100 protein-coding genes, 2 tRNA genes and 1 riboswitch (2 of these 103 cut by a window edge) are annotated in these 114,696 nt (G+C 70.4%); of the genes, 47 read left to right on the top strand and 55 right to left on the bottom strand.

Features of this window, described 5'->3' with window-relative positions:
* Positions 1-1,127, bottom strand: the 5' portion of a protein-coding gene (locus OG302_RS25145; protein WP_371528841.1) for a 5-(carboxyamino)imidazole ribonucleotide synthase. The gene continues 61 nt to the left of window position 1, outside the view; 1,127 of the gene's 1,188 nt are visible here — the first part of the coding sequence; the start codon lies at positions 1,125-1,127; its stop codon lies off the left edge, out of view.
* Between the two features lie 189 nt (positions 1,128-1,316).
* On the opposite strand from OG302_RS25145, the gene OG302_RS25140 reads away from it, so the two are divergent.
* Complete coding sequence (locus OG302_RS25140; protein WP_371528840.1) at positions 1,317-1,850, top strand: GtrA family protein; 534 nt, start codon at positions 1,317-1,319, stop codon at positions 1,848-1,850.
* 10 nt (positions 1,851-1,860) lie between these two features.
* Here OG302_RS25140 and OG302_RS25135 read toward each other — a convergent pair whose 3' ends face one another.
* Positions 1,861-3,138, bottom strand: a complete 1,278-nt coding sequence (locus tag OG302_RS25135; RefSeq protein ID WP_361832686.1) for an ATP-binding protein — start codon at positions 3,136-3,138, stop codon at positions 1,861-1,863.
* 203 nt (positions 3,139-3,341) lie between these two features.
* A complete protein-coding gene (locus tag OG302_RS25130) occupies positions 3,342-4,019 on the bottom strand; it encodes a response regulator transcription factor (protein ID WP_361832684.1) in 678 nt (225 codons plus the stop codon).
* A gap of 484 nt (positions 4,020-4,503) precedes the next feature.
* Between OG302_RS25130 and OG302_RS25125 the strand changes: the two genes are divergently transcribed.
* Positions 4,504-6,000 (top strand): peptide MFS transporter, encoded by a 1,497-nt coding sequence (locus OG302_RS25125; protein WP_371528839.1) that lies wholly within the window; start codon positions 4,504-4,506, stop codon positions 5,998-6,000.
* Between the two features lie 177 nt (positions 6,001-6,177).
* Positions 6,178-7,008 (top strand): alpha/beta hydrolase, encoded by an 831-nt coding sequence (locus tag OG302_RS25120; RefSeq protein WP_371528838.1) that lies wholly within the window; start codon positions 6,178-6,180, stop codon positions 7,006-7,008.
* A 172-nt stretch (positions 7,009-7,180) separates the two neighbouring features.
* On the opposite strand, the gene OG302_RS25115 is transcribed toward OG302_RS25120, so the two are convergent.
* From OG302_RS25115 to OG302_RS25105, 3 genes are read right to left on the bottom strand one after another with little or no spacing between them, the layout of a single operon-like run.
* Positions 7,181-8,539, bottom strand: a complete 1,359-nt coding sequence (locus OG302_RS25115; protein ID WP_371750223.1) for a hypothetical protein — start codon at positions 8,537-8,539, stop codon at positions 7,181-7,183.
* Entirely contained in the window at positions 8,539-9,744 is a 1,206-nt protein-coding gene (locus OG302_RS25110) for a hypothetical protein (RefSeq protein ID WP_371528837.1), read from the bottom strand. Before OG302_RS25110 ends, OG302_RS25115 begins: the two co-directional genes overlap by 1 nt.
* Positions 9,741-10,739, bottom strand: a complete 999-nt coding sequence (locus OG302_RS25105; RefSeq protein ID WP_371528836.1) for a hypothetical protein — start codon at positions 10,737-10,739, stop codon at positions 9,741-9,743. Before OG302_RS25105 ends, OG302_RS25110 begins: the two co-directional genes overlap by 4 nt.
* Between OG302_RS25105 and OG302_RS25100 the strand changes: the two genes are divergently transcribed.
* Positions 10,705-10,878, top strand: coding sequence for a hypothetical protein (locus OG302_RS25100; protein ID WP_371528835.1), 174 nt, complete (start codon positions 10,705-10,707; stop codon positions 10,876-10,878). The genes OG302_RS25105 and OG302_RS25100 overlap by 35 nt on opposite strands.
* Here the strand turns inward: OG302_RS25100 and OG302_RS25095 are convergent.
* The 3 genes from OG302_RS25095 to OG302_RS25085 form a co-directional block, all read right to left on the bottom strand.
* The gene (locus OG302_RS25095) at positions 10,875-11,612 is read right to left on the bottom strand and encodes an LPXTG cell wall anchor domain-containing protein (protein WP_371528834.1); all 738 of its coding nucleotides are present in this window, start codon (positions 11,610-11,612) and stop codon (positions 10,875-10,877) included. The two genes, OG302_RS25100 and OG302_RS25095, sit on opposite strands and share 4 nt — an antisense overlap.
* Positions 11,613-11,792: 180 nt before the next feature.
* A complete protein-coding gene (locus OG302_RS25090; protein WP_371528833.1) occupies positions 11,793-12,311 on the bottom strand; it encodes an ATP-binding protein in 519 nt (172 codons plus the stop codon).
* 291 nt (positions 12,312-12,602) lie between these two features.
* Positions 12,603-12,971 carry an STAS domain-containing protein gene (locus OG302_RS25085; protein ID WP_371528832.1) on the bottom strand — a complete coding sequence of 123 codons (369 nt, stop codon included), beginning with the start codon at positions 12,969-12,971 and terminating at the stop codon, positions 12,603-12,605.
* Positions 12,972-13,209: 238 nt separating this feature from the next.
* Between OG302_RS25085 and OG302_RS25080 the strand changes: the two genes are divergently transcribed.
* The gene (locus OG302_RS25080; RefSeq protein WP_361832667.1) at positions 13,210-14,181 is read left to right on the top strand and encodes an RNA polymerase sigma factor SigF; all 972 of its coding nucleotides are present in this window, start codon (positions 13,210-13,212) and stop codon (positions 14,179-14,181) included.
* 121 nt (positions 14,182-14,302) lie between these two features.
* Here OG302_RS25080 and OG302_RS25075 read toward each other — a convergent pair whose 3' ends face one another.
* The 6 genes from OG302_RS25075 to hutU all read right to left on the bottom strand — a co-directional run bounded on the left by OG302_RS25075 (position 14,303) and on the right by hutU (position 20,842).
* On the bottom strand, positions 14,303-14,995 hold the full coding sequence (locus OG302_RS25075) for an aspartate/glutamate racemase family protein (protein ID WP_361832665.1): 693 nt from the start codon (positions 14,993-14,995) through the stop codon (positions 14,303-14,305).
* 34 nt (positions 14,996-15,029) lie between these two features.
* Complete coding sequence (locus OG302_RS25070; RefSeq protein WP_371528831.1) at positions 15,030-15,173, bottom strand: hypothetical protein; 144 nt, start codon at positions 15,171-15,173, stop codon at positions 15,030-15,032.
* Positions 15,174-15,222: 49 nt separating this feature from the next.
* Positions 15,223-16,395 (bottom strand): imidazolonepropionase, encoded by a 1,173-nt coding sequence (hutI, locus tag OG302_RS25065; RefSeq protein ID WP_371528830.1) that lies wholly within the window; start codon positions 16,393-16,395, stop codon positions 15,223-15,225.
* Between the two features lie 204 nt (positions 16,396-16,599).
* Entirely contained in the window at positions 16,600-17,973 is a 1,374-nt protein-coding gene (locus OG302_RS25060; RefSeq protein WP_371528829.1) for a formimidoylglutamate deiminase, read from the bottom strand.
* On the bottom strand, positions 17,964-19,160 hold the full coding sequence (locus OG302_RS25055) for an allantoate amidohydrolase (protein WP_371750222.1): 1,197 nt from the start codon (positions 19,158-19,160) through the stop codon (positions 17,964-17,966). The genes OG302_RS25060 and OG302_RS25055 overlap by 10 nt, the downstream gene beginning before the upstream one ends.
* 17 nt (positions 19,161-19,177) lie before the next feature.
* Complete coding sequence (hutU, locus tag OG302_RS25050; protein ID WP_371528828.1) at positions 19,178-20,842, bottom strand: urocanate hydratase; 1,665 nt, start codon at positions 20,840-20,842, stop codon at positions 19,178-19,180.
* Positions 20,843-20,991: 149 nt separating this feature from the next.
* On the opposite strand from hutU, the gene OG302_RS25045 reads away from it, so the two are divergent.
* The 6 genes from OG302_RS25045 to OG302_RS25020 all read left to right on the top strand — a co-directional run bounded on the left by OG302_RS25045 (position 20,992) and on the right by OG302_RS25020 (position 26,219).
* Positions 20,992-22,377, top strand: coding sequence for a diaminopimelate decarboxylase (locus OG302_RS25045; RefSeq protein ID WP_371528827.1), 1,386 nt, complete (start codon positions 20,992-20,994; stop codon positions 22,375-22,377).
* Between the two features lie 93 nt (positions 22,378-22,470).
* Positions 22,471-23,838, top strand: a complete 1,368-nt coding sequence (locus OG302_RS25040) for an APC family permease (protein ID WP_371528826.1) — start codon at positions 22,471-22,473, stop codon at positions 23,836-23,838.
* Between the two features lie 251 nt (positions 23,839-24,089).
* A complete protein-coding gene (locus OG302_RS25035) occupies positions 24,090-24,503 on the top strand; it encodes a hypothetical protein (protein ID WP_371528825.1) in 414 nt (137 codons plus the stop codon).
* 35 nt (positions 24,504-24,538) lie between these two features.
* Entirely contained in the window at positions 24,539-25,285 is a 747-nt protein-coding gene (locus tag OG302_RS25030; protein ID WP_371750221.1) for a transcriptional regulator, read from the top strand.
* Positions 25,286-25,367: 82 nt separating this feature from the next.
* Positions 25,368-25,760: a roadblock/LC7 domain-containing protein gene (locus tag OG302_RS25025; RefSeq protein ID WP_363211634.1), complete on the top strand. Its 393-nt coding sequence runs from the start codon at positions 25,368-25,370 to the stop codon at positions 25,758-25,760.
* Positions 25,761-25,844: 84 nt separating this feature from the next.
* Positions 25,845-26,219, top strand: coding sequence for a hypothetical protein (locus tag OG302_RS25020; RefSeq protein WP_361832650.1), 375 nt, complete (start codon positions 25,845-25,847; stop codon positions 26,217-26,219).
* A gap of 75 nt (positions 26,220-26,294) precedes the next feature.
* On the opposite strand, the gene OG302_RS25015 is transcribed toward OG302_RS25020, so the two are convergent.
* Together OG302_RS25015 and OG302_RS25010 are read right to left on the bottom strand one after the other, a co-directional pair.
* On the bottom strand, positions 26,295-27,128 hold the full coding sequence (locus tag OG302_RS25015; RefSeq protein WP_371528824.1) for a MurR/RpiR family transcriptional regulator: 834 nt from the start codon (positions 27,126-27,128) through the stop codon (positions 26,295-26,297).
* Positions 27,125-28,684 carry an aromatic amino acid ammonia-lyase gene (locus tag OG302_RS25010; RefSeq protein WP_371528823.1) on the bottom strand — a complete coding sequence of 520 codons (1,560 nt, stop codon included), beginning with the start codon at positions 28,682-28,684 and terminating at the stop codon, positions 27,125-27,127. The genes OG302_RS25015 and OG302_RS25010 overlap by 4 nt, the downstream gene beginning before the upstream one ends.
* A gap of 151 nt (positions 28,685-28,835) precedes the next feature.
* Here OG302_RS25010 and OG302_RS25005 point away from each other — a divergent pair, with 151 nt between their 5' ends.
* From OG302_RS25005 to OG302_RS24975, 7 genes are all read left to right on the top strand, one after another.
* The gene (locus tag OG302_RS25005) at positions 28,836-29,882 is read left to right on the top strand and encodes an ABC transporter ATP-binding protein (RefSeq protein ID WP_371528822.1); all 1,047 of its coding nucleotides are present in this window, start codon (positions 28,836-28,838) and stop codon (positions 29,880-29,882) included.
* Positions 29,879-30,526: an ABC transporter permease gene (locus OG302_RS25000; RefSeq protein ID WP_361832642.1), complete on the top strand. Its 648-nt coding sequence runs from the start codon at positions 29,879-29,881 to the stop codon at positions 30,524-30,526. Before OG302_RS25005 ends, OG302_RS25000 begins: the two co-directional genes overlap by 4 nt.
* A gap of 1 nt (position 30,527) precedes the next feature.
* On the top strand, positions 30,528-31,199 hold the full coding sequence (locus tag OG302_RS24995; protein WP_371528821.1) for an ABC transporter permease: 672 nt from the start codon (positions 30,528-30,530) through the stop codon (positions 31,197-31,199).
* Positions 31,200-31,219: 20 nt separating this feature from the next.
* The gene (locus tag OG302_RS24990) at positions 31,220-32,155 is read left to right on the top strand and encodes an ABC transporter substrate-binding protein (protein WP_371750220.1); all 936 of its coding nucleotides are present in this window, start codon (positions 31,220-31,222) and stop codon (positions 32,153-32,155) included.
* Between the two features lie 44 nt (positions 32,156-32,199).
* Positions 32,200-33,618, top strand: coding sequence for a cytosine permease (locus OG302_RS24985; RefSeq protein ID WP_371528820.1), 1,419 nt, complete (start codon positions 32,200-32,202; stop codon positions 33,616-33,618).
* A 56-nt stretch (positions 33,619-33,674) separates the two neighbouring features.
* Positions 33,675-34,097 carry a hypothetical protein gene (locus tag OG302_RS24980; RefSeq protein ID WP_371528819.1) on the top strand — a complete coding sequence of 141 codons (423 nt, stop codon included), beginning with the start codon at positions 33,675-33,677 and terminating at the stop codon, positions 34,095-34,097.
* An 85-nt stretch (positions 34,098-34,182) separates the two neighbouring features.
* Positions 34,183-34,968 (top strand): phosphodiesterase, encoded by a 786-nt coding sequence (locus tag OG302_RS24975; protein WP_371528818.1) that lies wholly within the window; start codon positions 34,183-34,185, stop codon positions 34,966-34,968.
* A 306-nt stretch (positions 34,969-35,274) separates the two neighbouring features.
* Here OG302_RS24975 and OG302_RS24970 read toward each other — a convergent pair whose 3' ends face one another.
* Positions 35,275-36,666, bottom strand: coding sequence for a cystathionine beta-synthase (locus tag OG302_RS24970; RefSeq protein ID WP_361832632.1), 1,392 nt, complete (start codon positions 36,664-36,666; stop codon positions 35,275-35,277).
* Between the two features lie 149 nt (positions 36,667-36,815).
* Here OG302_RS24970 and OG302_RS24965 point away from each other — a divergent pair, with 149 nt between their 5' ends.
* The 3 genes from OG302_RS24965 (at position 36,816) to OG302_RS24955 (ending at position 40,417) form a co-directional block, all read left to right on the top strand.
* A complete protein-coding gene (locus tag OG302_RS24965; protein WP_371528817.1) occupies positions 36,816-37,835 on the top strand; it encodes an SGNH/GDSL hydrolase family protein in 1,020 nt (339 codons plus the stop codon).
* Positions 37,836-38,125: 290 nt separating this feature from the next.
* On the top strand, positions 38,126-39,343 hold the full coding sequence (locus OG302_RS24960; RefSeq protein ID WP_371528816.1) for an acetyl-CoA C-acetyltransferase: 1,218 nt from the start codon (positions 38,126-38,128) through the stop codon (positions 39,341-39,343).
* A 255-nt stretch (positions 39,344-39,598) separates the two neighbouring features.
* Positions 39,599-40,417, top strand: a complete 819-nt coding sequence (locus tag OG302_RS24955; RefSeq protein ID WP_361832626.1) for a hypothetical protein — start codon at positions 39,599-39,601, stop codon at positions 40,415-40,417.
* A gap of 31 nt (positions 40,418-40,448) precedes the next feature.
* On the opposite strand, the gene OG302_RS24950 is transcribed toward OG302_RS24955, so the two are convergent.
* Positions 40,449-40,760, bottom strand: coding sequence for a hypothetical protein (locus OG302_RS24950; protein WP_371528815.1), 312 nt, complete (start codon positions 40,758-40,760; stop codon positions 40,449-40,451).
* Positions 40,761-40,862: 102 nt separating this feature from the next.
* Here OG302_RS24950 and OG302_RS24945 point away from each other — a divergent pair, with 102 nt between their 5' ends.
* Positions 40,863-41,093, top strand: coding sequence for a DUF4287 domain-containing protein (locus tag OG302_RS24945; protein ID WP_371528814.1), 231 nt, complete (start codon positions 40,863-40,865; stop codon positions 41,091-41,093).
* 93 nt (positions 41,094-41,186) lie between these two features.
* Here the strand turns inward: OG302_RS24945 and OG302_RS24940 are convergent, their stop codons facing one another.
* From OG302_RS24940 to OG302_RS24930, 3 genes are all read right to left on the bottom strand, one after another.
* Positions 41,187-42,104 carry a Bax inhibitor-1/YccA family protein gene (locus OG302_RS24940; protein ID WP_361832621.1) on the bottom strand — a complete coding sequence of 306 codons (918 nt, stop codon included), beginning with the start codon at positions 42,102-42,104 and terminating at the stop codon, positions 41,187-41,189.
* A 66-nt stretch (positions 42,105-42,170) separates the two neighbouring features.
* Positions 42,171-43,568, bottom strand: coding sequence for an MFS transporter (locus tag OG302_RS24935; protein WP_371528813.1), 1,398 nt, complete (start codon positions 43,566-43,568; stop codon positions 42,171-42,173).
* Positions 43,569-43,621: 53 nt separating this feature from the next.
* Positions 43,622-44,800 (bottom strand): 4-hydroxybenzoate 3-monooxygenase, encoded by a 1,179-nt coding sequence (locus tag OG302_RS24930; protein ID WP_371528812.1) that lies wholly within the window; start codon positions 44,798-44,800, stop codon positions 43,622-43,624.
* 130 nt (positions 44,801-44,930) lie between these two features.
* On the opposite strand from OG302_RS24930, the gene OG302_RS24925 reads away from it, so the two are divergent.
* Positions 44,931-46,598, top strand: a complete 1,668-nt coding sequence (locus OG302_RS24925; protein WP_371528811.1) for an IclR family transcriptional regulator C-terminal domain-containing protein — start codon at positions 44,931-44,933, stop codon at positions 46,596-46,598.
* Positions 46,599-46,619: 21 nt separating this feature from the next.
* Here OG302_RS24925 and OG302_RS24920 read toward each other — a convergent pair.
* Positions 46,620-46,702 (bottom strand) — tRNA-Leu (locus OG302_RS24920).
* A 387-nt stretch (positions 46,703-47,089) separates the two neighbouring features.
* On the opposite strand from OG302_RS24920, the gene OG302_RS24915 reads away from it, so the two are divergent.
* Entirely contained in the window at positions 47,090-47,860 is a 771-nt protein-coding gene (locus OG302_RS24915) for an ABC transporter ATP-binding protein (protein WP_361832613.1), read from the top strand.
* A gap of 123 nt (positions 47,861-47,983) precedes the next feature.
* Entirely contained in the window at positions 47,984-50,509 is a 2,526-nt protein-coding gene (locus tag OG302_RS24910; protein ID WP_371528810.1) for an ABC transporter permease, read from the top strand.
* Positions 50,510-50,575: 66 nt separating this feature from the next.
* On the opposite strand, the gene OG302_RS24905 is transcribed toward OG302_RS24910, so the two are convergent.
* The 9 genes from OG302_RS24905 to OG302_RS24865 all read right to left on the bottom strand — a co-directional run bounded on the left by OG302_RS24905 (position 50,576) and on the right by OG302_RS24865 (position 61,892).
* A complete protein-coding gene (locus tag OG302_RS24905) occupies positions 50,576-51,880 on the bottom strand; it encodes a class I SAM-dependent methyltransferase (protein WP_371528809.1) in 1,305 nt (434 codons plus the stop codon).
* A gap of 200 nt (positions 51,881-52,080) precedes the next feature.
* Entirely contained in the window at positions 52,081-53,484 is a 1,404-nt protein-coding gene (locus tag OG302_RS24900) for an NAD(P)/FAD-dependent oxidoreductase (protein ID WP_361832607.1), read from the bottom strand.
* 398 nt (positions 53,485-53,882) lie between these two features.
* Entirely contained in the window at positions 53,883-54,809 is a 927-nt protein-coding gene (locus OG302_RS24895; RefSeq protein WP_371528808.1) for an exopolyphosphatase, read from the bottom strand.
* Positions 54,806-55,336, bottom strand: coding sequence for a DUF501 domain-containing protein (locus tag OG302_RS24890; RefSeq protein WP_371528807.1), 531 nt, complete (start codon positions 55,334-55,336; stop codon positions 54,806-54,808). The genes OG302_RS24895 and OG302_RS24890 overlap by 4 nt, the downstream gene beginning before the upstream one ends.
* Before the next feature lie 69 nt (positions 55,337-55,405).
* Positions 55,406-55,888, bottom strand: coding sequence for a septum formation initiator family protein (locus tag OG302_RS24885; RefSeq protein WP_371528806.1), 483 nt, complete (start codon positions 55,886-55,888; stop codon positions 55,406-55,408).
* Positions 55,889-55,997: 109 nt separating this feature from the next.
* Complete coding sequence (gene eno / locus OG302_RS24880) at positions 55,998-57,290, bottom strand: phosphopyruvate hydratase (RefSeq protein ID WP_371528805.1); 1,293 nt, start codon at positions 57,288-57,290, stop codon at positions 55,998-56,000.
* Positions 57,291-57,602: 312 nt separating this feature from the next.
* The gene (locus OG302_RS24875; RefSeq protein WP_371528804.1) at positions 57,603-58,313 is read right to left on the bottom strand and encodes a transglycosylase family protein; all 711 of its coding nucleotides are present in this window, start codon (positions 58,311-58,313) and stop codon (positions 57,603-57,605) included.
* A 3-nt stretch (positions 58,314-58,316) separates the two neighbouring features.
* A riboswitch (cyclic di-AMP (ydaO/yuaA leader) is annotated at positions 58,317-58,504 on the bottom strand.
* A gap of 181 nt (positions 58,505-58,685) precedes the next feature.
* Positions 58,686-59,693, bottom strand: a complete 1,008-nt coding sequence (locus OG302_RS24870; protein ID WP_371528803.1) for a transglycosylase family protein — start codon at positions 59,691-59,693, stop codon at positions 58,686-58,688.
* 240 nt (positions 59,694-59,933) lie between these two features.
* Entirely contained in the window at positions 59,934-61,892 is a 1,959-nt protein-coding gene (locus tag OG302_RS24865; protein ID WP_371528802.1) for a recombinase family protein, read from the bottom strand.
* A gap of 235 nt (positions 61,893-62,127) precedes the next feature.
* Here OG302_RS24865 and OG302_RS24860 point away from each other — a divergent pair, with 235 nt between their 5' ends.
* Complete coding sequence (locus tag OG302_RS24860; protein WP_371750219.1) at positions 62,128-63,399, top strand: cytochrome P450; 1,272 nt, start codon at positions 62,128-62,130, stop codon at positions 63,397-63,399.
* A 39-nt stretch (positions 63,400-63,438) separates the two neighbouring features.
* Here the strand turns inward: OG302_RS24860 and OG302_RS24855 are convergent, their stop codons facing one another.
* The 5 genes from OG302_RS24855 to OG302_RS24835 all read right to left on the bottom strand — a co-directional run bounded on the left by OG302_RS24855 (position 63,439) and on the right by OG302_RS24835 (position 69,703).
* Positions 63,439-64,422 carry a nucleoside triphosphate pyrophosphohydrolase gene (locus OG302_RS24855; protein ID WP_371528801.1) on the bottom strand — a complete coding sequence of 328 codons (984 nt, stop codon included), beginning with the start codon at positions 64,420-64,422 and terminating at the stop codon, positions 63,439-63,441.
* Between the two features lie 45 nt (positions 64,423-64,467).
* On the bottom strand, positions 64,468-65,133 hold the full coding sequence (locus OG302_RS24850; RefSeq protein ID WP_371528800.1) for a SurA N-terminal domain-containing protein: 666 nt from the start codon (positions 65,131-65,133) through the stop codon (positions 64,468-64,470).
* 138 nt (positions 65,134-65,271) lie between these two features.
* On the bottom strand, positions 65,272-66,807 hold the full coding sequence (locus OG302_RS24845) for a protein kinase (RefSeq protein ID WP_371750218.1): 1,536 nt from the start codon (positions 66,805-66,807) through the stop codon (positions 65,272-65,274).
* Positions 66,808-66,845: 38 nt separating this feature from the next.
* Positions 66,846-67,421 carry a hypothetical protein gene (locus OG302_RS24840; RefSeq protein ID WP_371528799.1) on the bottom strand — a complete coding sequence of 192 codons (576 nt, stop codon included), beginning with the start codon at positions 67,419-67,421 and terminating at the stop codon, positions 66,846-66,848.
* Positions 67,422-67,615: 194 nt separating this feature from the next.
* On the bottom strand, positions 67,616-69,703 hold the full coding sequence (locus tag OG302_RS24835; RefSeq protein ID WP_371528798.1) for a class I SAM-dependent DNA methyltransferase: 2,088 nt from the start codon (positions 69,701-69,703) through the stop codon (positions 67,616-67,618).
* Between the two features lie 197 nt (positions 69,704-69,900).
* On the opposite strand from OG302_RS24835, the gene OG302_RS24830 reads away from it, so the two are divergent.
* A complete protein-coding gene (locus tag OG302_RS24830) occupies positions 69,901-70,668 on the top strand; it encodes a hypothetical protein (protein ID WP_371528797.1) in 768 nt (255 codons plus the stop codon).
* Between the two features lie 53 nt (positions 70,669-70,721).
* Here OG302_RS24830 and OG302_RS24825 read toward each other — a convergent pair whose 3' ends face one another.
* From OG302_RS24825 to OG302_RS24815, 3 genes are all read right to left on the bottom strand, one after another.
* Positions 70,722-71,465 (bottom strand): N-acetyltransferase, encoded by a 744-nt coding sequence (locus OG302_RS24825; protein WP_361832577.1) that lies wholly within the window; start codon positions 71,463-71,465, stop codon positions 70,722-70,724.
* A 71-nt stretch (positions 71,466-71,536) separates the two neighbouring features.
* Positions 71,537-72,262: an HNH endonuclease family protein gene (locus OG302_RS24820; RefSeq protein ID WP_371528796.1), complete on the bottom strand. Its 726-nt coding sequence runs from the start codon at positions 72,260-72,262 to the stop codon at positions 71,537-71,539.
* A complete protein-coding gene (locus OG302_RS24815; RefSeq protein WP_371528795.1) occupies positions 72,259-72,561 on the bottom strand; it encodes an MOSC domain-containing protein in 303 nt (100 codons plus the stop codon). Before OG302_RS24815 ends, OG302_RS24820 begins: the two co-directional genes overlap by 4 nt.
* Positions 72,562-72,743: 182 nt before the next feature.
* Here OG302_RS24815 and OG302_RS24810 point away from each other — a divergent pair, with 182 nt between their 5' ends.
* Both OG302_RS24810 and OG302_RS24805 read left to right on the top strand, forming a co-directional pair.
* The gene (locus tag OG302_RS24810) at positions 72,744-73,175 is read left to right on the top strand and encodes a nuclear transport factor 2 family protein (protein WP_371528794.1); all 432 of its coding nucleotides are present in this window, start codon (positions 72,744-72,746) and stop codon (positions 73,173-73,175) included.
* A 33-nt stretch (positions 73,176-73,208) separates the two neighbouring features.
* Positions 73,209-73,646, top strand: coding sequence for an SgcJ/EcaC family oxidoreductase (locus tag OG302_RS24805; protein ID WP_371528793.1), 438 nt, complete (start codon positions 73,209-73,211; stop codon positions 73,644-73,646).
* A gap of 118 nt (positions 73,647-73,764) precedes the next feature.
* On the opposite strand, the gene mfd is transcribed toward OG302_RS24805, so the two are convergent.
* The 3 genes from mfd to OG302_RS24790 form a co-directional block, all read right to left on the bottom strand.
* Positions 73,765-77,319, bottom strand: a complete 3,555-nt coding sequence (gene mfd / locus OG302_RS24800; RefSeq protein WP_371528792.1) for a transcription-repair coupling factor — start codon at positions 77,317-77,319, stop codon at positions 73,765-73,767.
* Positions 77,320-77,566: 247 nt separating this feature from the next.
* On the bottom strand, positions 77,567-80,152 hold the full coding sequence (locus tag OG302_RS24795) for an ABC transporter permease (RefSeq protein ID WP_371528791.1): 2,586 nt from the start codon (positions 80,150-80,152) through the stop codon (positions 77,567-77,569).
* Complete coding sequence (locus OG302_RS24790) at positions 80,149-80,937, bottom strand: ABC transporter ATP-binding protein (protein WP_361832565.1); 789 nt, start codon at positions 80,935-80,937, stop codon at positions 80,149-80,151. Before OG302_RS24790 ends, OG302_RS24795 begins: the two co-directional genes overlap by 4 nt.
* A 402-nt stretch (positions 80,938-81,339) precedes the next feature.
* Between OG302_RS24790 and OG302_RS24785 the strand changes: the two genes are divergently transcribed.
* From OG302_RS24785 to OG302_RS24775, 3 genes are all read left to right on the top strand, one after another.
* The gene (locus OG302_RS24785; RefSeq protein ID WP_371528790.1) at positions 81,340-82,974 is read left to right on the top strand and encodes an MFS transporter; all 1,635 of its coding nucleotides are present in this window, start codon (positions 81,340-81,342) and stop codon (positions 82,972-82,974) included.
* A gap of 122 nt (positions 82,975-83,096) precedes the next feature.
* Positions 83,097-83,588 (top strand): DUF485 domain-containing protein, encoded by a 492-nt coding sequence (locus tag OG302_RS24780; protein ID WP_371528789.1) that lies wholly within the window; start codon positions 83,097-83,099, stop codon positions 83,586-83,588.
* A complete protein-coding gene (locus OG302_RS24775; RefSeq protein ID WP_371528788.1) occupies positions 83,585-85,207 on the top strand; it encodes a cation acetate symporter in 1,623 nt (540 codons plus the stop codon). The genes OG302_RS24780 and OG302_RS24775 overlap by 4 nt, the downstream gene beginning before the upstream one ends.
* A gap of 230 nt (positions 85,208-85,437) precedes the next feature.
* Here the strand turns inward: OG302_RS24775 and OG302_RS24770 are convergent, their stop codons facing one another.
* The 3 genes from OG302_RS24770 to OG302_RS24760 all read right to left on the bottom strand — a co-directional run bounded on the left by OG302_RS24770 (position 85,438) and on the right by OG302_RS24760 (position 90,584).
* Positions 85,438-86,337 (bottom strand): cellulose-binding protein, encoded by a 900-nt coding sequence (locus OG302_RS24770; protein ID WP_371528787.1) that lies wholly within the window; start codon positions 86,335-86,337, stop codon positions 85,438-85,440.
* 328 nt (positions 86,338-86,665) lie between these two features.
* Entirely contained in the window at positions 86,666-89,590 is a 2,925-nt protein-coding gene (locus OG302_RS24765) for an SUKH-4 family immunity protein (RefSeq protein WP_371528786.1), read from the bottom strand.
* A 7-nt stretch (positions 89,591-89,597) separates the two neighbouring features.
* On the bottom strand, positions 89,598-90,584 hold the full coding sequence (locus tag OG302_RS24760; protein ID WP_371528785.1) for an SMI1/KNR4 family protein: 987 nt from the start codon (positions 90,582-90,584) through the stop codon (positions 89,598-89,600).
* Between the two features lie 309 nt (positions 90,585-90,893).
* Between OG302_RS24760 and OG302_RS24755 the strand changes: the two genes are divergently transcribed.
* Together OG302_RS24755 and OG302_RS24750 are read left to right on the top strand one after the other, a co-directional pair.
* Entirely contained in the window at positions 90,894-91,451 is a 558-nt protein-coding gene (locus OG302_RS24755; protein WP_371528784.1) for a YwqJ-related putative deaminase, read from the top strand.
* Positions 91,452-91,498: 47 nt separating this feature from the next.
* The gene (locus tag OG302_RS24750) at positions 91,499-92,032 is read left to right on the top strand and encodes an SUKH-3 domain-containing protein (protein ID WP_371528783.1); all 534 of its coding nucleotides are present in this window, start codon (positions 91,499-91,501) and stop codon (positions 92,030-92,032) included.
* Positions 92,033-92,104: 72 nt separating this feature from the next.
* Here OG302_RS24750 and OG302_RS24745 read toward each other — a convergent pair whose 3' ends face one another.
* Positions 92,105-93,454 carry a sensor histidine kinase gene (locus OG302_RS24745; protein WP_371528782.1) on the bottom strand — a complete coding sequence of 450 codons (1,350 nt, stop codon included), beginning with the start codon at positions 93,452-93,454 and terminating at the stop codon, positions 92,105-92,107.
* Positions 93,455-93,621: 167 nt separating this feature from the next.
* Here OG302_RS24745 and OG302_RS24740 point away from each other — a divergent pair, with 167 nt between their 5' ends.
* From OG302_RS24740 to OG302_RS24710, 7 genes are all read left to right on the top strand, one after another.
* Positions 93,622-94,491, top strand: a complete 870-nt coding sequence (locus tag OG302_RS24740; RefSeq protein WP_371528781.1) for a hypothetical protein — start codon at positions 93,622-93,624, stop codon at positions 94,489-94,491.
* Between the two features lie 14 nt (positions 94,492-94,505).
* Positions 94,506-94,581, top strand: a tRNA-Gln gene (locus OG302_RS24735).
* Between the two features lie 126 nt (positions 94,582-94,707).
* A complete protein-coding gene (glmU, locus tag OG302_RS24730) occupies positions 94,708-96,165 on the top strand; it encodes a bifunctional UDP-N-acetylglucosamine diphosphorylase/glucosamine-1-phosphate N-acetyltransferase GlmU (RefSeq protein WP_371528780.1) in 1,458 nt (485 codons plus the stop codon).
* A 137-nt stretch (positions 96,166-96,302) separates the two neighbouring features.
* Positions 96,303-97,280, top strand: coding sequence for a ribose-phosphate diphosphokinase (locus tag OG302_RS24725; RefSeq protein WP_361832546.1), 978 nt, complete (start codon positions 96,303-96,305; stop codon positions 97,278-97,280).
* 209 nt (positions 97,281-97,489) lie between these two features.
* Positions 97,490-98,080, top strand: a complete 591-nt coding sequence (locus OG302_RS24720; protein ID WP_371528779.1) for a 50S ribosomal protein L25/general stress protein Ctc — start codon at positions 97,490-97,492, stop codon at positions 98,078-98,080.
* Positions 98,081-98,176: 96 nt separating this feature from the next.
* Positions 98,177-98,779 (top strand): aminoacyl-tRNA hydrolase, encoded by a 603-nt coding sequence (gene pth / locus OG302_RS24715; RefSeq protein WP_371528778.1) that lies wholly within the window; start codon positions 98,177-98,179, stop codon positions 98,777-98,779.
* A gap of 68 nt (positions 98,780-98,847) precedes the next feature.
* Positions 98,848-99,309: a hypothetical protein gene (locus tag OG302_RS24710; RefSeq protein ID WP_371528777.1), complete on the top strand. Its 462-nt coding sequence runs from the start codon at positions 98,848-98,850 to the stop codon at positions 99,307-99,309.
* Between the two features lie 106 nt (positions 99,310-99,415).
* Here OG302_RS24710 and ppc read toward each other — a convergent pair whose 3' ends face one another.
* Positions 99,416-102,148 carry a phosphoenolpyruvate carboxylase gene (ppc, locus tag OG302_RS24705; protein WP_371528776.1) on the bottom strand — a complete coding sequence of 911 codons (2,733 nt, stop codon included), beginning with the start codon at positions 102,146-102,148 and terminating at the stop codon, positions 99,416-99,418.
* A 290-nt stretch (positions 102,149-102,438) separates the two neighbouring features.
* On the opposite strand from ppc, the gene OG302_RS24700 reads away from it, so the two are divergent.
* Together OG302_RS24700 and OG302_RS24695 are read left to right on the top strand one after the other, a co-directional pair.
* The gene (locus tag OG302_RS24700; protein WP_371528775.1) at positions 102,439-103,452 is read left to right on the top strand and encodes an acyl-CoA desaturase; all 1,014 of its coding nucleotides are present in this window, start codon (positions 102,439-102,441) and stop codon (positions 103,450-103,452) included.
* Positions 103,449-104,135 (top strand): TetR/AcrR family transcriptional regulator, encoded by a 687-nt coding sequence (locus OG302_RS24695; RefSeq protein WP_371528774.1) that lies wholly within the window; start codon positions 103,449-103,451, stop codon positions 104,133-104,135. The genes OG302_RS24700 and OG302_RS24695 overlap by 4 nt, the downstream gene beginning before the upstream one ends.
* A 190-nt stretch (positions 104,136-104,325) precedes the next feature.
* Here the strand turns inward: OG302_RS24695 and OG302_RS24690 are convergent, their stop codons facing one another.
* Positions 104,326-105,198 (bottom strand): trans-aconitate 2-methyltransferase, encoded by an 873-nt coding sequence (locus tag OG302_RS24690; RefSeq protein ID WP_371528773.1) that lies wholly within the window; start codon positions 105,196-105,198, stop codon positions 104,326-104,328.
* Positions 105,199-105,373: 175 nt separating this feature from the next.
* Between OG302_RS24690 and OG302_RS24685 the strand changes: the two genes are divergently transcribed.
* On the top strand, positions 105,374-105,871 hold the full coding sequence (locus OG302_RS24685) for a MarR family winged helix-turn-helix transcriptional regulator (protein ID WP_371528772.1): 498 nt from the start codon (positions 105,374-105,376) through the stop codon (positions 105,869-105,871).
* Here OG302_RS24685 and OG302_RS24680 read toward each other — a convergent pair.
* Positions 105,830-106,606, bottom strand: a complete 777-nt coding sequence (locus OG302_RS24680) for a LuxR C-terminal-related transcriptional regulator (RefSeq protein WP_371528771.1) — start codon at positions 106,604-106,606, stop codon at positions 105,830-105,832. The genes OG302_RS24685 and OG302_RS24680 overlap by 42 nt on opposite strands.
* 274 nt (positions 106,607-106,880) lie before the next feature.
* Here OG302_RS24680 and OG302_RS24675 point away from each other — a divergent pair, with 274 nt between their 5' ends.
* On the top strand, positions 106,881-107,336 hold the full coding sequence (locus OG302_RS24675; protein WP_371528770.1) for a GNAT family N-acetyltransferase: 456 nt from the start codon (positions 106,881-106,883) through the stop codon (positions 107,334-107,336).
* A gap of 53 nt (positions 107,337-107,389) precedes the next feature.
* Here OG302_RS24675 and galK read toward each other — a convergent pair whose 3' ends face one another.
* The 3 genes from galK to galT are packed head-to-tail and all read right to left on the bottom strand — an operon-like array spanning position 107,390 to position 110,596.
* A complete protein-coding gene (gene galK, locus OG302_RS24670; protein ID WP_371528769.1) occupies positions 107,390-108,544 on the bottom strand; it encodes a galactokinase in 1,155 nt (384 codons plus the stop codon).
* A gap of 22 nt (positions 108,545-108,566) precedes the next feature.
* Positions 108,567-109,520, bottom strand: a complete 954-nt coding sequence (galE, locus tag OG302_RS24665; protein WP_371528768.1) for a UDP-glucose 4-epimerase GalE — start codon at positions 109,518-109,520, stop codon at positions 108,567-108,569.
* Entirely contained in the window at positions 109,517-110,596 is a 1,080-nt protein-coding gene (gene galT / locus OG302_RS24660) for a galactose-1-phosphate uridylyltransferase (RefSeq protein WP_371528767.1), read from the bottom strand. Before galT ends, galE begins: the two co-directional genes overlap by 4 nt.
* Before the next feature lie 193 nt (positions 110,597-110,789).
* Between galT and OG302_RS24655 the strand changes: the two genes are divergently transcribed.
* Positions 110,790-112,472, top strand: a complete 1,683-nt coding sequence (locus OG302_RS24655) for a sodium:solute symporter family protein (RefSeq protein WP_371528766.1) — start codon at positions 110,790-110,792, stop codon at positions 112,470-112,472.
* Positions 112,473-112,496: 24 nt separating this feature from the next.
* Positions 112,497-112,778, top strand: a complete 282-nt coding sequence (locus tag OG302_RS24650; RefSeq protein WP_371528765.1) for a hypothetical protein — start codon at positions 112,497-112,499, stop codon at positions 112,776-112,778.
* A gap of 34 nt (positions 112,779-112,812) precedes the next feature.
* On the opposite strand, the gene OG302_RS24645 is transcribed toward OG302_RS24650, so the two are convergent.
* Positions 112,813-113,538, bottom strand: a complete 726-nt coding sequence (locus OG302_RS24645; RefSeq protein WP_371528764.1) for a LuxR C-terminal-related transcriptional regulator — start codon at positions 113,536-113,538, stop codon at positions 112,813-112,815.
* A gap of 261 nt (positions 113,539-113,799) precedes the next feature.
* A protein-coding gene (locus tag OG302_RS24640) for a PQQ-binding-like beta-propeller repeat protein (protein WP_371528763.1) crosses the window boundary here: on the bottom strand, positions 113,800-114,696 show its 3' end. It continues 993 nt past the right edge of the window; 897 of the gene's 1,890 nt are visible here — the last part of the coding sequence; its start codon lies off the right edge, out of view; the stop codon is at positions 113,800-113,802.

Below are 114,696 nucleotides of genomic sequence, written 5' to 3'. Positions count from 1 at the left end.
TCCAGGTCGTCGCCGTAGGTGTTGACGTGGCCGACCTTGCGTCCGGGCTTCACGTCCTTGCCATACATGTGGATCTTCAACTGCGGGTCACGCGCCATGCAGTGCAGATACGCCTGGTACATGTCCGGGTAGTCGCCGCCCAGGACATTGGCCATGACCGTCCACTTCGCCCGCGGGCGCGGATCGCCGAGGGGCAGGTCGAGCACCGCGCGCACGTGGTTCGCGAACTGGGACGTGATCGCCCCGTCCTGCGTCCAGTGGCCCGAGTTGTGCGGGCGCATCGCCAGCTCGTTCACCAGGATGCGGCCGTCGCGCGTCTCGAAGAGCTCGACCGCGAGGTGGCCGACCACCCCGAGCTCCTTGGCGACGCGAAGGGCCAGCTCCTGCGCCTGGCCCGCGAGGTCCTCCGAGAGACCGGGGGCCGGCGCGATCACCGTGTCGCAGACGCCGTCGACCTGCTGCGACTCGACGACGGGATAGGCCACGGCCTGGCCGTGCGGCGAGCGGACGACGTTCGCCGCGAGCTCCCGCCGGAAATCGACCTTCTCCTCGGCGAGCACGGGGACACCGGCCCGGAAGGGATCTTCGGCGTCCTCGACGGAACGTACGAACCACACCCCCTTTCCGTCATAGCCGCCACGCACCGTCTTGAGGATCACGGGGAAACCGTCGTCGCCGGGCCCCGAAGAGCCTTCGGCCGCGAAGGCCGCCACGTCGGCCGGATCGCGCACGATCCGGTGGCGTGGACACGGCACGCCGATCTCCGTGAGCTTCTCGCGCATCACGCCCTTGTCCTGGGCGTGCACCAGCGCGTCGGGCCCCGGACGCACGGGGATGCCGTCCGCCTCCAGGGCCCGTAGATGCTCGGTGGGTACGTGTTCGTGATCAAAAGTGATCACGTCGCAGCCCCTCGCGAACTCGCGCAGCGTGTCGAGGTCGCGATAGTCGCCGATGACGACATCGCCGACGACCTGCGCCGCGGAGTCCTGAGGGGTGTCACTGAGGAGCTTGAATTTCAGGCCGAGGGGGATACCCGCCTCGTGGGTCATGCGGGCGAGCTGACCGCCGCCGACCATGCCGACTACCGGGAACGTCACACCCCCAGGGTATCGGCCCGTATCAGCCATCCGGGAACGGCCGGTTTCCGCGCACGACAAGGGCTCTCCCGTCACAGAGCCGCCACAGTGTGGAGGCGTCCCCGCGCGACGGACCTGGCTCGCTGGTTAGCATGGCTGGGTTGACGCGACCGAATCACCAATTACGTCGACGTGACGAGACACCGGAACGAATCGACGACGGGGGTTGGGGCGACCACCATGAAGGAACGTGGCGCACTACGGGTGCGACTGGACCAGCTCGCGCGCGAAGTGGCCAAGTTCGGTGCCGTGGGAGCACTGGGCACCCTGGTGAACTTCAGCGTCTCCAACCTGCTGTGGCACACCACCGACCTGCAGGCCGTGCGCGCGAACGTGATCGCCACGGTCGTCGCCATCGCCTTCAACTACGTGGGCTTCCGCTACTTCACGTACCGGGACCGCGACAAGAGCTCCCGCACCAAGGAGCTCACGCTCTTCCTGGTCTTCAGCGCCGTCGGCCTGGTGATCGAGAACGGCGTCCTGTACGCGGCGATCTACGGCTTCGACTGGGACAGCCCGCTGCAGCGCAACGTCTTCAAGTTCGTGGGCATCGGCATCGCCACCTGCTTCCGCTTCTGGTCCTACCGCTCCTGGGTGTTCAAGGCGCTCCCCGCGCGGGAGACCGTCGCCCGTGCGGAATCGTTCCTGGAGGACGAGACCGCAGCGGCCTCCACCGAGGACAAGCGCCCCGCCGTGCAGGGCCCTAGGCCCTAGGCCCTAGGCCCTAGCGCACCGTCTCCTGCTGCTCCCGGTCCCGCTTCTGCGGCGGCGTACGGGACAGGAACAGGCCGAACACCGGCGGCTTGGTCTGCAGCATCTCCAGTCGGCCGCCGTCCGCCTCGGCCAGGTCCCGGGCCACCGCGAGGCCGATGCCCGTCGAGTTCCGGCCGCTGATGGTGCGCTCGAAGATCCGCGCGCCGAGGTCGGCGGGGACGCCCGGCCCGTCGTCGGTGACCTCGATGACCGTCTGGTTTCCCGTGACACGGGTGCGCAGCGCCACGGTGCCGCCGCCGTGCATGAGCGAGTTCTCGATGAGCGCGGCGAGGACCTGCGCGACCGCGCCGGGCGTGCCCACCGCCCGCAGATGCTGCTTGCCCGAGCTGACGATGGCGCGGCCCGCGCTGCGGTAGGCCGGGCGCCACTCCTCCAGCTGCTGCTTGATGACCTCGTCCAGGTCGAAGGAGACGGCGGAGCCGGTGCGGGGGTCACGTGAGTTCGTGAGCAGCCGCTGTACGACGTCGGTGAGGCGCTCGACCTGCGCGAGCGCGATCGTGGCCTCCTCCTTCACCGTGTCCAGGTCATCGGTGACGGTGATCTCCTCCAGGCGCATGGAGAGGGCCGTCAGCGGCGTACGCAGCTGGTGCGAGGCATCGGCCGCGAGGCGGCGCTCGGCGGTCAGCATCCGGGCGATCCGCTCCGCACTGCCGTCCAGGACGTCCGCGACACGGTCCAGCTCCGGCACCCCGTACCGCTTGTGGCGGGGCCTCGGGTCGCCGGAGCCGAGGCGCTCGGCGGTCTCCGCGAGGTCGGTGAGCGGCGAGGCGAGGCGGTTGGCCTGGCGCACGGCGAGGAGTACGGCGGCGATGATCGCGAGGAGGGCCACGGCGCCGATGATCAGCAGGGTGCGGCCGACCTCCTGGGTGACCGTGGTGCGCGGCTCCTCGACGGTGACCTTCTCGCCCTCCTCGCCCTTGGCCGTGTCGTGGATGACGTCGCCGGTGGGGCGGGTGCCGATCTCGACGGGGGCGCGGCCGGGGATCTCGATGAGGGCGTAGCGGTCGGTGTCGACGGCGGCGACGTCCCGCAGGATCTCGGCGTTGATCTGCTCGTCGCTGATGAGCCTGCTGTCCACGATGCTGGCCAGGCGGAGCGCCTCGCTGGTGACGCGGTCCTGGGCGCTGGTGCTGATGGTCCTGGTCTCTACGATCACCAGGCTCACGCCGAAGACCGCGATGACCACGAGGACTACGGCGAGGGTGCTGTTGATCAGTCGGCGACGCATCTACTCAGTGTCGCCGATCGAAGCCGCCCTCAGGGGCGCGGGGAACTGCGCGAGCAAGCACGGTGATGCCGCACCCGCGCTGCGACCGCTGGAGGCAGACGCATCTGCGAGGCCCTCGCCATAGGCCTCTGCGGGCCGTCGACGGCTGGTCGCGCAGTTCCCCGCGCCCCTGACGGGCATCTGCCCAGCGCCCAGGGGCGAGATCAGCTCTTCTCGAAGCGGAAGCCGACGCCCCGCACCGTGGCGATGTACCGCGGGTTCGCGGCGTCGTCGCCCAGCTTCTTGCGCAGCCAGGAGATGTGCATGTCCAGGGTCTTGGTGGACGACCACCACGTGGTGTCCCAGACCTCGCGCATCAGCTGGTCACGGGTGACCACCCGGCCCGCGTCCCGGACCAGGACCCGCAGCAGGTCGAACTCCTTGGCGGTGAGCTGGAGCTCCTCCTCGCCCATCCAGGCGCGGTGCGACTCCACGTCGATGCGCACGCCGTGCGTGGCCGGAGCCTGCGCGGGCTCGGCAGCCCCGCGCCGGAGCAGGGCCCGGACCCGGGCGAGCAGTTCGGCGAGGCGGAAGGGCTTGGTGACGTAGTCGTCGGCGCCCGCGTCCAGGCCGACGACGGTGTCCACCTCGTCGGCGCGGGCGGTCAGGATGAGGATCGGTGCCGTGTGTCCCTCGGCGCGGAGGCGGCGGGCCACCTCCAGGCCGTCCATTCCGGGCAGCCCCAGGTCGAGTACGACAAGGTCGACGCTGCCCTGCAGCCCGGCGTCGAGGGCGGTCGGGCCGTCCTCACGCACTTCGACCTCGTACCCCTCCCTGCGCAGGGCACGGGCCAGCGGCTCCGAGATGGACGCGTCGTCCTCGGCGAGCAGTACACGGGTCATGGGGTGATGGTAGTCCGCGCCGGAGGACCGTCGTGGGGTGATCGCGTGGTGATCGACAACTCACGGTCGACCCCTGCGGCTATGGGGTGCGATCCTGAGGATCACCTTCAAATGTGGGTTGACGGTTCCTTCGTAGCCTGTGATCCATCTCTCAAGTCCTTCCATATGCCGCACTGTCGTGGCGTATGGTGACCCAACGCCTGATGCACTATCCAAGGACCTTTGGCCCGCTGTGCGGCCTTAGGTCTCTTTTATGTGCGGGTTGGCTTCTGCCAGCCTTGAAAGGAATGACCTGTGGTCGGGCCCTGAGCGTGAAACGCGCCAGGGCGTGGATCTCGGAGTCACCGTCCAGCGCCCTCCTCGACACGGAGCGCGAAACTCCCCCCGGGCGTGGGGGTGTGGACGGCTGTACCCCGGTGCCGACCGCCCCCCACCGGGCGCGCACACGCTCTTGCCGCGCGTCCCGAACCACAAGGATCGACCCATGGCGTCCAGCCTGACGAAGGACTCCGCCGGTACCCCTGGCTCTGAGAAGACCTTCTTCGGCCACCCCCGCGGACTGGCCACACTCTTCATGACCGAGATGTGGGAGCGGTACAGCTTCTACGGCATGAAGGCACTGCTCCCGCTGTATCTGATCGCCCCCGGCGGCATGAACATGAGTGCCACGACGGCGACGGCGATCTACTCCGTCTACATGTCGATGGTCTACCTCCTCGCCATGCCCGGCGGCTGGGTTGCCGACCGCTTCTGGGGACCGCGGAAGACGGTCGCCATCGGCGCCGGCGTGGTCATCCTGGGCCACATCACGCTCGCCCTGCCGAGCTCGGCGTCCTTCTTCGCCGGTCTCGCGCTCGTCGCGCTCGGCTCCGGCCTCCTGAAGGCCAACATCTCCACGATGGTCGGCCACCTCTACGACGGCCCGGAGGACCCGCGCCGCGACGGTGGCTTCACGCTGTTCTACATCGGCATCAACATGGGTGCCTTCCTCGCCCCGCTGACCATCGGCACCGTGGGCGAGAACGTCAACTGGCACTTCGGCTTCGCGCTCGCCGCGGTCGGCATGGCGCTCGGCCTCGCCCAGTTCATGCTCGGCTCGCGCCACCTGAGCGGCGAGAGCAGCGTCGTCTCGAAGCCCGCGACGCAGCAGGAGCGCAAGGCCGCCCTGCGCACCGGTCTGATCTGGCTGATCGTGGCCGCCGCGCTCTACACGTTCCTCGCCGTGACCGGCAACTTCGCCGACTGGGCGCTGATGCCGCTCACCATCGCCGGCCTGGTCATCCCGGTCGCCGTCCTGGTCCGCATGAAGCGCGACAAGGAGCTGACGAACCTGGAGCAGTCCAAGCTCTCCGGTTACGTCTGGTTCTTCGTCGTCGCCGCCGTCTTCTGGATGATCTACGACCAGAACGGCTCGACCCTGTCGATCTTCGGCGAGGGCTCCACGACGAACAACCTGCTCGGGTTCGACTTCCCGACCTCCTGGTACCAGTCGCTGAACCCGATCTTCATCATGGCGCTCGCCCCCGTGGTCGCCTCGGCGTGGCTCTGGCTGAACAAGCGGGGCAAGGAGCCGAGCACGGCGGTCAAGTTCGCCTCCAGCCTCACGCTGATCGGCATCTCCTTCGCCGTCTTCCTGATCCCGCTGATCGACACCGCCAACAACGGCGGCAAGGTCAGCCCGATGTGGCTGGTGGCGATCTACTTCATCCAGACCGTCGGCGAGCTCTGCCTCTCCCCGGTCGGCCTCTCGGTCACCACGAAGATGGCCCCGGCGAAGTACAGCGCCCAGATGATGGGTGTCTGGTTCCTCGCGGTCACCGCGGGCGACTCCGTCACCGGCCTGCTGACCTCGCCGCAGCTGGGGATCGACCTGAACAACTCGGGTGCGGTCGCCGTCGAGGCGATCATCGCGGTCATCGCGGGCTTCGGCATCTGGATGAACCGCAAGAAGGTCAAGGAACTGATGGGTTCCGTCAACTGACGTCCGCCACGGCCCCAGCGGGCCGGTAGGACTACTGCGCGAGGGCCGCCGCACCTGAGGGTGCGGCGGCCCTCGCGTTCGTCCACTCGCGCGAACAAGAGATCGTTCGCTAACCCGTGGCGGTGACGCGGAACGTTTCCGTGCCGGTGGCGGGGCCGGGCGGTGGAGCATCTGGCCATGCGTCGTACGTTGCCGGTCCTCGCCCTGTGCGTGGCGTTGCTGTCGTCCAGTGCCGCCGTCGAGGCCGCACCCAAGCCATTGCCGGGCCGGACCTTCTCCTACGGGGGTCACGCGCGCCAGCACATCACCGTGTACGGCGACCGGTCCGGCCGCCCCGCCCTGATGATCCTGCACGGCGGTTCCTGGGTGCGGGACACCGACTGGAGCGCGCGGGCCCGGTGGTTCGCGGCGCGCGGGTTCACCGTCTACGACACCGACTACCGGCTCGCCTCCGACGCCGCGTGGCCCGCGCAGCGCGACGACGTGCTCGCGGCCCTGCGGTGGGTGAAGCGGCGCGGCGGCGGCACCCCCGTGGTGCTCGGGTCCTCCGCGGGCGGGCATCTCGCCGTCAGCGCCGCGACCTACGGCGCGGGACGCAAGCGGGTGCGCGGGGTGGTGGCGCTCTCGCCGGTCGCCTCGCCCTACCGTGCCTGGAAGGACGGCGGGATGCGGGCCGCCTCCGGGGCACAGCGCAAACTGCGGGGGGCGGCGGAGCTGCTCGCGGGGTGCACGCCGGACCGTGCCGTCGGGCCGTGCTGGAAGAAGTGGGTCGACCTGGTGGCCAAGTCGCACGCCTCCGGCAAGGACGACGCGCCCCTGTACCTCACGCACTCGGCGGCGGACTTCGTGCCGGTCGCCCACTCCACGGACCTCGCGCACGCGCAGTCGCAGGCGGGCCGCCGGGACGTAACGGTCCGCATCGAGCCGGGCTCCGCGCACGGGGGCGTACTCCTGAAAGACCCCGCCGTGGCCCGGGCCGTCCTGGGGTGGCTCCGGAAACACGTCTGAGCGGCCTCAGGGAGCGCCCCGTCAGGGGCGCGGGGAACTGCGCGAGCAACCACGGCGTGACCCGCACCCGTGCAGTGAACGCCGGCAGGCAGACGCGTCTGCGACGTCTGGAGTTGGCCACTGCGGGCCGTCGACGGCTGGTCGCGCAGTTCCCCGCGCCCCTTCGGGCGCCTTAGCGGAGGCCGCTCCTTCGCCTCGGGAGGAAGGTGAAGACCGCGCCGCCCAGCAGAATCACCGTGCCCGCGACCAGGCCCAGCGCCCGCAACGCTCCGTTGTCGTCGGCTCCGGTCTCCGCGAGACCGCCGCCGGTCGCACCACCGCCGCCGGTGGTGGAACCGCCCGCCGACCCGGAGCCACCGGCCGACCCCGAACCGCCGGCCGCGCCACCCGGCTGCGCCGCCGTGTCGATCTCCAGGGACACCTCGGACTTGGACGGGGTGCAGGTCGTCGTCGTACCGAGCGCCTTGACCGTGAGAACGCCGGGCGAGAGCGTCGACTTGCCGTCGGCGCCCGGCTTGTACGTGCCGGTCAGGTCAGGGATGGTCATCGGGTCGCCGGACTTGATGGGCTCCTTGTTGGTGGGGCCCTCCACTGTCACCGTGCCCTTGTCCGCGCCGCCCAGCTTGACCGCCATCGACGGCTTCACGGAGTCCGCGGGGATGTCGGCGGGGCTGTCCATGACGGACTTCTTGAACTTCACCGTGAGGGCGTAATTCCCGCCGTCCTTCTTGGCGTTGATCTGCACGGGGGACGTGGCGTCCTTGTCGCCGATGGGCGTCTTGCACTTGTAGGGGGTCTGGACCTCCTTGCCGGGGAAGTCGGTCTTGCCGCCGTCGTCACCACCGGTGGCGCCGCCGGACGAGTCGCCGCCCGTACTCCCGGCCGTGTTGCCGCCCGAGTTCGTGTTGCCGGACGTGGTGCCCGATGTCGTACCGGACGTGGTGCCCGACGTCGTGCCGGACGTCGTGCCACCCGAACTCCCCGCGCCGTCCGTCACCTTGATGGTCGCGCCCGCCTTCACCTGCTCCTTGGGCGTGCACTTCGTGTCGGTCGACATCGGCTTGCTGACGTTGATGTTGTACGCGTCCGGGGTGAGCGTGATGTCGCCCGCCTTCGTCAGCTTCAGCTTGCCCTTCATGTCGGACAGGATCATCGGGCTGTTCTTCTTGATCGGCGGATTGACCCGCTCGCCCGCCACCGCCAGGTCACCGGTCTGGCCGCCGCCCAGCTTGATGGTGCCGGTCGGCTTCACCGTGTCCTTGTCCAGGTCGAGGATGTCCGGGTTCTTGGACGCGGCCTCGGTGGTCTTCCATACGACATCGACCTCGTCGCCCACCTTCGCGGTGGCCGGCGCGGTGATCTCCACCTTCGTGGTGCCCTGCACCGCCGGAAGACCCGATATCGGCGGCGGGATGCACTCCGTCTTGTACGCCACCTCGGCCGCCTGCGCGGGACTCGCGCCCAGCAGGATCCCCGCCCCGCCGAGCAGCAGCGAGACCGAGGCCGCGCCCGCTCTCCGTCGTGTGCTGATCACGTGTTTCCCTTCGTCGTCGGGCTGTTCTCTGACGGTGCGGAGAGCTGTCCGGCGGCGGGTGCGGTCCCGGTGCCGGGGTCTGTGTCAGGGGTGAACCACGGGAGGATGCCCGTGTTCGCGCCTGTGCCTGTACCTGTGGCGGACTTGCCGGACCTGCCGGTCTCGCGGGTCGGCTTCGTACGGGGCGCACGGGCCGCCTCGTCCGCCGCGACCGCCCCTTGGGGCAGCCTCAACTTCGGCAGCCGGTCGGTGAGTTCGGCGATCCTGCCGGTGCGATGGCGCCCGGCGGGGCGGGAGCCGCGGCCACCCCGGCGGCGGCCCGGGCGGAGCCTGTCCACCACCGCCATGCCGATGCGGAAGACGGCTGCGGGCACGACGACGCAGAGCAGGATCCAGAAGACGGTGACGCCCCACGGCCTGCCGACGTCCCAGGGCTGCTCGGCGAGGACCTTGCCGCCGAACTTCAGCGAGACGAGATAGCTGCCGTGCGCACCGGCCGAGAGCTCGACCGGGAGCTTGATCTGGGCCTTCTTGCCCGGGGCGATCGTGCCGCGCCACTGCTGTTCCTCCCACTGCGGGGCGAACACGCCGTGGGAGGTGCCCACTTGGAAGACGGGGTCCTTGACCGGGGCCGAGCCGACGTTGCCCACGGTGAAGACGAACGTGCGGGACGGCGGGGCACCGAACCAGGTCAGGACGCCGCTGGAGCCGTCGAGCTGTGTGTCGGTGAGGACGGAGAGCTTCCCGCCGCCCTCCTGCTCGGGCAGGGGCCTGACGGGATGCCCCGCGACCTTGAAGACGGCGTCCGCCTGCGCCTTCTCCCCCGTGACCGTGGCCACGTGGACCACACAGGGGCAGGGCTTGGGCGGCTCGGCCACCGGGAGCTTCTTGCTGAACGTCCCCTTGTCGTCCGTGGTGACGGCGCGGCCCATGTCGTTGGCGCACGAGTTCGTGCCGCCGGGCACGCCAGCGGCCGGGGTCGACTGGCCGCAGACCAGCATCATCAGGAGGGCCTTCGGGCGCCAGCCCTTGCCCTTGACGGTGATGTCACCGCCCTTGCCCGCCTGGGACTTGGAGAGGGTGACGGACGGTTTCTCGGCGGCGGTGGCTCCCGCCGCCGGGAGCAGCAGGAAGGCCAGTGCCGCCAGCACGGCGGTTGCGGCGATGCACCGCTTGACTGCCCACAACGGGTTGCCGTTCACAGCTGCTCTCCCTCTGCCGTCCCCACTCCCGCCAACTCCGGCTCCGTACCGCCCTGTTCAGGTTCGTCCGGTGGCCCGTCCCCGGTCGTCGCCGTCCCCTCGCGTCTTTGCGCGGACCGTCCGCGCAGAAACCAGACGCCTGCCGCCACCAGGCCGAGGACCCCGGCGGCCACCCCCGCCACCGCTCCCCACGGCACGAAGCGGGCCGACGCCGTCGCCTTGTCGTGGGCTCCGCCCGCCGCCGTCACCGTGAGCGTGACCTCGACGGAGTCGAACGCGGGGGCGTCCTTCCACGGTTCCGTCAGGCTGACCCTGCGGCCGGGCAGCAGCTCCACCGGAAGCGTGCGGGGCCGCCGGTCGAGGAGCGGTCCGAGCACCCCCTCGGCGTGCACCCCGAGCCTGGGGGTCAGGACCGTGTTGCCGCGGTTGACGACGTCGTACGAGATGCGCCCGTCCCCGGCCCGCACGCGCTCGACCGTGAGCGCGGACAGCGTCGGACCGCTCACCCGCAGATGCACGCGGACCCCGGCGTCACGGCCGCCCTCCCGCGCGACGATCGCCCCGGGGTGGTCGCCCGGCACCGCGCTCTCGGGGACGCTCACGCTGAACGGCACCTCGGCGCGGGTGCGCGGCGGCACCTTCACCTCGCGCTCGGCGAACGTGATCCAGGAGCCGGTGTCCTTGGGCCTGCCCCGCTCCAGCGAGAACGCGCCGCCCCGTGTGTTGTCCGCGTCCGCGCCGCTCAGCTCCACCGTGCGCGGCTTCGGCCCCGGATTGGTGACCGTGAGCGTGTCCTCCAGGACGGAGCCGGGCGTGCCCTCCACGTAGAAGTAGGGCCGCCCGTCCTTCGCCGGCCGGGTCCCTCCTCCTGCGGAGGGCGCGACCGACCACGCTCCGGAGTCGTCGGCGAACACCGGAGGCGCCGGTGCCGCGCCCGTCACCAGAAAGGCCAGGGCCACGGTGAGGGCACGGGCAACGGACAGCAGCGACGGCATCGGCGGCTCCTGGATCTTCGTACGCTTTGTACGCGTCGTACGCGCGCTGAACACGTCGTACGCGGGCGCGGAGGGCGCGGACGGTCAGGGGCGCGGTCGCCGCGTCCCCACGACGCCGCACACCGCGCACCGCGCCTAGCGCGACCGGGCCGCCTGGTTCCTGCGGGTCAGCCAGAGCGCGCCCGCCGCGCCCGCGAGCAGCACCGTGCCGCCGAGGGTGCCGAGCGCGATGGCGGAGTCCGCGGGTCCGGTCTGCGGGAGCTCTTCGCCGCCGGAGGGTGCGCTCGCCGAGCCGCCGGAGCCCGTGTCGTCACCGGATCCGCCGGATCCGCCGGTGGTACCGCCCGTGGTGCCGCCGCCCGAGCCCTTGACGTCGAGGGAGAGCGAGGGCTTGGGGCTGTTGGACGGCGTGCACGTCGTCGTCGTGCCGAGCGCCTTGATGGTCAGGACACCGGCGGTGAAGGTGACCTTGCCGCTCTTCTTGGGCGTGTACGTCCCCGACAGGTCACTGATCTTGATGGGGGTGTTGGCGGGGATCGCCTTGTCGTTGGGCGCCCCGGAGACCGGCACCGTGCCGCTCTCCGCCCCGCCCAGCTTGATGAGCGCGCTCGGCTTCATCGCGCCCTTGCCCAGTTCCACGGGGCTGGAGGAGACGCCCTTCTGGAAGGACATGGTGAGTTTGTAGCCGCTGCCGCTCTTGACGCTCTTGATATCGATCGGCGATACCGCGCCTTTGTTGCCGATGGGCGTCTTGCACTGGTAGTTGACGTCCTGGACCTCGGCCTGCGCGGCGGGGGCGGCCATCAGCACCGCCGAGCCGCCGGCCAAGGCCGTGGCAAGCGCGAGCGCGACCCTGCGTTTCTGGTACGACACCTCGAGTTCCCCTCATGCCGGTCGTGGCGTGCCGCGGTGCGGATTTACTGACGGCACATCAGATTGGGCGCTCAAGGTACGCCCGGGGCCCTGCCGAGGGAAGACAAAGAACGCGCCGGATCTCTAGTGATCCGGCGCGCATGCGAACCGTGGGTAACCCAAGGGGGAACTGAGCGGGCCCTAGACGGGCGCGCTCAGCTCGGCCCACACCGTCTTGCCCGCCACCCCCGGGGTGCGGACGACCCCCCAGTCCAGGCAGAGCCGCTGGACTATGAACATCCCGTGCCCGCCGGGCCGGCCGGCACGGTGCGGCGTGCGGGGCGCGGGCTGACCGGGCCCGCGGTCGGACACCTCTATCCGCAGCACCTTGCTGTCGGAGGAGATCCAGAGCTCGTCGGGGCCCTCGGCGTGCAGGCACGCGTTGGTCACCAGCTCGGACACCACGAGGAGGACGTCCTCCGCGGCGGCCCGCTGATCGGCGCCCGCAGCGGGCAGCCAGCCCCACGCCTGCAGCGCCTGGCGTGCGAAGTCCCGGGCGAGGGGAACGATGCCGCTCGCGCCGTTCAGGCTCAGCCTGCGGACCTGGCGCCCCTGACGGCCCGCAGCCGCCGAGACGGCCTGGTCCGCGGGAGCGGCCGCGACGGCGGTCTCGGACTCCGGACCGCGGTCGCCCGGCGAACAAGGCCGGGTGGTGCTCATCAGCGCTTCACCTCACCGACAAGAGGACTCTGGACAAGGAACTGGACAAGTAGCGGGCCTCCAAGAGGGATCATCTGCTCGGCCGTTCCTGCTGTTGATTTTGGCAACGTTCGATGGGGGCAACGTTTGATCGGCGGACCGCTGTCGACGGATCCAGGGTGTCTCCTGCCCGGCCGAACCGTGAGAACACCCACTTCTTCGACGCGACCCGTGTGACGCTGGTAACGCAGTGATCACGTAGAGACAACTGGCGCGTAACTCTTGGGCACGCTCCGTCAGCAGGCCGCCGGATCAGTCGGCCAGCGCCTCCGCGAGCGTCTCGTGAACGGTAAAGACGGCCTCGGCACCGGTGATCTCGAAGACCCGGGCCACCACCGGCAGCATCCCTGCCAGATGCACTCCACCTCCCGCGGCCTCGGCCTTGAGCCGGGCCCCCAGTAGGACATTGAGTCCGGTGGAGTCCATGAACTCCAGTCGCGAACAGTCGACGACAAGGCGCGAGAAGCCGTCGTCGAGGCAGGCCTCGAGTGGCACACGCAACAAATCGGCGGTGTGGTGATCCAACTCACCCGCCGGAGTCACGACGACGCTCGGGCCCTCGGCCCGGACTTCGACCAGAAGTCGGCCCCGATGCGCGCTACCGACTGTCCCGCGGTCCATTCCGTCACTCACTTCCGACCGTCGTGGCTGTTGATGACGCCCCTGAACATTACGCCTTCCTCACGCGCTCGGGTACCCGAACATCCCCCCGAAATCGGACATTTCAGAGCACAACGCACTTGCGACCGGCCCGTGGAACCGGGTAGGGGTAGAAGAGACAGTAATCAACACTGACGGCTTTGGAGGCGCCGCACACCGCAGTGCACGTATTGGCATCGGCAGCCATATGCCGAGAACGATGGAGGACACCATGTCACCCCGGCTCGACGAATCGCGCACTGACCGAGCGACGTCGACAATCCCGCCTCACCGTATCGAGACCGCGATCCCGGGTCCCCGCACGGAATCCGCGTCGGAGGAACTCCCGGCCCCGACGGCCGTGGCGGAGACGGAAGCCCTGGAAGGGCTTGCCGATCTGCCGGAGATCCCGCCGTTCGACGAGGTGGGTCCGCTGGATGCGAGGGCTCTGTCCAAGACCCTCTTCGAACGCCTCGAATCACTTGAGGAAGGTACGCACGAGTACGCGTACGTCCGCAACACCCTCGTGGAACTCAACCTCGCCCTGGTCAAGTTCGCCGCCTCCCGGTTCCGCTCCCGCAGCGAGCCCATGGAGGACATCATCCAGGTCGGCACCATCGGCCTGATCAAGGCGATCGACCGCTTCGAGCTCAGCCGAGGCGTCGAGTTCCCCACCTTCGCGATGCCGACCATCGTCGGCGAGATCAAGCGCTTCTTCCGCGACACGAGTTGGTCGGTGCGCGTCCCGCGCCGCCTGCAGGAACTCCGTCTTGACCTCGCCAAGGCGGGCGACGAACTCGCCCAGCAGTTCGACCGCGCCCCCACGGTGGGCGAGCTCGCCGAGCGCCTGGGCATCTCCAACGAGGAGGTCGTCGAGGGCATGGCGGCGTCCAACGCCTACACGGCAAGCTCGCTGGACGCCCAGCCCGAGGAGGACGACTCCGAGGGTGCGCTGGCGGACCGGATCGGCTACGAGGACCACGGACTCGAAGGCATCGAGTACGTCGAGTCGTTGAAGCCGCTGATCGCCGAACTGCCGCCGCGCGACCGGAAGATCCTCTCGCTCCGCTTCGTCGCCAACATGACGCAGTCGGAGATAGGCGATGAGCTCGGCATCTCGCAGATGCACGTCTCGCGACTGCTGTCGCGCACTCTCGTCAAGCTCCGCAAGGGATTGACCGTCGACGAGTGAGGGTTCTCGCCGCCCGGCGTTTTCGCCGGCCGCATGAACCGCCGCTTCGCGAGGGATCGTTCCCACCCACCCGTTTGTCCCGCAGTCCGGGGCAGGCGGGTGGGTTGCTGTCTGCCCTCGCCTACCCCTCCAGCGCCGCCGCCACGGCCGCCTCCGCATGCAGTCTCGTCGTGGGGAAGACCGGCACCGGGCTGTGCTCCTGCCCGATGAGCAGCTCGATCTCGGTGCATCCCAGAATCACGCCCTCAGCCCCTTCCCGTACGAGATCTCCGATGACCCGCTGGTACCCGGCCCGGGACTCCTCACACACCACCCCGAGACACAACTCCTCATAGATCACCCGGTGCACGAGCGCACGCCCCGCCGCATCCGGCACCAGCACGTCGAGCCCGCGCGCCGCGAGCCGCTCCCGGTAGAAGTCCTGCTCCATGGTGAACGCGGTCCCGAGCAGCCCCACGCGCCTCAGACCGCCCCGCAGCACCGCGTCGGCGGTCGCGTCCGCGAGGTGCAGGAGAGGCACGGAGAGAGCCTCCTGGACCTGTTCAGCGACCTTGTGCATGGTGTTGGTGCAGATCAGCACGAGCTCGGCACCGGCGGCCTCGACCCCCTTGGCCGCCCCCGCGAGCACCTCACCCGCCTGCTCCCACTCCCCCGCGACCTGGAGCCGCTCGATCTCGGCGAAGTCGACGGAGTACAGCACGCAACGGGCGGAATGCAGCCCCCCGAGCCGCTCCCGCACCATCTCGTTGAGCAGCCGGTAGTACTCGGCACTGGACTCCCAGCTCATGCCCCCGATGAGGCCGATGGTCTTCATGAGACGCAGGATCGCACCCTCGGCACGGCCCCTCTCACACGGGCAGCGCCACGCCGTGCACGACCGCCGGACCGTAGTCCACGCCCTCCAGGGCGAGCGCCAGGGCCAGCCGCCGTTCCGGCCGACTGGGCGCGTAGCAGCGACGTACTGCAAGAAAGTCCCGCTGGACAACGGGCATACCGCCCATCCAGCGGGACTTTTCTGCAATCGGCGTCAGGCCGCCCCCGTCACGCCACCCTCGCGCCCCGGCGCCACACCTCGGAGACCAGCGGTACGCCCGGGCGGTACGCCAGGTGTACGTGGCTTGGGGCGTCCAGGAGGGCGAGGTCGGCGCGGGCGCCCTCGCGGATGAAGCCCACGTCCGTGCGGCGCAGGGCTGCCGCGCCGCCCGCTGTGGCCGACCAGATCGCCTCGTCGGGGGTCATGCCCATGTCCCGTACCGCCAGGGCGATGCAGAACGGGACCGACGACGTGAAGGACGAGCCCGGGTTGCAGTCCGTGGAGAGCGCCACCGTCGCGCCCGCGTCCAGGAGGCGGCGGGCGTCGGGCCACTCGGCGCGGGTGGAGAACTCGGCGCCGGGGAGGAGCGTCGCCACCGTGGAACTGTTCGCGAGCGCGTCGACGTCCGCGTCCGTGAGGTGCGTGCAGTGGTCCGCCGATGCCGCGTCCAGCTCCACGGCGAGCTGGACGCCGGGGCCGTACGAGAGCTGGTTGGCGTGGATGCGGGGGTGCAGGCCCTTCGCCTTGCCGGCCGTCAGGATCGCGCGGGCCTGGTCGCCGTCGAAGGCGCCCTTCTCACAGAAGACGTCGATCCAGCGGGCGTGGGGGGCGCAGGCCTCCAGCATCTCGCCCGTGACCAGGTCCACGTACGCTGCCGGGTCCTCGGCATAGTCCGGGGAGACGATGTGGGCGCCGAGGAAGGTGACCTCGTCGGTGTGGGCCGCCGCGATGCGGAGGGCGCGGGCCTCGTCCTCGGTGTTGAGGCCGTAGCCCGACTTCGTCTCGAACGTCGTCGTGCCCTGGCGGAGCGCCTCACGGAGGTAGTGCGTGAGGTTCGCTTCGAGCTCGGCGTCCGTGGCGGCGCGGGTGGCCGCGACTGTGGTGCGGATGCCTCCGGCGGAGTAACTGCGGCCCGACATGCGGGCGTTGAACTCCTGGGTGCGGTCGCCCGCGAAGACGAGGTGGCTGTGGGAGTCGACGAAGCCGGGGATGGCGGCGCGGCCCTTCGCGTCGTACGTCTCGTCCGCCGCCGGGGCCTTGGCGGCTGGGCCCACCCAGGCGATGGTCTCGCCGTCGAGGACCACGGCTGCGTCCGTGAGGAGGCCCAAGGGGGTGCCGTCGCCCTGGGAGGGGTCGTTGGTGACGAGGCCGGCGATGTTGGTGATGAGGGTGGTGGGCATGCGGGGCCTCCGGGGGGTGAGTGGGGGTGGGCGGCTCCGCCGAGTTCGTCCTCATTCGCCGGACGGGCTGAATTCAGCCCGTCCGGCGAATGAGGACAGAGCCCGAAGGGCGATCTCGGGGGCCCAGGGGGCGGAGCCCCATGGTTTCGGGAACGGGAACGGGAACGGGAACGGGAACGGGAAGGGGCGGGGTGGGGGAAAGGTTCAGTCTCTCAGCGCCGCGATCGCCTCCGTCAGGGCCGACGCCACGTCGGGGACCGACACGTGCGCTCCGTCACGGACCACGTGACGGCCCCCCACCACCGTGTGGCGCACATCCGCCGCCGTCGCCGCGAACACCGCCGTCTCCGCGGCCAGGCGCGGTACCGGGCCCGCCGTGCGGACCGAGTCGAGCGCGACCGTCGCGAAGTCGGCCAGGCCGCCCGTCTCGATCACGCCCGCGTCCGCCCAGCCAAGGGCCGCGTGGCCCTCCGCCGTCGCCGCTCGCAGCAGCGCCGCCGCCGTCCAGTGGCCCCGCGTGTGCGAGCGCAGCCGTTCGTTGAGTTCCATCGCCCGCGCCTCTTCGAGGATGTCGATGACAGCGTGGCTGTCGGAGCCCAAGGAGAGGGGGCTGCCCGCGCGCTGGAGGGCGACCGCCGGGCCGATGCCGTCCGCCAGGTCCCGTTCCGTCGTGGGGCACATGCACGTGCCCGTCGTCGAGCGGCCGAGCAGCGCGATGTCCTCGTCCGTGAGGTGCGTGTTGTGCACGCCCGTCGTGCGGGGGCCAAGGACCCCGTGGTCGGACAGGAGCTGCGTGGGGGTACGGCCGTGCACCGCCCGGCACGCGTCGTTCTCCGCCGTCTGCTCGGAGAGGTGTACGTGGAGGGGGGCCTTGCGGGCCGCCGCCCATTCCGCCACCGTCCCCAACTGCCGTGCGGGGACCGCCCGTACGGAGTGGATCGCCGCGCCGACGCGGGCGTGCGCGCGGTCCTTCAGGGCCGATGCCCGTTCCGCCCATGCCTCCGTCGTGCCGTCCGAGAAGCGGAGCTGGTGGCGGTTCGGCGGCTCGCCCCGTGACTCCGTCAGCAGGCCCGACGCCACGTACGCCGTGTCCAGGAGCGTGATGCGGATGCCCGCGTCCGCCGCCGCCTCGATGAGCGCCTCGCCCATCGCGTTGGGGTCGGCGTAGGCGGCACCGCCCGGCGCGTGGTGCACGTAGTGGAACTCGCCCACCGTGGTGATGCCCGCGAGGGCCATCTCCGCGTACACCGCGCGGGCCAGCGCGTGATACGTCTCCGGCGTCAGGCGGTCCGCCACCGAGTACATGACCTCGCGCCATGTCCAGAACGTGCCCGATCCGACCTGGACCGTGCCGCGCAGGGCCCGGTGGAAGGCGTGCGAGTGGGCGTTCGCCAGGCCGGGGAGGGTGAGGCCGCGCAGCACCGTCGCGCCGGGCGGGGGCGTCTCGACCTCCTTGCGGACGGCTGTGATCCGGTCGCCCGTCACCTCCACCACCACCCCAGGCTCGACATTCGTGTCGAGCCAGGCGTGCTCCAGCCAGTACGTGTCCGCCTTCGCCGTGTCCGTCGTCACCTGCACGCGAGCCCTTCCAGTACGTCGGCCAGTGCGGTCACCCCTGCGACGCAGTCGTCCTCGGCGGCGAACTCGGCCGGGGAGTGCGAGATGCCCGTGGGGTTCCGTACGAACAGCATGGCGGTGGGGATCGATCCGGACAAAATACCCGCGTCGTGTCCGGCGCCCGTGCCGAGGACCGGGATCTTCCGCTCCCGGCCCAGGATCGCGCCCAGTTCGTCCCGCAGGGCGTCCTCGAACTCGACCACCGGCGTGAAGGACTCGCGGACCACGGCGAGGTCGATGCCATGCCGGTCCGCGTACTCGCGGGCCGCCTTCTCGATGCCCGTCACGACCGTGTCGAGGGTGGACTGGTCCGCAGCTCGGGAGTCCAGCCAGCCGCGCACCAGGGACGGGATCGCGTTGACGCCGTTCGGTTCGACCGAGATCTTGCCGAAGGTGGCGACCGCGCCCGCGAGTTCGGCTTCCCTGCGCGCCGCCAGGACCGTCTCCGCGTACGACAGCATCGGGTCGCGGCGGTCCACCAGGCGGGTGGTGCCCGCGTGGTTGGCCTCGCCCCTGAAGTCGAAGCGCCAGCGGCCGTGCGGCCAGATCGCGGACGCGATGCCGACCGGGTCGCCGGTGAGGTCGAGGGCGCGGCCCTGTTCCACGTGCAGTTCCACGAACGCGCCGATGCGGGAGAGGCGTTCGGGGTCGGGGCCGATGGCGGAAGGGTCGTAGCCGGCCGCCTCCATCGCCTGCGGGAGCGTCGTGCCGGAGGCGTCGTGAAGCTCGTACGCCTTCTCGCGTGTGAGCTGCCCGGCGGTCAGGCGCGAGCCCACGCAGGCCAGGCCGAAGCGGGCGCCCTCCTCGTCGCCGAAGTTGGTGATGGCGAGGGGACGGCTGAACGACACCCTCCGTGCGCGGAGTTCGTCAAGGGCCGCGAAGGAGGAGACCACCCCGAGCGGGCCGTCGAAGGCGCCGCCGTCCGGGACGGAGTCCAGGTGCGAGCCGGTGACGACGGCGTCGCCGCGGGCGGGGTCGCCGAGCCAGGCCCACTGGTTGCCGTTGCGGTCGACCTCGTAGTCGAGGCCGCGCGCCTCCGCCTGCGCCTGGAACCAGACGCGGCAGTCGGCGTCGGCGCCGGTCCAGGCGTAGCGGCGGTAGCCGCCCGAGGCGTCGCTGCGGCCGATGGGCCGCAGCGAACGCCACATGGCGTGGAACGTGTCGCTCACGCCTGGTCACCCTCGCGCATCGGGATCCGTACGCCCTTCTCGTCCGCCACCGACTCCGCGATGTCGTAGCCCGCGTCCACGTGCCGGATGACGCCCATGCCGGGGTCATTGGTGAGGACGCGGCGGATCTTCTCGCCCGCAAGGGCGGTGCCGTCGGCGACCGAGACCTGGCCCGCGTGGATGGAGCGGCCCATGCCGACGCCGCCGCCGTGGTGGATGGAGACCCAGGAGGCGCCCGACGCGACGTTCACCATGGCGTTCAGGAGCGGCCAGTCGGCGATCGCGTCGGAGCCGTCGAGCATGGCCTCGGTCTCGCGGTACGGCGATGCCACCGAGCCGCAGTCGAGGTGGTCGCGGCCGATCGCGAGGGGGGCGGCGAGGGTGCCGTTGGCGACCATGTCGTTGAACATGTCGCCCGCCTTGTCGCGCTCTCCCTGGCCCAGCCAGCAGATGCGCGCCGGGAGGCCCTGGAAGTGCACGCGCTCGCCGGCCATCTTGATCCAGCGGTGCAGGGACTCGTTGCCGGGGAAGAGGTCGAGGAGCGCCTTGTCGGTCTTGTGGATGTCCGATGCCTCGCCGGAGAGCGCCGCCCAGCGGAACGGGCCCTTGCCCTCGCAGAAGAGGGGGCGGATGTAGGCGGGGACGAAGCCGGGGAAGGCGAACGCGCGGTCGTAGCCCGCGAGTTGGGCCTCGCCGCGGATGGAGTTGCCGTAGTCGAAGACCTCGGCGCCCGCGTCCATGAAGCCGACCATGGCCTCGACGTGGCGCGCCATGGACTCACGGGCGCGGGTGGTGAAGCCCGCCGGGTCCTTGGCCGCGAGGGTCTGCATGTCGTCGAAGTCGACGCCGACGGGGAGGTACGCGAGCGGGTCGTGGGCCGAGGTCTGGTCGGTCACGATGTCGATCGGGGCGCCCTCGGCGAGCATCTGCGGGAGCAGCTCGGCCGCGTTGCCGAGGAGGCCGATGGAGAGCGGGCGGCGGGCGTCGCGGGCCTCGACCGCGAGCTGGAGCGCGTGGGCCAGGTTGTCGGCCTTCACGTCCAGGTAGCGGTGCTCGATGCGGCGCTCGATGGCGCGCGGGTCGACGTCGACGCAGATCGCGACGCCGTCGTTCATCGTGACGGCCAGGGGCTGGGCGCCGCCCATGCCGCCGAGACCGGCGGTGAGGGTGATGGTCCCGGCGAGCGTGCCGTTGAACTTCTTGGCGGCGACGGCGGCGAACGTCTCGTACGTGCCCTGGAGGATGCCCTGCGTGCCGATGTAGATCCACGAGCCGGCCGTCATCTGGCCGTACATCGTGAGGCCGAGGGCCTCAAGGCGCCGGAACTCCTCCCAGTTCGCCCAGTCACCGACCAGGTTCGAGTTGGCGATCAGGACGCGCGGGGCCCACTCGTGGGTCTGCATGACGCCGACCGGGCGGCCGGACTGGACGAGCATCGTCTCGTCCTGCTTGAGGGTCTTCAGCGTGCGCACCATCGCGTCGAAGGAGCGCCAGTCGCGGGCCGCCTTGCCGGTGCCGCCGTAGACGACGAGCTTGTCGGGGTGCTCGGCGACCTCGGGGTCGAGGTTGTTCTGGAGCATGCGGAGGGCGGCTTCCTGCTGCCATCCCAGGGCGCTCAGTTCCGTACCGCGCGGTGCCCGTACGGGGCGGGGTCCTGACATGGCGATGCCTCCTCGCGAAAAGCTCTGCTGTCGGTCTGCTGGTGACGCTCTGCTGTGACCTTGTTATTCACATCCTGCGATGTTGAATAGAGCTAGTCAATACGTTGACGGGGCAGCGCTACCGCGTCGCGGATGATTGGCTGGAACGCATGAGCGATCAGGACACGGAGACCGCACACGCATCCGAGGCGGACAGAGCGGAGGCGGTGGGCCCCGCCGCCCGCCGCGACCGGGCCGTCCGCGCCGCCGTCGAGCAGGGCCTCGTCGACCCCGCGTCCCCCATCGCCGGCCTCCTGGACGTCACCGGGATCCGCACGGCCGCCGCTTCCCTGCATGCCGCCTTCGAGGCGGTCACCCCGCCCGGCACCCCCGTCCTGCACGCCTTCGCGGTGAAGGCGTCGCCCCTGGTCCCGGTCCTGCGCCTGCTGCGCGACGCGGGCATCGGCGCCGAGGTGGCGAGCCCCGGCGAGCTCGCCCTCGCGCGGGCCGCGGGTGTGCCGCCCACGCACACCGTCCTCGACTCGCCCGCGAAGACCCCCGCCGAGCTGCGCGAGGCCCTCGCCCTCGGGATCGCCGTGAACGCGGACAACCCGCAGGAGCTCGCCCGCATCGACGCGATGACGCGGTCGGCCCCCACCCGCTCCCCCGTCGGCCTGCGCGTGAACCCGCAGATCGGCGGCGGGTCGATCGGCGCCCTCTCCACGGCGACGGCAACCTCCAAGTTCGGCGTCGCGCTGCGCGACGAGGGCGCCCGCGAGTGGATCATCCAGGCGTACCTGGACCGCCCCTGGCTGACCCGCCTGCACGCCCACTCCGGCTCGCAGGGCATGCCCCTCGAAATGATGGTGCGGGGTGTGGCAGCGACGTACGAGCTGGCGGAGGAGATCAACGAACGGGCCGGCCGGCACCAGATCGACACCATCGACATCGGCGGCGGTCTGCCCGTCAACTTCGGGTCGGACGAGGAGACCCCGACCCACGCGCAGTACGCGCGCCGCCTCAAGTCCCGCGTACCCGGCCTGCTCGACGGGCGCTACGGCCTGGTCACCGAGTTCGGCCGCTCGCTGCTCGCCAGGCACGGCACGATCCTGGCCCGTGTCGAGTACACCAAGACGGCGGGCGACCGGCCCATCGCGGTGACGCACGCGGGCGTCCAGGTGGCGGCGCGCACGGTGTACGCGCCCGCTTCCTGGCCGCTGCGGATCGCCGCGTTCGACGCGAAGGGGCTGCCCAAGAGCGGTCCGCCCGTCGGCCAGGACGTCGCGGGCCCGGCCTGCTTCGCGGGCGACCTGCTCGCCGAGAACCGTCCGCTGCCGCTGCTCGAACAGGGCGACTACGCGGCGGTGCTCGACACGGGCGCGTACTACTTCGCGCACCACTACTCGTACAACAGCCTTGCCCGGCCCGGCATTTACGGGTTCGCGGCGGGTGCGGGCGGAGAGGTCGCCTTCGCCACCGTGCGGGAGCCGCAGACCCTGGAGGAGATCGTCGCCGAGTCGGGCGGCGGACGCCGGGACGCCCTGCGCGACCTCTGAGCCGCTTGCTCTGGAATTCCTCAACTCCCGCATCCGCACGGCACTTGCGGGGCAGACGCTCTCTCCAGGCACACCCTCGGGGGAGATGATCCTGTGACGACGTCCGACAAGCCCACCACCGCGACAGCACCCGCCGGCGAACCCGCGCTGAACCGCGCGATCGGCCCCAGACTCCTGATTCTCTTCGTGATCGGCGACATCCTCGGCACCGGCATCTACGCCACCACCGGCAAGGTCGCGGGAAAGGTCGGCGGCGCGCTGTGGCTGCCGTTCGCGATCGGCTTCGTCGTGGCGATCCTGACGGCGGCGTCGTACGTCGAGCTGGTCGGCAAGTACCCGAAGGCGGCGGGCGCCGCCCTCTACACGCAGAAGGCGTTCAGGACGCCGTTCCTGACCTTCATCATCGCCTTCATGGTGATGTGCTCCGGCCTGTCGTCGGCGAGCGCCGCGGCCCTCGCCTTCAGCGGCGACTACCTCGGGGAGCTGACGGACGACGCACTCCCGCCGACGCTGGTCGCGATCGTCTTCATCCTCGCGCTCGCGGCACTGAACCTGCGCGGGGTCGCCGAGTCGGTGAAGGCGAACGTGGTGCTCACGCTCGTCGAGCTGACAGGTCTGGCCATCATCCTCGCGATCGGCGCGTACGCGGTCCTGAGCGGGGACGGCGAACCCTCCCGGCTCACGGACTTCGAGGCGGGCGACGGCACGGCCTACGCCCTGATGACGGGTGTGCTCGGCGCGACGGCGCTCGGCTTCTTCGCGTTCGTCGGCTTCGAGGACTCGGTGAACATGGCCGAGGAGACGAAGGATCCGGCGCGTACGTTCCCGAGGGCGATCTTCATCGGTGTCGCGGTGACGGGCACGATCTACGTCCTGGTGGCGCTGGTGTCGTCGCTGCTCGTCGACTACAAGGTCCTGCAGGGTTCGAGCGGTCCGCTGCTCGAAGTCGTGAAGGCGGGCGGCATCGACTTCCCGCACAAACTCTTCGCCCTGATCGCCCTGTTCGCGGTCACCAACTCGGCACTGATCAACATCATGATGGCCTCGCGGCTCTGTTACGGCATGGCCAACGAGCGCATCCTGCCGCGCGCGATGGGCCGGGTCCTCCCGCACCGCCGGACACCGGTGGTCGGCATCGTCTTCGTCTCGCTGCTCGCGATCGGCCTGGTGACGACGGGCGAGATCGAGGGCCTCGGCGACACGACCGCGTTCCTGCTGCTGTGTGTGTTCGCGGTGGTCAACGTGGCCGTCCTCGTCCTGCGCCGCGACCCCGTCGACCACCGGCACTTCCGCGCGCCCACGGCCCTTCCCGTGCTCGGCGCCGTCACCGCGCTGATCCTCGCGAGCCCCCTCGCGGACCGCCCGGCGGAGGTCTACGTCCGGGCCGGGGTGCTGATCGCCGTCGGCATCGGGCTGTGGGGCGTGAACAAGGTGGTACTCAAGGCGCGCGGCGAGGAGTGACCGGCGGGTGACGGGCCCGGGGGCCGTCCGGAAGGGCGGTCCGGTCGTACGGTCACCACAATCGGTCAGGCGTGGGCCCAAGCTAGCCTCTCGTCGCCCCGATCCCGTCGAGGTCGGGCATGTTCCCCTGGAAAGTGCCCATTTCCTGGGACTCTCCACCACTTCTGCGTACCTTCCTCACACCGGAAGGCGCTGAGCCCCCGGTCGGGTGGTAGGGGCCACCCGGTTCAACCCTGGGGAAGGGGAGCCGCGTGCCCGGAATCGACGAGTGTCTGCTCGAAGCCATGACACTGCCCGGTGCGCGCGGTGCGGCGATCGTCGACTGGACCAGCGGGCTCGCCCTCGGTTCGGTCGGCGATCCTCCCGGCGGCGATCATGAGGCGACCGCGGCCGAGACCGCGGAGGTGGCGCGGTCGGCGGCGGAGTACCAGGCGTTCGCCCCCAGGGACGACGCGCTGGACTCGGCGCCGGACGACGAACGCAAGGGGCTCCCCGTCGAGGACCTCATGCTCACCACGAGGACCGGGTTCCATCTGATCCGCTTCGTCGAGACGACCTTCGACAGCAGCGTGTTCCTCTACCTCTGGCTCGACCGGCACACCGGCAACCTCGCGCTCGCCCGCATGCGGCTGCGCGACCTCTCCGAGCGGCTGGTGCTGGTGTGAACACCCTGCGCATCACCGCGGCCGCCACCTCGCCCATGCTGATGCGCCTCGCCGCCGAGCGGGCGACCGGCGCGCTGCTGCGCGACCAGGGCACCCTCTACCTCGTCGAGGGCCGCGTCGTGCACGCGGAGAGCCCCGCGGCGCCGGGCATAGACGTCCTGCTCACGGCCGGCGGCGCGCTGCCACCGCAGGGCTGGCAGGAGGCCCTCTCGCTCGCGGGGACCCGCAACGAGGTGGGGCAGCAGCTCATAGACAGCGGCCGGGTCACCGCGGGCGAGCTTGAGGTGTGCCACATAGGCGCGCTGTTCGACGCCGCGTTCTTCGTCCTCGGCCCGGCGAGCGGACCCACGCGGTTCCGTTACGGCGTCGCGCACTGGCTCGGCCGGGTGCGCCCGGTGGCCGCCGAGGCCCTGGAGCGGGAGACCCGGCGGCGCCGGGCCCTCCTCGACAGCGTCTGGCCCTGTCCGGAGCTGGACACCTCCCCCGTCGTGGCGCGCCGGCCCGCGCCCGGCCAGACGGTCACCGGACGCCAGGACGCGCTGCTGCGGCTCGCCGACGGCGTCCGTACGCCGACGGCCATCGCCTGGGCCCTCGGCCGCCCGTCCTTCCACACCCTGATCGAGGTCAGGCGGCTCGCCGCGGCCGGACTCGTGGAAGCACCGCGGGCACCGGAGCCCGCCCGGCCCGTGCTGCCCGCCCCGGCCGCGGTCCCGGGCGACTGCGCCGAACCTGATGTCGCCCTGCTGCGCCGGGTGCGTGACGCGCTGGAGGCAAGCCTGTGAATGTCCGTGCCGCTCAAGGGACTTGGCCCCCGTGCCCATGAAGTTTTTCGCGCTCTGGAAGCGCGCCGGGAGGAGAGAGCTGATGGCTGCCGAAGCCGACGTACTCGTCGAACTGAAACGGCTGCGGACCAGGATTCCTCAGCTCAAGGGCGCCCTGACGGCCAGCGTCGACGGCTTCGTGCTGGCGCAGGACGCACCGGACGTCGAGCCGGAGGGCCTGTGCGCCCTCACCGCGGCGGCGCTCGGAGTGGCCCTGCGTCTTTCCGACGCGACGCACCAGGGCGGCTTCCGCGAACTGCTCATCCGCGGGGAGGGCGGCTATGTGGCCACCTACACGGCCGGCTCGTCCGCCGTTCTCACGCTGCTCGCCGAGTCCCGCGTCAACGTGGGCCGGCTCCATCTCGAGGGCCGCCGTTCCAGCGTGCTCATCGGCGAACTGGTCGACGCCGCCGTCGAACGAGCGGAGGAAACCTGACCCATGTCCCCCACCACACCTTCAACACCCTCATCGTCCCCTTCACCGCGGACGCCCAGCAGACGGAAAGGAAGTGCGAAAGTCATGGCCAACGCAGAGACATCGCTCAAGGAAGTGACCACCTCGATCGAGGGAGTCATCGGCGCCGCCCTGGTCGACTACACCAGTGGCATGGCGCTGGGCACGATCGGCGGCGGAAAGGACCTGGACCTGAACGTCGCCGCGGCGGGCAACACCGACGTGGTGCGCGCCAAGCTGCGCACGATGGAGCTCCTCGACCTCAAGGACGAGATCGAGGACATCCTGATCTCGCTCAGCAGCCAGTACCACCTGATCCGGCTGATCAAGGGACGCAACAACAGCGGGCTCTTCCTCTATGTGGCCCTCGACAAGGACCGGGCCAATCTGGCCATGGCCCGGCATCAGCTCAAACGCATCGAGGCGAACCTGGACGTCTGAGCCCCGGACGGGAACGCGGCGGGCCGGGCCTTCGGGCCCGGCCCGCCCTCGCGCGCTCACTCACCAACTCACCACTCACTCCACGAACAGCCCCCGCGCCGCGGCCCCCGCGTCGAACTCCTCCAACCGCGCCTGCGCGTCGGGCAGTCCGTCGCACATGGCCTCAAGCAGGACGCGCCCCAGCAGCATCGGCGCGCACGCCGTGTCGAAGGCGAGGCCCGTGCCGACGGCAGCCGGGAGGAGCAGATCGGAGTGCGCCGCCACGGGGGCGAACGCCGAGTCGGCCACCGTCACCACGGAGAGACCCGCCCCCCGCGCATGGGCGAGCGCGTCCACCACCTCCCGCGGATGCCTCGGCAGCGCGAAGCACAGGAGCGCCGACGCGCCCGCCCGTACCGCCGCGTCGATCCGGTCGGCGAGCATCGTGCCGCCCTCGTCGAGGAGGCGGACGTCGGGGTGGACCTTCGCCGCGAAGTACGAGAAGCCGTACGCCTGGGACGCGGCGGCCCGCAGGCCCAGGACGGGCAACGGGCGGGACGAGGCGAGGAGCCGTCCGGCGCGCTCGACCGGCGCCGGGTCGGCGAGCACCTCCGCCAGGTGCCGGAGGTTGGCGATCTCCGCCTCGACCGCCTGCTGGTACTCGTTCAGGGAGGCCTCGCCCGCCGCCTCCGCGGGTGCCAGCTCCCGCAGGTGCCTGCGCAGCGCCGGATATCCGTCGAAGCCGAGCGCCACCGCGAAACGGGTCACCGAGGGCTGGCTCACCCCGGCGAGCTCCGCGAGTTCGACGCTGGAGAGGAAGGGGACGTCCGCCGCCCGCCGCACCATGCAGTGCGCGATGCGCCGCTGCGTGGGCGTGAGCCGGTGGCCCTCGAAGAGCACTTGCAGCCGCGCCGCAGGACTGTCACTCATACCGTTCCCCTCACCACACCGTGCCCCTCGAAGGCCGCTCCGCTCCCGGACCCGAGGCCGAGCCACAGCTCGGTGAACCGGTCGAGCAGCCCGGCCGCCACCGTCACATCATCCGTCAACGGCCGGTCGGCCAGCTCCGCGTCGAGCACCGCGTCCGCGAGTTCGAAGGCCCTGCCGACCGGCAGCTCCGGGTCGAGCCGCATGTCACGCTGCCTCAACGCCCTTACGGCGGCGACCAGTTCACAGCCCACGACCAGGCGGTACGCCTCGCAGGCCCGCAGTGTCTGACGTGCCGCGAGCGAGGCGAAGCTGGCCTGCTCCTCGACACCGCGGGAGAGCACCGCGTGCCCGAGCGACGCCGGCGCGGAGAAGGCCCGCAGGTCACCGAGGGCCGCCCCGGCCGCGTACTCCAGGATCATCACGCCCGACGACGCCGGTTCGCCGTCCGCGAGGAACGGGCGCAGGCGGGTGAAGCCCGGTTCGTTCAGGGTCGAGAGGCGTGACGTCGACAGGCGCGCCGCCTGCGTCACCGCGAGCCTGAAGTGGTCCAGGGACAGGGCGAGTTGGGCGAGGTAGAAGCCGCCGTGGTGGTAGGCCGCCATGTCGTCCGCCGAGATCAGCGGGTTCTCGGCCGCCGCGTTGATCTCCACCGTGAGGACGTCTTCGAGCGCGTCCGCCGCGTCGTGCGCGGGCCCGTGGATCTGCGGCACGCAGCGCAGGCCGTACGGGTCCTGGATGCGGCCGAGCGGTGGCGTGGGGCGGTCGGGCGCGCCGAGGATAAGCCGCATCCGTTCGGCGACCGCGTACGAGCCCGAGTGGCGCCGCGCCTCGTGCACGGGCAACGCGTACGCCTCGTACGAACCGTCGACGGCCATCAAGGTCAGCGCCGCCACCACCTGCGTCGCCGCGATGAGGCCGCGCAGTTCGTGCAGGGCGAGCGCGGCCTGGCCGAGGGTGAGGGCATTGCTGCTGATCAGGGCGAGGGCGTCGTTGTTGTCGAGGGGCTGCGGCGCGGGGGCCGCGCCCTCGCCCTGCCAGGGGTGCTCGCCCGCCAGCGCGAGGCCCATCTGCGCGAGGGCGGCGATGTCGCCCGTGCCGACCGAGCCGAATTCGTTGACCTTCGGGTAGGCGCCCGTCTCCAGGGCCTCGCAGAGCGCCGTGACGACGGTGGGGCGAAGGCCCGCGCCGCCGGCGAGGAGCTGGTTGGCGCGGACCGCGAGCATGGCGCGGACCTGCCGCGCGGGCAGCTCATCGCCGATCGCTCCGGCGTGGCTGCGCAGCAGGCGCAGACCGTGGTCGGAGGCCGCCTCGGTGGGCACGGACTCATTCCGGTTGGCGCCGACGCCGGTGGAGCGGCCATAGACGCGACCCCAGGACGCGATTTCCCGGGCGGCGTTCCAGGAGAGCTCCACGCGCTTCATCCCGTCCGTGCCGGGAACGGGCTTTGCGGTGGATTCGGCCATACGTACGACATCTGCGACCATCAGTCCCCGGCCGTCCAGGACGACGACCGAGTCACTGGCGTCGGTCGCCCTGTCCGCGATACGAGACGACATCACTCGTAATTCCTCCTCAACCGGACGCTCAGTCTTGCCCTGCGACCACTCGTTACCAGTGATTTACGCCGGGGCGTGGACAAGCTATTGACAATCTATTCAGTCAACGAGAACTCTGCATGACGATATACAGCCGGGCAAGGGACTCCTCATGATCCAATTCGATACGGTCCACAAGCGCTTCCCGAACGGCACAACCGCGGTCCACGACCTCAGCCTTGAGATGCCGGAAGGGGGCGTGACCGTCCTCGTCGGATCTTCCGGTTGCGGCAAGACGACCACGCTCCGCATGATCAACCGGATGGTCGACCCGACCTCCGGGACGATCAGGGTGGGCGGCAAGGACGTCCTGGAACAGGACGCCGCCGAGCTGCGCCGCTCCATCGGTTACGTGATCCAGCAGTCCGGGCTCTTCCCGCACCGCACCGTCCTGGACAACATCGCGACGGTGCCGCTGCTGCTCGGCTGGGGCCGCAAGAAGGCGCGGGCACGGGCGGCGGAGCTCCTGGAGACGGTCGGCCTGGCCGCCGACGCCGGGAAGCGCTACCCGCACCAGCTCTCGGGCGGCCAGCAGCAGCGTGTGGGCGTGGCCCGCGCGCTGGCCGCCGACCCGCCGGTGCTCCTGATGGACGAGCCGTTCGGTGCGGTCGACCCCGTGGTGCGCACCCAGCTCCAGGACGAACTCCTGCGCCTCCAGCGGGAGTTGAACAAGACCATCGTCTTCGTCACGCACGACATCGACGAGGCCGTACGGCTCGGCGACCGCATAGCCGTCTTCCGCACCGGCGGCCACCTCGTGCAGTGCGCGAGCCCCGCCGAGCTCCTGGCCCGCCCGGCGGACGACTTCGTCGCGGACTTCCTGGGCGCGGAGCGCGGCCTGAAGCTGCTCTCCCTGACGACGCTCGCCGAGGTCCCGCAGGGGCCGGCCCCGGAGGGCGGCGCCTGGACGCTGCGCCTCGACCCGGCCGGCGCCCCGGTGGCCTGGCGGCACAAGGACGCGACAGCCGCCGACGTCCCCGTACGCCCCCTGCGCGACACGGACTCGCTGCTCTCCGCCCTGAACGAGTCGATAGCCGCCCCCAGCGGCCTGGTCGCCCGGATCGACGCTGCGGGCATCCTCACCGGCGTCACGTCCCGCGACGACATCCACGACCACGCGGGGCACGTCCACACCGAGGCAAGCACGGTGGACGTATGACCGTCGACTGGTCGTGGATAGCCGACCACACCGACGATCTCACCACCCTCACCCTCTCCCACCTGCAGGCCGCCCTCACCGCCGTACTCCTGGGCCTGCTCATCTCGCTCCCCCTGGCCGTCGTCGCCCACCGCGTGCGCGCCCTGCGCGGACTGCTCCTGGGCCTGTCGAACGTCCTGTTCACCATCCCCTCCATCGCCGTCTTCGTGCTGCTCCTGCCGGTCAGCGGGCTCACCCGCACCACCACCGTCATCGGCCTGACGATCTACACGCTCGTCGTGCTCCTGCGGAACACCGTCGAGGGCCTGGACTCCGTCCCCGCCAAGACGAAGGAAGCCGCGAAAGCCATGGGCACCCGGCCGATGCGCACCCTCCTCACCGTCGAACTCCCCCTCGCACTCCCGGTCATCATGGCGGGCGTACGGATCGCGACGGTCATGGCGATCTCCCTCGTCTCCGTGGCGACCTACATCGGCGACGGCGGTCTGGGACAGCTGTTCACGGACGGCTTCCAGCGCAACTTCCCCACCCCCGTCATCGTCGGCGTCGTCCTGACCCTGCTCCTCGCGCTCGTCGCGGACGCGCTGCTGGTCACCCTCCAGTACGTCCTGACTCCCTGGACCCGCCGCAAGAGGAGCGCGTGACATGTACGAACTCTTCAAGGACCTCGGCGCCTGGCTGGTCAGCGGCGAGCAGTGGGCCGGGTCCGACGGCATCGGGCACCGCCTCGCCGAGCACCTCCAGTACTCGCTGCTCGCCACCCTGATCGCCGCCGCGATCGCACTCCCTGTCGGTACGCTCATCGGGCACACCGGGCGCGGCGCCTTCCTCGCGATCAACCTCTCCAGCTTCGGGCGCGCGCTGCCCACGGTCGGCCTCGTCGTGCTGGTCTTCCTGGCCAGCGGCCTGTCCATGTGGCCGGTCTACATCGCCCTCGTGGCGCTCGCCGTCCCCTCGATCGTCACCAACACATACGCGGGGATGACCGCCGTCGACCCCGAGGTGCGGGACGCCGCGCGCGGCCAGGGCATGCGCTGGCACCAGGTCCTCTTCCAGGTCGAACTGCCCCTCGCGCTGCCGCTGATCATGACCGGGCTCCGGCTCGCGCTGATCCAGGTCGTCGCGACGGCCACCATCGCCGCGTACGTCTCCTTCGGCGGGCTCGGCCGGTACGTCTTCGACGGGCTCGCCCAGCGCGACCTCGTGCAGGTGCTCGGCGGTGCCGTGCTCGTCGCGGTCGTCGCCGTCGTCCTCGATCTCGCGCTCTCCGGACTGCAGCGCGCCCTCTTCCGCCACCGCCCCGCCAAGTCGGCCTAGGAGCAACCCAGATGGCCCCCATGAACCGCAGGACCCTGATCGGCGGACTCTTCGCCGCCGCGTCCGTCCCCGCGCTCGCCGCCTGCAGCGGCGGCATCACCTCCCTCGACGGGGGAGGCTCCGGCGGCGGAGGCGGTGGCTCCAGCAAGGACGGCGTCACCATCGGCACCGCCAACTTCACCGAGAACCAGGTGCTCGGCTACCTCTACGCAGCCGCGCTCGAAGCGGAGGGCGTCAAGACCTCCGTCCGCCCCAACCTCGGCACCCGCGAGATCCTCATCCCCGCGCTCAAGGGCGGCGACATCGATCTCCTGCCCGAGTACCAGGGCGCGCTCCTGCACTACCTCGACGCCAAGGCGAAGGCCACCGAGGAGGGCGAGATGCAGAACGCCCTCGCCATGGTCCTGCCGCGCGGCCTGCAGATCCTCCCCTACGGCAGGGCCGAGGACTCCGACGCCTTCGTCGTCACCCGGGAGACCGCCGCCACGTACGGCCTCAAGTCCCTCGCGGACCTCGCCAAGCACAACGGCAAGCTCGTCATCGGCGCCGCACCCGAGGTCAAGAAGCGCACGGTGGGCTCGGTGGGCCTCAAGGACGTGTACGGCGTGGAGTTCAAGGAGTTCAAGTCCCTTGATTCCTCCGGCCCGTTGGTGAAGGGCGCCCTGAAGAAGGGCGACGTCGACGTGGCGAACCTCTTCACCACCGACACGGACATCGTCGCGGAGAAGTGGGTCGTGCTCACCGACCCCAAGAACCTGATCCCCGGCCAGCACGTCGTGCCGCTCATCGCCGACCGCAAGGCCGACTCGACGGTCCGCAAGGCGCTCGGCCGCCTCGGCAACGCGCTGACCACCAAGGACCTCACCGAGCTCAACCGCCTGGTGGACAAGGACAAGAAGGACCCCGAGGACGTCGCGAACGACTGGGCGGCGAAGCACGGGATCAGCAAGAAGTAGCTCATCCGCAAGAAGCCGGCAGGCAGCAGGGAGTTCACCGGATCATGGCAGCTGAAGACCTCGTGGAGCGGCGCTCCATCGACGTCGTCCCCGACGACGAACGGCACGGCACGGCGTTCAGCCAGTTCACCCTCTGGCTCGGCGCCAACCTCCAGATCACCGCGGTCGTCACCGGCGCACTCGCCGTCGTCTTCGGCGGCGACGTGGTGTGGTCGGTGATCGGCCTGCTGCTCGGCAATCTGCTCGGCGGCGCCGTGATGGCCCTGCACTCCGCGCAGGGACCGAAGCTGGGGCTGCCCCAGATGATCCAGTCGCGCGCCCAGTTCGGGGTGCGCGGCGCGGTCGTGCCGCTCCTGCTCGTCATCCTCATGTACGTCGGCTTCTTCGCGAGCGGCAGCGTCCTCGCCGGACAGGCCACGGCCGAGCTCACGCACACGAACGACACCACCGGCATCATCGTCTTCGCTGTGGTCACCGCGGTGATGGCCGCGATCGGCTACCGCGTGATCCACGCCCTTGGCCGGGTGGCGAGCGTGATCTGCGCGCTGGCCTTCATCTACCTGGGCATCCGTCTCCTGGACCGCGTGGACCTCTCGGCGCTCCTGAACGACGCGCACTTCGACCTGCCGATGTTCCTGCTCGCGGTGTCGCTCTCGGCGTCCTGGCAGCTCGCCTTCGGTCCTTACGTCGCGGACTACTCGCGCTATCTGCCACGTACGACGTCGGGGCGGGCCACCTTCTGGTGGACCCTGTCGGGGTCGGCGCTCGGCTCGCAGTGGTCGATGACGTTCGGCGTGCTCGTGGCGGCGAGCGCGGGGGACGCGTTCCTCGCCAACCAGGTCGGATACGTGGTGGGCCTGGGCGGCACGGGCCTGATCGCGTCGGTCCTGTACTTCGTGATCGCGCTCGGCAAGCTCACCATCAACGTGCTCAACACCTACGGCGGCTTCATGTCGATGGTGACCAGCATCAGCGGTTTCCGCGGCCAGAAGACGCTCTCGCCGCGCGGCAGGACGGCGTACATCGCCCTGATCATGGTCGCGGGCACGGTGGTGGCGCTGCTCGGCAAGGACAGCTTCCTGACGTCCTTCAAGGACTTCCTGCTGTTCCTGCTGACGTTCTTCACGCCGTGGTCGGCGATCAACCTCGTCGACTACTACCTGATCTCCAAGGAGCGCTACGACATCCCGGCGCTCTCGGATCCCGACGGCCGGTACGGAGCCTGGCGCTGGGACGCGCTGACGGTCTACGGAGTGGGCATCCTGGCCCAGCTCCCCTTCCTCGCCACGCACTTCTACACCGGCCCGCTGGTGGAGCCGCTCGGCGGCGCGGACATCTCGTGGATCGTGGGCCTGGTCGTCCCGGCGGTCCTGTACTGGCTGCTGGCCCGCCGCGACACGTCGCACATCCCGGCGGCGGAGCCCGAGCACGCCGGGGCCGGGACTGGGGCCGGCGCCCGCTGAGAAAGGGGGGTTAGCCCCACTGTCAGGCCCCCGGCCGCTGCGTACCGTACAAGCTTATGGAAGCCCGTGACGCCGAACTCAAGAAGGAACTCGACGCCACTCTGCACGCCCGCAGAGAGCTAGGCGAAGAGTATGAGTCCGCGCTGGTCGACTCGTTCCTCGGGAAGGTCGAGCAGCGCCTGGACGGCACCATCGACCGGCGGCTGCGCCGGCACATGGCCGAGCAGCAGATGGTCGTCGCCCGCGGGTCCCGCGCGCCGAACAACCCCGTGGATTCCTGGGGCGAGCGGTTCGGGTTCGGCATCGTCTCGCTGATCCTGGCGATCCCGCTCTCGGCGATCGGTGTGGTCAACGCGGACCTGCCCGGCCTGTTCGTCACCTGGGGCGGCATCGTGGGCGTGAACGCGGTGCACTCCATGCGGGGCCTGAGCTTCGGGCGCGGCAAGGACCGCGGGCGCAAGGCGGAGTGGGACGACTGAGGGCCCGGCCCCCGGCCGGCTGAGCGGATTCCGCTCTGAGCGGGACCGGTGGCGCGGCCCCCGCCCGGCGGCGGACCGTTCCCCCATGACCACCTCTGTCGCGCACCTCAGTGACCCGCACCTCACCACCGGCGCCCTGGCCGCCGAGCCCGCGGCGGGTCTGCGCCGCGCGCTCGCCCGCGTCCTGGCCCTGGAGCCCCGGCCCACCTGCGTCGTGATCACCGGCGACCTGACGGAACACGGCCGCCCCGCCGAGTACGAGCAGCTGCGCGAGCTCGTCGCGGGCTTCCCGCTGCCCCTGCACGTGACGACCGGCAACCACGACGACCCGGCGGCGCTGGTCAAGGCGTTCGGCGGCGAGCCGCAGCTCGGCGGCGGACACACCACGCACTACGCCGTCGAGTACGCCGACCTGACGCTGATCGCCCTGGACACGAACGTGCCCGGCGCCCCGCACGGCCACCTGGGCGAGGCCCAACTCGCCTGGCTCGACGAGACGCTGGCGGGCCGCCCGGAGATCCCCGCCCTGGTCTGCCTGCACCACCCGCCGACGGACATCGGCATCCCGTACCTGGACGGCATGCGCCTCACTGACGGCGGCGCCCTGGCCCGGGTCATCGCCCGCCACCCGCACGTGGCGCGGGTCCTCGCGGGCCACGTGCACCGCCCGATCACCGGCGCGTACGCGAACACGACCCTGTCGACCGCCCCGTCGACGTACCTCCAGAGCTCCCTGGCCCTGAGCCCGGACCGGCCCATGGGCTACAGCCCCGAGCCGACGGCCTTCCAGCTCCACCTGCGCACGGCCACGGGCTGGGTCACGCACACGGCCCAGGTGAGCCATGCGGCGGCACAGATCCAGGGGTACTGAGCGGGGGGTGAGGGGGCGTCACGCGCTGCGGCCGGAGACGGAGCCACGAAGTCCGTGCGCGGGGACCGCCGCACCCCCGGTTCACCAGGGGGCGGGACGACGGCGGTCCCCGCGAGGGACTGTGGCCGGGTCAGGACCGGGCCGCAGTCCGGGCGTTCAGTGGTCCGGGAGCCGCTCCGGAATTCCTGTACGCCGACAACCACCAATGTGCCGGAGCCGTGTTAAGCGGGTGCTGCGCGGACGTGTCGCGCTCGTACCACTTCCGCGAAGTTCGCCCCACGGACCACGGATCCGGCACATCCGGGACTACTGCCCCTGCTGCTCCGCCAGGAAGGCCAGCAGGTCCTGACGGCTCACCACACCGGTCGGCTTGCCCTCGACCAGGACGATCGCCGCGTCGGCGCGGCCGAGCACGGCCATCAGGTCGGCGACGGGCTCGCCGGAGCCGACCTGCGGCAGCGGGTCCGACATGTGCTTCTCCAGCGGGTCGCCGAGCGAGGCACGCTGGGCGAACAGGGCGTCCAGGAGCTCGCGTTCGACGACGGAGCCGATGACCTCGGCGGCCATCACGTCCGGGTGGCCCGCGCCCGGCTTGACGATGGGCATCTGCGAGACGCCGTACTCACGCAGTACGTCGATGGCCTCGCCGACCGTCTCCTCGGGGTGCATGTGAACGAGCGAGGGCAGTCGGCCGCCCACCTTGCGGCTCAGTACGTCGCCGACGCGAGGCTGGTCACCGGCCTGCTCCAGGAATCCGTAGTCGTTCATCCACTCGTCGCTGAAGATCTTGCTCATGTAGCCGCGCCCGGAGTCGGGCAGGAGCACGACCACGACGTCGTCCGGGCCGAGCCGCTCGGCGACGCGCAGCGCGGCCACGACGGCCATCCCGCAGGAGCCGCCGACGAGGAGCCCCTCCTCCTTGGCCAGGCGCCGGGTCATCTGGAAGGAGTCCTTGTCGGACACCGCGATGATCTCGTCGGTCACGTTCCTGTCGTACGCGGTCGGCCAGAAGTCCTCACCGACGCCCTCGACGAGGTAGGGCCGCCCGGAGCCGCCGGAGTACACGGAGCCCTCGGGGTCGGCACCGACGACGGTGACCTTGCCCTCGGAGATCTCCTTCAGGTACCCGCCCGTCCCGGAAATGGTGCCGCCGGTCCCGATGCCCGCGACGAAATGGGTGATCTTCCCTTCCGTCTGCTCCCACAGCTCGGGGCCGGTGGAGTGGTAGTGGGAAAGGGGATTGTTCGGGTTGCTGTACTGGTCGGGCTTCCAGGCACCGGGCGTCTCGCGCACCAGGCGGTCCGAGACGTTGTAGTACGAGTCCGGGTGCTCGGGGTCGACGGCCGTGGGGCAGACGACCACGTCGGCGCCGTACGCCCGCAGCACATTGATCTTGTCAAGGGACACCTTGTCGGGGCAGACGAAGATGCACTTGTAGCCCTTCTGCTGGGCCACGATGGCGAGGCCGACCCCGGTGTTGCCGGAGGTGGGCTCGACGATGGTGCCGCCGGGCTTGAGCTCCCCGCTCTGCTCGGCCGCCTCGATCATGCGCAGCGCGATGCGGTCCTTCACGGATCCGCCGGGGTTGAAGTACTCGACCTTGGCCAGGACGGTCGCCTGAATGCCCGTGGTCACGTTGTTGAGCTTCACCAGCGGGGTGTTGCCGACGAGGCTGATCATCGAGTCGTGGAATTGCACCGTTGTCTCCGGGCTGCGATGTAGTGCGACGAATGGGTGTCGTCAGCGTAAGGCTCCCGTTCGGTCGTTCACCTCCGCTTGCGATTGGCCGACCGTCCTTACGGGGCAATGAGTTGATGTAGGGCGGTACGAGGAGGTGGCTGCAGGGCATGTCGAGGGCGAGGGTGGCGCGGCGGATCGCCGCGGGCGCGGCTTACGGCGGCGGAGGTATCGGGCTGCTCGGGGCGGCGACCGTGGGCGTGGTGCTCGCCGAGGTACAGCTGGCGAAGCGGTCCGTCGGGAACAGCGGGGAGCATCCGGCTCCACCGCGGGCGGACGGACGCTACGGATGGGGGTTCGCGGACCGGCCGGACGGCGCGGAGCCGCTGCGGTTCGCGATGCTCGGCGATTCGACCGCCGCGGGCCAGGGGGTCTACCGGGCCAGGCAGACCCCCGCCGCGTTGCTCGCCGCGGGGCTCTCCGCGGTGGCCGAGCGGCCGGTGGAGCTGCGGAACGTGGCGCTGCCGGGCGCCCAGTCGGACGACCTGGACCGCCAGGTGACGCTGCTCCTGTCCGATGCCTCGTCCTGGGTGCCGGACGTCTGCGTGGTGATGATCGGTGCGAACGACGTGACGCACCGGATGCCGGCGACGCGGTCCGTGCGGCTGCTCGCGTCGGCGGTGCGGCGGCTGCGGACGGCCGGGGCGGAGGTGGTGGTCGGTACGTGCCCCGACCTGGGAACGGTCGAGAACGTCTACCAGCCCCTGCGCTGGATGGCCCGAAGGGTGTCACGCCAGCTGGCTGCCGCGCAGACGATCGGGGTGGTCGAGCAGGGCGGGCGGACGGTGTCGCTCGGGGACCTGCTGGGCCCCGAGTTCCTGGCGAACCCCCGGGAGCTGTTCGGTCCCGACAACTACCACCCCTCCGCGGAGGGGTACGCGACCGCGGCGATGGCGGTGCTGCCGACGCTGTGCGCCGCGCTGGGCCTGTGGCCGGAGGAGGAGCGCCCCGATGTGTCCCGCCGGGAGGGCTTCCTGCCGGTGGCACGGGCGGCCGCGCAGGCCGCCTCGGAGGGTGGCACGGAGGTGGCAGCCGCGATGCCCACCGGGCCCCGGGGCCCCTGGGCCCTCATCAAACGACGCCGACGCCGCCGCATCCACGCCCCGGACGCGTCGCCCTTGCCGCAGTGACGCTGCGCTTGGCGGGGCGGGGCCGGTGTGTCACCACGCCGGTCCCGTCGTCACGCCGGTGCGACGCCACGCCGGTGCGGCGCTGCGGGTCGTCGCCCACTGGCCCGGCGCTTCGCGCCGGATGGCTCCCGCCCACCCACCCGTCCGCCCGGCAGCGCCACCACCGAGCAAGCCCTGAGCAAGCGCTTAGACAAATGCGGTCCGCATCACAGTCCCCGGGCGATGACCCGGGGCATTACGTGCAGGTAACTTCCCAGGGAGTCCTGCCCCCTCGTCACTGGAGTGCCGTGATGCCCGAAGCCGTGATCGTCTCTGCCGCCCGCACCCCGATCGGCCGCGCCTTCAAGGGCTCGCTGAAGGATCTGCGGCCGGACGACCTGACCGCCACGATCATCGAGGCCGCCCTCGCCAAGGTGCCGGAGCTCGACCCGAAGCTCATCGACGACCTGATGCTCGGCTGCGGTCTGCCGGGTGGCGAGCAGGGGCACAACCTCGGCCGCATCGTCGCCGTACAGATGGGCATGGACCACCTGCCGGGCTGCACCATCACCCGGTACTGCTCCTCGTCCCTTCAGACGAGCCGCATGGCCCTGCACGCCATCAAGGCGGGCGAGGGGGACGTCTTCATCTCCGCCGGCGTCGAGATGGTGTCCCGCAGCAAGAACGGGACCAGCGACCACCCCGACACCCACAACCCCCTCTTCGCCGACGCCGAGGCCCGCACCGCGGCCGTCGCCCAGAGCGAGGGCTCCACCTGGCACGACCCCCGCGAGGACGGCCTGGTCCCGGACGCGTACATCGCGATGGGGCAGACCGCCGAGAACCTGGCCCGCGCCAAGGGCGTCACCCGCCGGGACATGGACGAGTTCGGCGTCCGCTCGCAGAACCTCGCCGAGGAAGCCATCAAGAACGGCTTCTGGGAGCGCGAGATCACCCCGGTGACGACCCCCGACGGCACCGTCGTCAGCAAGGACGACGGCCCCCGCGCCGGCGTCACGCTCGAAGGCGTCGAGGGCCTCAAGCCCGTCTTCCGCCCCGACGGCCTGGTCACGGCGGGCAACTGCTGCCCGCTCAACGACGGCGCCGCCGCCCTCGTGATCATGAGCGACACCAAGGCCCGCGAGCTCGGCCTGACCCCGCTCGCCCGCATCGTCTCCACCGGCGTCACCGGCCTCTCCCCCGAGATCATGGGGCTCGGCCCGGTCGAGGCGTCGAAGCAGGCCCTGTCCCGCGCCGGTCTCACCGTCGACGACATCGACCTCTTCGAGATCAACGAGGCCTTCGCCGCCCAGGTGATCCCCTCGTACCGCGACCTGAACATCCCGCTCGACAAGCTGAACGTCAACGGCGGCGCCATCGCCGTCGGACACCCCTTCGGCATGACCGGCGCCCGCATCACCGGCACGCTCATCAACAGCCTCCAGTTCCACGACAAGCAGTTCGGCCTGGAGACCATGTGCGTCGGCGGCGGCCAGGGCATGGCCATGGTCATCGAGCGCCTCAGCTGATCCGCGGGAAGCCCTCCGGGCCCCTCTGGACCCATGCGGAACCCCTGCCTCTCCATTGATTCGTGACTCAATCTCCCCCAGGATGTGACCTATCTCCTGGGGGAGATGCATATGCCCAGCTCAGAGCACATCTGTGGATAAACACCGGGCCGAAAGACCTGTCCAATTCGTGACGTAATGCACTGACAGGTGGATCGTGCAGGCTTCAAGCTGATGTAGGAAGTCGGGGGTCGACTTGAAACCGGGAGTACGTCAGTGAGCGCCTTGCCTATTGCCTTGCTGCTCTCCACGGCCGCTGCCACGGCCGTGGGTGCCGCCGCCCTGCACGCCGTGCACGGGCTTCGGAAGCAGATCACGACACTGCGCACCGAGCTGGCCCAGAGCCACTCGGCGACCGCACACGTCACCGTGCCCGCAGCCCGCACGACACCGGACACCGACGAGATACGCACGGCTGTCGCCGAGGCCCTCGCCGAGGAACGGGAGCGCGAGCTGGCCGAGGCGCGGGCCTTCTGGGCCGCCCAGGAAGCCCGGGACGCCTCGGACGCGCCCTCCCTACTGAGTGGCCTGCCGGGCCTCTCCGACATGGCCGACGAGCTGTTCCTGCCCCGCCAGGCGGACTTCTCGGGCCTGGAGGCGGACAGCCTGGAGCCGGTCATCGAGCCGTACGCCGATCCGGCCGACGGTTTCGCGAGCGACTCCCCGGAGCTGGCCGCGGCCCGCCGCCGCCACCCGTCGCACCCGGACTTCGTGCCGGTGCAGTCCCCCGTCAACGGCGACCACGAGCGCACCGTCGCCTGTCTTGAGGAACTGGCCGACGCCCGTACGGCGCTCGCCGACGTCCGCCCCGGCCCGCTCGGCACGCTCGACGTGTACGTCTTCGCGGACGGCACGACGCTCTGCATGACCCCGGGCCACCGCGAGACCGCGGAGCTGCTCGCCGACGCCCTGCGCGACGGCCACGCCCCGGTCCTGCTCGGCGGCTCCGGAGTCTCCGGTGCCTACGCGCTGACCTTCGAGTGCGGCACCGAGAACGTCTACATCCTGGCGGACCGCGTCATCGCCTCGGTCTGACCGCAGCGGCCCCGGCACCCGCCGGGGTCGGTCACACCCCGGCGCGCTTCTGCGCCTTCTCCACGAGCGTCAGCGCCTCCGCGAGCTGACCCTCGTCCGTGAGCACAAGAGCCAGATCCCGCCCCGCGACCGTGATCTGATCGGCCGCCGCGAACATCCCGGCGTCCGGCATCTCCCGCGGCTCCTCGTCCGGCGCCTCGATCCGCTGCCCCCACGCCGCCAGTTCCCTGGCCAGAGCGAGGGCCTCGGTCGCCGCCCCCCGCTGCAGGCGGCTCTGCGGGGCGGCCCGCAACCGGTCGGCGAATTGGTCCACTGCGGCCGTCAAAGGCGTCGTATCAAGCACCCGGCGACCTTATGCGCCCGGGCGGGACTGTTGCCAACGTCCCCACGCTCAGGCACGGTGTCGTGAAGGACGGAACACATCGCGACGCGTCCGGAGGCGCCGATGTCCCAAGTCTTCTCCGAGGAGACCCACCGCAATCTGATCGCCCGCATCCCCCACTGCACCGGTCGTGAGATCTCCGACTGGATCCGCGCCGTGGACGAAGGCCCTTCTCTCATCCGCTTCGAGGAGAAGGTCAGCTGGCTCCGCGCGGAGCACAACCTGGCCTATGGGCACGCCAAAGCAATCATCCACGAGTACGACTTGCGGCGGGCCGCACGCAAGCTGCTCTGACCCCCTCTGTCTCCCTCACACACCACTCACACACAACGGCGAAGGGCCCCGCGGAACATACGTTCCGCGGGGCCCTTCATTGCCTCACACGCGTCAGTCGTTGCCCTGCAGGATGGCGATCAGACGCAGGAACTCCATGTAGATCCAGACGAGCGTCATCGTCAGACCGAACGCCGCGAGCCAGGACTCTTCCTTCGGCGCCCCGTACGCGATGCCGTCCTCGACCTGCTTGAAGTCCAGGGCCAGGAAGCACGCGCCGAGCAGGATGCCGACGATGCCGAAGACGATGCCGAGGCCGCCGCTGCGGAAGCCGAGGCCGTCACCGCCGCCGAAGACCATGAACAGCAGGTTCACCGCGGTCAGCAGCAGGAAGCCCATCGCCGCGGCCATCACGAAGCCGTAGAAGCGACGGTTGACGCGGATCCAGCCCGCCTTGTAGGCGATGAGGACACCGGCGAAGACCGCCATCGTGCCGATCACGGCCTGCATGGCCGCGCCGCTCGCGATGCGGTTGTCGACGACGCTGGAGACGACGCCGAGGAAGACACCCTCCAGGGCGGCGTACGTCAGGATCAGCGGCGGCGATGCCTTGCGCTTGAAGGCCTGCACCAGGCCGAGCACCATCGCGATGAGGCCGGCGCCGATCGCGATGCCGTACGACTTGCTGATGTTGGCGTCGTCCACCGGCAGCAGTGCCCAGGCGAGCGCGGCCGTGACCACGAGTGTGCCGAGCGTGGTGGCCGTACGCAGGACGACGTCGTCCATCGTCATGCGGCCGGCGGTGGTTACGGGCGCCTGGGGGGCGCCGTGCTGCAGGTCCTGCTGGGCGTACGGGTTCGTCGCGTACGGGTTGGCCGGGGCCTGCTGGCCCGCGGTGCCCGCGTACGGGTTGCCCTGCTGGGTCTGTGTCCCGCCCGCGGGTCCCCCGGCCTGCGGCTGCGTGCCGAAGCCCGCGTAGCCGTTGTCGCGGCTGAACCCCCGTCGCGAGAAGACCGGGTTGCTGCTCCTCATTTCACTCCTCCATGGCCACCGGGCGTGGCTTTGGGTCAAGAGTAATGCGTAGGCAAAACAAAGACCCTAGTGCTTGGGGAGGATCTTTCCCTCCTTGTGACCAAGAACGACGGGCCCGGTCCTCTCTGTTCCCGGTGCGGCAGGGGATACACCCTCGTCGGCCGGGGTACGGCGGCTGCGCCGGACGAGTGGCACCAGCGAGATCGCGACGGCTCCGAGCACCGCGGCCACGGCGAACGTCGTGAAGCCGAGGGACGCGTTGCCGCCGGCGACGACGGCACCGCCCAGCCAGGGCCCGACGACCGCGCCGGTGCGTCCGACGCCGGTGATCCAGCCGAGCCCGGTGGCGCGTTGGGCGGGCGTGTAGACGGAGGGGGCGGAGGCGTAGACCATCACCTGCGCCGAGAAGAGCCAGATGCCGGTCATGAAGACGATCACGTACGCGACGCCGAGCGGCAGCTCCGCCTTGAGCAGAAAGGTTCCGCAGGCGGTGAGCAGGAACCAGATCGCGGAGATCCGCACCGCGCCGAACCTGTCGGCGGCCCGGCCCGCGACCAGCATGCCGACGATGCCGCCCGCGTTGATCACCATCAGGAAGGTCACGGAGGAGGACAGGGAGTAGCCGGAGGCCCGCATCAGCTCGGGGAGCCAGGTGGAGACGCCGTAGACGAGCAGCAGTCCGGCGAAGGAGGCGAGCCAGAGGAGCGGGGTCGCAAGACGCTGACCCGGCGTGAAGAGCGAGGCGACGGCGGCGAAGCGCCCCTTGGCGCCCGCCTCGGGGGCTTCGGCGAGCGTCGGGGACGGCAGCAGATACCGGGCGGCGACGGCCTCGGCCTCGCTCCTGCGGCCCTTGGCGAGCAGCACGCCGGGCGACTCGGGCAGCCACTTCAGTACGAGGGGGACGGCGACGATCGCGGGGATCACGCCCGCCCAGAAGACGACGCGCCAGCCGTGGTCGGGGCCGAGCCAGAGTCCGAGGCCCGTGGCCGCCATGCCGCCCGCGTGGTACGAGGTCATCATCAGGCCGGTGGCGAGCGCGGCCCTGCGCGGCGGCGCGAACTCGGCGACGATCGCGAGGCTGATCGGCATCAGACCGCCGAGCCCGAGCCCGGCGATGAACCGCCCGCCGCCGAAGACCGCGGCGCTCGGCGCGAGCGCGCAGACCGCGGAGCCCAGGGAGAACAGCGCGACGCTGCCCGTCACCATCGGCTTGCGGCCGATCCAGTCGGTGAGCGTGCCGCAGCCGAGGGCGCCGATGAGCATGCCGAAGGTGGTCCAGGAGCCGATGGTGCCCGCCGTCGACGGGGTGAAGCCGAAGCCCTCGTCGTCGATGAGGTGCGGCATCACGGCGCCGTAGATGTTGACGTCCATGCCGTCGAAGAAGACGACGAGCCAGCACAGGGCTATGACGGGGGCGACGGATCTGAAGGTCCGCTGGGGCGCGGCGCCTTGGGGAGCGGTCACGGGGCTCTCACTTCTTTGTGGAGTGGGGACTACCGGGGGACGGGGGTGCGGGCTCAGTCGAGGGGGAAGCCCGTGTAGCTCTCCGCGAGGTCGGCCTCGGCCGAGCGCGATGAGGTGATCCGGTCCAGCTGAGCGAGCTGGACGCGGTGGTCGAAGGGGGTGGCTCCGGGGGCGCGGTGCAGCATCGTGGTCATGGCGTACGAGAAGCGCTCGGCCTGCCAGACGCGGCGCAGGCAGGTCGCGGAGTACGCCTCCAGGCGGGCGTCGGAGCCGGTGGCGCGGAACTCGGCGAGGGCGCGGGCGAAGGTGACGACGTCGCCGACGGCGAGGTTGAGGCCCTTGGCGCCGGTGGGCGGGACGATGTGGGCGGCGTCCCCGGCGAGGAACACTCGTCCGTGCCGCATCGGCTCGTGGACGTGGCTGCGCATGGGGGTGACGGACTTGGCGGTGACGGGTCCGCGCTTGAGCGTCCAGGCGGGGTCGTCCGTCTCCAGGCGGCGGTCGAGCTCGTCCCAGATCTCCTCGTCGCCCCAGTCGGCCGCGTCGGTGCCTGCCGGAACCTGGAGGTACGCGCGCGTGACGGTCGGCGACCTCATGGACAGGAGGGCGAAGCCGCGGTCGTGGCGGGCGTAGACCAGCTCGTCGTGCGAGGGCGGCACGTCGGCGAGGATGCCGAGCCAGCCGAAGGGGTACGTCCGCTCGAAGACCCGGGAGACGTCGGCGGGCACGGCCTTGCGGGCCACGCCCCAGGAGCCGTCGCAGCCCACCACGTAGTCGCAATCCAGGACGTCCTCGCGGCCCTGGTGGCGGAAGCGGACGCGCGGCTGCTCGGTCTCGGCGCCCTCGACGGCGAGTGCCTCGGCCTCGAAGAGCAGCGGGCCCCCGGCGGCGAGCTGGAGGGCTATGAGGTCCTTGCAGACCTCGGTCTGGGCGTAGACCATCACGGACCGGCCGCCGGTCAGGGCGGGGAAGTCGACGCGGTGCCTGCGGCGGTCGAAGCGCAGCTCGATGCCGTCGTGCGGGATGCCCTCGCGGTCCATGCGGGCGGCGGCTCCGGCCTCGCGCAGGACGTCGACGGTGCCCTGTTCCAGGATCCCGGCGCGCTGGCGCTGCTCCACGTAGGCGCGGTCCCGGGTCTCCAGGACGACGGAGTCGATGCCGGCGTTGTGCAGCAGGCGGGCCAGGAGCAGGCCCGCCGGTCCGGCTCCGATGATTCCGACGGTGGTGCGCATCGGCCGACCCCTCCACTTGTTCGCCTGGTGAACTTTCGTTCATAATGTGCTGACGGGAGTCTCCGACCGGACCCAGCGGCTGTCAACGGTTGCGGGGCGGCCGGTTTCCCACCGTGCGAGGAGCGGCGCCATGCCAGAAGAGTCCGTACGCCCCCTGGAGCGCGGCCTCGCGGTGCTGCGCGCCCTCTCCGTCGCCGAACAGGTCAGGGCGGGCGACCTGGTGCGCGCCACCGGTCTCGCCCGCTCCACGGTGGACCGGGTCGTGGCGACCCTGGTCCGCCTCGGCTACGTACGCGAGCAGGGCCAGGAACTCCACCTGACGCCCCGCCTGATGGAGCTCGGCAACGCCTACCTCGCGGCGAGCGGGCTGAGCGGTGAGGTCGCCGCGCGCACCGCACGGCTCGCGGACGATCTTGACGAGTCGGTGTCCCTCGCGGTGCCGGACGGCAACGGCGTCCGCTTCGTCACGCAGGCCGCGCGGCGCCGCGCGATGTCGGTGGCCTTCCGCATCGGCGATCTGCTGCCCGCCGAGCGGTGCGCGCCGGGCGCGCTGTTCGCCGCCGAGTGGGACGAGGCGGCGTGGGCGGCGTGGCGGGCACGCGTGGCGGCCACCCCCGCCGACGACCCGGCCCGCGCCTTCCCCGCGCTGCCGCCCGGCCCCGCGTCCCCGCCGCCGGACCTCGCGGACCGCGTGGAGCACTCGCGCGTGACGGGCTGGGCACTGGACGACCAGTTGATCGAGCCGGGCCTGATCGCCACGGCGGTCCCGGTGCGCGACACGGCGGGCCGCGTCCGGTACGCCCTGTCCGCGGTGAGCCACACCAGCAGGCACACGGCACAGGGCCTGGCGGAGCTCGTGCTGCCACGGCTGCGGGAGGAGGCCGCCCACCTGGAGTCCTTGCCGGCGACACAACTACCGGACGGGACAGCCGATGTGATGGCCCCTCATGCCACCGCGGAGGGCCTTCCGCGTGAGCAGCCGAGTACCGCCAAGGCCGAACTCGGCCCGGACTTCCTCCAGTCGCTCGCCCGCGGCCTCACCGTCCTGCGCGCCCTGGGCCCGGCCCACGGCGACGGTCTCCCGCTCACCGCGATCGCCGCGGCCACCGGCCTGCCACGGGCCACCGCGCGCCGCTGCCTGCACACCCTGGAACTGGAGGGGTACGCGGCGCACGACGGCCGCCTCTACCGCCCGCTCCCCCGCGTCCTGGAGCTCGGCTTCGCGCGCCTGTCCCGCCTCGGCTTCGCCGACATCGCCGAGCCGCATCTGCGCCAACTGACCGGCCGCGTCCACCAGTCGGCGTCGGTGACGGTGCTCGACGGCACGGACATCCTGTACGTGGCGCGGGCGGCCACGGTGCGCGTCATGAGCGTCCACATCACGCTCGGCACGCGCTTCCCCGCCTACCCCACCGCCATGGGCCGCGTCCTCCTGTCCGGACTCCCGGAGGCGGACCGCGCGCGCCTCCTGAAGGCCGCCCCGCCCCGCTCCCTCACCCGGCGCACCGTCACCGACCCGGCGGAGCTGCACCGCGTCCTGGACCGGGCGGCCGCCGACGGCTACGCCACCGCGGACGAGGAGCTTGAGGAGGGCCTGCGCTCGGTCGCCGTACCGGTCAAGGACGCGGCGGGGCGGGTGGTCGCCGCCCTGAACGTGGCGCAGCACGCAGGCACCGCCCCGCTGGACGAGACCATCGGGGCGCTGCTTCCCGCCCTGCGCGGGACAGCGGCGGCGATCGAGGCGGACCTGCACACCGCGGCGCGCTTCAACGGCGCGCTGATGCCTTGGCGCACATGACCGCTGACGCCTTGGCGGAGGTGCCCGGAGCCGGACTTGAACCGGCACGCCCGCTAGGGGCAGCGAGGTTTAAGCTCGCCGTGTCTGCATTCCACCATCCGGGCAGGCCGTGGGCTCCGCATCAAGTGATTCGACCCTATCGGGGAGCGTCCCCCGAACAGCGGAACAACAGCCCGATGTTGTCTTATTTTATTGACGTCTGAGGGTGCATCAGCCACCGGTACGGCCCATCGGTACATGCCGGAGGCCTTTCCACGGTGGTGGGGGCTCCGGGACGGAATGACGGAATTTAGCCGCCTCCGCGGCGTCCGCGGGTCACTGGCAGGTGGTACCCGCCTCAGGGGTGGGGGTCATCCCCAGGTATGACACGGACGCTCGGGGTCCGACTGCAGAGGGCCCTCGGAACCAGAACAACGGCTGACTACACGCCCCGGTTCCGCAAGGACGATGGAGTACGTCCCCACTCGTCGTCCCGACAGGAGCACCGCCCCGTGACCACCACCCCCTTCGCCGCCCGCACCACCGCGGTGGCCGCACGCGCCACGGACCTCTCCAAGGTGTACGGACAGGGCGAGACCCAGGTGGTCGCCCTGGACCATGTCTCCGTCGACTTCCGGCAGGGCGAGTTCACCGCGATCATGGGCCCCTCGGGCTCCGGCAAGTCGACCCTGATGCACTGCGTCGCGGGTCTCGACAGCTTCAGCGGCGGCTCCGTGCGGATCGGCGAGACCGAGCTTTCCACCCTCAAGGACAAGCAGCTCACCAAGCTCCGCCGGGACAAGATCGGCTTCATCTTCCAGGCCTTCAACCTCCTGCCGACGCTGACGGCCCTGGAGAACATCACGCTGCCGATGGACATCGCGGGCCGCAAGCCCGACAAGCAGTGGCTGGAGCAGGTCATCTCCATGGTCGGCCTGGCCGGGCGGCTCAGCCACCGGCCCACCGAGCTCTCCGGCGGCCAGCAGCAGCGCGTCGCCGTGGCCCGCGCGCTCGCCTCGCGGCCCGACATCATCTTCGGCGACGAGCCGACCGGAAACCTGGACTCGCGCTCGGGCGCCGAGGTCCTCGGCTTCCTGCGCAACTCCGTGCGCGAGCTGGGCCAGACCGTCGTCATGGTCACCCACGACCCGGTGGCCGCGGCGTACGCGGACCGCGTGATCTTCCTCGCCGACGGGCGGATCGTCGACGAGATGCTCTCGCCGACCGCCGACGGCGTCCTCGACCGGATGAAGGACTTCGACGCGAAGGGCCGCACGAGCTAGCGCTCCGAGCGGCGTCGGCCGGCCATTCACCGGCGGGCCGTCAGCGGCTTGTCGCGCAGTTCCCCGCGCCCCTACGGGGCGCCACCTCGGGCCCCACCTTCTCTTCCACCAGGACAGAAACCCATGTTCCGTACCGCCCTGCGCAACGTGCTCGCGCACAAGGCCAGGCTGTTGATGACCGTGCTCGCCGTCATGCTCGGCGTCGCCTTCGTCTCCGGCACCCTCGTCTTCACCGACACCTTCGGCAACGCCTACAAGAACAAGTCGGCGAAGAGCTTCGACCACGTCTCCGTCGCCATCCAGGGCGACGGCTCCTCCTACAGCGGCGAGGACAGCGGTGAGGCCAAGAAGCCGCCGCGCCTGACCGACGCCTTCCTGAACAAGACGCAGAGCCTGCCCGGCGCCGACTCGGCGATAGGGACCGTCTCCGGGTTCACCGCGCTCGCCGACAAGGACGGCAAGCTGGTCGGCGGCGAGTGGGGCACCACCGGCGCCAACTACTTCCCGGGCAAGGGCGGCAAGGACCCGCGCTACGACTTCACCAAGGGCGCCGCCCCGAAGTCCGCCGGTGACCTCGCGCTCGACTCCCGCACCGCCGAGCGCACCGGCTACAAGGTCGGCGACACGGTCCGCTACTCCACCGACGGCCCCGTGAAGAAGGCGAAGATCAGCGGCGTCTTCGACACCGAGGACGGCAGCGTCCTCGCGGGCGGCAGCCTGGTGGTGTTCGACGACGACACCGCGCGCACCGTCCTCGGCAAGTCCGAGTACGACGAGATCGACGTGAAGGCCGCCGCGGGCACCTCCGAGACGGCGCTGAAGAGCTCGGTCGAGAAGATCCTGCCGAAGGACACGGACGCCGTCACCGGCGCCCAGCTCTCCGACGACCAGGAGAGGATGATCGAGCAGGACACCAAGTCCATGAGCCAGGTCCTGCTCATCTTCGCGGGCATCGCGCTCTTCGTCGGCATCTTCATCATCGCCAACACCTTCACCATGCTGGTCGCCCAGCGCACCAAGGAACTGGCCCTGATGCGCGCCATCGGCGCCTCTCGCCGCCAGGTGACGCGCTCCGTGCTCATCGAGGCGTTCCTGGTGGGCCTGGTGGCCGCCGTGACCGGCTTCGCGCTCGGCATCGGCGTGGCCCTGGGCCTGGAGTCCCTGATGAACTCCGCGGGCGCCTCGCTGCCCGACGGGCCGATCATCATCGCCCCGACCACGATCGTCGTCGCCCTGGTCATCGGCGTGGTCGTCACCATGCTGGCCGCCTGGCTGCCGGGCCGCCGCGCCGCGAAGATCCCACCGGTCGCCGCGATGAACAGCGTCCACGCTTCGCCGACCATGCGCGGCCTCGTCGTCCGCAACACCATCGGCTCGATCATCGTCGCGCTCGGCACGGTCATGCTCTTCATGGACGACAACTACGTGAAGTCCGGCGGCGCCGCCACCATCATGGTCGGCGCCATCGTCCTCACGCCGCTCCTGTCGCGCCCGTTCATCGCCGCCGCGGCCCCGCTCCTGAAGCCCTTCGGCGTCACGGGCAAACTGTCCCGCCTCAACGCGGTGCGCAACCCGCGCCGCACGGCCTCCACCGCCTCGGCCCTGATGATCGGCCTGACCCTCATCACGGCGATGACGGTGGTGGCGACCTCCATGAGCAGCGCCATCAACAAGATGGCCGCGGGTTCCCTGAAGGCCGACTACACCGTCTCCATGGCGAACTACCAGCCGCTGACCCCCGAGGTCCGCGAGAAGCTGGACAAGCTCCCCGACGTCAAGGCGAGCAGCCCGCTGCGCACGGCCTACGGCGAGGTGGCCGGCGGCTCCTACTCCCAGGTCACCGGCGTCGACGAGAAGGCCTTCGGCAAGCTGGCAAGCCTCGACTTCACCAGCGGCTCGCTCGCGGGTCTGAAGGGTGACTCCACGCTGGTCGACAAGGAGACCGCGGACAAGCAGGGCCTGAAGACCGGCGAAACCGTCCCGGTGAAGTTCGACGACGACAAGACGGCCGAGCTGAAGATCGCCGGCGTCTACGAGCAGAACGAGATGATCAACGGTCTCTTCACTCCGCTCTCCGTCGTCGACCCGCACCTGTCCAAGATCACCGACCAGCAGGTCCTGGTGAAGATGGAGGGTGGCCCCTCCGACAAGGCCGAGGACGCCATCGTCGACGCCCTCGGCGACAACCCCGCCATCAAGATCCAGGACAAGGACGCGATCAGCAACGAGATCGCCGGCGCGATCAACCTGATGCTGAACATGCTCTACGGCCTCCTGGCGATGGCCATCCTGATCGCGGTCCTCGGTGTCATCAACACCCTGGCCATGTCGGTCTTCGAGCGGAAGCACGAGATCGGCATGATGCGGGCCATCGGCCTCGACCGCGCGAAGGTCAAGCAGATGGTGCGCCTGGAGGCGGTCATCATCTCCCTGTTCGGCGCGGTGCTCGGCATCGGACTCGGCCTCTTCATGGGCTGGGTCGCGGGCGACAGCATCTCCGGCACGGTCAAGACGTACACGATGGAGATCCCGGCCGGCCGTATCGCGATCTTCCTGGCCATCGCGGCCCTGGTCGGCGTCCTCGCCGCGATGTGGCCGGCCCGCAGCGCGGCCAAGCTGAACCCGCTGATGGCGATCAAGAGCGAGTAGCGCTCGGCGGTACGCAGGAGTGGGGCCCCGGACGGCGAACCGTCCGGGGCCCCACGCGTGTACGTCCTACTGCCAGTCGCGGGCCCGCAGCGGCATCCCGGAGGTGCCGATCTCCGGGGTCTTCACCGCGAGGACCTGATTGACGCCGATGCGGTTGCGCTCGAAGGCGAGCGCGGAGGCCGCCATGTAGAGGCGCCAGATGCGGGCGCGGCCCGGCGAGGTGAGCCGCTGGCCCTCCTTCCAGTGGGCCTCCAGGTTGGCGACCCAGCGGCGCAGGGTGAGGGCGTAGTGCTCGCGGATCGCCTCCACGTCGCGCACCTCGAACCCGGCGCGCTCCAGCTGCCCGACGGTGGATCCCACGGGGGCGAGCTCGCCGCCGGGGAACACATAGGCGTCGATGAAGTCGTCGACCTCGTACGTCGACTCGTCGGTCTGCGGGCGGCGCGCGATCTGGTGGTTGAGGAGCCGGCCGCCGGGCTTGAGGAGCGCGTGCAGGTCGTGTGCGTACTCCAAGTACCTCTCGGCGCCAACGTGTTCGGCCATACCGATGGAGGAGATCGCGTCGTACGGCCCGTCGCGCACGTCGCGGTAGTCCTGGACGCGGATCTCGACCCGGTCGGTCAGGCCCTCCTCCGCGATGCGCTTCCTGGCGTACGCGGCCTGCTCCTGGGAGAGCGTGACGCCGACGACGGAGGCGCCGTGCTCGCGCGCCGCGTGGATCGCCATGGAGCCCCAGCCGCAGCCCACGTCCAGGAGCCGCATGCCGGGCTTCAGGGCGAGCTTGCGGGAGATGAGCTCCAGCTTGTCGCGCTGGGCGTCCTCCAGGGTCGAGGCTTCCTCATCATCGGCCCCCCAGTATGCGCACGAGTAGACCATCGAGGGGCCGAGCACCAGCTCGTAGAAGTCGTTGCCCACGTCGTAGTGGTGGCTGATGGCCTGGCGGTCGCTGCCCTTGGTGTGCAGGTGCAGACGGCCACGGCCGCGCATCTCCTCCGGCGGCGGGGCGGGCGGCAGGAAGGGCGCGGCGAGGCCGATCAGGGTGCGGGCCGCGGCGCGGAACCCCGGGTCGCGCAGGGATTCCCGGAGGCTCTTGGCGTCCTCGTCGCGCTCCCAGATGAACCCGGCGAGCCGGTCGAGCGCGGCGTACAGATCGCCCTCGACGTCCAGGTCCCCGGCCACCCAGGCGCGGGCGAGGCCCAGCTCGCCCGGCTTCCACATCAGGCGGCGCAGGGCGCGGCGGTTGCGTACGACGAGGGTGGGGGCACCCGGCGGGCCTGCTTCCGAACCGTCCCAGGCACGAATACGAACGGGGAGCGGGGCTCCCAGCAGTTGTTCGGCGAGGCTCTTCAGCCGCAGTGCGGCGTCTGGCATGGTGCACACCTCCGTGATGGCGATCCCGGATAGCTCAACACCACGTAAACACCAACCGGGCGCTCCCGCAGTCCCGTTGCCGCGTCACGGATCGGCAAAATAAGTGTAAGCACCATGTATATGGTGAAGGAAAAACCCGAGGGGGCCGCCCGCACCACGGATGGCGGGCGGCCCCCTCGGGGCTGTTCAGTGACCGGAGGTCAGGAGGCCTTGGCCTTCTCCTCGGACCCGGCGGCGACCGGCTCGGCCTTGGCCACGGCGGGCTTCGGCGCGGGCTTGGCAGCCTCGTAGAACTCCTCGCGCGGCGTCTCCATGGCGCCCAGCGAGACGACCTCACGCTTGAGGAAGACCGCGAGCGTCCAGTCCGCGAAGACGCGGATCTTGCGGTTGAACGTCGGCATCGCCATGCCGTGGTACGCGCGGTGCATGTACCAGGCCAGACGGCCCTTGAGCTTGATCTTCACCTTGCCCATGACGATCATCGCGACGCCCTTGTGCAGGCCGAGACCGGCGACCGCACCCTTGTTGGCGTGGCTGTACTCCTTCTGCGGGAAGCCCCGCATGCCGGAGATCACGTTGTCGCCGAGGACCTTGGCCTGACGCAGCGCGTGCTGGGCGTTCGGCGGGCACCAGGCGTTCTCGTTGCCGGCCTTGCGGCCGACCATGTCCGGCACCTGGGCGTTGTCGCCCGCGGCCCAGATGTAGTCGGTGCCCTGGACCTGGAGGGTCGTCTGGGTGTCGACGTGGCCACGGGGGCCGAGCGGCAGACCGAAGCGCGCGAGCGCCGGGTTGGGCTTGACGCCCGCGGTCCACACGATGGTGCTGGAGTCGACCTCGAGGCCGTTGTTGAGCACCACGTGGCCGTCCACGCAGGAGTCCATGCCGGTCTTGAGGTAGACCTCGACACCGCGGCCCTCAAGGTGCTCCTTGCCGTACTGGCCGAGCTTCGGGCCGACCTCGGGGAGGATCTTGTCCGCGACGTCGACGAGCACGAAGCGCATGTCCTCGCGCTTCACGTTGTTGTAGTACTTGGCCGCGTCGCGGGCCATGTCCTCGACCTCACCGATGGTCTCCGCACCCGCGAAGCCACCGCCGACGAAGACGAAGGTCAGCGCCTTGCGGCGGACGTCCTCGTCCGTCGTGGAGTCAGCCTTGTCCAGCTGCTCGAGGACGTGGTTGCGCAGGCCGATGGCCTCCTCGATGCCCTTCATGCCGATGCCCTGCTCGGCGAGGCCGGGGATCGGGAAGGTGCGGGAGACCGCGCCCATCGCGATGACCAGGTAGTCGAAAGGCAGCTCGTACGCCTCGCCCACGAGGGGGGCGATCGTCGCGACCTTGCGGTCCTGATCGATGGTGGTGACCCGGCCGGTCAGAACTTCCGCCTTGGGCAGCACGCGTCGCAGCGGGACGACGACATGCCGAGGCGAAATGCTGCCGGCGGCGGCTTCGGGGAGGAAGGGCTGGTAGGTCATGTACGACCGGGGGTCGACGACCGTGACGGTCGCCTCTCCGTAGCGCATCTTCTTGAGGATGCGCCGAGCTGCGTACAGGCCTACGTACCCACCGCCTACTACGAGGATCCTGGGACGCTCCGTGGTGCTCATGCCATCGAGTATCCACCTGCCAGGCAGGGGTCGCTCGTGCGCCCCTTCACAAGCATGGGTACACCCTCTGCTACACTTCGCCGCCCACGTGACGCAGGTCATGACGCCCCAGGGGAACCACGCGACAGCCCAAGTCGTTGTGCACCCCTTGTGAGCTGCCGCTCTGACCCTTCCACCGCACTGGACCACTCGGTCGGCCAACCCTCCGGACACACTCGCGAACCTTCACTGTCGTGGGTCGCGGGGGCCTCTGGGGTCACTTTTAGGGGTCCAGAACCCCTGAACATCGTCCAACCGAGCCGATTTCCTTGTGAAGAACTTCACGAAGTTTCCCGACGGAGTGTCGCCGCCGGGTCCTTCGAGCCCCTCAACAGCCGCTCAGACGCTACATGACGTGCTCAGGCGATCGACCAGCCGATGCCGTCGAGGATGTCGTGCTCACTGACGACGACCTCCCGGGCACCGGTCCTGTCCATGATCGACAGGAGGACGAGCGCGCCGGACACGATGACGTCCACACGGCCCGGATGCATCACCGGGATGGCGGCCCGCTCGTCGTGCGTGGCCCGTGCCAGGCGGGCGGCGATCTCGCTCACCTGCTCGTAGGAGATACGGGAATGGTGGATCGCCGCGGAGTCGTACGCGTCGAGGCCGAGCGCGATGGCGGCCACCGTCGTCACCGACCCCGCCAGGCCGACCAGGGTGCGGGCCTCGCCGATCGGCACCGTCTGCTCGGCCAGGTCCAGCGCGGCCGTGATGTCGGCGCGGACGGCGTCCAGTTCGGCGGGCGCGGGCGGGTCGGTGCGGATGTGCCGCTCCGTGAGGCGTACGCAGCCGACGTCGACGGAGCGGGCGGCGCTGACCTCGTCGTCGCCGACGACGAACTCCGTGGAGCCGCCGCCGATGTCGACGACGAGGTAGGGCTTGGCCAGGTGGTCGCTGCCCGCCAGTTCCTTCGTCGCGCCTGTGAAGGAGAACTCGGCCTCCTGGTCACCGCTGATGACCTCCGGCTCGACGCCGAGGATGTCCAGGACACCGCGTACGAAGTCGTCGCGGTTCTCGGCGTCGCGGGACGCGGAGGTCGCCACGAAGCGGAGGCGCTCGGCGCCGTGCTCCTTGATGACCTCGGCGTACTCGCGGCAGGCGGCGAAGGTGCGCTCCAGCGCCTCCGGGGCCAGGCGGCCCGTCTTGTCCACCCCTTGGCCCAGGCGGACGATCGTCATCCTGCGGTCCAGGTCGACCAGTTCACCGGTCCGCGGGTCCGCGTCCGCCACCAGGAGGCGGATCGAGTTCGTGCCGCAGTCGATGGCTGCCACGCGGGTCATGCGCGCTCTTCCTCGCTCGTCGAGACACACGCGCCCTTGCGCCACCACTCCGGCAGCATCGCGATGGCCTCGTCGCCCAGCGGGTTCACGCCGGGCCCCGCGGCCAGCGAGTGGCCGACCAGGACGTGCAGGCACTTCACGCGGTCCGGCATGCCGCCCGCGCTCGGGAAGCCCTCCAGGACCTCGATGGCGTCACGGCGCGCGATGTAGTCCTCGTGCGCCGCGCGGTAGGCGGCGGCCAGCTCGGGGTCCGTCGTCAGCCGCTCCGACATCTCCTTCATGACGCCGTTGGCCTCAAGGGTGCCGATCGCGGAGGCGGCCCGCGGGCACGTCAGGTAGTACGTCGTCGGGAACGGCGTCCCGTCCGGAAGGCGCGGCGCCGTCTCGACGACGTCCGGCTGCCCGCACGGGCAGCGGTGGGCGATGGCCCGCAGGCCGCGCGGCGGGCGGCCGAGCTGCTGCTTGAAGGCCTCGACGTCGGCGTCGGTGGGCTCGGTGCGCGGGGTGGTCGGCGGGGGCGTTTCCATGCCTGTCTTTCGATCGGTTCCGTAGAAGTTCTGTCGAGCCCGGGTGGACTCGGTCGAACCCTGTCGAGCTCAGTCGTCGTCGTCCGGGCGGTCGGCCTTGTCGACGCCGTCCCAGACGTTCGAGTACCAGGGTCGGGCGGCGGCCCCCTGGTCGGTGCGCTGCTTCCTCGCCGCCTCGGGATCGACCACCGTGAAGCCGGTCTCGCCCGGCATCACATAGTGCAGCCGGTCCCGGACACGCTGCTCCGCGTACGCGTCGTCCCGCCAGCGGGCCTTCTCGTCCTTCAGTCTCTCGACGTTCTCGCGGCGCTCGGCCTGCTCCTTGCGCTGGTCGGCGATCTCCGCGCGCTGGGAGACGTACTGCCTTATCGGGTAGGCGAGGGCGACGACCAGCGAGCAGAGCACGAGCGCGAGGAGCGCGGCGCGTCCCGTCAGCCGGGAGCGGCGTGCCTGGCGCTTGGTCTGGGAGCGGTAGACACGCTCCGCGGTCTGCTCGCCGAGCAGCCGCAGCCTGGTCGCGGTGGAGAACCGGTCGCGGTCCTTCACGGCCATGTGTGCCGCCTCCCCGATACGTACGTACGTCCCCGCACACGGTACGGGACCGAGTACGGGGACGTAGGTAACTACTCAGGGCAGCTGCGCTCAGCCCTTGCTGTGCTTATCAGTCCGCAAAGCGGAACCGGGGGAACGCGCTGCGGCCCGCGTAGACGGCCGCGTCGTCGAGGATCTCCTCGATGCGGAGCAGCTGGTTGTACTTGGCGACGCGCTCGGAGCGGGCCGGGGCGCCGGTCTTGATCTGGCCGCAGTTGGTGGCGACGGCGAGGTCGGCGATGGTGACGTCCTCGGTCTCACCGGAGCGGTGCGACATCATGCACTTGAAGCCGCTGCGCTGGGCCATCTCGACGGCGTCCAGGGTCTCGGTCAGCGAGCCGATCTGGTTGACCTTCACCAGGAGGGCGTTCGCGGACTTCTCCTCGATGCCACGGGCCAGGCGCTCGGGGTTGGTGACGAACAGGTCGTCGCCCACGAGCTGGACCTTGTCGCCGAGCTTCTCGGTGATGACGTTCCAGCCGGCCCAGTCGTCCTCGAACAGCGGGTCCTCGATGGAGACGAGCGGGTACGAGGAGACGAGCTCCTCGTAGTACTCGGTCATCTCGGCGGCCGAGCGGGACTTGCCCTCGAACTCGTACTTGCCGTCCTTGTAGAACTCGGACGCGGCGACGTCGAGCGCGAGGCCGATCTGCTCGCCGGGGACGTAACCGGCCTGCTTGATCGCCTCGAGGATGAGGTCGAGCGCGGCGCGGTTGGAGTCCAGGTTCGGGGCGAAGCCGCCCTCGTCGCCCAGGCCGGTGGAGAGGCCCTTGTCCTTCAGGACCTTCTTCAGCGTGTGGTAGACCTCGGTGCCCCAGCGCAGGGCCTCGGAGAACGACTCGGCACCGATCGGCGCGATCATGAACTCCTGGATGTCGACGTTCGAGTCGGCGTGCGACCCGCCGTTCAGGATGTTCATCATCGGAACGGGCAGCAGGTGCGCGTTCGGGCCGCCGAGGTAGCGGAAGAGCGGGAGGTCGGAGGCCTCCGACGCGGCGTGCGCGACGGCCAGCGAGACGCCGAGGATGGCGTTGGCGCCGAGCGAGCCCTTGTTGTCGGTGGCGTCGAGGTCGAACATCGCCTGGTCGATCAGGCGCTGCTCGGTCGCGTCGTACCCGACGAGCTCCGGGCCGATCTGCTCGATGACGGCGAGGACGGCCTTCTCCACGCCCTTGCCCATGTAACGGTTGGGGTCACCGTCACGGAGTTCGATGGCCTCGAAAGCACCGGTGGACGCACCGGACGGAACGGCGGCACGACCCGTGCTGCCGTCGTCGAGGCCGACCTCGACCTCGACCGTGGGGTTGCCTCGGGAGTCCAGGATTTCCCGGGCTACGACGACGTCGATGGACGGCACGAGCATCTCCTTCTGGGATGTGACGCGGGTACGCGGGGCGTTGGCCTCGCGGACACGAGCCTAACCGGCTCCCGGACAAGAGCCAGCCGAGCGACCGCCCTGTGGACAAACCGAGAGCAAAATGTTTCCGAACGGAACAAAGCGTGGAGGGCAAAAGAACCCCGCCCCGGTGCGTACGGGGGATACGCGCACCGGGACGGGGTGGACCCGTGGGGACGGGGGTGGACCGGCAGTACCTGCGGGCGTCACCGGCTCCGTCGGTCGCGCCTCCGCCGGGGGGCGCGACCGCCAGGTGCCGCCTGCCTGCCTCCTCAGCTCTTAGCTGAGGTGCAGCTGCTGGCCCGGGTAGATCATGTCGGCGTTGTCGATGATGTCGCCGTTGAGCTTGTACACCTTGTGCCAGCCGCCCTTGACGTCCTTGGCCTCGGCGATCTTGGAGAGGGTGTCACCCTTCTTGACCTTGTACTCGCCGTCGCCCTTCTTGACCGTCTTGCCGGTCGGGGTCTCGACGGTCTTCTTGGACTCGGCCTTCGGCGCGGCCTCGGCCTTCTTGGGGGCCTGCTGCTGCGGCTGCTCGGTCTGCGCGCTGGGCTGGCTCTTCGGCTGCTCCTGGGTCTGCTGCGGGGCGCTCTCCTGCGCACCGCCACCCTCGTTGGAGGCGCCCGAGAGGCCGACGCCGCAGCTCGGCCAGGCACCCTTGCCCTGACCCGCGAGGACCTTCTCGCCGATCTCGATCTGCTGGGCCTTGGAGGCCTGGTCGGCGCTGGGCGCGTACTTCGTGCCGCCGTACGCGGCCCAGGTGGACGACGAGAACTGCAGGCCGCCCGTGTAGCCGTTACCGGTGTTGATCGACCAGTTGCCGCCCGACTCGCACTGGGCGACGGCGTCCCACTCGGAGTTCGTCGCGGCGGAGGCCTGGCCGGCCGCCATCAGCGGGGCCGCGACCGCGACACCGGTGACGCCGGCGAGCGTGGCGACACGGGTGGCCTTGGACGGACGGCGGTGCTTGCCCTTGCTGGAAAACAGCATGAGTGATCCCCTCACCGACGCCTGCGAGGTGAGCTGTCGGGTTCGGGCCAGTGAAGTTGCCCGGCCGCGCTTCCTGAGCGCGACTTAACCCCTAGCCGTTCCCGTCCGTGTGCCTCGCTCTCGCGATGCTCAACGGCCGGGCCCGGCGGAAACCTTGGGTCCCCCGCTCCTGCCTACGGCGCTTACGCGACGACTGTTCCCGAACGGCCGTTGGCAGGACTCGGCGTACCGACCGGCGGGGCCCGCTGTGGCGAGCGGTCCCGACCGTAGTCATGCGATCGGTCGAATTTCAAAGACGATCAGGGCTTCTGAGACCCATCTCTCACTTGCGCCAATTGGGACATCAAGCGCAAAGCGACTCACCAACTACCCCTACTTTTCGCCCAAATCGAGGCTCTGACCGGGGAGGATGAGATCGGGGTCGGAGCCGACCGACTTCTCGTTCTCGGCATACAGCTCGGTCCACCCGCCCTGCACGTCGAGGTCGTCGGCGATGGCCGAGAGGTTGTCGCCGGAGCGGACCGTGTACGTCCCGTCGGAGCCGTCCTGCTGACGCTCGTCGCCACGGGAGGCATGCCGGCCCGAACCCTCGCGGGAAGCGTCGCCGGACGGCTCGCCGTCCGCGCTGCCGCCGCGGTGGCGGCCCTCGCCCTCACCGGCGGAAGAGCCGGAGCCGGGCGAAGTGGCATCGTCACGCCCGGACTTGTCCGGGTCGCCGGACTTGGCCGAGTCACCCGACTTGCCGGACTCGTCGTGATTCTTGTCTCGTGACGTGTCATCGGAGTCGTCGGCGTCAGCATCGGCGTCGGCGTCATCGGTGCCGGGCCTCTCGGAAGACTTCTCCGAGCCCGAGGGCTTCTTCGAGGACCCGGCGTCGTCCGAGGGGTCGGCGGACTCGCTCGGCTCGTCCGGGTCCGCCTCATCGCCGGACCCGGTCGACTCCGACGGCTCGTCAGAAGGAATCGTCGTGATCGGGGCGCCCGGGTCTACGTCGGCCGCGGCACCGTCCTGGGTGAGACCGGCGATCGGCGCACAGCTCGGCCAGGCCTTGGTCCCCTGGTCGTCGAGGACCTTCTCGGCGACGGAGATCTGCTGCGAGCGGCTGGCCTGGTCGGCGCTCGGCGCGAAGTCGAGGCCGCCGTACTCCTCCCAGAGCTCCTGCGAGAACTGGAGCCCGCCGTAGTAGCCGTTGCCCGCGTCCGCGCTCCAGGATCCGCCGCTCTCGCACTCCGCGAGCTTGTCCCACGTGGCGGTGTCCGCCGCGCTCGCACTGGTGGCGCCGAGCAGCGGGATGGCGATGGCCGATCCTGCGACTCCTGCCGCGACGATCAGAGCCGGGGCCTGGCGGGGGCGTCGGTGACGACCATTGCCGGAGAGCATGCGGGTGCCTTTCGCGTGACTGGAGCGACGACTGCGGCACGGGAGGCCGAGTCGTCGTGAACGTAGCGGCAGTCGAACGCTTGTCACAAGTCGATGCAGCGGAGATCACGTGAAAGTCACAGTCTTGACGGCCTGTCAGCTGGACGGCGTTCCAGACGTCTGATATTTGCTCCGCTGTGCGGGTGTGAACTCCACGGGCAGCGTGCGGAGTCCGCGCATGATGAGGCCGCCACGCCATCTCTATCGAGGCTCTTCGCTCCAGATCTGTGTGAGCATCCCGGCGCGGAGCCGCCCCGTCACCGTGAGCCGAGGAAGTGTCGGCCGCCTGTATGCCTGCGACCCTCGCTCATCGGCGCCCGACACCGCCATCAACTCCGGCCACACCCCCCTTTTCCACCACGTGAGCTGGCGTTCCCTCATGGGGTTCATCGGTCCCCATGTATTCGGCATGTCGACCCAGGAGACTCCGTGACGGAGCCGGTGGAGCATGCCGCAGAATTGCTCGCGAATGTCGTACTTCGTAACGAAGTGCTTCTTTGCCTTCCCGGAGAAGTGGAGCCTGAGAACACTCAGCACCGTCTCCCACTCCTCGTCTGTGGGGTCCGGCGGAACCAGCGCCCCGGTTTCCCAGTGCCATTCGCTGACGGGGCACCTATTACCGGGCTTGCCTACGTCGGTCATGTCCCCGGGGACTACGTGCAGGTCGAACATGTCGAAGACTTCCTTACGCTCTGCGAGCGTCAGAGTCCTCAGCCGTTCCATGGCGCCATTCGCGATGTCCAACAGGTTGTGCGCGCGACGTTCGTGGTGGGCGTAATCCTCCAGCCACTCCTCGGCGATCTTGCGCTGCAACCGGAACTCGTCCAGTTCCTGCTGAAGCTGCGTGACGGAGGCTTTCGGCACTGCCGGAGCAACACCGGCTCGCACGTACTCCGGAACACGGACCTCGATCAGGTGCTCCTGAGCAGTGATCCTGGCCGCGAGGTCCGTGACTCGCTTCTCGTACTTCTCCCTGCTCCTGGCGAGGCCCGCCCCCCACCGGGCGGCAAACTCACCCAGAGGACCATCGGCTGTGAGGAGGCGCGGCAGTTCGGCCCAGACAGCTCCTCCGATGTCGTCGGCTCCGAAGTACGGCTCACGGCAGGACGGGTCAGTCAGAGTCCCCTTGCAGCGGTAAGCGCGGCTCGTGCCGCAGCCCGTATAGACCTCGCCGCAGTGGCCGTGAATCCGGCCGGTGAGGGAGTAGACACGGTTGCTCTGTCGGTCCTTCTGGAAGCCGAGACTCTTCAAGGCTGTCATCAACTGCCCTGCGCGCTCCTCGCTGAAGATGGGCGGCACACCGATTCTGACCTGCTCGCCATGGACGGGGGTTCCGTCGTCGTGGCGGAGGGTGGTGTTCTTGGCGCTGCCTCGGTTGGTCTTGCGGTACACCACGTAGCCATCGTGGATGGTCTCGCTGTGCAGGCGGTTACGGAGGTTGGCGGGTGTCCACCGGACACCGTTGCGGGTGTGCAGCTTGCGCTTGTTCAGCTCTGCGCACGCCTCGGAGATGTTCATGCCGTCATCGACGATGAGTCGCACTCCCCTGTCGAGCACCATGGCTTCATGCGCGTCGGTGACAAGGGCGGAGAATCGCTTACGCCGCGGGCCTTCGTATGAGGTGTCGTGCTCGATCCTGTAGCCGTAAGGTGCCGGACCACCCGGCCAGCCTCCGTAGCTGATCTTCAGCTCACGACCGGCGACGGTGCGCTCCTTGATACGGCGCCACTCCATCTCGGAAAAGTTGACGTGCTGCATGAAGTGCTGCCAACCCTCCTCGGTGCTGGTGTCGATCCCCTCCCTGGCCGAGATGAAGGAGACTCCGATGTCAGCCATGTCCCAGGCCCACTGGTACGCGGCGCGCGCCGTACGCCCGATGCGGTCGACCGCGGGTACGAGGATGCGGTTGAAGCGGAGCCGGTGCGCGTCGCGGACAAGGCGGTCCATCTCTGGGCGGCTCTCCAGGGAGCCGGAGACAGCTTTGTCCACGTATGAGTCGTAGACGGTGGCCTCGGGGTGGCATGCGAGCCAGCCGTCGGAGATCTTTTCCTGGTCTTCGAGCCCGAAGCCGTCAAGCTGGTTCGGCGTAGAAACGCGAGCGTATTTGGCGACGAGGATGGCCGCAGAAGTTGCAGAATACGGGCGTGCCACAATGGGCATGTTCAGTCCTCCAAGACTGTTCCGTCCCCGGAGTGTTAGCGCACCGCCGGGAAGGTTCCGGCTCCTTTGCGCTGCTGCAAGCGCTCAGGGGCCGGTGCCGTTTGAGGAAAACGTACTCGCTATTTCGGTGCGCCGAAGAGAAGTTGATCGGATTCCAGGTTCCGAGCAGCGCGAGGCCACAGATCACGTACCACCGCCGACACGTCGCCCAGGCGGAGCCCGATACCGTCAGGGCGTGAACGTTCCTGACACCACGCCCGAGCTCTTCACCTGGGAATTCGCCACGGACCCCTACCCGGCGTACGCATGGCTCAGGGAGAACTCGCCCGTCCATAGGACGAAACTGCCCAGCGGCGTCGAAGCCTGGCTCGTGACGCGGTACGCCGACGCCCGGCAGACGCTCGCGGACACGCGTCTCTCCAAGAACCCCGTGCACCATTCCGAGGACGCCCACGCGAAGGGCAAGACCGGGATTCCCGGCGAGCGCAGCGCCAACCTGATGACGCATCTGCTCAACATCGACCCGCCGGACCACACTCGGCTGAGGCGGCTCGTGTCGAAGGCGTTCACACCGCGGCGCGTGGCCGAGTTCGAACCTCGGGTACAGGAACTCGCCGACGGTCTCATCGACCGGTTCGCCGGGACAGGCGAGGCCGACCTCATCCACGAGTTCGCCTTCCCCCTCCCCATCTATGCCATCTGCGACCTGCTCGGCGTTCCCCGCGAGGACCAGGACGACTTCCGTGACTGGGCGGGCATGATGATCCGGCACGGTGGAGGGCCACGGGGCGGGGTCGCCCGGTCCGTGAAGAAGATGCGCGGATATCTCGCCGAGCTGATTCACCGAAAGCGCCTCGCCCCGGGAGACGACCTCATCTCGGGTCTCATCCGTGCTTCGGACCACGGCGAACACCTCACCGAGAACGAAGCCGCCGCGATGTGTTTCGTGCTTTTGTTCGCTGGTTTTGAAACAACCATCAACCTGATCGGCAACGGCGTCTACGCGCTGTTGCGCAATCCCGTTCAGCGTTTCCTGCTTCAGGAATCCATTCAGCGCCAGGATCACAGACTTCTCGAGACCGGTATCGAGGAGTTGCTGCGCTTCGACGGACCCGTGGAGATGGCCACGTGGCGTTACGCCACACAATCACTTGAGATCGGCGGGCAGCGGATCGCACAAGGGGATCCCGTCCTGGTCGTACTCGCCGCGGCGGACCGTGATCCCGCTCGTTTCGACGAGCCGTCCACCCTCGACCTGTCCCGAACGGACAACCCGCACCTCGGCTACGGCCATGGCATCCACTACTGCGTGGGCGCCCCCCTAGCACGGCTGGAGGGGCGCATCGCGCTGGCAACCTTGCTCAAGCGGTTGCCGGACATTCAGCTGGCTGTCACACCTGACGAGCTTCGTTGGAGGGGCGGCCTGATCATGCGCGGCCTGCGTACGCTCCCCATTGCCTTCACCCCCGCCACCTCAGCCGGGTGTGGTCCGGCGAGTCGATGTTGAGCAGGTGTGTCATCAGATTGGCGCTGCGCCCGCCGGGGATCATGTAGTTGCCGCCCCCTCCGCCACCAGCACCGCATCCCTGTACGCCCGTGCCGCCGCGCGCAGTGCCGCCTCCGGGTCGATGCCCTGTGACTCGGCTTGCAGGGCCAGGGCCAGGAGTTCGTAGCCGGGGCCCTCTCCCGAAGGCGCCGTCACATCGAGCCCCGCCGTCCGTACCCGTGAGGCCAGTTTTGCCGCGAGGGCCAGGCCCGGCTGGCCCAGGGGGATTCCCTCCGTGACCGACGAGCGCTGTTTCTCCTCCGCCTTCGTGCGGAGCCAGTGCGCCTTCACGTCCTCGGGGGTGTCCGCCGAGTCGTCGCCGAAGACGTGCGGGTGACGGTGGATGAGCTTCTCGACGATCGTGCCCGCCACGTCGTCCACGGAGAAGGGGGACTCCGCGTCCTCCTCGGCGATGCGGGCGTGGAAGACCACCTGGAGCAGGACGTCGCCCAGTTCCTCGCGCAGTTCCTCGCGGTCGCCCTCCTCGATCGCCTCGACCAGTTCGTACGCCTCCTCGATCGCGTACTTCGCCAGGCCCTTGTGCGTCTGCTGGGACGACCAGGGGCACTCGTCCCGGATCTGGTCCATGACCTGGACGAGGTCGAGGAGCCGCGCGCCGGGCAGGTCGTACGAGGCGGGGAGCAGTTCCAGGTCGGGCATCGACACGCGGCCCGAACCCGCGAGCCTCGCCAAGCCGTCCGTCAGGGCCTGGTCGCCCTCGGCCGTGGCGACGACCAGGACCGTGCGGCCGCCGGCGCAGGCGTCCACGAGCTCCTGGGCCGTGGGCGACGTCTCGTCCACACACACGCCCGCCTCGCGCAGATACGGGAGCTGAGGGTGCGAGGCGTCGGCGCACAGGACCTCGTCGGCCGCGTGCAGGGCCTGCCACGCGGGCCAGGAGAGGAGGCCCGGGGCCACCCGGTGGCTGGTGGTGAGGAGGATGACGCGGCCGGGGGCGTCGGCCGGGGGCGTGGTTTCGTTCACCCGTCGAACGTAACCCACCCCGTCGGCAGTCCCCGCCCTGCCTGCCTACGCCTGCTTGGGCCCCGCGGCGGCGTCCGCGGACACGTCGCGCACCCACGGCGTCTTCGCGTCAGCGCGCTTGCTCTTCTCCACGTCCCACGTGCCGTACCGCGGGTTCAGGTCCACGTCCAGCTTCTTGGAGGCCTTGGCGAGCGCCTTCCAGAAGAGCGCCTGGCCCTCCGGCGCGTTCATGTCCGCGCCGAGGACCTTCGCCAGCTTCTGGGCCTCGATCTCCGTACGGAGGCTCTCCTGGAGGCGGGACGGGGCGACGCTGTACTGCTGGAGCCAGCCCTGTTCGAGCGCCTTCCGGCCGCCCGCCTGCTGCTCCAGGCCCGCCCGCATCCTCTGGATGTCGCGGCGTGACACGTCCACCCCGGCGTCCGCCGCCGCCCGGTGCAGCACCTTGTCCAGGACCATCGTGTGCAGCGTGCTGCGGGTGAGGCCGCCGGACTTGGAGATGGCCTGCTCGTACTGCTGCGCGTCCGGGATCGCGGCGCGCTGCGCGGCGCGCACCTCGTTCACCCGGCCCTCCAGCTGCGAGACCGTGATCCGGTCGTTGCCCACCACGGCCGCGGCGCCCGGATGCGCCTCGTTGCCGCAGGCCGTGAGGAGAGGGGCCGCGGCGACGGCTGCGGCGGAGAGAACGAGCGCGGTGCGACGGCGGCGGTGCAAGTGAGCCTCCAGGTGGAGAGATTGTGCGGCGGTGCACAAAGTCTTGCGGTGATCGATGTTAGGCAGTGGCCGGTCCCTCGGCCACCTATTCGACCAACGATTCTCGAAGAGTTGGGGCACCCTCGCGCCGATCCGTCACTACCCGCGCATCTGACCGAGCCATTGCAACGTGCGCCGGATCTCCGCCGGGAACGGATGGCCGATGCCGTGCATCCGCTCCGCGTCCATGAGCAGCCGCGCCAGCGTGTCGTGGGCCGCCGCGCGGTCGCCGAGGGCGAGGAGCAGGTGGCCGATGCGGCGGCGGATCTCCAGGGGGCGTTCGCGGTCGTCGGAGGCGTAGCGGTTCTCGTAGTAAGGCAGGAGCGACCTGTACTCCGCCAGTGCCGCCGCCGGTTCGCCCAGTTGCTCCAGGCACTGCGCCGCCTCGTAGCGGAACTGGAGGGAGTGCGGGTCGGCCTGGCCGGACTCGGCGGCGCGCTCGTCGGCGAGGCGGCGCAGCTCGGGCAGGGCGCGGCGGTACTGGCCGTCGTCCATGAGCGTCGCCGCGTACTGCTTGCGCAGGGAGCGGACCACCGGGGAGTGCTCGCCGTGCTTGGCGGCCGCCGCGGGCAGGATCGAGCCGAGGATGTCCACGGCCTGGGTGATGCGGCCCTCGCCGAGGAGCCGCTTGACCTCGTCGACCGCGCGGACGACGTCGGTCTGGCTGCCGGGGCCGCCCGGGACCTGGCGCTGGTCGGGCCGGTCCGGCTGGATGGCGGGGGCGGGCGCCGGGGTCGCCGCGCGGTCGGGCCACGGGGCGTGCGGGCGCAGGAAGGGGCGGGTGGGGTCGAGCGGGCCGCCGGTGGGTATGCCGCGCGCGGGGAGCAGCGGGGCCAGTTCCTCGTAGACCTCCTGGGCGCTGCCGTGCCGGTGCTGGGGGTCCTTGGCGAGCAGGCGCAGGACCAGGGCTTCGAGGGCTTCGGGGACCTCGGCGCGCAGGCGGCGGACCGGGAGCGGCGGTTCGTAGAGGTGGCGGTGCAGGACGCCGAGCGCGGTGGATCCGCTGAACGGCACGTCACCGCTGAGGAGTTCGTGCAGCAGGACGCCCAGGGCGTACAGATCGGTGTACGGGCCGACCGCGCCGCCCATCGCCTGCTCGGGGGCCATGTACGCGGGGCTGCCGATGGGTGAGCCGGTGTGCGTGAGGCGGGTGGTGTCGGTGTCCATGACCGAGGCGATGCCCAGGTCGAGGATGGAGACCGTGCCGTCCTGCTTGACCATCACGTTCCGCGGCTTGAGGTCGCGGTGCACGATCGGCACGGCATGCACCGCGGAGAGCACCGCGCACAGCTGGGCGGCGATCGCGACGGCCCACTGCCACGGGTAGGGGTCGTGCTCGGCGAGGTGGTCGCCGAGGTCGGCCCCGTCGACGTACTGCATGACGAGGTAGAGGTCCTCGCCCTCCGTGCCCGCGTCGTGGACGGTGACCAGGCCCGGGTGGTCGACCTGTGCGGTGACGCGGCACTCGCGCACGAAGCGGCGGCGCAGCTCCTCGGCCTCGGCGCCCGCGACCCGGTCGGGGCGCAGGAGCTTGACCGCGACCCGGCGGTCGAGGCGTTGGTCGTACGCCGTCCAGACCTGGCCCATGCCGCCCTGGCCGATGAGCGTGGAGAGTTCGTAGCGCCCGGCGACAATGCGGCCGCCCGTACCCAGTGGCGTCCCCAATGACACGGTCAGTTGCCGCCTTCCTGCTTGCGCAGGTAGTCACTGAGCTCGTCGAGCTCGGCCTGTACTTGGTGGATGCGGGCCGGTGCGGGGCGCGTGGGCGGGGGCGGCGTCTGCTGGACCGGCGGCTGGTGCGGCTGCGTGGGCTGCTGGTGGACGGGGGCGGGGCCGGGCTGCTGGGGATAGCCGTACGCGGGCTGTGGTCCCGCGTAGCCGCCGTACTGCTGCGTGCGGTAGCGGCTGAAGTGCCGGATGTCCGCGTACAGGTAGTAGGCGACGGCGGCGACGAGCGTGGTCAGGAGGACCACCATGCCCGCGTTGCCGGGCCCCTGGAACTCCTCCTCGCCGGGGTCGACGCCGACGAGCACGAGAGCCGTCACATCGAGCGCGGTCACGAGCCCGAAGAGCGCCCAGTCGTGCGGCTTGCGCGTCACGATCGCGAGCCGCAGCATCGGCGCCCAGGCGAACAGGCCGCACGTCATGAAGGCCAGGACCACGAACACCACGCGCAGCGTCACATGAGTGCCGCCGGAGACCGGCGGCGGTTGCTGCGGCTGCTGCGGCGCATAGCCGTGGCCGTGCATGGCTGCTCCTGGTGCCTGATGCGGCCGTGCGTTCCCCCGGGAGAACGCACGGCCGAAAGTCGAAATACGAACTGATGCAGATTCGAGCGTATAGGCCGACAAGGAGAACCGGTCCCGGGTTGTACCGAACCGTTGTCGTACTGGTCACGTCCTGATCGCGGCCCGGTACCGCGCCCGGCCGGAACCCGGTCTTCTCATTCCGGCGGAAGCGTGCCGTCCGTCAGTCCGTCGTGCAGTCCCCGCACCAACTGCTCGCCCAGTCCGGCCGCGAGACGCAGCGAGTCCTCGAAGGCGGCGAGCGCGCGGAACCGCTCTCCGTAGCCCCGCTGCGCGTCGAGCGGCAGGCGCGGAAGCCGCAGCCGCCGGACGTCGAGCCGGGCGGCGGTGGACGCGTAGCTGCTGGCCTGGCGGTGGTTGGCGGTGCCGCGCAGGAAACCGGCGAGGAACCACGGGTCGAGGGCGGCCGGGTCGGGGCGCAGGAGCGTGAGCCCCCGGCCGAGGGCGGCGCCCGCCGTGGCCTCGTCGATGACGCGGGCGGCGGTGCCGCCGCCGGTCAGCGGGATGACGACGTCGCCGGGTTCGGTCAGCACGGGGTCGGCGGAGCCTTCGGCGGACGGTGCCTCCAGCGGGTCGACGCAACCCGAGGGGGCGGCTCCGGACAGGAGGTCGTGTGCGGTGAGCACCGGGGTGCCGGGGGCTCCGGAGCCCGTGCCCGTACGCAGCGACAGGGCGCCCGCGCGGGCGAGTTCACCGACGGTGGTGGCCGGCCAGCGGGCGGCTTCGACGGCTTCCGCGGGCGGCGGCATGAGGTCGGCCGTCCGCCGTACGGCGTCCCCGAGCCGCTCGCGGATGTCCGTCAGCTCCCGTACGCCGCCGCCCGCGGCCGGTGGCGGCAGACGGCGCGCCGGGGCCAGGTCGACCTCGTCGTCGAGGAGTTCGAGCACCGGCACGCAGCGGGCGAGCCCCGGCTGCTCGGCGGCCGTGCCGTGCCGGTCGAAGGTCCGCCAGACGTCGACCACGGCGTCCTGCACCGGCCGCCACGCGTGCCGGTCCCTGCCGTCGGCCGCGGAGAGTGCCGCCGTCTCTACGAGGAGCAGCTCGGACGGTGGCTGCGCGCCGGGTGCGGGCTTCTTCAGGACCCAGACGTGCAGGGGGATGTTGTACGGGGGTGCGGCGCCCGCGGGCAGCGCGATGACGGCACGCAGGGCGCCGCGGCGAAGCAGATCGGCGCGGACGCGGCGGCCGGAGCGGCGGGACGCGGCGGCGGGCGGCATCAGCAGGACGGCGGTGCCGCCGTCCCGCAGCCGGGCCAGCGCGTGCTGGACCCAGGCGAGTTCGGACTCCGTACGCGCCGGGAAGCCGTACTCCCACCGGGGGTCGTAGGCGAGTTCCTCGTGCCCCCAGTTGCGTTCGTTGAACGGCGGGTGGCAGAGCACGGCGTCGGCCCGCGCCTCGCCGAAGGCGTCCGCGCGCAGGGTGTCGGCTGCGGCGGCGCGCACGGTGGCGTCGGAGTGCAGGGCGAGGCGGAGGGCCGTGAGGGCGGCGAGTTCGGGGGCGCTGTCCTGGCCGTAGAGGTACTGGTCGGGGCGCGGGGCGACGGCCCGCAGCAGGGCCCCGGTGCCGCAGGCGGGGTCGAGGACGGTCGGCGCGGGCCCGGCGAGCGCGGCCATCAGTTCGGCGGGTCCGGCCGGAGTGAGCGTGTACTGCCGGGGGTTGGCGTCGATGTGCCGCCCGATCAGGAACTCGTACGTCTGCCGGGCCCCCAGTTCGGAGGCGAGCTCGGCCACGCCGCGCAGCAGCGGGACGGAGGGCAGCAGCCGGGCGGCGTCCGGGATGCGCACGGCTGCCTGCCGCGGGCCGGCCCCAACTGCCGTGGGAGGGCCGAACCGTGGGGTGACAACCTGTGCGAGGGCGCCCGGGAGCAGCTCCGCCATCCGCTCGTCCGACACCGCGCTCACCTTGAGCCAGTCCGGATGCCGGTCGCGCACGAGGAGCAGGGCGCATCCGGCATGGAGGAGGGCGGTGACGGGGCCTGCGGGGTGGCCCGCGAGGTGCTGCCAGACGCGTTCCTTGAGCGGCACCTCGCCCAGCTTGCCCAGCTTGCCCTGGGTGCGCAGCCACTCCTCGACCTGGGTGAGCGCGAAGGAGGGGCTGGTCTCGGTGCCTCCGACGGGCTTGGGGAAGTCGGGGTGGCGGCGGCGCCAGTTGCTGACGGCCGCCCGGCCGACGCCGGCGAGCCGGGCGATCCCGGCGGCGGTCACCTCTGTCGCGTTCTCCCGCACCGACTGGCTCCCCTCGGTCCCGCTGCCTCGCCGCGAGCGTGCCGACCGCGGCGCTGTGAGCGCCGATCCTACCCACTCATGCGGAACGGCTCGCTTCACGGGCGTTAACAGGCTGTCCACCCATACTCGTGTTGACTCGGTTCACAAGCTCTGCTGAGATGGTGACAGCACTTCCGAGTTCCCGTGGGGGGATCTTCATGCGACGTACCACTCTTGCCGCTGTCTGCCTGGCCGCCGCGGCGGCCGTCGGCCTGACGGCGTGCGGCACCGAGACCGGCGGCTCCAAGAAGGCCGAGGGGAAGGTGACCGAGAAGAAGGAGACGGGACCCTTCCCGGGCATGTCCGGGCCCGACATCGTCGACAAGGCCGTGAAGGCGACGACCGGCGCCACGTCCCTCAGGGTGAAGGGCAGCGTCCCGGACGAGAGCGGCACCGTCGAGCTGGACATGGCCTTCGACACCAAGGGGCAGTGCGCGGGCACGATGGGGATGGGCGGGGAAGGATCACTCGACCTGATCACCACCGCGCGCACGGTCTACATGAAGTACGACGAGAAGTTCCTGCGCGCCCAGGGCAAGGGCGAGCCCGCGGCCGACACCCAGGCCGCCGTGGACATGCTCGCGGGCCGGTGGGTGAAGACCTCCGCGACCGGCGCCGACGCCAAGGACCTCGCCTCGTTCTGCGACCTGGACGTCCTGCTCGCCGACTTCAAGGACGTCAACTCCGACGCCCGCAGGGGAAAGACGGCCACCGTCGACGGCACGCCCGCCCTCACGCTCACCGAGAACGACGGCACCGACCGGTACACCCTCTATGTCGCGGCGGAGGGCAAGCCGTACCTGCTGAAGGTCGTGAAAGAGACCGCCAAGACGCCGGAGACCCTGACGTTCGGCGACTACGACAAGCCCGTCGACGTGACGCCGCCCACCGGCGACATCATGGACATCGACAAGCTCGCGGGCTGACCGCCGGGTTCAACCGCGGTGCGTGCGGCGCGAGTTCTGTGTGCGGCGCGAGTTCACAGCACGTGCCGCACCCACACGTTCGGCTCCACGTACACCGCGTACCCGCGCTCCGGCTCGCAGAGCACCGGCACCAGCGCGCCCGGCACCTCGACGGGACCGGCGGTGTCGAACGGCAGCCCGGTCCACGCCCGCCACTGCGCGGTCGAACCGGACACCGTCATCGACGCGTGCGCCACCTTCGCGATGGTGCCGCCCGCCCTTACATGCACCCGCAGCCACGGGTCGGCGGGCAGCCCGTCGTCCCGCGTGCGCCGCGCGTACGCGTCGATCAGCGTGGCCGGTTCGAGGTGCTTGGCGTTCGGGCGGACCGGGGCGACGACCTCCGCGAAGCCACGCGCGCGTGCGTTCTCGCGCATCGCGGCGAGCATCCGCCCGGAGACACCGTGCCCGAGGAATTCCCTGGCCACGGTGATCTCGATCGCGCTCACCGTGTCGGGCTTCCTGCCGTGCCGCAGGTCGGAGAACGCCCACAGCATGACCTGGTCCCAGCCGCCGTCCGGCAGTTCCCCGCGCCCCTCGGCGTCCAGCGCGAACGGCACGCTGAAGCCCTTGGCCGCGACCGTGCCCCGCTCGTCCGTGGCGACCAGGACGTACTCGGGGAACTCCTTGACGATCCGCCCGATCATCGACCAGGCGATGGGGTCGTTCCCGATGAACTCCGGCCAGGTGTCGGCCATCTCCCACAGCGGCCCGGCGAGTCCGGGCCGCTCGGCCAGCGTCGTGATCTTCAGGTCCATGCCCCGGACGCTAGCGGGCACGGCCCCGGCTGTTAAGCCATTTTTTCGTACGTACCGGCCGGTGGGCCGCCTCAGCGCGCGTGGAACCGTCCGGGCGCCGCCGTCGGGCCGCCCCCGCTCGGCAGCTTCTCCTTCGGGCAGCCCGACAGGACCCGCTTCATCGCGTCCCGTTCGGCGCCGGTCACCCACACGTCGTACTTCTTCTTCACCGCCACCTGCCGCGCCACATAGGCGCACCGGTAGCCCTTGTCCGGCGGCAGCCACGTGGCCGTGTCGCCGTCGCCCTTGCCGCGGTTGGGGCCCGCGTCGACCGCGAGGAGGTTGAGCGGATCGTTGGCGAAGGCGATGCGCTTGCTCGGCTCCCACTTGCCCGCGCCCTTCTGCCAGGCGTCCGAGAGGGCGACGAGATGGTCTATGTCGACCTGGCTGCGCCCCCGCGTGAACGTGACGTCCTTGCCGGTGTACGGGTCGGGCGCGAGCCGGCCGGAGGCCACTTCGCAGTCCCCGTCGCGGTACTTCACGTCGTCCAGGTCGCGCTTGAGTATGTCGTCGCGGGTGCCGCAGCCGTTGGAGTCCGTGTCGGCCCAGGGGCTGCCGAAGCGGGCGCGGTCGTAACCGGTCTTGGGTGCGCGGCCCTTGACGGTGAGCGTGTCGACCGCGGCGAGCGCCGGGCCCGCCTTGGCGTCGGGCCCCGAGGAGCCGTCCGCCGCGTCCTTCGGCGAGCAGCCCGTGACGGACGCCGTGACGACGAGCGCGAGCAGCAGCGCGGCCTGGACTCCCTTGTGGTGACGGCTCATCGGACGGTCACCTCGGCTCCGAGTGCGAGCGCGCCGGGCGTCACGACGTCGGCGTACACCCCGATGCACATGCCGCGCGTGGCGGTGAGCGTCTTGAGGATGCGGTGGTCGGCCGGCAGGTCGCGCTGGGCCTGGGTGGTCTTGACGCGGCGTTCCATGCGTTCGGTGACGCGCAGACACAGGCCGCCGTCGAAGGTGATCTCCCGCCCGACCCAGTCCTCCTCGATCCACGGCTCGCCGGCCACGCCCCGCTCGTCGACGACGAGCCGCTCGCGCTCCTCCCCCAGCATCGACTTCACCGGAAAACAGCCGAGCCCCACAACGGCCCCTATCCCCACGGCACTTCCTCTCCCCTGGCCCACATGCCCGGCCACCACCGTAGCGAGTGACCGGTTTAGACCATATCTCCCCCCACTCCGTCGGTCGCCCATTACCTCCGGCGTAATCGACGCGCTCCGCCGCCCGCGGCACCCTCTGGGACATGACCTCAACGAACCCCGCCACTGCGACCGCCGACGCCACCCGCGCCACCGTCCAGGACTTCCTCTCCGCCCGCCTGGCGGGTGACACCGAGCGCCTCACCGCTCTCTTCGCCGACGAGGTCGACTGGCTGCTCGCCGAGAACCCCGTCGTGCCCTGGATCCGGCCCCGCTCCACCGCCGCCGAATGCGCCGCACAGGCAAGCGAGTTGGCCGAGTACACCGTTCCCGAGGACGCCGTCGCCACTCTCGACGCCTTCCTCGTGGACGGCCACGACGCCGTGCTCACCGGGCACGTCGCCGGGACAGTCCGCGCCACCGGCAAGTCCTTCGAGGGGCCCTTCGCGCTGCGGCTGACCGTCGAGGACGGCCGCATCACCCGCCACCACCTGTACGAGAACAGCCTGTCGATCGCCGAGGCCTGCAAGCCTTGACCTCAAGTTGACTTGAGGTACCACAGTGGCCGCATGGACACCGAGAACGCAGTCATCGCAGGCACCTCAGCCACCTCAGTCACCTCAGTCACCGAAGACATCAAGGCCATCGAGCAGGTCGTCGCCACCGTCGAGCGCACCCAGCGCGCCAAGGACGCGGAGGGCTTCCTCGCGCTGTTCCACCCCGACGCGCTGTGGACGACCGCCCACGGCAAGGTCCTCATCGGCTTCGACGCGATCGCCGAGTTCACCCGCGCCGTGCTGCCCGCCTCCGACTGGGACGGCGACGTCACCTACGAGGTGGCGCACACGCAGTACCTGCGACCCGACGTGATGGCCGTCAAGGTGCGCCAGGTCTACCACTCGGCCGAAGGGGACACCGAGGGCGCTCCGCTCTACGTCATGACCCGGCAGGACGACGGGAGATGGCTGCTGCACGTGGGCCAGAACACCGAAGTCCACGTGGGCTAGGGACACAGGGACACAGGGACACAGGGGCACAGGGGCACAGGGGCACAGGGACACAGGGACACGGACATGCCGGTCAGCGACGGGGGTGCTGACCGGCATGAATCCTCGGGACAACCGGCTACGACCCCAGGATCGTCGTCAGGAACTCCCCGACCCAGCCCAGCAGTTCACGCCCGACCAACGGCTTCCCGCCGACCTTGGCCGTCTTCGGGCGCGGGACCAGGAGCTGCTGGGCGTTCGCCTTGATGACCGTGCCGGGGTAGAGCCGCTTCAGGCGCAGCTCCTGCGACTCCCGCAGCTCCACGGGGGCGAACCGGATGTTGTTGCCCTGCAGCACGATCTCGCCGACCGAGCACGCGCGGGCCAGCATGCGCAGCCCCGCCACCAGGAGGAGGTTCTCCACCGGCTCCGGCAGCTTGCCGTAGCGGTCGGTGAGTTCCTCGCGTACCGCCTTGACGTCCTCCTCGCTGCTCGCGGAGGCGATGGAGCGGTAGGCCGCGAGGCGCAGCCGCTCGCCGGGGGCGTAGTCGTGCGGGACGTGCGCGTCGACCGGCAGCTCGACCTTGACCTCCAGCGGCGGCTCCTCCTCCACGCCGCCCTCCAGGGACGCGCGGTAGTCGGCCACCGCTTCGCCCACCATGCGGACGTAGAGGTCGAAGCCGACGCCCGCGATGTGGCCGGACTGTTCGCCGCCCAGGAGGTTGCCCGCACCGCGGATCTCCAGGTCCTTCATGGCCACGTACATGCCCGCGCCCATCTCCGTGTGCTGGGCGATCGTGGCGAGGCGTTCGTGGGCGGTCTCGGTCAGCGGCTTCTCCGGCGGGTACAGGAAGTACGCGTAACCGCGGTCGCGCCCACGCCCGACACGGCCGCGCAGCTGGTGGAGCTGGGAGAGGCCGAAGTTGTCGCCGCGCTCGACGATCAGCGTGTTGGCGTTCGAGATGTCGATGCCCGACTCGACGATCGTCGTCGAGACGAGCACGTCGAACTTCTTCTCCCAGAAGTCCACCACCACTTGTTCCAGGGCCTGTTCGGACATCTGGCCGTGCGCGGTGGCGATGCGCGCCTCGGGGACGATGTCCCGGAGCCTGGCCGCCGCGCGGTCGATGGACTCGACGCGGTTGTGGATGTAGAAGACCTGGCCCTCACGGAGCAGTTCACGGCGGATGGCCGCGCCGATCTGCTTCTCCTCGTAGGGCCCGACGAAGGTCAGGACGGGGTGGCGCTCCTCGGGCGGCGTGGTGATGGTCGACATCTCGCGGATGCCGGTCACGGCCATTTCGAGCGTACGGGGGATGGGGGTCGCCGACATGGTCAGCACGTCCACGTTCGCGCGGAGCTTCTTGAGCTGCTCCTTGTGCTCGACGCCGAAGCGCTGCTCCTCGTCGACGATGACCAGGCCCAGGTCCTTGAACTTGGTCTCGGACGAGAAGAGGCGGTGCGTGCCGATGACGATGTCGACCGAGCCGTCGCGCAGGCCCTCCAGGGTCGCCTTCGACTCCGTCTCCGTCTGGAAGCGGCTCAACGCCCGCACCTTCACCGGGAATTGGGAGTAGCGCTCGCTGAACGTGCCGAAGTGCTGCTGCACGAGCAGCGTCGTCGGGACGAGCACCGCCACCTGCTTGCCGTCCTGGACGGCCTTGAAGGCGGCGCGGACCGCGATCTCCGTCTTGCCGTAGCCGACGTCGCCACAGATCAGGCGGTCCATCGGGACCGTCTTCTCCATGTCGTCCTTCACCTCGGCGATGGTGGTGAGCTGATCGGGCGTCTCCACGTACGGGAAGGCGTCCTCCAGCTCGCGCTGCCAGGGGGTGTCGGGGGCGAAGGCGTGGCCGGGCGCCGCCATGCGCGCCGAGTACAGCTTGATGAGGTCGGCGGCGATCTCCTTGACCGCCTTCTTGGCGCGCGCCTTCGTCTTCGTCCAGTCGGCGCCGCCCAGGCGGTGCAGCGTGGGGGCCTCGCCACCGACGTACTTGGTGATCTGCTCCAGCTGGTCGGTGGGGATGTAGAGCCGGTCGCCGGGCTGGCCGCGCTTGGCGGGTGCGTACTCCACGACCAGGTACTCGCGGGTGGCGCCCTGGACGGTGCGCTGCACCATCTCGATGTAGCGGCCGACGCCGTGCTGCTCGTGGACGATGTAGTCGCCGGCCTCCAGGGTCAGCGGGTCGATCGTCTTACGGCGGCGTGCCGGCATCCGCTGGCCGTCCTTGCCGGCCGCCTTCTGGCCGGAGAGGTCGGTCTCGGTGAGTACCGCGAGCTTGAGCGCGGGGTCGATGAACCCGAAGTCGATCGAGCCGCAGGAGACGTGCACGAGGGACGGCGTGAGCTCGGAGAGCTCGGCGTCCAGGCGGGCGGCGATGCCCTCGCCGCCGAGGACCTCGACGGTGCGGGCGGCGGGGCCGTGGCCCTCGGTCACATAGACGGTGCGCCAGCCGTCGGCGAGCCAGCCCTTGGTGTCGGCGAGCGCCTTCGCGGTGTCGCCGCGGTAGGTCTCGGTGGCGTGCATGCCGAGCTTGAGGGTGTCCTCACCGCCCGGCGCGTCAGCGCCATATGTCAGCGTCTCGTCGGCGGCGAACGGCGAGACCGACCACCACATCATGCCGAGGTCGCTCGCGTGGTCCCGGACGTCCGCGATGCCGCGGAGGGAGGCGGCGCCCACGTCGATGGGGGCCTCGCCGCCACCGGCGGTGGCCGCCCAGCTGGCCTGGAGGAACTCCTGCGAGGTCGCCACCAGGTCGGCGGCGCGGGTGCGCACGCGCTCGGGGTCGCAGACCACGGCCATGGAGTCCTGCGGCAGGACGTCGAGCAGCAGCTCCATGTCGTCGACCAGGACCGGCGCGAGGGACTCCATGCCCTCGACGGCGATGCCCTCGGCGATCTTGCCGAGGAGTTCGCCCAGCTCGGGGTGGGCCTCGGCGAGGGCGGCCGCCCTTTCCCGCACGTCGTCCGTGAGGAGCAGCTCCCGGCAGGGCGGGGCCCACAGGCCGTGGTCGGCGACCTCCAGGGAGCGCTGGTCGGCGACCTTGAAGTAGCGGATCTCCTCGACGTCGTCGCCCCAGAACTCGACGCGGAGGGGGTGTTCCTCGGTCGGCGGGAAGACGTCCAGGATGCCGCCGCGCACGGCGAACTCGCCGCGCTTCTCGACCAGCTCCACACGGGAGTACGCGGCTGCCGCGAGGGCCTCGACCGTCTCGTTCAGGTCGGTGGTCTCGCCGGTGCGCAGGGCCACGGGCTCCAGGTCGCCCAGGCCCTTGACCTGCGGCTGGAGCACGGAACGCACGGGGGCGACGATGACCGAGACGGGGCCGGTCTCGGGGTCGTCGGGCCGGGGGTGCGCGAGGCGGCGCAGGACGGCGAGGCGGCGGCCGACGGTGTCGGAGCGGGGCGAGAGGCGCTCGTGCGGGAGCGTCTCCCAGGAGGGGTACTCGACGACTCCGTCCGGCGGGATGATCGTGCGCAGGGCGGCGGCCAGGTCCTCGGCCTCGCGGCCGGTCGCCGTCACGGCGAGGACGGTGCGGTTCGTCTCGCGGGCGAGGGCCGCGACGGCGAAGGGGCGCGCGGCGGGTGGCCCGACCAGGTCCACATGCATGCGGTTGCCGTCGGTGGCGGCCTTGACCGCCTCGGCGAGTGCGGAGTCCTTGACGACAGCGTCGAGCAGACCGTGCAGGCTCATGTTGGGCTTTCGCTTTCCGTCCAGGTTCGGGGGCGCGCGGTGGGCAACGCGAACCGCCCGGCAACGTCATACGGGCCGGGGGTCTCCAGCGTACGACTCCGGAGTGACAGCCGCTGGCCGTCGAGGCCAGGTGGCACGATCCGGCCCGCGGGGCACCCGGGCGGGGAGCCGGACCCGCACGCATGAATCGGCCCCCGGCAGGCAGTGCCTGCCGGGGGCCGACTCCCCCGCACCCCCGTAGCGGGAGCTATTCGGTGGCGATGGCGTTCAGGACGTTCATCCGGCCCGCCCTGAAGGCGGGGACCAGTGCCGCGAACAGGCCCACGAAGGCCGAGCCGATGAAGACGGTGATGATCGTCGGCCAGGGGATCTCCAGGACCTTCAGGCCCTCCAGGGCGAGCAGCTTCTGGGCCGTCGCTCCCCAGCCCATGCCGAGCCCCAGGCCGAGCAGCGCGCCGAAGAGGGCGATGACCACCGACTCCATGCGGATCATGCGGCGCAGCTGGCGGCGCGAGAGGCCGATCGCCCGCATCAGGCCGATCTCCCGGGTCCGCTCGACCACCGAGAGGGCCAGGGTGTTCACGACGCCCAGGATGGCGACGATGATCGCGAGGCCGAGCAGGCCGTAGACCATGTTCAGCATCTGGCCGACCTGGTCCTTCAGGGTCTGCTTGAAGTCGGTCTGGTCCATGACCTTGTACTGCGGGTAGTCGGCCATGGCGGCCTTCAGCGACTTGTACGCCGCGTCCTGCTGGCCCTTCTCCGCCTTGGCGAACATGATCTCGTTCGGCGGCATCCGGTCGCCGGGCACGTACTTCGCGGCGGTCGTGATGTTCACGTACATCGCGCCCGAGTCGATCGAGGTGTCGCTCGACGTGAGGGCCCTGACCGTCATCTCGCCCGTGCGGCCGCGGTCGAAGGCCAGCTTCACCTTGTCGCCCACGGAGATGCCGTGGTCCTTGGCGAAGTCCTCGCCGACCGACATGGAGTCCGGCTTGTAGGCGTCGGTGAGCTTTCCTGCGACCGTCTCTGCGCGCAGGTCCTGTGCGTACGTCGCGTCGGCGACGCTCAGGCCCACGCCCTTGGCGACCTTGCCGTCCGGCGCCGTCAGGTCCGCCTTGATGTCCTTGTACTGGGTGATGTGCGCGACGTGGTCGGCCTTCTCCAGGGCCTTCGCGGCCTTCGGGGTGATCTGCTGGTTGTTGTTCGACTGGATGATGAAGTCCGCGCCGACCGACTTGTCGAGCTCGTCCGTGGCGGAGGCGACCATCGAGGAACCGACCACGGAGAGGCAGGCGACCAGCGCGAGGCCGATCATCAGGGCCGCGCCGGTGGCGCCGGTGCGGCGCGGATTGCGCAGGGCGTTGCGCTCGGCCATCCGTCCCACGGGGCCGAACATCCGCAGGAGCAGCACGCTGATCACGCGGACCACGCCGTTGGCGAGGACCGGGCCGATGACGACGAAGCCGATGAGCGTGAGGACCACGCCACCGCCGAGGAGGAGCGAGCCCTCGCTCGCCTTGTCCGCCTGCGAGGCGGTGTAGAGGCCGAAGCCGCCGGCGCCGGTGAGGACCAGGCCGATGACGGCGCGCAGGGCGCTCGCCTTGCCGTCGGCCGGGGTCCCGGCGTCGCGCAGGGCGGCCATCGGGGAGACCTTGGCGGCGCGCCGTGCGGGGAGGTAGGCGGCGAGGACGGTGACGACGATGCCGAGGACCATGCCCACCACGGGCGTCGTCCACTTGACGGTGAGGTCCTGGGTGGACAGTTCCATGCCCATGCCGGACATGAGCTGCATCAGGCCGATGGCGAGCCCGACGCCCGCGCCGACGCCGAGCACCGAGCCGATGACACCGAGCAGCAGCGCCTCGACGAGCACGGAGCGGTTGACCTGCTTGCGACTCGACCCGATGGCGCGCATCAGGCCGATCTCGCGGGTGCGCTGGGCGACCAGCATCGAGAAGGTGTTGATGATGAGGAAGATGCCGACGAGGAAGGCGATCCCGGCGAAGCCGAGCATCGCGTACTTCATGACGTCCAGGAAGCTGCCGACGCTTTTGCGGTTGTCGTCCGAGCTCTCCTTCTGCGTCTTCACCTTGTACGCGGAGGCGTCGGCGCCCATGGCCTCGGCGACGTTCTTCTTGAGGACCGCGTCGCTGACGCCCTGCGCGGCGGTGACGTTGACGTGCGTGAACCGGCCGGTGGCACCGAGGAGTTCGCGCTGTGCGGTCGCGGTGTCGAAGTAGACGATCGCGGCGCCGGGGTTGGTCACCTTGAAGGTGGCTATGCCGGAGATCCGGGCGGTGTGGTCGCCGGTGACGGCGATGGTGCGCAGCTCGTCACCGATCTTGAGGTGGTGCTTGTCGGCGGTGTCGGCGTCGATCATCACGTCGGTGGGTCCGCGCGGGGCGTGCCCGGAGGTGATGTCCATCGAACGCAGGTCGTTGTGCGTCCAGTTGCCCGCGATGGTCGGACCGCCGCTGGTGGGGCCGACGTTCTTCTTCTCGGAGTTGACGACGGTGACGCTCTCACTGCTGACCGCGCCCTCGGCGGACTTGGCGCCGTCCGCCTTCTTCGCCCGGTCGACGACCGATGCGGGCATCGACTCGGGCTTGCCCGAGTCGGGCCTGTCGCCGGGGTCGGCCGCGGACTTGGAGGTGACGGTGACGTCGGCGGACGTCGCGGCGAAGAGCTTGTCGAACGTCGTGTTCATCGTGTCGGAGAAGACGAGCGTGCCGCAGACGAACGCCACCGACAGGATCACGGCCACGGCGGAGAGCGCCATGCGGCCCTTGTGCGCGAAGAAGTTGCGCATCGAGGTCTTGAGGACGGTCATGACGTACGCCCCCGCGCGTCGAAGTCCTTCATGCGGTCGAGGACGGTCTCGGCGGTCGGCGAGTACATCTCGTCGACGATCCGGCCGTCCGCGAGATAGAGCACGCGGTCCGCGTACGAGGCGGCCACCGGGTCGTGCGTGACCATCACGATGGTCTGGCCGAGCTCGGTCACCGACTTGCGCAGGAAGCCCAACACCTCCGCTCCGGCACGGGAGTCGAGGTTTCCGGTCGGCTCGTCACCGAAGATGATCTCGGGGCGCGCGGCGAGGGCGCGGGCCACGGCGACGCGCTGCTGCTGGCCGCCGGAGAGCTCGGTCGGGCGGTGCTTGAGGCGGCCCGCGAGACCGACGGTCTCCACGACCTGGTCCAGCCAGCCGCGGTCGGGCTTGCGGCCCGCGATGTCCATCGGGAGCGTGATGTTCTCGATGGCGTTGAGCGTGGGCAGGAGGTTGAACGCCTGGAAGATGAAGCCGATCCGGTCCCGCCGGAGCTGCGTGAGCTTCTTGTCCTTCAGGCCGGTGATCTCGGTCTCGTCGAGGTAGATCTGCCCGGAGGAGACGGTGTCGAGGCCCGCGAGGCAGTGCATCAGGGTCGACTTGCCGGAGCCGGAGGGACCCATGATCGCGGTGAACTGCCCGCGGGCGATGTCCACGTCGATCTCGTCGAGCGCGACGACCCGGGTCTCCCCGGATCCGTACGCCTTCACGACCTGGCGCGCCCGTGCCGCCACGGCCGTACGCCCTCCAGTGCCCCCGTGCCTGGGAATGGTTACAGCCGATGTCACGGTAAGTCTCCTAAGTCGGTTACGCGATAGGTCAGGCGTGTTCGCTACAGATAAAGATTCTGGTCGTCCGACGGCTCCCGCGCGCTGGTGCCCAGCGCAGTCTTTTACGGGGGAAAACCCCACCCCTGAAGGTGTGGCTGGTCCGACCCGGCGTCTCCCCCGGCCCGTCCCGTCGGCATAAAGCCAATCTAAGAACGGGCGGGAGCCTTCTCGTCCTCCGGCAGTACGAACGCCCCCCGGTCCGTAGTACGGAGAAACCCCTAGGTGATCTCCACCTGCCGGTGGAGCCTTTCTCGGGGTCGCTCCACCCTCCCGCCGAGCGGACACCGGCTCACCTGCCGGGATGCTCTCCACCCCTGCCCCGGACGCGCACCGGGTGAGAAGGTGACCGGGAGCAATTAGATGCAGGGGGAAGGAATCTCGGTGGACGCGGACGACGTGGACGACGAGGACGACAACGCGCAGACGTCGGGCACGGATCGGATACGGCCACGCCGCGGCCCCGTCGTCGCCGCGCTCATGCTCGCCATGGCCCTCGCCGCCCTGGACGCCACGATCGTCTCGACCGCCATCCCGCAGATCGTCGGCGACCTCGGCGGCTTCTCCGTCTTCTCCTGGCTCTTCTCCGGCTATCTGCTCGCCGTCACCGTCACGCTGCCCATCTACGGCAAGCTCTCCGACACCTTCGGCCGCAAGCCCGTCCTCATCGCGGGCAGCATCCTCTTCCTGATCGGCTCGGCCCTGTGCGCCGTGGCCTGGAACATGGGGGCGCTGATCGCCTTCCGCATCGTCCAGGGCCTGGGCGGCGGCGCGCTCCAGGGGACGGTGCAGACGCTCGCCGCCGACCTCTACCCCCTCAAGGAACGCCCGAAGATCCAGGCGAAGTTGTCGACCGTGTGGGCCGCCTCGTCGATCGCGGGCCCCGCGCTCGGCGGTCTGATCGCCGCGTACGCCGACTGGCGCTGGATCTTCCTGATCAACCTGCCCATCGGGGCGGTGGCCCTCTGGCTGATCGTGCGCCACCTCCACGAGCCGCAGCGCGAGGCGGGCGGCGCCCGGGGGCGCACCGACTGGGCGGGCGCGCTGGCCGTCTTCGCCTGCGGCGGCGTCCTGCTCACCGCACTCGTGCAGGGCGGCGTCGCCTGGGGCTGGCTCTCCGCGCCGTCCCTCGCGCTCTTCACCGGCGGACTGCTGCTCGCGGGGGCCGTCGTGGTCATCGAGCGGCGCGCGGCGGAGCCGATCATCCCCGGCTGGGTCTGGCGCAGGCGCACCATCGCGGCGGTCAACCTCGCCCTGGGCGCGCTCGGCCTCCTGATGGTCGCGCCGACGGTGTTCCTGCCGACGTACGCCCAGTCCGTGCTCGGCCTCGCGCCGATCGCCGCCGGGTTCGTGCTCTCCGTGATGACCCTGAGCTGGCCGGTCTCCGCCGCCCTGAGCCAGCACGTCTACCGCAGGCTGGGCTTCCGCGACACGGCGCTCGTCGGCATCAGCGGGGCCGCGCTCTTCCTCTTCGCGTTCCCGCTCCTGCCCTACCCGGGGCAGGCCTGGCAGCCGGCGCTGATCATGCTGCTTCTCGGCGCGGCGCTCGGTCTCTTCCAACTGCCGCTGATCGTGGGCGTGCAGTCCACCGTCGGCTGGTCCGAGCGCGGCACGGCCACCGCGTCGATCCTCTTCTGCCGCCAGATAGGCCAGACCCTGGGCGCCGCGGTCTTCGGCGCGGTCGCCAACGGAGTCCTCACCTCGCGGCTCGGCGGCGCGGGCTCCCTGGACTCGGTGTCACACGCCCTGGAGGACCCGGCAGCGGTCGCCGACCCCGAACGGCTGCGCCGGGCCGTCGACTCGGCGGTCGACACGGTGTACGTGGGGGCGGGGTGCGCGGCGGTGCTCGCACTCCTCGTACTGGTGTTCCTGGCGCCCCGGCGGTTTCCGGTAATCGGGGCGGACGCCCCGGGGAACGACGAGGTGGGAGCCCCGCAGAGCAGGGAGAACACCGAACTTGCCGCGCGCGAAAGCCCCGTGAACAGACCGGCCGACTAGACCGACCAATCAGTATGCGCAAAACCCTTCGCGGCTCCACTACTTACGAGTAACGTGCTCGCTCCTCACCTCTCGCTCCCTGCGGTCCCGCACCGGACCGACGCCGCGCAAGGAGAACAGGGATGTCCTACCCTCACCAGCCCCACAACCCTGACCGCTCCTCCCCTCCCCAATACCCCCCACACCCCCAGCACGCCTACCGCCCCCACACGCCGCACATCCCGCCGCACGACTCCTCCCCCTCGTACCCCACCTACCCCTGGCAGCCCGTCGCGCCGCCACCTCCCCCGCCACCCCCGCGGCTCCCCCGCCACCCCGCACTCGGCCGCCACAGCGACCTGCGCCATCTGCGCAGCGCCTACCGCTGGCAGCGCCGCGTCGCCACCCTCACCGCACTCGGCTACTTCACGCTCTTCCTGATCCTCTCCGCGTTCGCCCCGTCCCTGATGACGAACACGGTCTCCGGCGGCCTCTCCACCGGCCTGCTGCTCGGCCTGTGCCAGATCCCCGTCACCCTCATCGCCCTAGCGCTCTACGAGTCCACCGCCCGCCGCAGGGTCGACCCGATGGCCGAACGGCTGCGCAAACTCGCGGAGTTGGAGGCCAATCGATGAGCCCCGGCAGCACCCTGGCCGCCGACTCGGCCCAGGCCATGTCCCTCGTCGCCTTCACCGCCGTCGTCACCCTCACCCTGCTCCTGTGCGTGATGACGGGCCCCGACCGCGACGACCTCGGCGAGTTCTACACCGGATACGGCACCCTCTCGCCCCTGCGCAACGGCCTGGCCATCGCGGGCGACTACATCTCGGCGGCGACCGTCCTCGGCACGGGCGGAATCATCGCCCTCGTCGGCTACGACGGAGTCGTCCTGGCCCTGAGCACGGCCCTGTCCCTGATGCTCCTGATGTTCCTGCTCGCCGAACCCCTGCGCAACGCGGGCCAGTTCACCATGGGCGACGTACTGGCCCGCCGGATGCCCGGCCGCGCCGTACGCATCACCGCCTGCGCGGCGACACTGGCCGCACTGACCCCCCTGATGCTGGTGCAGCTGGCGGGCGCGGGCGACCTGCTCTCCTTCATCCTCGGATTCTCCGGCGAGGGCGTGCAGACGGGATGCGTCGTCGCACTCGGCGCACTCATGATCAGTTACGCGGCGATCGGCGGCATGAAGGGCACCGCCCTCATCCAGATCCTGAAGATCGTGATGCTGCTCGGCTCCGGAGTGGTCATCGCCGCCCTGATCCTGCGCCGCTTCGACTGGGACCTCGGCGCGCTGCTCGCCGCCGCCCAGAAGGGCAGCGGGGCCGGCCCGGCCTTCCTCCAGTCCGGACTCCAGTTCTCGGGCGGACCCAACCCCCGCCTGGACATGATCAGTTCGGAGCTGACGGTGGTACTCGGCGGCGCGTGCCTGCCGCACGTCACGATGCGGATGTACACGGCGCGCAGTGCGCGCGAGGTGCGCAGATCACTGTCCTGGGCGGTGTCGTCGGTGGCGCTGTTCGTCCTCGTCATCGCGATCGTCGGCTTCGGCGCGACGGCGATGGTCGGACGGGCGGCGATCACCCAGGCGGACCCGCAGGGCAACACGGCGTACCTGCTCGGCTCCAGGGCGGTGTTCGGCGCGAACGCGTCGACGGCGGAGACCCTCGTCTTCACGACGGTCACCACGGCGATCTTCCTGACACTGCTCGCCTCGGTCGCCGGAATGATCCTCGCCTGCGCCAACTCCCTCGCCCACGACGTCTTCGCGCACATCCGCCTCCGCAAGGAACTCACCCCGCGCCGCGAGATGACCCTGGCCCGCGTCTCGGCCCTCGCCATAGGAGGCCCGGCGATCGCCCTCGCGGTCATGGTCCAGCACCACAACCTGCAACCACTGGTCACGCTGTCGTTCTGCCTGGGCGCATCGGCGCTCGCCCCGGCGCTCGTCTACAGCCTCTTCTGGCGCCGCTACACCCGCAGGGGCCTGCTGTGGACCCTGATCGGCGGCACGCTCGGCTCCGTCATCCTCATGACGGGCACCAACCTGGTCTCGGGCGCTCCCACTTCGGCGTTCCCGAACCACGACTTCAACTGGTTCCCCTTCACCACCACGGGCCTGGCCTCCATCCCCCTCGGCTTCCTCCTTGGCTGGCTCGGCACGGTGTCCTCGGGCGCACGAGAGGCGGAGGAACAACGCAGGCGGTACGAGGCGGTGGAGGGGTGGATCCTGGCGGGGGTCAAGCGGGGGTAAGCGGTCGGACGGCTCGGCCGGAAGCGGCCTTGGCGTCACGCAGCGCCCGCGAAGGCCTAGCTCATCGCAGGAAAGTCCCAGCGCCATGCCGCGTTCCGGGGCACGACGCAGGGACTTTCCTGCAATCGCCAGAGCGGCGCGGCTCGCGTCGGCCATACCGGGGAGGGCGAGAGGTGGGAGCGAGGGCCGGGGGGTGGGGGTGGGGGTGGAGTGGGAGTGGGGGGGGGAGGCTAGGGCGCGCCCTCAGCGGCAGCCCTCCCCGTAAGCGCCGCAAGGCTACTGCGCACGTACTCCATATGGGCCCGCACCTCGTCCCACTCCTCCCCGTGCTCCCGCAGCATCCGCTCCGTCTCCCGGGAGATCGCCTCCTCCCGCACCCCCGCGGCAGCGACCAGCTCCGCGCCCCGCGCCTCCGCGTCCTCCTGCCCATGCCTGGCGGACTCCTCCGCCTCCGCGAAGGCCCGCTTCGCCTCGGACAGGCGGGCCTCGGCGGCGGCGACCAGCGCGGCCTCCCGCTCCTCCTCCGCGGCCTCCCGCGCGGCGATCTCCCGCTCGGCGGCCTCCCAGCGCTCGGCGTGCTCCTTCTCCTGCTCCTCCAGGAGCGCGGCACTGCGCTCCCGCATCTCCCGCAGCGCGGCGAGGGCCTCGCCCCGCCACTCCTTCACGTCACGGCGGGCCGCGATCCGCGACTCGTCCGCGGTCGCGCGGCAGGCGAGCAGCCGCTGCCGGGCCCGCTCCTCGGCCTCGCCGAGGATCTCGTCGGCGTACGCACGGGCGGCCTCACGGACCTCCCGCGCCTCCGACTCCGCCGCCTCCGTCATGCGCTGCACGTCGGCCTCGGCCGACGCCGCCACGGCCACGGCCTCCGCCTCGCTCAGGGCGAGGATGTTCCGCGCGCGCTCGCCCAGCGTCTCGTACGTCTGAGGAGCGAGCCGCGAGACGACGTCCCGCAGCCGTTCCGCCTCCGCCTCCATCTCCTTGGCGAGGACGGTGAGCCGGGCGGCGCGCTCCCACGCGCCGTCGCGGTCCCGGGACAGATCGAGGGCGTACGCGTCCACCTGCTCGGGACGGTAGCCACGTCCGCGCACGGCGACGAAGCCGTGCTCCGACGCCGTTGCACCGCTGCTCATCCTTGAATCCCTCCTCCGACGCACCACGCGCGCATTACGCGATTGGCGCACATCTTGATGGATCAAGCGGAAGCGCTCATAACGCGACACTCCCCGCATCTCATCCGTTCAAGGATGCGCCATTTGCCGCCAGAAGTCGGAATCGGACCGCCCCACCGTGGCCCTCACCCCTGAACCGCCCACTCACCCGAGCACCCCACAGCGCCCGAAGCAGGCAGATCGGGCGGGTGGGCGGGAAAAGATCGCCGCGAAGCGGCGGCACGAAACGAACGAGGCGCCCGACCCCCGCAACGGATCAAGCGCCTCGTCCACCACTCCAGGGGGGGGACTACAACAACCCGTCCCACATCTGCTCAAGCAGCACAGACCACCAGCTCTCCGGCGAAGCCAGCGCCGCCGGGTCAAGCGCCGCCAGCTGGCCCTGGAAGTCCACGGTCCAACGCCCCGCCTGCTCCTGGTTGAGCCCATACCGCAGCCGCCACATGCGGCCGAGCAGCGCCAGGCAGCGCGCGAACTCGGGCAGGCCCGTGTTCACGAACTGCGGCGGCACCGGGGCGCCGCCGGGACCGGCCTCCACCGGCACGGCCACGATGTTCGCCGTGCCGTACTGGACGCAGATCGCCCGGCCGAAGTCGCTGCCCATGACGAGGTACGAACCGGCGTCCGACGCCGGCTGCACCCCACGCTCCTGCGCCGTCTCGGCGAGGGTCGGCACCGGACGGCCCGGCTGGGCCTGCGCCCAGAAGAACGGGCCGAAGTCGACCGGCAGACCCGCCACGACGAGCGTGTGCGCCACGAGATCGGGAACGCCCTGCCGGGAGACCGCCCGCTGGTCGAAGCGGAAGACGCCGGGCCCGAACGCGCCCACCAGCTCCTGCGCCACACCCTCCGGCGGGATCGGCGGCGCGGGCTGCACCTGCGGCAGCGGCGCACGCACCGGCGCGGGCCGCGCGGGACCGTCCGCGACCTGGTGCAACTCGGCCTGGTGCGCGATGAGCTGCTGCATGCCCCCCTGCCGGGACCCGTGGTCCCTGCCGTACGGGGCGATGCTCGTGATCCGCGCCTGCGGCCAGGTCTCACGGATCATGCGGGCGCAGTACGCGCCCGGCAGCTCGCAGGACTCCAGCTCGGTGTGGAGTTCGAGCACCTGCTGCGGCGGCACGTTCATGCCGCGCAGCTCGTGCAGGATCTGCCACTCCGGGTGCGGCGTACCGGGCGCCGAGCGGCGGATGAGCTGCTGCTCGGAGCCGTCCTGCGCGCGGTAGCGGAGCACGGCCTGGTAGCCGGGGCCGACGGTCGGCTGACCGGTGGGCGGCTGCGGGTAGCCGTACGGCTGACCGGGGCCGGGCTGACCCGGCGCCGGGGGCGGCGGCATACCGGGGACGCCGGGGCCCTGCGGCGGCATCGGTGCGCCTCCGGGACCTCCGGGGCCGCCGGGACCCATGACCGCGGGTCCGGCCAGCATGGTCGCCGCATGGTGGACGCCACCGCCGGGAGCACCGGGGGTGCCGGGAGCCTGCGGGGGCTGCGGGGCGCCGGGAGCGCCCGGAGCACCGGGCGGACCGGGAGGCTGCGGCGCACCAGGAGCGCCGGGAGCACCCGGCGGCTTGATCCCGCCAGTGCCGCCCATGCTCGGGTCCGCCAGCATCGTCGCCGCATGGTGCACACCACCGGGAGGCGTCGTACCCGGAGTACCGGGCGGCCCGGGAGGCTGCGGGGCACCAGGCGCACCCGGAGCGCCGGGCGGACCGGGAGGCTGCGGAGCACCAGGAGCGCCCGGCGGCTTGATCCCACCGGTACCGCCCATGCTCGGGTCCGCCAGCATCGTCGCCGCATGGTGCACACCACCGGGAGGCGCACCCGGAGTGCCGGGAGCGCCCGGGGGCTGCGGCGCGTCCGGAGCCGCCGGAGGCTGAGGTCCCTCGGGGCCGAGCGCGGAGACGAGCTGCGTCGGGACGTAACCGCCCGCCGGGGTGCCCGGAGCACCGGGGCCGGACGGCGGCGGCGTACTGCCCTGCGGCACGCCGGGAGTCCCCGGGGCGCTGGGCGGCGGAGGCGTACTCGCACCGCTGCCACGGGCACCACGCGGCGGCGCCGCCTTGCTGGTCGCGGCATCGGCGATGTCCCCCGCGCCGGGAGGCACGGAGTGCGGGACGGCGGCCGGAGCGGGGCCGCCCTGCGGGTAGCCGTACGCGGACGGGTCCGGAGCGCTCACACCCGGAGGCGGCGGCATGTTCACCGCGGCACCGGCGGGCGGCGGCGGCAGATTCGGCCCCGGAGCAGCCGGAGGCTGTGCACCAGGCACACCAGGCGCACCGGACGCACCAGGCGCCTGCGGATAGCCGTACGCGGACGCGTCGGGAGCACCGGCACCACCGGCACCACCGGCACTCGAAGGCGGCGGCATCTTCGGGCCGCCCAGCGCGGGCGCCACCGTCGTCGACGGAAGGCCGCTGCCGCCGTGCATCAGCGCGGTCTTGGCCTCCGGTGCCACACCGGGCGGCGGGGTGTCGTCATCGTCACCGCCGACCAGCGGCGGCGCGAAGACCGTCGCGGGCGCGGGCACCGAACGGTCGTCGCCGGAATCCGCGTTGGTGTCCGTACCGGCCCACGGAGTGGCACCGGCAGGCGCACCCGAATCCGCGGCAGCGGGCCACGGCGTACCGCCACCGGGCGCTTCGGGAGCAGCCGACGCGGGGGCGGGCGCGGCAGGCGCCGGACTCCCGTACCCGGAACCCCCGTTGGACGCATCACCCGGAGAAGACACACCAGCCGCGGCAGACGTCGCAGACGCGGACGCGGAAGACGCGCCGCCCACAGAAGCCGCACCGCCGTCCGCACCGGCCGCAGAAGCAGAGTCCCCCCTGCGATCCGGAATGCCCAGCTTGTCCGCCGCCTCCTGGAGCCACTCCGGTGGGCTCAACAGGAACGACGTCTGGTTGAGGTCGACCCGCTCCGGCGGGGCAGGAGCCGCATCCTCCGGCGTCACATCCGGGGCGCCGTACTCCTCCTCGTACCGGCGGATCACCTCGCCGACCGGCAGACCCGGCCAGAGCGTGGCGTCGCCGCTGTCCCGCGCGATGACGAGCCGCTGGCTGCCGCCGTCGGACACCGGACCGTTCTCACGGTCCTCCGCCCACACGACGAAACCGAGCTCGAACTCCCGCACCCGCACCTCACGATGCTGGTAGCCGGGCACATCGCCGTTGATCCACTCCTCGGCGCGCTCCTGCGCCTGCGCGAAGGTCACCATCGCCAAGTCACTCCCCCACCGGGACGGCGCGCGCGAAGCCGCCGTCCACCATCAGGTTCGCCACGGTCTCCAACTCCGGCGGATTACCCGCCAGCCGGGACAAGAACGCGTCGAAGTCATCACCGCACGGCAACAGCAGCCGCTGCACCCGCTCGGCGGGCGGCCAGGAAGCCGCCTCCGAGACGTCCCGTGCGTCGTCGTACGCGCAGAACCACACCGAACCGATCTGGTCACCCTTGACCTTCACGGCCAGCAGACCGCCCTGCACGAAACCGACCGCCAGATAGTCCTTGGTGAGATGGTCGCGCAGGCATTTGTTCACGTACACCAGGTCGTTGACCGCGGCCTCGTCCCGCACCGTGAAGAACGGCTGGTCGATCAGGAGGCCGAGCTCCGCGTCGAGCGCCGCACCGACCGGCGCGCAGCCGCCCGCCGCCTTCAGGAAGGAACGGTAGGCGCCGGGCAGCCGATACCCCAGGTCCTCCTCGGCACCGAGCACCTCCTGCTCGGTCACCGCGACCGCCGACTTCGGCAGCGCCAGATGCGCGGGACGGGTCTCCTGCAGCGGGCGCGTACCCCTCTTGTTCTGGTCCACCGGCGTCGTGGCGAGCCCGCCGTGATGCCGCAGGAGCGCCTTCACCTCCACCGGGACCAGTTCGAGACGCCGGCCGCCCGGCACGTGGTGCCAGGTCCAGCCGTGCGGGGTCGCCACCGGCGGAATCGTGTCCCACAGCTCATGATCCGCCGCGGCCATCGCCGCGTTCGCGGAGACGTAGTCCGTCAGGCGCAGCTCGTCGACACCGAAGCCCTCCGGGGGCTCGGCGATCTCGGCGGCCGCACGCGCGTAGACCGAGAAGTCCGGATAGCCGTGCTCGTCCACGCGCACACCTCTGGGATGGCGCGTGGCCCGGACCGGATCCGGGAAGTGCACGACCTGCCCGGCATAGGCCGCGTTCGGCGGTGCGGCCTGCTGCCCCAGCCGACCTGTCGTCATGGCGGTTGCCCCCTGCGGCACTGTGAATGATTCAGCGGATCGCTGTGCGTGGATTCTGCGATTCTGCGTGCTTCGTCCTGCGTTCCGCGGTCTGCGGATGTCGACAGCCTATGCGCAAGGACGACACCGGTCACCGGCCCTCCGGTTCCATGACCTGCAGCCACCGGACCGTCACCGTGCGACGAAAGCCAGGCGTGTCGCGGTGCCCCAGCTTCCGCACCACCCGCCCCATTTGGCAGGCTGTCACCGCAACGCGGGGGCGTGGCACACGCGGTCACAACCGCGAGTTGCGGGGAGGGAAGCACCACCATGCACACGGCACAGACCGGTACGACCGGCCACACGGCGGCCACCACAGCATCCTCGGCGACCGCCGAGAGCCCCGCCGGCGCGGGAGATCCACGCGTCGGCTGGAGCAGCGCGTCCGCACACGCACCCCTGCTGCGCCAACGCCGCGACGGCATACTTCCCACCGTCGCCGCCGCGCTCTCCGTCCGCGGCGCGACCCTCACCTGCACCGCGGGCCGCGGCGAGGAACCACCCGCCCTGCATCCACTCGTACAGGACTTCCTCGACACCCTCACAAGCGGCCAGCGCGAACGCTTCACGGGCCGGTGCGCCGAGGCCATCCTCATCTCGCGCCACCTCACGGCGGCCGACAAAAGCCGATCCAAACGCGCGGCACGCAAACCGATGACGAACGGCGAGGCCCGCAAGGCACTCAAACACGCCAAACTCACCACCCGCCGCATCCGCGAGGACGGCGACCCCCTGCACGGCGGCTTCGCCCGCCCCTGCCGCTCCTGCACCGCCCTCACAGCGCACTTCGGCGTACGGATCGTGGAACCCGAGACCCCCGAATCCTGATCCCCATCACCGAGCCGCTGACCCCGAACCGCAACGAGGGCCGCCCCATGCACACCGAACAGCACACCGAGAACTCCGCGCACGCCCACCAGACCGTCGCCGCCCCCCGCTTCCCCGTCCCCGTCGACGCCGCCCTGCGCGCCGCCGGCTGGACCCCCGGACGCTGGGACATAAAGCAGGCCGAGATCTGGGCCGACGTCCTGCGCCGCCACACCTCACCCGCGGGACACCAGCACGCCGTCTTCCCCGCCGCCGTCGAGGCCTGGGCCGAGTTCGGCGGACTGCACATCACCCCGCAGGGCCCCGGCCGCCACATAGCGCCCGCCTCCGTGCACCTGGATCCCCTCTACGGCCTCCACCTGGCCCGCACCCTCGGCGACCTGGGCCGCGCCCTCGACACCGAGGTCTGCCCCATAGGAGAGGAGACGGAGACCCAGGCCCTCCTGGCGATCGACGCGGAAGGCCGCGTCTACAGCCTCGACCACAGCGGCGACTGGTACCTGGGCTCCCACATCGACGAGGCCCTCGCCACCCTCGCGTCGGGCACCCAGCCGGAACGCCTCAAGGCGGGCCCGTCCTGATCCGTCCTGATCCGGGCTGATCCGGGCTGATCCAGCCCGATCCGTCCTGATCCGAACGAGAGGCCCGAGCCCCTAGGCCTCTTCCCTGAGCCCCGCGACCACGGCGGCCGCGGGCAGCACCGCCGACACCCGGAAGCCACCCGCATCCGTCGGACCCGACACGAACACACCGCCCAGCGCGGTGACCCGCTCCTTCATCCCCACCAAGCCGTTGCCCCCACTGGGCAGCCGGGCATCCCCCGGGCCCGCCTCCGGCGGCGGCTCGTTCTCCACCTGCATCGCGATCTCCGCGCCCCGATGCGCCAGCCGCACATACGTTTTGGCACCCGCCGCATGCTTGTGGACGTTCGTCAACGCCTCCTGCACCACCCGATACGCGGTCTGCTCGACGTCCGCCGCATAGTCCCGCGTCTCACCCTCCACGGACAGCACCACAGCCATCCCCGCCTCACGGGACTGCCCCACCAACTCATCCAGCTCCGCCAGAGACGGCCCCTCCTCATCCACCGCACGCGAGGCGGCAGCCGCCGCGGCGAACCCCACAGCGGCCAACGGCACCACATCCGACACCGACCCATGCCGGCCACCCGCCGCCGGCGTCGGCTCCCCCGTCCGCAACACACCGAGCATCTCGCGCAGCTCCGTCAGCGCCTGCCGCCCCATGTCACCGACCAGAGCGGCGTTCTTGACGGCCTTCTCGGGATCCTTCCGGGCCACGGCCTGCAGGGCAGCCGCGTGCACGACCATCAGGCTCACCCGGTGCGCGACGACATCGTGCATCTCCCGGGCGATCCGGGTCCGCTCCTCATTACGCGCCCACTCCGCACGCTCCTCGGCCCGCTCGGCCAGCAGCTGCAACTCACCCTTCAGACTGTCGGCACGCTCCCGCAGACTCTCCATGAGCCGCCGCCGCGCCCCCACATACAGCCCGAGCAGAATCGGCGGCGCGGTAAGACCGATCGACGTCGTGATCGCGATGAACGGTATGAACCCCTCCGCGAACCCGAGATCCCCGCTCTCCATGTCCTGCCGCGTCCGCACCAACGTCACGATGAGCGTCCCCAGCAGCGACATCCCGGCCAGCGACCCGATGATCCGCCGCGGCAGCTCCGACGCGGCAAGCGTGTACAGCCCGACCACGGTCAGGAGGATCCCCATCTGGGCCGGCGTGATCGCGATCGAAATCAGCACCACCGCGATCGGCCACCGACGCCGCAACACCAACGAGGCCCCCGCCAGGACCCCGAACGCGATCCCCACCCCCGTGGGAATCCCCGTGTCCCGCGCGAACGTGATCCCCTCGGCCCCGCACTCCGCCGCCGACGCCAGCGCGAGCCCCACATCCAGCACGGCACTACGCCGCCGCTCCCACCACCACGGCCCGGTCAGGGCCTTGGTTTGGTTCTCCCCCGTCGTGGTCATGCCTTCCAGCCTACGGGCGACAAGCCCTCCTTTTCCGGCGAGTTTCCGGCTCGGTGATCGAACGCACGCGCTGTTCGATGCGAAACGAAACGGCCAGAAATCCCTCGAACTGTTGAACCACTCGCCACTTCCGGCCGGACGTCCGCATTCCGGACGAGGGTCGTCGCATGACAGAGATCACGGATCACCGGGGGAAGTACGCCGACTTCGAGGGACTGCGGGAGCGGGCGATCGCGCTGCGGCGCGCAGGACGCAGCCTGCGGCAAATCTCCGAAGAACTCGGGGTGCACAACAAGGAGACCCTGAGCCGCCTCGTGCAGGGCGAACCTCCTGCCGAGTGGACCAAGCGCCCGAGGGCGAAGGACGAGCTACGGGAGCAAGCGCGCGAGCTGCGCCGCCAAGGCCGGACGTACAACGAGATCAAGGCCGAGCTGGGCTGCTCGAAGAGTTCGGTCTCGCTGTGGGTGCGGGACCTCCCGAAGCCGAAGCCTCGCTACACGCCGGAAGAGCAGCAGGCACTCATGCGAGAAGGGCTCACGAAGCTCCGGACCGCGCAAGACGAGGAGCGAAGGATCACGAAGCTCGCGGCCAATGCGGAGATCGGCGAGCTAAGCGATCGCGAGCTGTTCATCCTGGGGGTCGGCCTCTACTGGGCGGAAGGGCAGAAGAGCAAGCCCTACGCCCGCCGCGAGACTGTCGCCTTCATCAACAGCGACCCCGATGTGATCCGCGTCTACCTCGCCTGGCTCGATCTGCTTGGGATCGCGCCGGAACGTTTGAACTATCGCGTCATGATCCACGAGTCCGCCGACGTGGCAACCGCGGAGGCGTACTGGGCCGCCCTGGTAGGTGTCGACGTTTCGACCTTCCAGCGGACCACGCTGAAGAAGCACAACCCCAAGACCGTCCGGAAGAACACCGGGGATGACTACCGAGGTTGCCTTGTCATCAGAGTCCGGCAAGGTGCCGATTTGTACTGCCGGATCGAGGGGTGGTGGACGGGGATCGTGACTGACGCCGCGACTCAGCTCGGGTAAGGTCTGAGGGGCTGTCCCCCGTGGTGTAACTGGCAGCACACTAGTTTTTGGTACTAGTAGGACAAGGTTCGAATCCTTGCGGGGGAGCCACGGCTCACAAGCCCTCTGTTCGGGTCCTGACCGCAAGGTCAGGACCCGCCCTCATTTACGCCCCACAACGCCCCGGTATCCTGCGGATGTCCACTCCCCGCACATCCGAAGCCGAAGGGCACCCCCGTGAGCGCCAACAGCCCGGCAGCCGTCGTCGTCCTCGCAGCGGGTGAGGGCACCCGTATGAAGTCGGCCACCCCCAAGGTCCTGCATGAGATCTGTGGGCGGTCCCTCATCGGGCACGTGCTCGAAGCCGCGTACGCGCTGAGTCCGGAGCGGCTCGTCACCGTCGTCGGCTTCGCCCGCGAGAAGGTCGTGGCGCATCTGGGGTCGATCGCCCCGGACGTGCGCACCGCCTACCAGAGCGAGCAGAAGGGCACAGGCCACGCGGTCCGCATCGGTCTGGACGAGCTCGGTGGCGCGGTGGACGGCACCGTCATCGTCGTCTGCGGCGACACCCCGCTGCTGACCGGCGCGACCCTGCAGAAGCTGGCCGCGACGCACACGGGCGACGGCAATGCCGTGACGGTGCTGACCGCCGAGGTTCCGGACGCGACCGGTTACGGCCGGATCGTGCGGGACGGTGAGAGCGGTGCGGTGACCGGCATCGTGGAGCACAAGGACGCGACGGAGACGCAGCGTCTGATCCGTGAGATCAACTCCGGTGTGTTCGCGTTCGATGGGCAGTTGCTTGCGAAGGCGCTGGGCAAGGTGCGGACGGACAACAGTCAGGGTGAGGAGTACCTGACCGATGTTCTGGGGATCCTGCGGGAAGCGGGGCATCGTGTGGGTGCCGCGGTGGCGGGTGATCACGAGGAGATCGCGGGGATCAACAACCGTGTGCAACTGGCGGAGGCCCGGCGCACCTTGAACGACCGTCTCCTCACGGAGGCGATGCTGGCCGGTGTGACCGTCGTGGATCCCGCCTCGACGTGGATCGACGCGACGGTGACGTACGAGCAGGACGCGCTGGTGCATCCGGGTACGCAGCTCCACGGCGCCACGCATCTCGGTGAGGGCGCCGAGGTCGGGCCCAACACCCGCTTGACGAACACGAGGGTCGGTGCGGGCGCCCGGGTGGACAACACCGTCGCGTACGACTCGGAGGTCGGGGAGCAGGCGAGCGTAGGTCCGTACGCGTATCTGAGGCCGGGGACCCGGCTGGGTGTGAAGGCCAAGGCCGGTACGTATGTGGAGATGAAGAACGCGACGATCGGTGAGGGCACGAAGGTGCCGCATCTTTCGTACGTGGGTGACGCGACGATCGGTGATTTCAGCAACATCGGTGCTGCGAGCGTGTTCGTGAATTACGACGGTGAGGCGAAGCACCACACGACGGTGGGGTCTCACTGCAAGACGGGTTCGGACAACATGTTTGTGGCTCCTGTCACTGTTGGGGACGGTGCTTATACGGCGGCGGGTTCGGTCATCACGAAGGATGTGCCGGCGGGTTCGCTGGCCGTGGCCCGTGGGCAGCAGCGGAATATCGAGGGTTGGGTGGCGCGCAAGCGTCCGGGGAGTGCGGCTGCGCGGGCGGCGGAGGCGGCGTCCGGGGAGTCCAGGAATTCGGCAAGCGGAAGCTGACCGGAAACAGGTGCGTCGGACACGGCGTACCGTGATAGGTGCACACCATTTCGGCCGACTCAGCGCAACGGGACTGTGAATTCTCCGTGGCGTGCGAGGACGGCAGCGGGAAGAACTCGTCTGAGGAGACTAGTGCTGTGACCGGGATCAAGACGACCGGCGAGAAGAAGTTGATGCTCTTCTCCGGCCGCGCCCACCCCGAGTTGGCCGAGGAGGTCGCACACAAGCTGGGTGTCGGCATCGTGCCGACGAAGGCTTTCGATTTCGCCAATGGTGAGATCTATGTGCGGTATCAGGAGTCGGCTCGTGGCGCGGACTGCTTCTTGATCCAGAGCCACACGGCTCCGATCAACAAGTGGATCATGGAGCAGTTGATCATGATCGACGCGCTGAAGCGCGCGTCGGCCCGCTCCATCACCGTGATCGTGCCGTTCTACGGCTACGCGCGCCAGGACAAGAAGCACCGCGGTCGTGAGCCGATCTCGGCCCGCATGGTGGCGGACCTGATGAAGACGGCGGGCGCGGACCGCATCCTGACGGTCGACCTGCACACGGACCAGATTCAGGGCTTCTTCGACGGCCCGGTCGACCACCTCTTCGCGCTGCCGATCCTGGCGGACTACGTGGGCGCGAAGGTCGACCGTTCGAAGCTGACCGTGGTCTCCCCCGACGCGGGTCGCGTGCGCGTCGCCGACCGCTGGTGCGACCGTCTGGGCGCCCCGCTGGCCATCGTGCACAAGCGCCGCGACAAGGACGTCGCCAATCAGGTCAGCGTCCACGAGGTCGTGGGTGACGTGAAGGGCCGCGTCTGCGTCCTGGTGGACGACATGATCGACACGGGTGGCACGATCTGCGCCGCCGCCGACGCGCTGTTCGCGCACGGTGCGGAGGACGTCATCGTGACGGCGACGCACGGTGTGCTGTCCGGTCCGGCCGCGGACCGTCTGAAGAACTCCAAGGTGAGCGAGTTCGTGTTCACGGACACGCTGCCCGACCCGGGTGACCTGGAGCTCGACAAGATCACGGTGCTTTCGATCGCGCCGACCATCGCGAACGCGGTGCGTGAGGTCTTCGAGGACGGTTCGGTGACGAGCCTCTTCGACGAGCAGGCGTAGCCATCGCCGGCCGGTCCTCACGGGCTTGCTGAAGATCGATTTCTGGGGCGGCCTCCCCGCCGGGTAGACTCACGGAGTTGCTCGGCGAGGGAGGCCGTACTCATTGCAGTACGGCGGTCCGTTATCGACGCGCTCTTCGTAGCAGGCCAGTAAGTCGTATGGCCGGGTAACCGCCCCCATCCGACATACCTGACTTACGAGGAGTGCACATGTCCGAGGTCAAGCTCGCCGCAGAGGCCCGTACCGAGTTCGGCAAGGGCGCTGCCCGCCGTATCCGCCGCGAGTCCAAGGTTCCGGCCGTTGTCTACGGCCACGGCGCCGACCCCGTCCACATCACGCTTCCGGGCCACGAGCTGCACCTCGCGCTCCGTACGTCCAACGTCCTCCTTGCCCTGGACATCGACGGCAAGAAGCACCTGGCGATCCCGAAGGCCGTCCAGCGTGACGCCATCAAGGGCTTCCTCAAGCACGTCGACCTGCTGCTCGTCCGTCAGGGCGAGAAGGTCACCGTCGACGTCTTCGTGCACACCGAGGGCGAGCTCGCCCCGGGCGGCAACCTCCTCGAGCACGTGCTGAACGCGCTGCCCGTCGAGGCCGAGGCCACGCACATCCCGGAGTCGGTCACCGTCTCCATCGCCGGTCTCGAGGCCGGTGCGACCATCCTCGCCAAGGACATCCCGCTGCCCTCCGGCACGACCCTGAACGTCGAGGACGACGTCGTCGTTCTCCAGGTTCTGGCCGCGCAGGCCGAGGAGGCCGCCGAGGAGACCGAGGGCGAGGGCGAGGGCGCCGAGGCCTGAGCCTCCCCGCGTTCGACCGGACTCGACTGAGCTCGACTCTGCCAACCGCCGCTCCGCGCTTCGTGCGCGGGGCGGCGGTTGGGCTATGAAGGAGACATGCAGATGACGACGGATCCCGGTGCGCCCTGGCTGATCGTGGGTCTGGGCAATCCAGGCCCCGGGTATGCCATGAACCGGCACAACGTGGGCTTCATGGTGGCCGATCTTCTCGCGGAGCGGATCGGTGGCTCGTTCAAGCGGAGCGGGCGTGCGCAGGCGCAGGTCCTTGAGGGCCGGATCGGTCCTGCGGGGCCGGCGAGCCGCCGTGTGGTGCTGGCGAAGCCGATGTCGTACATGAACGTGTCGGGTGGCCCGGTGACGGCGCTGCGCGACTTCTACAAGGTGCCGACGGCGAACATCGTCGCGGTCCATGACGAGCTGGACATCGACTACGGCACGCTGCGGCTGAAGCTGGGCGGCGGGGACAACGGCCACAACGGTCTGAAGTCGATGACGAAGGCGATGGGTTCCGACTACCACCGTGTGCGGTTCGGGATCGGGCGTCCGCCGGGGCGGATGCAGGTGGCGGATTTCGTGCTGAAGGACTTCGCGTCGGCGGAGCGCAAGGAGCTGGGCTACTTCGTGGACCGGGCGGCGGATGCGGCGGAGGCGTTGGTGATCGAGGGTCTTGAGCGGGCGCAGAGTTCGTACAACTCTTGAGCGGTGGCTCAGAAGTGTTGACCGAGAACTGTTGACTGAGCGCATGCTCATGGCCAAGGATCGCCGCCATGAATGCGCTGCTTCTCGTACGCCGGACGGCGATGGGCGGGCTTGCGGCGCTGTTGCTCGTCGCGGGGGTCTGGGCGTCCTGGGGCACGGCACAGCACGTGATGCTCACCGGTGAGCGTGAGCGGGGCACGATGCGGGTGACGGGCTGCTCCTCCGACGACTGCGTCGGTACGTACGTGCCCTCGACCGCCGGTTTCCAGCCACGGGCGGAGGTCGTGATCGACCGCTCGATCGCGGAGTCGGAGGGCGCGAGCATCCCGGTGGCGGTGAAGCCGGGCACGGACGAGGTCGTCCGCACGGGCACCGCCGGTCTGCTCCACGCCTGGCTCCCGCTGGGCGGCGCGCTGCTGCTGGCCTCGGTGGTGGTGGCGGGGGGCCTGCGCCTCCAGCGTGTGGCGTGGGCGCTGGCCTTGGCGGGCGGGGCCCTGCTCACCGCGTCATTCGCGACGCTGGCGCTCTAGCGCAGCTCTGGCGCAGCTCTGGCGCAGCCGGCCGGACCCCGGCCAGGCGAAAGCAGGGCCGAAGGCGGGGGCGCCCCGCAGAGCGGGGCGCCCCCGCCAGGGAAAATCAGCCGGTGTTGCGCAGGCCCGCCGCCACTCCGTTGACCGTGAGGAGAAGGGCTCGGCCCAGCAGCGGGTCCGGCTCCTCGCCCGCGGCCGCCGCGTCCCGCTGCCGCTTGAGCAGCGCGACCTGGAGGTAGGAGATCGGGTCCAGGTAGGCGTCACGGATGCCGAAGGTCTGCTGGAGCTCCGGGTGGGAGTCGAGCAGTTCCTGGCCGCCGGTGACCCGCAGGACTTCCTGCACGGTCAGCGCGTGCTCGGCCTCGATGACGTCGAAGACGTGCTTCAGCTCGTCGGGGACGAGCGTGTCCACGTAGTGACGGGCGATCCGCAGGTCCGTCTTGGCCAGGGTCATCTCGACGTTCGAGAGGAAGTTCCGGAAGAAGTGCCAGTGCTCCTGCATCTCGCCGAGCACGGTGTCCAGACCGGCCTCGCGCAGCGCCTTGAGGCCCGAGCCGACGCCGAACCAGCCCGGCACGATCTGCCGCGACTGGGTCCAGCCGAAGACCCACGGGATGGCGCGCAGGCCGTCGAGCGAGACGCCCGAGCCGGGGCGGCGCGAGGGACGCGAGCCCAGGTGCAGGTCGGCGAGCTGGTCCACCGGCGTCGACGCGAGGAAGTACGAGGGCAGGTCCGGGTCCTCGACGAGCTTGCGGTAGGCGGTGTGGGCCGCGTCGCTCACCACGTCCATGGCGGCGTCCCAGCGGGCGAGGGCCTCGTCGGACTGGCGCGGCGCCGTGTGCAGGGCGGAGGCCTGCAGCGTGGCCGCGACGGTCAGTTCCAGGTTCTCGCGGGCCAGTGACGGCACCAGGTACTTGTCGGAGATGACCTCGCCCTGCTCGGTCACCTTGATCTCGCCCTCAAGGGTGCCCCACGGCTGCGCGAGGATCGCGTCGTGCGAGGGGCCGCCGCCACGGCCGACGGTGCCGCCGCGGCCGTGGAAGAGGCGCAGGCGCACCCCGTAGCGGTGCGCGACGTCACGCAGCCTCCGCTGGGCGCGGTGGATCTCCCACTGCGAGGTGGTGATGCCGCCGAACTTGGAGGAGTCCGAGTAGCCGAGCATGACTTCCTGGACGTCGCCGCGGAGCGCCACCAGGCGGCGGTACGACGGGTCGGCGAGCATCTCGTCGAGGATGACGTCGGCGGCGCGCAGCTCGTCCGTCGTCTCCAGGAGCGGCACGATGCCGATCTTCGCCCAGCCGGCGTGCAGGTCGATGAGTCCGGCCTCGCGGGCCAGGACGGCCGCCGCGAAGACGTCGTCGGCGCCCTGGCACATCGAGATGATGTAGGACTCGATGACCTCGGGCCCGAAGACCTGCAGGGCCTTCTTGACGGTGAGGAAGACGCCGAGGGTCTTCTCCCCGTCGGCGTCCAGCGGCGCCGGCTGCGGGCCGAGCGGCCTGCGGGAGCGCAGCTCCTTGGCGAGCAGCTTCTGCCGGTACTCGCGCGGCATGTCCACGTACCGCCAGGACTCCTCGCCCAGGCGGTCGAAGAGCTGGCCGAGCGCGTGGTGGTGGGCGTCGGCGTGCTCGCGTACGTCCATGGTGGCGAGCTGCAGGCCGAACGCGGCGAGCGTGCGGATCGTGCGGTTCATCCGGCCGTCGGCGAAGAGGGCGCCCTTGTGCGCGCGCAGCGACGTCTGGACCAGGGTGAGGTCGTGGATCAGCTCGCTGGTGCCGAGGTAGTCGCGCCCGTCCTCGTGGGCGGTGCCGCGGGCCAGGCGCTCCTTGGTGTTCTCCAGCTTCTGCCGGATGCAGGTGGCCTTGAGGCGGTAGGGCTCCTCGGAGTTCAGCCGCTTGTAGCGGGGGCTGATCTCGGGCAGCCGCTCCAGGTCGAGCTGGAGGGAGGCCTTCAGTTCCTCGGTGGCTCCGGTGTAGCGGATGGAGTTGGACAGGAAGCCGCGCAGCTCGTCGACGAGGGCGACGGCGTCGTTGATGCCGTGCTCGTGCTGGAGGATCAGGACGTCCCAGGTGACGGCGGGCGTCACGTTCGGGTTGCCGTCGCGGTCGCCGCCGATCCAGGTGCCGAAGGTGAGCGGCCGGGTGCCCTCGGGGAGCTGGACGCCGACGCGCTCCAGTTCGGCGGTGAGGTCTTCCAGTACGTCCCCGACGGCGCCGGCGTGCAGCTCGTCCAGGTAGTAGATGGCGTTGCGGGCCTCGTCCGCGGGTTCCGGACGGACGACGCGCAGCTCGTCCGTCTGCCACACCAGGTCGATGCTCTCGGCGAGGCGGGTGTCGTGCCGGCGCCGGTCCGACTCGATGACCGGGGTCTCCAGGAGCTCCGCGATGCGGCGCAGCTTGTTCAGGACGGAGCGGCGGGCCGCCTCGGTGGGGTGCGCGGTGAAGACGGGGCGCACGTTCAGGTGCTCCACGGTCTGGCGCAGGTGGTCGGGGTCGGCGTCCTTGAGCCGGTCCGCGGTACGGGCCAGGAGCCCGCCCTCGGCGGCCCGCCGGGCGCGCAGCTCGCGCCCGCGGTGGACCTGCTCGGTCACGTTCGCCAGGTGGAAGTACGTGGAGAACGCGCGGACCAGCTTGGCCGCGGTCTCCAGCTCGGTGCCACCGAGCAGGCGCGCGGCGGCCTCGCCGTCCTCGCGGGTGAGGCTGCGGACCTTCTCGACCAGTTCGAGGAGCTCGGGGCCCTCCTGACGTACGAGGGTCTCGCCCAGCAGGTCGCCGAGGCGGCGGATGTCGGCGCGCAGCTCGGTGCTGGCCGTGGTGGTCTGGTCGTCGGCACTGCTCACAGGTGCGGCTCCTTGCAGTGTTGAAGCACGTCAGGTCTGGGAGGGGTCCCCGGGCGGATAGGAATCCGGGTTCCGGGGGAATGAGAGAGAGCGGACCGCGCTGTCCGACCGTTTCCAAGGATAGGTGTCACATCGCGGCACGGACTCGCGGCACCTTGCCGACGGGTTCCGCGCTGCCATACTTACGTCGCCGTAGGTTACGGGACCGTAGATAACGCGGGTCCCGTGATCGTGCGCCCGCCGCACCCGCGCCGTGACCCTCAACCCTCGACCCCACAGGGGACGTGCCCATGACCACATCTTCCGATGCGTATTCCGACACCGATGTGATCGAAGACGCTTCGCGATCGCAGACCGACGCCGCTTCGTCCCCTCTCGTACCTTCCGCGACGCTGGGTGGTGAGAAGAAGCGCTCGCTGGAGCAGATCGCGCTGCTGCTCTTCATCACCGTCCCGTTCGTCGCCCTGGTCGCGGCGGTGCCGCTGGCGTGGGGCTGGGGGGTGAGCTGGCTGGACCTCGGCCTGCTGGTTTTCATGTACTACCTGGGCTGTCACGGCATCACGATCGGATTCCACCGCTACTTCACGCATGGCTCCTTCAAGGCGAAGCGTCCGCTGCGGATCGCGCTGGCCGTGGCGGGGTCGATGGCGGTGGAGGGCCCGCTGGTCCGCTGGGTGGCGGACCACCGGAAGCATCACAAGTTCTCCGACGCGGAGGGCGACCCGCACTCGCCGTGGCGCTTCGGCGAGACGCTTCCGGCCCTGATGAAGGGCCTGTGGTGGGCGCACATCGCCTGGATGTTCGACGAGGAGCAGACCTCGCAGGAGAAGTACGCGCCCGACCTGGTCAAGGACCCGGCGATCCGTCTCATCTCGCGCCAGTTCCTGCTCTGGACGATCCTGTCGCTGGCGATTCCGCCGGTGGTGGGCGGTCTGGTGACGATGTCGTGGTGGGGCGCCTTCACGGCGTTCTTCTGGGGGTCGATGGTGCGGGTGGCGTTGCTGCACCACGTCACCTGGTCGATCAACTCGATCTGTCACGCGGTGGGAAAACGTCCCTTCAAGTCGCGTGACCGCTCGGGCAACGTGTGGTGGCTCGCGGTGCTGTCCTGCGGCGAGTCCTGGCACAACCTCCACCACGCCGATCCGACGTCGGCGCGCCACGGTGTCCTGAAGGGCCAGGTCGACTCGTCGGCGCGGATCATCCGCTGGTGCGAGCAGCTGGGCTGGGCGACGGACGTGCGCTGGCCCTCCGCATCCCGTATCGACGCCCGGCGGAAGCAGAAGGCCGTCGGCCCGGCATGATGGACGACGTGGCGACCGACTCCAGCAATACCAGCCCCTCCAGCAAAGAGAAGCAGCCCCGGCGTGCGCGCCGGACCCGGATGACGGGTGCCGAGCGCCGGGAGCAGTTGCTGGACATCGGCCGCACCCTGTTCGCCGCCAAGGGCTTCGAGGGCACGTCGGTGGAGGAGATCGCGGCGAAGGCCGGCGTCTCCAAGCCTGTCGTGTACGAGCACTTCGGCGGCAAGGAAGGTCTGTACGCGGTGGTGGTGGACCGCGAGATGCGGGCGCTGCTCGACGGTGTGACGGGTGCGCTGACGGCGGGCCATCCGCGTGAGCTCCTCGAACAGGCGGCCTTCGCCCTCCTGGACTACATCGAGACGTACACGGACGGATTCCGCATCCTGGTCCGCGACTCGCCGGTGGCGCAGTCGACGGGCACCTTCGCCTCCCTCATCTCGGACATCGCGACGCAGGTGGAGGACATCCTGGGTCAGGAGTTCAAGACCCGGGGCTTCGACCAGAAGCTGGCTCCTCTGTACGCCCAGGCGCTGGTCGGCATGGTCGCGCTGACGGGCCAGTGGTGGCTGGACGTCCGCAAGCCGAAGAAGGCGGAGGTGGCGGCGCACCTGGTGAACCTGGCCTGGCACGGCCTGGACGGCCTGGAACCAAAGCCGCGCCTGATAGGCCACCGCAAGAGCTAGCGCCCGGGGGGGGGCGCCCGGGGCCTCTGCCTCCCTGCGGTGCGCGCCCCCGCACCTGACGACTACCCGCCGCTTCGCGGCGATGTTCCCCTCCCAGCCGCCCATTACCCGGCAGCGCATCGAGGCGGGTCTGGAGCATTCGCCGCGAAGCGGCGGTTTGGTGCGGGTACCGGCACGCGCCGCACGGGGCTCACCCCTTCCGGCTCGCCACCCCGAAGACCCTGCGGAAGGGGAAGACGGTGCCGCCCGCGCCCGGGGGGTAGGCCTTCCGCAGCAGCTGCCGGTACTCGGAGAGGAAGGCATCCCGCGCCTCCGCGTCCCCCTCCAGGGCCGTCAGCACGGGCCGCAGGCCCGTTCCCTTGACCCAGTCCAGGACGGGGTCCTCCCCCTCCAGCAGGTGCAGATACGTCGTCTCCCAGACGTCCGCCTCGCAGCCGAGCCCGACCAGGCGTTCCAGGTAGGCCGTCGGCGGGAGCACCGCGTCCGCGTGGCGGAGCTGCCCGCCGAGCCGGTCCCGCCACCGCTCGGACTCGGCGAGCTCCCGCATCAGGACGTGGCTGGGGGCGTCGAAGTTGCCGGGCACCTGGAAGGCGAACGTCCCGCCGGGGGTCAGCGCCGCGATCCAGGCGGGGAAGGAATCCGGGTGGCCCGGCACCCATTGGAGGGTCGCGTTGGACAGGATCAGGTCGTACGTCCCCTCGGGCGGCGCCCAGCCCCCGGCATCCGCCGCGGCGAAGTCAAGACGGCCGCCGCCGGGCGTGGGGCCCGCCAGGCGCTCCGCCTGCTCCAGCATCTGCGGGGAGTTGTCGAAGCCCGTGATGTGCGCCGTGGGCCAGCGTTCGGCGAGGAGCCGGGTGACGTTGCCGGGGCCGCAGCCCAGGTCCGCGATGCGCGGCGGACGGCCGCCGGAAGCGATGGCGGGGAGTTCGGGCACGCGGGCCAGCAGATCCACGAAGGGGCGGGCCCGGTGCCCGGAGTGACGCAGGTACTGGCCGGGGTCCCAGGTGGGGGCGGGGCTGCCGTCAGGGGCGGGGCTGTGGGGGGCGGCGGGAGCGGCGGGCATGGGTGAGCCTCCTCGGGGGCCAGGACCTCGGCGTCGGACTGCCTTCGCGCACGCGTCGTACCGGCGTCACTTCACCTTCGTACCGGCTCCATGCGCGTGGCGTATCGCCATCCTCAGCCCGAAGTATCTTGACATCAAGAGACTTCATGTCGACAGACCCCCTACACTGATCGTCATGGAGGACGAGGTCGACCGTCTGGTCGCTGCATGGCGCCGGGAGCGCCCCGACCTCGACGTGGAACCACTCGAGGTGCTCAGCCGCGTCAGCAGGCTCGCGCGGCATCTCGACAGGGCCCGGCGGCTCGCGTTCTCCGAGCACAATCTGGAGCCGTGGGAGTTCGACGTACTCACGTCGCTGCGGCGCGCGGGCGCGCCCTACCAGCTCTCCCCCGGACAGCTCCTCACCCAGACCCTGGTCACGTCCGGCACGATGACCAACCGCATCGACCGGCTCGCGAAGAAGGGCCTCGTCGAGCGACTGCCCGATCCGAGCGACCGGCGGGGCGTGCTCGTGCGGCTGACCGTCGAGGGGCAGGACCGCGCGGACCAGGCCCTCGCCGGGCTCCTCAAGCAGGAGCGGGCGATCCTCGCCGAGCTCTCCCGCGGACAGCGCGGCGAACTGGCCGGGCTGCTACGCCAGTTGACCGCCCCGTTCGACAACATCCCCGGCTAGGTCGACCGGACCGACACCCGCCCTGCGGGCCAGCGCGACGGCCGCGAGCGTGGAGTGGACGCCCAGCTTCCCCAGCACGTTCTGCATGTGCGTGCGCACCGTGTGCGGGGAGAGGAACAGCCGCTCCGCCACCGCCTTGCGGCCGAGCCCGGCCACCATGCAGCGCAGCACCTCGCGCTCGCGCGGGGTCAGCGACTCGACCAGGCGCTCGGACTCCGTTCGGTGCTTGCGGGCCGCGGTCAGCTCGCGCAGGACGCCGGTGAGGAGGGCGGGCGGCAGGTGCGTCTCTTCCCTCAGCACGCCCCGTATGACCGTCAGGAGCCGGGACAGCGAGCAGTCCTTGGCGACCCAGCCCGAGGCGCCGGCCTGCAGCGCGAGGGCGGCCCTGCGCGGGTCGTCCTTCTCGGCGAGCACGACCGTACGGACCATCGGCTGGCCCGAACGGACCCCGGCCACCAGGGAGATGCCGTCCACCAGACCGTCCGCGTTGCCCTCCTGCACCGAAGGTGCGGGCCGCACGCCCTGCATGGCGTGCGCGGACGCGCCCAGGTCGGCGTCGACGAGCAGCACGTCGTATCTGCGCCCCTCGGCTATCGCCCGCTCCAGGCAGCGCAGTGCGGCCGGGCCGCTGCCCGCCGCGGACACGTCGACGTCGGGCTCCGCCGCCAGTGCCGCTGCGAGCGACTCGGCGAAGATGCGATGGTCGTCGACGACCAGGACTCGGATACGAACCACTGAAACCCCCTCGCCCAAGCCCTCCTCGGAGAGCAGGGGATACCCCCGTCGAAGACATCGTCGGAGGACGTACGGTGCGGGCACGACACCTGGAGCGGAGATCACCGCAGTCGCACGGCCGCCGCCGAGCTGTGACTGCCACCCCCACGCCGGGTGTCGTACCCGACTGTCTCGCCCCCTGATCAGTGCCGGCCCCCACCGGCACTGCCACTCAGAGTAGAGCCGGACGGCAGGAGCGGAAGGCAATTTACAGAACTGACTGGCCAGCGCGTTTATGGTGAGCCGTATGTTTCGTATGGAGACAGGAGTCGACAAAGAGCGGTTCGCTCTGCTCCTCGCCCGGCTGCAGGAGACGAACACGAGGGCGTCGCCGGTCATCCGCGCGCTGCGCGGCACCCCGCAGGATCGGGAAATACCGCTGGCCGTCTGGCTCATGGAGCGCACGGAGGGTCTCGTCGGAGGCCTCGCCGGACACACCTGGGGCCGCTGGCTCCACGTGAACCACCTCTGGGTCGGCGAGCAGCACCGGGGCGCGGGCTTCGGCGCCCAACTGCTCGCCGAGGCGGAGCGCATCGCGCGCGAGGAGCGCGGATGCCTCAACTCCCGTGTGGAGACCTGGGACTTCCAGGCGCCGGGGTTCTACCGGGGGCAGGGCTACGAGGTGGTGTCGGTGATCCCGGACTATCCGGAAGGCGCCAAGGAGTTCACCCTGACGAAGCGGCTGGGATAGCGGCGAAGCGGCTGGGATAGGGGGCACGGGGCGTCGCACCGCGGGCGTGCGCCTCAGGCCAGGCGCCGCGCCCCCGCCGAAGGAACCGCCGTGAACACCCGCGGGGCCGTGTGGCCCGCCGAGGTGAAGGACTCCAGGATCGACTTCGTCACCTGTTCCGCGTCCGGCTCCTCCACGAGGACGATCGCCGAGCCGCCGAAGCCGCCGCCCGTCATCCGGGAGCCGAGCGCGCCCGCCGCGTTCGCGGAGGTCACCACCAGGTCCAACTCCTCGCAGGAGATGCGCAGATCGTCACGGAGCGAGGCGTGCCCCTCGGTGAGTACGGGGCCGATCGCCCGGACGTCGCCCGCGTCGAGCAGGCCGATGACCTGCTCCACCCGGTGGTCGTCCGAGACGACGTGGCGTACGTAGCGGCGGATCTTCTCGTCCGTCAGTTTGGCCAGGGCGGAGGGTAGTTCGTCGTGAGCGACGTCGCGGAGGTGGGAGACGCCGAGGATGCGCGCACCCTCCTCGCAGCCCGCCCGGCGTTCGGCGTACGCCCCGTCGCCCAGCTCGTGCTTGACCCGGGTGTCGACCACCAGGAGCTGGAGGCCCTGTGCCGCGAGGTCGAAGGGGACCTGCCGTATCGCCAGGTCACGGCAGTCCAGGTGCAGGGCGTGGCCCTCGGTGGCGCACGCGGAGGCCATCTGGTCCATGACGCCGCACGGCACGCCGACGAAGGCGTTCTCCGCGCGCTGGGCGAGGACCGCCAACCGGGGTGCGTCGAGGCCGAGTTCGTACAGGTCGTTCAGCGCGAGCGCCGTGACGACCTCCAGGGCGGCGGACGAGGAGAGGCCCGCTCCGGTCGGCACGGTCGACGCGAGGTGGATGTCGGCGCCGCCGGAGACGGCGTGGCCCGCGTCCCGCAGCGCCCACACCACGCCCGCCGGGTAGGCGGCCCAGCCGCCCTGGCCGTATTTCGACAGGGGGGTCAGTTCGTCGACGCGCAGTTCGGTGACCGGGGCGTCGATGTCCGCCGAGTGGAGGCGCAGGACGCCGTCGGTGCGGCGCGCGACCGCGGCGACCGCGGTGTGCGGCAGCGCGAGCGGCAGCACGAAGCCTTCGTTGAAGTCCGTGTACTCGCCGATGAGGTTGACGCGGCCGGGTGCCGACCAGACCCCGTCCGGCTCGTACCCGTACAGCTCCGTGAACTGCCCTGCTACGTCCATCAGTTACCCCTAGTCCCTGAGATCAGCGCTGGGCGAACGCCCAGGCGTCGGCGACGATGCCCGCGAGGTCCGCGCGGGTCGGATTCCAGCCGAGCCGCTCCCGCGCGGTGGCCGCGGACGCGACGAGGACCGCCGGGTCGCCGCCGCGGCGCGGGGCCATGACCTCGGGGATCGGGTGCCCGGTGACCTGGCGGACGGTCTCGATGACCTCGCGCACGGAGAAGCCGTTGCCGTTGCCGAGGTTGCAGATGAGGTGCTCGCCGGAGGTGGCCGCCTCGACGGCGAGGAGGTGCGCCTGCGCGAGGTCCGCGACGTGGATGTAGTCGCGGACGCAGGTGCCGTCCGGGGTCGGATAGTCGTCGCCGAAGACCGAGATGGCCTCGCGCTTGCCCTGCGCGACCTGGAGGACCAGCGGGATCAGGTGCGACTCGGGGTCGTGCCGCTCGCCCTGCTCGCCGTACGCGCCCGCCACGTTGAAGTAGCGCAGGGAGACCGCGGCCAGGCCGTGGGCGGTGGCCTCACCGGTGATCATGTGGTCGACGGCGAGCTTCGACGCGCCGTACGGGGACGTCGGGGCGGTCGGGTCGGTCTCGGTGATGGGGGTGCTGACCGGCTCGCCGTACGTCGCGGCGGTGGAGGAGAAGACGAGCTTCCCGACCCCCGCGTCGCGCATCGCGCCGAGCAGCGCCATCGTGCCGCCGACGTTGTTGTCCCAGTACTTCTCGGGCTTCACGACGGACTCGCCGACCTGCGAGAAGGCGGCGAAGTGCAACACGGCGTCGAAGGAGGAGTCCAGCCACTTGGCGGCATCGCGGATGTCGCCCTCGATGAACGTGGCGCCGGCCGGGACGCCCTCGCGGAAGCCGGTCGAGAGGTTGTCGAGGACGGTCACCTCGTGTCCGGCCTCGATCAGATGCTGGGCCACCACGCTTCCCACATAGCCCGCCCCGCCGGTGACCAGGTACTTACCGCTCATGAACTCGCTACCTCTCGCAGTCGCTGGGCCGCGGCTTCCGGCGGCACGTCGTTGATGAACACACTCATGCCGGATTCGGAACCCGCGAGGAACTTCAGCTTGCCCGAAGTGCGGCGAATGGTGAAAAGCTCGAGGTGCAGGGCGAAGTCGTCCCGGTTGACCGCTGTGTACCCGTCGGCCTCCTCCAGCGTGCCGAAGGGCGCCTGGTGCCACGCCGCGATGTACGGGGTGAGCGGCTCGCCCTCGGTTCCACCGTCACCGAAGATCCGGTCGAAGCGCCTCAACAGTTCCAGATAGACCTGGGGGAACTCTGTGCGCGCGGCTTCGTCGAGCCCGAGCAGGTCCGGCACCCGGCGCTTGGGGTAGAGGTGCACCTCGTAGGGCCAGTGCGCGGAGTAGGGGACGAACGCCACCCAGTGCTCGGCGTCCAGGACGACGCGTTCGCCCGCCGACTCCTCGGCCACCACGTCGTCGAAGAGGTTGCGGCCCGTCGCCTCCTTGTGCGCGGTGAGCGAGCGCAGCATCAGGGAGGTGCGCGGGGTGACGAAGGGGTAGGCGTAGATCTGCCCGTGCGGGTGGCCCAGGGTCACGCCGATCTCGGCTCCGCGGTTCTCGAAGCAGAACACCTGCTCGACGGAGGGGAGGTTCGAGAGCTCGGCGGTCCGGTCCGTCCAGGCGTCCAGGACGAGGCGGGCCTGTTCCTCGGTGAGGTCGGCGAAGGACGCGTCGTGGTCGGAGGTGAAGCAGACGACCTCGCACCGTCCGGCGTCCCCGGCCAGCGAGGGGAAGCGGTTCTCGAAGACGACCACGTCGTACGAGGAGTCGGGGACCTCGCTCAGGCGCTCGCCCTCGGAGGGGCAGAGCGGGCACTCGTCGGCCGGCGGGTGATAGGTGCGGCCCTGGCGGTGCGAGGCGATGGCGACCGCGTCGCCCAGGAGCGGGTCCCGGCGGATCTCCGAGGTGGTGGCGATGGGATCCAGGGGCCTCCGGTCCATGGCTTCGCGCACGGCGTCGTCGCGCGAGTCGTAGTAGATGAGCTCACGACCGTCTGCGAGACGGGTCGAGGTCTTCTTCACGTCCGGGGCTCCTCACCAACACCCACCCAACATAACCGCACATAACAAATCACAAGGCAACAGCATCGTCAATGCGGAGGGAGCCATGCTTCCGATCACAATCCAACAAAGAACACCAACAGAACCCTTCAGTTATTGAAGTGACAGGCGTAGGTTCCGGTCTGATCAGTTCGCGCAACGAAGCGAGTTCCCCATGCAGTCCCCCACACAGACCCTGGCCGAGGGGCTTCGGCTGCCCACCAACGGCCTCGACTACGCGATCCTCGCGATCTACTTCGCCGTGGTCCTCGGCATCGGCTTCGCCGCACGGCGCTCCGTGAAGACCAGCCTCGACTTCTTCCTCTCCGGGCGCTCCCTGCCCGCCTGGGTCACCGGCCTCGCGTTCGTCGCCGCGAACCTCGGCGCCACCGAGATCCTGGGCATGGCGGCGACCGGCGCCCAGTACGGCGTCGCGGTCGTCCACTGGTACTGGATCGGCGCCATCCCCGCGATGGTCTTCCTCGGCCTCGTGATGATGCCGTTCTACTACCGCAGCAAGGTCCGCTCGGTCCCCGAGTACCTGCTCCAGCGCTTCGACAAGTCGGCGCACCTGCTCAGCTCGGTGCTCTTCGCGTTCGCCGCGATCCTCATCGCGGGCGTGAACCTCTACGCCCTGTCGATCGTGGTCGAGGCGCTCCTCGGCTGGCCGCAGTGGGTGGCCATCGTGGTCGCCGGGTTCTTCGTCCTGGCGTACATCACGATCGGCGGTCTCTCCTCGGCGATCTACAACGAGGTCCTCCAGTTCTTCGTGATCCTCGCCGCGCTGATCCCGATCTGCGTCATCGGCCTGAAGAAGGTCGGCGGCTGGGACGGCATGTCCGACTCGCTGGTGAAGGCGCACGGCGACGACTTCATGAGCGCGTGGGGCGGCACCGGCATCGGTGACGCCAACCCGCTCGGCGCGAACTGGCTGACGATCATCCTCGGCCTGGGCTTCGTGCTCTCCTTCGGCTACTGGACGACCAACTTCGCCGAGGTGCAGCGCGCCCTGTCCGCGAAGAACCTCTCCGCCGCCCAGCGCACCCCGCTGATCGCCGCCTTCCCGAAGATCTTCATCGTCTTCCTGGTGATGATCCCGGGCCTGGTCGCTGCCGTGCTCGTCCCGAAGATCGGCACCGCCGGTTCGGACCTGACGTACAACGACGCGATCCCGTACCTGATGCAGGAGCTGCTGCCCAACGGCGTGCTCGGCATCGCGGTGACCGGTCTGCTCGCGGCGTTCATGGCCGGCATGGCGGCCAACGTGTCGTCCTTCAACACCGTGTTCACGTACGACATCTGGTCCAAGTACGTGAAGACGGACAAGCCCGATGCCTACTACCTGAAGTTCGGCCGCCTGATCACCGCGATCGGTGTACTCGCCTCCATCGGAACGGCCTTCATCGCCTCGTCGTTCTCGAACATCATGGGGTACCTGCAGACGCTGTTCTCCTTCTTCAACGTCCCGATGTTCGTGGTCTTCATCATCGGCATGTTCTGGAAGCGCGCCTCGATGAAGTCCGGAGTGTGGGGCCTGCTCGCGGGCACGACCGCCGCGATGGTCAACTACTTCTGGATCTACAAGCAGGGCGTCATCGACATCCCGACCGACCAGGGCGCCAACTTCGTCTCGGCGATCGTCGGCTTCGTCGCCGGTGCCGTGGTGATGGTCGCGGTCACGCTCTTCACCGCGCCCAAGCCGGAGGCGGAACTGGCCGGTCTGGTCTACGGGACGAGCGCGCCGGACCTCGACGAGCCACCGGCCGAGGGCGACGACGCCTGGTACCGCAGGCCCGCGCTGCTCGGCTGGGGAGCGATCGTGCTCGCCGCGCTCTGCTACCTGCCCTACTCGCTCTAATCCCGATCGGAGGTCTGGAAGAACATGTCTGAACTGCGAAACGAAGTCTCCGAACTGGAGCGCAAGTCCGCCACGGCGGCCCGTCTCTTCGACATCCGGCGGATCATCGGCGGTCTGTTCGTCGTCTACGGAATCATCGTGACGATCGCCGGAATCAACCCGTCCGACGCCGACATGAAGAAGGCCGAGGACATCAACATCAACCTGTGGACGGGCCTGGCCATGCTGGCGCTCGGACTCTTCTTCCTCGGCTGGCTGTGGCTGCGGCCCACGCCGCCGCCCACCGAGGCGCCGGAAGGCGAGTAACGCCCCCGGCAACACCCCCGAACGGGGCCCGAGTTCACTGTGCCGGTGACTCGGGCCCCGTCGGCGTCTCCGTGTCGTCCGGATAGGCAGCCGCGGGCCGTTCCGCGCGGTCGAGCAGGCCCGTCCGCGCGGCGAGCGCCGCGGCCTCCAGACGGGACCCCACGCCGAGCTTCATCAGGACGCGCTGCACGTGGGTGCGCGCCGTGCTGGGCGCGATGCCCATTCCGGCGGCGATCAGCCGGGTGTCCTCGCCGTCCGCGACCCGCACCAGGACCTCGACCTCGCGGGGCGTGAGCATCTGGAGCAGCCGCTGCCCCTCGTCGTCGGGCTGCGCGGCCGGATTGAGCAACTCGCTGAAGGCGCCCTGGAGAAGCTGCGGGGCGACGGCCGCCTCGCCGGCTCTCGCCTTCATGATGGCGCGCTCGACCCCCTCGATGCGCTCGTCATGGCGTACGTATCCGGAAGCACCCGCGGCGAAGGCCGCGGCGATGCCGCGCGGGCTCGGCACCGGGCCGAGTACCACCACGGCGACCTGCGGACGCTCCCGCTTGATCTTCACGACCGGGTCGAACATCCCGGCCTCGGCGGGCGTCGCCGTGCCGAGCAGGCAGACCTCAGGGGCCCGGCTGATGACCAGCTCCGCCGCCCCGGCCGCGGGCGCGGCGGCGGCGAGCACCCGGTGCCCGCGCAGCTTCAAGGCCGAGGCGAGTGCCTCGGCGAGCAGTCGGTGGTCGTCGACCACCATGAGTCGCACACCCATCGAGCAACCCCCCACTTTCCCCCACGGATCCCCCACGGATCGAGGGCCCCCCGGCCCCACGCCCACTCATCCCCCGGAAGCTACACGCTTGTTCGACGCCGCGCGCCCCTACCGGCGATAAGCGGCCCGGAATGCCGAAATCCCGGCCAAATTCGAGTGAGGGGGAGTACGTGCGTACGGAATGGCGCACGCGAGAGACAGAACGGCCCCGCTCCTCTCCAGGAACGGGGCCGTCCGGTGCATACGCGGAGGTCGCGAGGGCTATTGGGCGACGAAGCCCAGGGCCATGTACTCCTTCTCGTCCTTCGAGTACGGCTTGCTGATCAGCTCCTTGCCGAGGTACAGCCTGCCGTCGGTGTAAAGGAGTTCGTTCGATTTCGGGACCATGCTGCTGATGGCGCTGCCGACGGACTCGGCCGCGGGGGTCTCCAGGAGCTTGGTCTCCTTCATCGTCTTGCCGTTGAGGGAGACGACCTGGGAGCCCTTGTTGTAGCCCCCGTCCTTGTACGCCAGGATGTTGCCGCCGTCCATCCGGATCGGGAACATCTCGCCGTCCTCGCCCGCGTCGGCGCGGTCACCCGTGGTCTTGCCGGTGGCCAGCGAGAACGAGATGATCTCGTTCGTCTGGCTGTAGCCGTCGCCGCCGCCGTCGTGCTGCCGGGTCGGGACGTAGAGCTTGTCGTTGCCGACGGCCATCGCGGTGCAGGCGTAGACGACGTTGACCTCGCAGTCGTGGTCGTACTTGCCGTCGGGCAGCGAGATCTTGGCGCGGAGCTTGCCCTGGTCGTCGAGCGAGAACGCGTCCGTGACGCCGCTCGACGTGATCTCCTGGGTGTCCTGGCCGAAGACGACCGGGCGGGTCGAGATGATCTTGGCGTTGTCGACGCCCGGCGCCACCGGGTACGTCCACTTGGACTTGCCGGTCTTGGCGTCGAGGAGCTGGACCTTCAGCTTCTCGTCGCCGTAGGTGCCGCACTTCTGGACGGCGACGAGCTGCTCACCGCCCGCATAGCCCTCGTCCTGGCACTTGTCACCCGGGGTGGGCTCCCACAGGTGGTCGCCCGACGTGAGGTCGAAGGCCGCGCCACCGGCGCTGGAACCGGCCGCGACGGTGCTGCCGCTGATGGTGACCTCTTCGACCCGGGCGGCGGCGCTGCC

This window comes from Streptomyces sp. NBC_01283 (genome assembly GCF_041435335.1).
Taxonomy (GTDB): domain Bacteria; phylum Actinomycetota; class Actinomycetes; order Streptomycetales; family Streptomycetaceae; genus Streptomyces.
This window is presented reverse-complemented; position numbering and strand designations above follow the sequence as displayed.

Excerpts from the sequence above, each read along its gene's own strand:
- OG302_RS25140 (WP_371528840.1), top strand. The coding sequence starts at position 1,317 with ATGAAGGAACGTGGCGCACTACGGGTGCGACTGGACCAGCTCGCGCGC.
- OG302_RS25135 (WP_361832686.1), bottom strand. The coding sequence starts at position 3,138 with ATGCGTCGCCGACTGATCAACAGCACCCTCGCCGTAGTCCTCGTGGTC.
- OG302_RS25130 (WP_361832684.1), bottom strand. The coding sequence starts at position 4,019 with ATGACCCGTGTACTGCTCGCCGAGGACGACGCGTCCATCTCGGAGCCG.
- OG302_RS25125 (WP_371528839.1), top strand. The coding sequence starts at position 4,504 with ATGGCGTCCAGCCTGACGAAGGACTCCGCCGGTACCCCTGGCTCTGAG.
- OG302_RS25120 (WP_371528838.1), top strand. The coding sequence starts at position 6,178 with ATGCGTCGTACGTTGCCGGTCCTCGCCCTGTGCGTGGCGTTGCTGTCG.
- OG302_RS25105 (WP_371528836.1), bottom strand. The coding sequence starts at position 10,739 with ATGCCGTCGCTGCTGTCCGTTGCCCGTGCCCTCACCGTGGCCCTGGCC.
- OG302_RS25090 (WP_371528833.1), bottom strand. The coding sequence starts at position 12,311 with ATGAGCACCACCCGGCCTTGTTCGCCGGGCGACCGCGGTCCGGAGTCC.
- OG302_RS25085 (WP_371528832.1), bottom strand. The coding sequence starts at position 12,971 with ATGGACCGCGGGACAGTCGGTAGCGCGCATCGGGGCCGACTTCTGGTC.
- OG302_RS25080 (WP_361832667.1), top strand. The coding sequence starts at position 13,210 with ATGGAGGACACCATGTCACCCCGGCTCGACGAATCGCGCACTGACCGA.
- OG302_RS25075 (WP_361832665.1), bottom strand. The coding sequence starts at position 14,995 with ATGAAGACCATCGGCCTCATCGGGGGCATGAGCTGGGAGTCCAGTGCC.
- OG302_RS25070 (WP_371528831.1), bottom strand. The coding sequence starts at position 15,173 with ATGCCCGTTGTCCAGCGGGACTTTCTTGCAGTACGTCGCTGCTACGCG.
- hutI (WP_371528830.1), bottom strand. The coding sequence starts at position 16,395 with ATGCCCACCACCCTCATCACCAACATCGCCGGCCTCGTCACCAACGAC.
- OG302_RS25055 (WP_371750222.1), bottom strand. The coding sequence starts at position 19,160 with ATGTGGCGTTCGCTGCGGCCCATCGGCCGCAGCGACGCCTCGGGCGGC.
- hutU (WP_371528828.1), bottom strand. The coding sequence starts at position 20,842 with ATGTCAGGACCCCGCCCCGTACGGGCACCGCGCGGTACGGAACTGAGC.
- OG302_RS25045 (WP_371528827.1), top strand. The coding sequence starts at position 20,992 with ATGAGCGATCAGGACACGGAGACCGCACACGCATCCGAGGCGGACAGA.
- OG302_RS25030 (WP_371750221.1), top strand. The coding sequence starts at position 24,539 with ATGCTGATGCGCCTCGCCGCCGAGCGGGCGACCGGCGCGCTGCTGCGC.
- OG302_RS25025 (WP_363211634.1), top strand. The coding sequence starts at position 25,368 with ATGGCTGCCGAAGCCGACGTACTCGTCGAACTGAAACGGCTGCGGACC.
- OG302_RS25020 (WP_361832650.1), top strand. The coding sequence starts at position 25,845 with ATGGCCAACGCAGAGACATCGCTCAAGGAAGTGACCACCTCGATCGAG.
- OG302_RS25015 (WP_371528824.1), bottom strand. The coding sequence starts at position 27,128 with ATGAGTGACAGTCCTGCGGCGCGGCTGCAAGTGCTCTTCGAGGGCCAC.
- OG302_RS25010 (WP_371528823.1), bottom strand. The coding sequence starts at position 28,684 with ATGTCGTCTCGTATCGCGGACAGGGCGACCGACGCCAGTGACTCGGTC.
- OG302_RS25005 (WP_371528822.1), top strand. The coding sequence starts at position 28,836 with ATGATCCAATTCGATACGGTCCACAAGCGCTTCCCGAACGGCACAACC.
- OG302_RS25000 (WP_361832642.1), top strand. The coding sequence starts at position 29,879 with ATGACCGTCGACTGGTCGTGGATAGCCGACCACACCGACGATCTCACC.
- OG302_RS24995 (WP_371528821.1), top strand. The coding sequence starts at position 30,528 with ATGTACGAACTCTTCAAGGACCTCGGCGCCTGGCTGGTCAGCGGCGAG.
- OG302_RS24990 (WP_371750220.1), top strand. The coding sequence starts at position 31,220 with ATGAACCGCAGGACCCTGATCGGCGGACTCTTCGCCGCCGCGTCCGTC.
- OG302_RS24985 (WP_371528820.1), top strand. The coding sequence starts at position 32,200 with ATGGCAGCTGAAGACCTCGTGGAGCGGCGCTCCATCGACGTCGTCCCC.
- OG302_RS24980 (WP_371528819.1), top strand. The coding sequence starts at position 33,675 with ATGGAAGCCCGTGACGCCGAACTCAAGAAGGAACTCGACGCCACTCTG.
- OG302_RS24975 (WP_371528818.1), top strand. The coding sequence starts at position 34,183 with ATGACCACCTCTGTCGCGCACCTCAGTGACCCGCACCTCACCACCGGC.
- OG302_RS24965 (WP_371528817.1), top strand. The coding sequence starts at position 36,816 with ATGTCGAGGGCGAGGGTGGCGCGGCGGATCGCCGCGGGCGCGGCTTAC.
- OG302_RS24960 (WP_371528816.1), top strand. The coding sequence starts at position 38,126 with ATGCCCGAAGCCGTGATCGTCTCTGCCGCCCGCACCCCGATCGGCCGC.
- OG302_RS24945 (WP_371528814.1), top strand. The coding sequence starts at position 40,863 with ATGTCCCAAGTCTTCTCCGAGGAGACCCACCGCAATCTGATCGCCCGC.
- OG302_RS24940 (WP_361832621.1), bottom strand. The coding sequence starts at position 42,104 with ATGAGGAGCAGCAACCCGGTCTTCTCGCGACGGGGGTTCAGCCGCGAC.
- OG302_RS24930 (WP_371528812.1), bottom strand. The coding sequence starts at position 44,800 with ATGCGCACCACCGTCGGAATCATCGGAGCCGGACCGGCGGGCCTGCTC.
- OG302_RS24925 (WP_371528811.1), top strand. The coding sequence starts at position 44,931 with ATGCCAGAAGAGTCCGTACGCCCCCTGGAGCGCGGCCTCGCGGTGCTG.
- OG302_RS24910 (WP_371528810.1), top strand. The coding sequence starts at position 47,984 with ATGTTCCGTACCGCCCTGCGCAACGTGCTCGCGCACAAGGCCAGGCTG.
- OG302_RS24905 (WP_371528809.1), bottom strand. The coding sequence starts at position 51,880 with ATGCCAGACGCCGCACTGCGGCTGAAGAGCCTCGCCGAACAACTGCTG.
- OG302_RS24900 (WP_361832607.1), bottom strand. The coding sequence starts at position 53,484 with ATGAGCACCACGGAGCGTCCCAGGATCCTCGTAGTAGGCGGTGGGTAC.
- OG302_RS24895 (WP_371528808.1), bottom strand. The coding sequence starts at position 54,809 with ATGACCCGCGTGGCAGCCATCGACTGCGGCACGAACTCGATCCGCCTC.
- OG302_RS24890 (WP_371528807.1), bottom strand. The coding sequence starts at position 55,336 with ATGGAAACGCCCCCGCCGACCACCCCGCGCACCGAGCCCACCGACGCC.
- OG302_RS24885 (WP_371528806.1), bottom strand. The coding sequence starts at position 55,888 with ATGGCCGTGAAGGACCGCGACCGGTTCTCCACCGCGACCAGGCTGCGG.
- eno (WP_371528805.1), bottom strand. The coding sequence starts at position 57,290 with ATGCTCGTGCCGTCCATCGACGTCGTCGTAGCCCGGGAAATCCTGGAC.
- OG302_RS24875 (WP_371528804.1), bottom strand. The coding sequence starts at position 58,313 with ATGCTGTTTTCCAGCAAGGGCAAGCACCGCCGTCCGTCCAAGGCCACC.
- OG302_RS24870 (WP_371528803.1), bottom strand. The coding sequence starts at position 59,693 with ATGCTCTCCGGCAATGGTCGTCACCGACGCCCCCGCCAGGCCCCGGCT.
- OG302_RS24865 (WP_371528802.1), bottom strand. The coding sequence starts at position 61,892 with ATGCCCATTGTGGCACGCCCGTATTCTGCAACTTCTGCGGCCATCCTC.
- OG302_RS24840 (WP_371528799.1), bottom strand. The coding sequence starts at position 67,421 with ATGCACGGCCACGGCTATGCGCCGCAGCAGCCGCAGCAACCGCCGCCG.
- OG302_RS24830 (WP_371528797.1), top strand. The coding sequence starts at position 69,901 with ATGCGACGTACCACTCTTGCCGCTGTCTGCCTGGCCGCCGCGGCGGCC.
- OG302_RS24825 (WP_361832577.1), bottom strand. The coding sequence starts at position 71,465 with ATGGACCTGAAGATCACGACGCTGGCCGAGCGGCCCGGACTCGCCGGG.
- OG302_RS24820 (WP_371528796.1), bottom strand. The coding sequence starts at position 72,262 with ATGAGCCGTCACCACAAGGGAGTCCAGGCCGCGCTGCTGCTCGCGCTC.
- OG302_RS24810 (WP_371528794.1), top strand. The coding sequence starts at position 72,744 with ATGACCTCAACGAACCCCGCCACTGCGACCGCCGACGCCACCCGCGCC.
- OG302_RS24805 (WP_371528793.1), top strand. The coding sequence starts at position 73,209 with ATGGACACCGAGAACGCAGTCATCGCAGGCACCTCAGCCACCTCAGTC.
- mfd (WP_371528792.1), bottom strand. The coding sequence starts at position 77,319 with ATGAGCCTGCACGGTCTGCTCGACGCTGTCGTCAAGGACTCCGCACTC.
- OG302_RS24795 (WP_371528791.1), bottom strand. The coding sequence starts at position 80,152 with ATGACCGTCCTCAAGACCTCGATGCGCAACTTCTTCGCGCACAAGGGC.
- OG302_RS24785 (WP_371528790.1), top strand. The coding sequence starts at position 81,340 with ATGCAGGGGGAAGGAATCTCGGTGGACGCGGACGACGTGGACGACGAG.
- OG302_RS24780 (WP_371528789.1), top strand. The coding sequence starts at position 83,097 with ATGTCCTACCCTCACCAGCCCCACAACCCTGACCGCTCCTCCCCTCCC.
- OG302_RS24775 (WP_371528788.1), top strand. The coding sequence starts at position 83,585 with ATGAGCCCCGGCAGCACCCTGGCCGCCGACTCGGCCCAGGCCATGTCC.
- OG302_RS24770 (WP_371528787.1), bottom strand. The coding sequence starts at position 86,337 with ATGAGCAGCGGTGCAACGGCGTCGGAGCACGGCTTCGTCGCCGTGCGC.
- OG302_RS24765 (WP_371528786.1), bottom strand. The coding sequence starts at position 89,590 with ATGGTGACCTTCGCGCAGGCGCAGGAGCGCGCCGAGGAGTGGATCAAC.
- OG302_RS24760 (WP_371528785.1), bottom strand. The coding sequence starts at position 90,584 with ATGACGACAGGTCGGCTGGGGCAGCAGGCCGCACCGCCGAACGCGGCC.
- OG302_RS24755 (WP_371528784.1), top strand. The coding sequence starts at position 90,894 with ATGCACACGGCACAGACCGGTACGACCGGCCACACGGCGGCCACCACA.
- OG302_RS24750 (WP_371528783.1), top strand. The coding sequence starts at position 91,499 with ATGCACACCGAACAGCACACCGAGAACTCCGCGCACGCCCACCAGACC.
- OG302_RS24745 (WP_371528782.1), bottom strand. The coding sequence starts at position 93,454 with ATGACCACGACGGGGGAGAACCAAACCAAGGCCCTGACCGGGCCGTGG.
- OG302_RS24740 (WP_371528781.1), top strand. The coding sequence starts at position 93,622 with ATGACAGAGATCACGGATCACCGGGGGAAGTACGCCGACTTCGAGGGA.
- OG302_RS24720 (WP_371528779.1), top strand. The coding sequence starts at position 97,490 with ATGTCCGAGGTCAAGCTCGCCGCAGAGGCCCGTACCGAGTTCGGCAAG.
- pth (WP_371528778.1), top strand. The coding sequence starts at position 98,177 with ATGCAGATGACGACGGATCCCGGTGCGCCCTGGCTGATCGTGGGTCTG.
- OG302_RS24710 (WP_371528777.1), top strand. The coding sequence starts at position 98,848 with ATGAATGCGCTGCTTCTCGTACGCCGGACGGCGATGGGCGGGCTTGCG.
- OG302_RS24700 (WP_371528775.1), top strand. The coding sequence starts at position 102,439 with ATGACCACATCTTCCGATGCGTATTCCGACACCGATGTGATCGAAGAC.
- OG302_RS24695 (WP_371528774.1), top strand. The coding sequence starts at position 103,449 with ATGATGGACGACGTGGCGACCGACTCCAGCAATACCAGCCCCTCCAGC.
- OG302_RS24690 (WP_371528773.1), bottom strand. The coding sequence starts at position 105,198 with ATGCCCGCCGCTCCCGCCGCCCCCCACAGCCCCGCCCCTGACGGCAGC.
- OG302_RS24685 (WP_371528772.1), top strand. The coding sequence starts at position 105,374 with ATGGAGGACGAGGTCGACCGTCTGGTCGCTGCATGGCGCCGGGAGCGC.
- OG302_RS24675 (WP_371528770.1), top strand. The coding sequence starts at position 106,881 with ATGGTGAGCCGTATGTTTCGTATGGAGACAGGAGTCGACAAAGAGCGG.
- galK (WP_371528769.1), bottom strand. The coding sequence starts at position 108,544 with ATGGACGTAGCAGGGCAGTTCACGGAGCTGTACGGGTACGAGCCGGAC.
- galE (WP_371528768.1), bottom strand. The coding sequence starts at position 109,520 with ATGAGCGGTAAGTACCTGGTCACCGGCGGGGCGGGCTATGTGGGAAGC.
- OG302_RS24655 (WP_371528766.1), top strand. The coding sequence starts at position 110,790 with ATGCAGTCCCCCACACAGACCCTGGCCGAGGGGCTTCGGCTGCCCACC.
- OG302_RS24650 (WP_371528765.1), top strand. The coding sequence starts at position 112,497 with ATGTCTGAACTGCGAAACGAAGTCTCCGAACTGGAGCGCAAGTCCGCC.
- OG302_RS24645 (WP_371528764.1), bottom strand. The coding sequence starts at position 113,538 with ATGGGTGTGCGACTCATGGTGGTCGACGACCACCGACTGCTCGCCGAG.